This window comes from Priestia endophytica DSM 13796 (genome assembly GCF_900115845.1).
GTDB lineage: Bacteria > Bacillota > Bacilli > Bacillales > Bacillaceae_H > Bacillus_I > Bacillus_I endophytica.
Map to the genome: position 1 here is coordinate 403,701 of NZ_FOXX01000001.1, position 115,343 is coordinate 519,043.

A 115,343-nucleotide genomic window follows, 5' to 3' on the forward strand; every position below is an offset into this window, starting at 1 on the left:
TCGCTGCTTCTGAGATAATTTGGTTTACAGCAGGCATAATAAAATCTGCAAACTGCATTTCAGCAATTGGACGCATTCCATACATTGCAGCCCCTATTCCGACCCCTGCAATAGCAGATTCAGCAAGTGGCGTATCTAGTACGCGAGCTTCTCCAAATTTTTCGTAAAGACCTTGTGAAGCTTTAAATACGCCTCCTTTTACACCTACATCTTCTCCTAATAAAAATACTTTTTCATCTCTTTCCATCTCTTCTCTCATTGCGGCTGTAATAGCTTCAATATAAGAAATTACCGGCATTTTTCTTCCTCCTCTACTCACCGTATACGTATTTCAAAGCATTCTCTCCGTCAGCATATGCTGCTTTTTCAGCATAGTCTGTTGCATCATTTATAATATCCATGATTTCTTTTAGCAGCTCTTCTTCTTTTTCGTCTGTTAGCAATCCTTCTTCGCGTAAATATGCTGCGAATTTAACAACTGGGTCATCTTGTTTTGCTGCTTCAAGCTCTTCTTTTGCGCGATAGCTTTTATCATCATCATCACTTGAGTGAGCTGTTAGACGATGTGAAACAGCTTCAATTAGTGTTGGCCCTTCCCCACTTCGTGCCCGATCGGCCGCTCTTTTCGTTGCTTCATAAACATCAAAAACATCTGTCCCGTCTACTGTATAACCTGGCATTCCGTACCCAGCTGCACGATCAGATACTTTCTCACATCCTAATTGCTTATGTGTTGGAACAGAAATCGCGTATTTATTATTTTCGCACATTAAAATAACAGGTAACTTATGAACGCCTGCAAAGTTCGCTCCTTCATGAAAATCTCCTTGATTTGAAGATCCTTCTCCAAATGTTACAAACGATACGAAGTTTTTCCCCTGCATCTTCGCCCCAAGCGCAATTCCTACTGCATGCGGAACCTGAGTTGTTACAGGAGAAGAACCTGTAACAATACGGTGCTTTTTACTGCCAAAGTGACCAGGCATCTGGCGTCCCCCTGAGTTTGGATCTTCACCTTTTGCAAAACTTGCAAGCATTAAATCACGAGTTGTCATTCCAAATGCAAGCACAACACCTAAATCACGATAATACGGCAAGATGTAATCTTCTTCCCGATTGAGCGCATACGCCGCTCCGATTTGCGTTGCTTCCTGTCCTTGACATGAAATAACAAACGGAATTTTCCCCGCTCTATTTAATAGCCACATGCGCTCATCAATCTTTCTTGATAAGAGCATTGTTCTGTACATTTCTAAAACATTTTCATCTGTTAAGCCAAGTGATTTATGGCGATTCTCTGCCATATAACCGCCTCCTTTAAATTAAAAGTGTATTGCTTTGCCATCAACGCTAAGCGCTGCTTCACCAAGTACTTCTGATAAACTTGGATGCGGGTGCACCGCATGAGCCATTTCCCATGGTGTTGCATCAAGAACTTTAGCTAAACCTGCTTCTGAAATAAGCTCTGTTACATTTGGACCAATAAGATGAACACCTAATAAGTCATCTGTTTCCTTGTCAGCAATGATCTTTGCAAACCCTGATTCTTCCCCTGAGATCAGCGCTTTACCGACTGCTTGAAATGGAAACTTTCCAACTTTAACATGAAATCCATTTTTAATGGCTTCTTCTTCTGTTAAGCCAACGCTTGCAGCCTGTGGTGAACTGTATACACATCTCGGGATATCTGTCGAACGCATGGGGATAGGCGTTCGTCCAGCAATATGCTCAACTGCTTTTATTCCTTCATGTGATGCAACATGTGCAAGCTGAAGACCACCGATAACATCACCAATTGCGTAAATATGTGATTCTTTCGTTTGATAGTATTCATTTGTCATAATAAAACCGCGATCAAGCTCGATGCTTGTATTTTCGATCCCGATTCCTTCTGTATTTGCTTTTCTTCCAACAGATAAAAGAAGTCTTTCACCTTTAAACGTTTGCTTCCCATTACTTGTTTGAGCTTCAATTACAACTTCAGCTTCTTTTTGAAGCGTTTCTGGCAGCACTTGTGCTCCTGTTACAATTTCAACCCCTCTGCTTACTAAAGCACGGTGCATCTCTTTTGATACATCCTCATCTTCTGTTGGGAGAATACGTTCGCTATATTCTACAATTGTGACCGAAACTCCGAAGTCACATAACATTGAGGCCCATTCGACTCCAATTACGCCTCCTCCAACAATAATGATGGATGTTGGCAGTTTCTCCATTTTCAGTGCCTCATCTGATGTGATCACTGTTTCTCCGTCCACCTCAAGGTTTGGTAATGTATTAGGTCTTGAACCTGTTGCTAAGATCACGTTTTTAGGAATGAGTACTTCGTTTTCATCACCGTTTGTAAATTCTACTGAAATAGAACCTGCCATTGGCGAGAAAATGGACGGCCCAAGCATGCGACCTGTTCCTTCATACACGTCGATTTTTCCTTTTTTCATCAAATATTGAACACCGCTATAAAGCTTTTCTACAATTTGTTCTTTTCGCTGTTGAACTTTTGAAAAGTCAAGCTCCACTTGTGATGAAAGGATTCCATAATCTTCGCTATGTTTAGCTGTTTGAAAGACTTCCGCACTTTTTAAAAGTGCTTTGCTTGGAATACATCCTGCATGAAGGCATGTTCCTCCAAGTTTATTTTTTTCTACAATTGCCGTTGAGAAGCCAAGCTGTGACGCGCGAATGGCTGCTACATACCCACCGGTTCCGCCTCCGATAATGACCACATCGTACTCTTTTGACAACGTAGTTCACCTTCTTTTTGAAAAATTTGTATTCACTTCGATTTCTTTTGGATATTTCTTTGCCCGTTCTTCTCCTCGAAGCACCCGAAGCGCTCCTTCTGTTAAGGCTTGAAGTTCGTTTTCACCAGGATAAACACTAACGTCTGCTATCCAGCTTATTCGTTCTGTAATATCAGCTACAAGCTCTTTTCCATATGCGAGTCCGCCTGTTAATAAAATGGCATCCACTTTTCCTTTAAGTACAGTGCTTGCAGATCCAATTTCTTTTGCAACTCCATAGCTCATAGCTTCAAAAATTAAGCGAGCTTTTTCATTTCCCTGTCGAATCATCTCTGTCACTTTTACTGCATCATTTGTTCCAAGATGGCCATAAAGTCCACCTTGACCAATAAGCATTTTCATCACTTCTTCACGGTAATACTCTCCTGAAAAACAAATGCGAACTAAATCTCCAGCAGGAACCGTTCCTGCGCGCTCTGGACTAAATGGACCATCTCCGTGAAGACCATTATTTACGTCAACTACTTTTCCGTGATTATGTGCTCCAACGGTAATTCCTCCACCCATATGAGCGATGATTAAGTTAAGATCTTCATACTTTTTATGAACCGTTTTGGCATACCTTCTTGCTACTGCTTTTTGGTTCAAAGCATGAAAAATACTCGTTCGTTCAATGCCAGGAAGTCCTGAAACACGTGCTAGATCACTTAGTTCATCAACAACAACAGGATCTACAATATAAGCCTTAATATTTAGTGACTGAGCAATGTGGTGAGCAATAATGCCTCCTAAGTTCGAAGCATGCTGTCCTGCATATCCTACTTTCAAATCTTCTAGCATTGCGTCATTAACGGTATACGTCCCCCCTTCAATAGGACGAAGTAAGCCACCACGTGCACAAACGGCATCAATTTTTGATAAGTTAATTCCTTCTCTATGAAGAAGCTCAACAATCTTTTGCTTTCTGAAATCATACTGATCATTGATTGTCTCAAAAGGAGCCAATTCTTCTTGATTATGTCGGATCGTTTCTTCAAAAAGCGGTACTTCATTATGAAACACCCCGATTTTCGTTGATGTTGAACCAGGGTTGATAACGAGTATACGATACATAGATTGTGACAAAGCAGATCCCCCTTATTGTAAAGTGACGCTCAAATAAGCTATGTAATATTCTCCTCTCCCAATGAGAAAGAGGGGATAAGACCGTCACCATCTCCCCCCTAATTTTCTACATTCTGGAGCGACGCGTTAATATATGATGTTCATTTTGTAGAAATTGGCTTCGTGAATTTCTCATTCGAGCAATTCGCTCCTCTGCTAAGCGATCTGCTGCTTTGTATGAAGGGATGCCATCTCGCTCTGAGATCGATAATACTCTTTCAATGTTGTCGTAGACACCTTCTACTTTTTTTAAAGCACGCTCTCTGTTATAGCCTTCTAGTTCATCTGCAACATTGATAACTCCTCCTGCATTAATAACATAGTCAGGAGCGTAAATGATTCCCATTGCATGAAGAACATCTCCGTGTCGAGACTCTTTGAGCTGATTGTTAGCAGCACCTGCAATAACTTTTGCTTTTAGTTTTGGAATTGTTTGGTCATTAAGCGTTGCACCTAACGCACAAGGAGCATAAATATCACATTCTACGCTATAAATGTCGTCTATTTCAACAGCTTTTGCCTGGAACTCTTCCACAACACGTTTTACAGCCTCTTTATTTAAATCTGTTACGATAAGCTTCGCACCCTCATGATGAAGATGTTTGCAAAGGTGATAAGCTACATTTCCAACACCTTGAACAGCAACGGTTTTTCCTGCCAAACTATCGCTTCCAAATGCTGCTTTCACCGCTGCTTTCATTCCTTTATAAACTCCATATGCCGTAACGGGAGAAGGATTACCAGAGGAGCCGAACGCAGGAGAAATGCCTGTAACATAGTTTGTTTCTTGATAGATAATATCCATATCTTCCACTGTTGTGCCAACATCTTCTGCTGTAATATAGCGACCATTAAGGCCTTGAATGTAGCGGCCAAATGCTCGAAACATTTCCTCGTTTTTATCCTTTTTTGGATCCCCAATAATAACAGTCTTGCCTCCACCTAGATTCAAGCCTGCTGCTGCATTTTTATATGTCATTCCTCTCGCTAATCGGAGCGCATCTTCTATCGCATCTTCTTCAGAAGCGTACGTCCACATTCTTGTTCCACCTAATGCTGGACCAAGTGTTGTATCGTGAATTGCAATAACAGCTTTTAAGCCAGACTGCTTATCTTGACAGATAACAAGCTGTTCATAATCATACTTCTCCATATAGCTGAAGATTCCCATCATGTTTCCTCCCTGCTTTCATGTTGTGAAATACAAATGGCTAAGGCTAGGGAATGAAGTTTGCTCTCGGCTGAATCTGCTCTAGATGTTAAAACAATAGGAGCTTTTGCTCCAGCGATAATCGCGCCAACTCTTGCTTTAGCAAAATAGATAAGCGATTTGTATAAAATATTCCCTGACTCAATGTTTGGAGCCAGTAAAATATCGGCACGACCGGCCACCTTTCCACCAATTCCTTTATGTTCTGCAGCATAAGGAGAAATGGCATTGTCAAGTGCAAAGGGACCTTCAACAAAACAATTTGTTTCCTGTTGAAATATTTCTATAAGCTCTTTTGCGTGAAGGGTTGCGGGCATGTTTTCGTTCACAACTTCAACACTTGCTAAAACAGCTACCTTTGGATAATCCAAACCGATCGCATGAGCTACAGAAACTGCATTTTTAATGATTTGACTTTTTTCCGAAACAGTTGGAGCAATATTCATTGCCGCATCTGTAATAATGATTGGTCGTTCATATATCGGCACTTCAAACAAAGCAACATGAGACAATACTCGACTTGTTCGCAAGCCAAACTGTTTATCTAAAGCTGCTTTCAAAATGGTTTTAGTAGGGATATTTCCCTTCATCAAAACGTCTGCTGTCTTATTGTGAACAGCTTTAACAGCTTTATAAGCTGCTTCTTCAGGAGAGGGTGCTGAAATAATATTAATCGCTTTGTTATTCAAAAGATTAGAATCTACACGCTCTATCAAAGAAAGAAGTTTTTTTTCATCTCCATAGAGTTGAAAATGAGCTACTTCATTCTTGTTTGCTTCACGTACAGCTTTGATAACTTCCATATCTTCCGCAGCAGCTACTGCTACTGTTACTCTATTTTCTTTTGCTTGGGCAATCAGCCTTGTGAGAGTACTCATAAAATAACCTTTACCTTTCGTTTAAAGTTTTAACAAAGTGAAGATTTCTCAACCAGAAAGTTGCAAACTTACTTTGTTTTTTACGAGATACGAGAAAATTTGCTCTACTCCCTATACTTATGCAAAAAACGTGCCAGCTCTATATGTATGAAATATCACTCGTTGAAAAAGAAAAAACATGCAACAAATTGCAGGTTGAGCAATTTACTGCATGCAAATTATAACACGAATTTTATTTTTGTGTAGAATTTAGAGCTGATATTTTTCTAGTTTATAGTAAAAAGAGCGAATGGAGATGCCAAGTTGCTTCGCTGTTTTCGTTCTGCTTCCTTTGTTTTCTGCTAAGGCTTGGGCTAAAATTTTCTTTTCATGTTCTTCTAAAAGAACGGCTAATGACTTATCTGTTGCTACTTTCTTTTCATCGTTTGGAGCTACCTTTTTCTTTCTTTCAAGAGTCGGAATATGTTCAACATCTATCAATTGTTCATTCATTTCCATGTAAATAATTGCCCTTCCTAACACATTTTCAAGCTCACGAACATTACCTGGCCAATCATACGATTGCAAATAAGCTAGCGTTCTACCTGTAATTCCTTCTACATTGCGTCCGTAATCAGCATTAATTTTTCGAATTAAGTGATCACAAAGTTCTTTAATATCTTTTTTGCGATCGCGTAAAGGAGGAATTTGAATCGGAATTTGGCTTAAACGATAATATAAATCTTCTCGTATTTTACCTTCTGTAATACCTCGTTCAAGATTGACATTTGTTGCTGCAATAACGCGCACATCAATTGGTTTTGGTACCGTACTGCCGACACGGATAATTTCACTATCTTGCAGAACACGTAAAAGCTTTGCTTGCGTATTTGCTGAAAGTTCCCCAATTTCGTCTAGAAAGATACTTCCATTATGCGCTTCTTCAAAAAGCCCTCTCTTTCCCCCTCTCTTTGCTCCTGAAAACGCTCCTTCTTCATAACCAAAAAGTTCACTTTCAAGTAAAGATTCGGGGATAGCCGCACAGTTCACTCTAACAAATTTGTTATATTTTCGGTCGCTTTCATTATGAATAGCATGCGCAAAAAGTTCTTTTCCCGTTCCAGATTCTCCTCTTAATAGCACTGTAGCAGGTGTCTTTGCCGCTAACTTTGCCTGCTGAATGGAGAGCATGAATGCTTCTGATGAACCAATGATATCTTCAAATGCATACTTCGCTTCAAGCGTACGAATGATTTGGCGCGCTCTTTTCAAAGCATTTGTTAACTCTGTAATTTCAGATACATCATGGATAACGCCAACGCTTCCTTTTAAAATTCCGTCTACAATAATTGGTGCCACGTTCACGAAAACATCACGCTTATGTGGGCCAACTTTCATGCGAACGCGACGGACAGGACGACGTGTTTTAAGTACTTTCATATGCATGCTTTCGCCTTCTGAAATATCTGCCGTTGCAGGAAGACCGATTACATCTTCTTCTTTGAGCCCTGTCATCTTTGTATATGCTTTATTAATCAAAATACCGTGTCCTTTTTCATCCACAACAGAGATTGCTTCTTCAGAAGATTGGATAATTGCTTGAAGCATTGTTTGAAGCTCTTTTACATTTGTAAGCTCTTCTGCTAAATGGGCAACATCTGTCACATCTTTAAAAATTGAAAAAGCTCCGTAAAGATGTCCTTTTTCATCAACAAGAGGAACGCGTGATGTGATGATATTCCTCCCGTTATCAAGAGTGAATTTCTGATCTTTATCAACTCGTCTTGTATGAAGAGTTTCGATAAGCTCACTTGATGGCATTGTTTCATGAATGTGTTTACCAACAACGTCTTTTGCTTTTAAATTGGTCATATGCTCTGCGCTTTCATTTAGAAGAGTTACAATCCCTTTTTCATCAATCGCAATCATTCCGTCATGTGTTGCATTAAAAATAAGCTCTTGTTTATATGATTCTTGCTGCAGAGTATCAATAAGTTCTTCCTTATCCTCAAGAAGAGAAGCAATAATGAAAGCAACTGTACCTGGAATCAGAACGGTATGGTTGTGTTTTTTTGCTCGTATTTTTTGAAATACGCTCTCATCTCCTGTTGTATCAATGACAATATCAACAACCTCTGTTAAAAAAGAACTCCATTCTCTTCCTGTGGGGATTCGTTCCTTTTGTGCGAGTAACACCCCCTCTGCCCATTCGTTATAGTCAATCATTCCGATTACTTTAAATGAATCGGACTGGAGAAGCAGTTTAAGAAGAGAAGTCCCTCCTTTTCCACCTCCAACAATTAATACATTTTGCATTAACATCACCTTATCGTTTATAAAAGTCGTTTTACTTCTTTCTAAAAAAGGATAAGCAAATCAAAAACTCGAATATATTTATATCGACGCCTTTAAGGAAAGGAGCATACTTTATATGATTCGTATTATTGCTTTGCTTGTTATGGTTATCCCAGGGGTTATTGCTGCATTTGGGATTAAATTGATGCGAGATATGCTTTTTGGTCAAACTGTCGAACCTTTTACTTCCCTTCCACTGCAATTTTTCATAGGCTTTATTCTATTTGCAAGCGGCCTAAGCTTTGTAGCAGGGTTTGTTCTTTATCGCGATCGGAAACGAAAAAAAGTTCAGCGGCGCTTCCAACGGCCTTGGAAGTAGATGAACAAAAAAGGCGGGGAAACAGCCGCCTTTTAGTCGTTATTTCAATAACTCAATAGCCCTTTTAGGATAATCTGTCACAATTGCATCACATCCAGCTTTTTTCATTTCTAGCATTTCCTCTTTTTTATTCACTGTGTAAGGCCGGACTTTAAGACCTTCTTTATGAGCTGCTTTAACAACAACTTCTGTAACGTTCCTACTATTTGGATGAAGACCATCACTTCCTAGATGTTTTGCATAGTGCCAGGGTTCAAAAAGTTTATGTGAATACAAAACAGCTGTTTCAAAACGAGAGTCATAGCTAAGTACGCGTGCCAAACTATTATGATTAAAAGAAGAAAAAACAATTCGATCTTTCAATCCATATTGATGAACTAAATCAATCACTTTCCACTCTAAAAGCGGATATTCAATGACATTATTTTTTAATTCAATATTTATAAAAAACGTTTCTTCCTTTGCCCATTCAAATACTTCAGGCAGTGATGGAACCATACATTTATTATGCTCTTTAAACTTATATTTTGCATTTAACTTGCGAATATCTTTGTAAGTGAGTTCCCCTATGTATCCTTTGCCATCTGTTGTTCTGTCTACTGTTTCATCATGAATAACAATAATTTCCCCGTCTTTTGAAAGATGAACATCAAGTTCAATTCCACTTGCACCTTCTTCAATTGCTCGTTGAAATGAAACCATTGTATTCTCAGGACATGTTCCTGCTGCACCACGGTGGCCGATAATTTCCATACTTCTCACTCCCTTAAGTTTTTGCATATTCTGTACGCTTTTACTTTACATGATTTTCAGTAAATGTTCTACTGCTAGAAGCATTCCTTTCCCGCTTACACAAAAAAGCTAACCACAAGTAAGTGGTTAGCTTTTTTCATTAGTTATAGAAAGAAACTCGTTCTGCTAATGGTTTGAACGTTTTCTCACCTGGTGCGCTAGTTGGCTTCCCAAACGGCATTTGTGCAATTAATTTACAATTTCCTTGTACATTCCATTCATTCTTCACTTCTTCATCAATCAATGGATTGTAGTGTTGAAGAGATGCGCCGTATCCTTCTACTTCCAGTGCTGTCCAAATGACGTGTTGCAACATCCCACTTGATTGTAAAGACCAGAGCGGGAAGTTTTCTGCATATGATGGGAACTGTTCCTGAAGTGATTGGACAACATCCATGTTTTCAAAAAACAGCACAGTCCCATAGCCGCTTTTAAATGCATTCATTTTATTTTCTGTTTCGCTAAAAGCATCTTCTGGCACAATTTTACGAAGCGTTTCTTTCGTAATGTGCCAAAGTTTTTTATGGCTTTCCCCTGTTAATACGACAACAGATGCACTTTGTGAATTAAAAGAAGATGGTGTATGTTTTACAGCATGTTCAATAACTTCTTTTAACCTTTCATCTGAGATAACTTTCTCATTGCTAATTCCGTAGATTGAACGTCGACTTTCTACCGCCTCATAAAAGTTAGTTCCTTTTGTTTCTTCTTGCTCACTTCCGAACACTTTTTGTAAAAATCCCATTGTTTCTCCTCCTTATATCAGAAAACTAATTTCATTTTATTTCCACTCTCGTCTTCGGCTGTAAATACATCATCTTGTTCTTTTACATGGAACCCAAGAGAAATTAATCTTTCAATCGCTTTGTCTCTTTGCTCTTTCGTATCGTAAAAAAGAGCGAATGATTTTAAACCTACATGTTCAGGTTTTGGATTCTTAGCATCCTTACCTGCCCAAATGTTAACTCCAATATGATGATGATAGCGATGAAAAGAAAGAAAAAGCGCATGCCCTCCGTAATTCGTTACAATATCAAGACCTAAACCTTCTTTATAAAACTTCTCTGCTTCTTCAAGATTACGAACATGAAGGTGGATATGTCCAATAAGAGTTTTATGCGGGAGACCTTTCCACTCTTCATCCTTTGGAAGCTCATTTAAAAGATTTTGTCCATCAAGTGGTTTTGTATCCATTACAACTTCATTATTTTGCCACTTCCATGTTGATGAATCACGATCAGCATATACTTCAATTCCGTTTCCATCTGGATCTGATAAATAAAGTGCTTCACTTACAAGGTGGTCAGATGCGCCAAGCTCAATGCCTTGTTTCAAAAAGTGCTTCAGAATTGAAGCTAAGTACACGCGTTCTGGTAATAAAATAGCAAAGTGATAAAGCCCTGTTGTTTTTCCTTGCTTTGGACTATAGTGTTCAAGCTCTTTTAAAGAAAGCAAACTTGTTTCACCATCTGCTGTAAGAAAAACTTCTTTCTCTGTTTTTTCCAATACAGAAAAGCCAATCACTTTTTTATAGAAAGAAATGGATCGTTCTAAATTTTCAACTTTAAGTTCCACATGTTGAATTGGATAGCTTTGAAATTTCATTTTTATTTTTCCTTCTTTGCCCACAAATTTTCAAGTGAGAATGCTGTATTTTTAACAATTGCTAGATGAACGGCTATAACAAGTAATGCTAGGTCAACTTCATATCCACCAACAAAGCCTGCTGATAGTTTAACTTTTAGAATAGCTCCTGCTAAAACGAAAAAGAATAAAGCTGCAATAATACGGGTTCCAACACCTAGAACCATAAGTATCCCACCAACTAATTCAATTGTTGCTACAACGTAAGCAGAGAATCCTGGAAAACCGACACTTTCAAAGAAAGCAACCGTATTTTCAATTCCTCCCTGAAATTTTTGAAGCCCATGAATAAAAAATGTAATTCCTAAAAACACACGTAAAAGTGCTGAACCTACTCTATATCCTGTCATTATACTTTCTCCTTTTCTCTGTTTGTTAGTAACTTACTTTATGTAAGTTATTATATTTTTGTTATTAATTAATGTCAAGTAACTTTTTGAGTCAAAATCATTTAATTATTCATTTTAATGATTATAATAGAAGGTAGGGAGTGATACATTTGGATAGATCATTAATTTGCCCACGTTTCGAAAAAGCTATGAGCATATTAAGTCAAAGATGGACTGGATTAGTTATTTATCAACTTCTAACAGGTCCACAGCGCTTTTGTCATATTGAATCATCTATTGGAATTAGTGGTCGCGTGCTGTCTGAACGCTTAAAAGATCTTGAACATGAAGGAATTGTAAAACGCGAAGTTTTTCCTGAGACACCCGTGAGAATTGAATATTCCTTAACGGAAAAAGGAGCAGCACTAGAACCGCTTATGAATGAAATTGAGAAGTGGTCACAGAACTGGTTAGAAGCGCAAAACTAAATTACAAAAAAAGACCAATGACTAATCATTGGTCTTTTTTGCGCCAAAAAGGTCTAACCCTTTCAACTTGCTTTATGCTCAAGGCGTAATTTATCTGCTACCATTGCGATAAATTCGCTATTTGTTGGTTTTGCTTTACTCATGCTTACTGTATAGCCAAAAAGCGAAGAGATCGATTCAATATTCCCTCTGCTCCACGCAACTTCAATTGCATGACGAATAGCACGCTCAACGCGACTTGCTGTTGTGTTATATTTTTTAGCAATGTCTGGATATAAAACTTTTGTAATAGAGCCAAGCAGCTCAATATCTCTATATACCATTGCAATAGCTTCTCGTAAGTACATATATCCTTTAATATGAGCAGGTACGCCAATTTCATGGATAATGCTTGTAATATTTGCATCTAAGTTATTGCTCTTATTTTCTCGTTGCACTTTAATTGCTGAATTTTGTGGGCGAGTTGTAAAAGTTGGCGCTTTTCCGCTCACTTGGCGGATATTGTTGACGAGGTTCTCCATATCGAACGGTTTAAGGATGAAGTATGCAGCACCTAAGTCAACGGCTTTCTTTGTTACATCTTCTTGTCCGAACGCAGTTAACATGATGACATTAGGTGTTTTCTCAAGCTCCATCTCTCTCAATTTTGTTAATACCGCTATCCCGTCTAAATGGGGCATAATAATATCTAATAGTAACACATCAGGTTTTTGCTCTTTGACTAACGAAAGGCACTCTTGGCCATTATAAGCAGCCCCTACAACTTCAATATCTTCTTGCGTTGAGAGGTAATCTTCTAATAAGCTCACGAGTTCACGGTTATCATCAACTAAGCAAACCTTAATCTTTTTCAATATAACTCCTCCTCGATCCCATATAATAAGCTACTGTGTCGATAGGTCTCTAAACTTATTCTAAATGAACAATTCGACAATGCAAGACCATTTCCTTTTATTTTTTGGATAAAAGGTGATTCCTTCCACCATTTTAACAAAAATACCGTTATATTGATAAGAAATGTCAGCACTTTAAACAATATGACAAAGGTCAAAAAGTTTCTGTTTAGAAAAGAAGAAATGACAAAAAAGACGAACTATAATTAGCTCGCCTTTTGTCGTGGATGTTCATAAATGTCTATTCCTGCTTCGTTTAGCATCCATTCAATATGGACCCCGTATCCTGATGTTGAATCGTTAACAAAAACGTGAGTAACAGCACCAACTAAGCGACCATCTTGAATAATTGGGCTTCCGCTCATGCCCTGTACAATTCCTCCCGTTTTCTCGAGAAGTTTTGGATCTGTTACTTTAATTACCATTCCTTTTGTTGCTGGAAACTTCTGATCAACTGTACTTACAATTTCGACACTAAACTCTTCTACTTTATTCTCTTCAATTACAGTTAAGATTTTAGCTGGCCCCTTTTTCACTTGATGTGAAAGCGCAATAGGAAGGGGGTTGTTCACAATGTTGTTTTCTACTTGTTCCGTTAACTTCCCGTAAATACCAAACGGACTGTTGCGCGTAATGTCACCAATTACAGAACGTTCTGAAGAAAAACGAGCAAGCTTCTCTCCAGGAGCTCCGTCACTTCCTTTTTCAATCGACGTGACCGTTGACTTCATAATTTGTCCATCTTTCACAACAATCGGCTTTTTCGTATCCATATCCGAAATCACATGACCAAGAGCTCCATATTTTTTCGAATTTGGCTCAAAAAAAGTCATCGTACCAATACCAGCTGCTGAATCACGAATATAGAGTCCAATTCGATAAGCATAATCTCCCTTATCCTTCAATGGATAAAGTTTTGTTTTAATACTTTGATCATCACGAGTAACTGTGATGTTAAGTGGATCTCCACTTTTTCCTGCTTGTTTGATAAACGGCGTTACATCACTCATTTTCTCAATGTTTTTCCCGTTGATCTCAGTAATCATATCTCCAACTTGGATTCCTGCAATTTCACCTGGAGATTTTTTTCCTTCTTTTGTATCAACTTGATGATATCCAACAACAAGGACACCTTTAGAGTTAAGTTTTACTCCAATCGATTGTCCTCCTGGATATACTTTAAAATCAGGAAGAACTTTTACATCAACTTCTTTCGCTGGAAAAGCACCTGCTTGGACAACGAGTTTGCTTTCTCCAACATCATTACCACTAACTTGCCATGTTGAACTTTCTTTTTCAGGTTCTACTGAAACATTTGGCTGATTTGATGACACTTGCTGAGCGGACTGAATGGGCAACGTTTGATTTTCAAAAAGGATGATGTTTGTTGGGATTTTTACATAATGCTGCACACTTGGTATAAAACCTATTACGATGAGCGAAACAAGGAGAATTGTTCCTATCCATTTTCTATATCTATCCATTGAACATTTCACTCTCCTCGCTTCCTGCCACACACTTCTTCGTTGAATAAATAAGCACCTGAGATTGTAAAATGAAGCTTTTGCTTATGTCTTTAATGTTACCTTCTTTGCGCACAATTATAACTACGAAAAACGAGAAAAAGTAGGGAGAATTTGTCTCCCTACTTTTTCAACTGATGCGCAAGCTCAAGCAGCTCTTTTGCATGTTCTTTTGTTAAATCTGTCACTTCAACTCCTGCGATCATACGGCCAATTTCAATAATTTTTTCATTAGAGCTAAGCGGTGTGACGCTTGTTTGCGTTCTATCGTTCACAGACTTTTTAGCAATAAATAAGTGCGTATCAGCCATCGCGGCAACCTGTGGCAGATGAGAAATACAGAAAACTTGTGAACCTGTTGAGATTTGGTAAATCTTCTCTCCAATAGCTTGAGCAACTCGCCCACTTACCCCTGTGTCTACTTCATCAAAAATAATAGATGTCACACCTTGATGATGTGAGAAAATACTTTTAAGTGCGAGCATAATTCTAGAAAGCTCTCCTCCTGATGCTACTTTTGATAAAGGCTTCAACGGTTCGCCAGGGTTTGTTGAGATATAAAACTCCACATGATCAATTCCGCTTTTCGTAAACTTTACATCTTTTTCACTAACAGGCGCTTCTTCTCCACGTTTAGCAAACTGAATTTTAAATACGGTTTTAGCCATATAAAGAGCTTGAAGTTCATGATGAATCTTTTCTGTTAGCTCTTCAGCCAGCTTTTGTCGAATATGAGAAACATTTTTCGCTTCTTTAAAAAGTTCACTCATCACTGCCTCAAGCTGTTTTTCAATTTTAGAAATGTGCGTATCTCTATTTTGAATCGTATCAATTTCTTCTTCAATAGCATCAGCATACTCTAAAATCTCTTCCACAGATTGTCCGTACTTTCTCTTTAAGTGATTGATCTCATTTAATCTAGCTTCAATAATATCAAGCCGATTTGGATCAAATTCTAAAGCATCAAGCTGTTGACGAATGCTATATGAGACGTCTTCAAGTTGATAAAAACAGTTTGACACTGTTTCTGAAATTTCTTTATAGTCATCCTCTAGGTCAGCAATCTCACCTGTGTTGTTCATTGCAACAGATACTAAATCAAGCCCTCTTTGTTCCCCGTGCAAAGCATAATAAGCGTCTCTGAGCGAGCTATAAATCTTTTCATAGTTAGAAATTTTAATTTTCTCTTCAAAAAGATTCTCATCTTCTTTTGGTACAAGTTCAGCTGTTTTAATTTCATTGAGCTGAAACTGAATTAAATCTAGCCTGTGAGCCCTTTGCTGCTCATTTTCCGTTAGCTTTTCCATTTGTTTTTTCAGACTTATGTATTCATCATAAAGCGAACCGTACAACCCTAGCGCTTTTTCAATAATCGAACCACCATATTGATCAAGCAATGTTAAGTGTCGATCACCATTCATAAGGTCTTGATGTTCATGCTGCCCGTGAATATCAACAAGCGTTCCACCGACTTCACGTAAAATCGCAAGTGTCACAAGCTTTCCGTTAATGCGACAAATGCTTTTTCCGCTCGCTGTAATCGAGCGCCTTAGCACAATCATCTCATCCTCCACTTCAATTCCAAGCGACTCTGCTTTTTCAAAGCAGGGATGGCTTTTTTCAATTAAAAACAGCCCTTCTATTTCTGCTCGATCCGTACCGTGTCGAACAAATTCAGCAGAGCCTCGTCCTCCAACAAGTAAATGAATCGCATCAATAATAATAGACTTTCCAGCCCCTGTCTCCCCTGTTAAAACAGTTAATCCTTTTTCAAATGAAAGAGATAGGCTTTCGATAATTGCAAAGTTTTTAATCGATAGTTCGGCTAACACTCCTATTCACACCCCTACAGCATTTCTAAAAAGCGATTTGAAATCGTTTTGGCTTCCTCAGACGTTCTACATATAATTAAACACGTATCGTCTCCACAAATTGTTCCTAAAATTTCTTCCCAATCTAAGTGATCAATAAGAGCTCCAACTACATTTGCATTACCTGGCAACATTTTCATAACAAGTAAATTCTCAGCTGCATCAATTTTTATAAATGCATCTGTAAGAGCACGCTTTAATTTTTGAAGAGGATTAAAACGCTGGTCAGCTGGTAAGCTATATTTGTAGCGCCCATCAAGCATTGGCACTTTTACAAGATGAAGTTCTTTAATATCACGGGAAACTGTTGCTTGTGTAACATTAAAGCCTAAGCTTTTTAAAATATCGACTAAATCATCCTGTGTTTCAATATCGTTATTTGCAATAACTTCTCTAATTTTAATATGTCGCTGTCCTTTATTCATCATTTACACCTCACATAATCTTTGAATTTGAATTATAGCTATGTATAAGAAAAAGTTTTCTTGTTTTTTTATAAGCTCTCCCTTTTTCACAAAACAATGTATGTAATACTATGTTAGCTAATTATCGCAGCTTAGACAACTTATAAAGCAAGCCATGACAAACTTTAAGCGGCGCTATAAAAAGCACCGCTTAATTTATTACCCTTTTTTTAAAGCCGCATGCGCTTGTGTTACGGCTTGTTCTATTGTTGTTTCAGAAAAAGTTTCGCCAACTTCTTTTTCCCCACTCCACTTTAGATGAAGAAGAAATTCAATATTTCCATCTCCCCCTGTAATTGGAGAATACGTTAAAGAAGCAATATCATATCCTTCACGAAGAACAAATGTACAAATTTCTTGGAGTACATCTTCATGTACAGCTCGATCTCTGACAATTCCTTTTTTCCCAACTTGTTCACGTCCTGCTTCAAACTGTGGTTTCACAAGAGCAACAACATCACTATTTGGGACAAGTAATGTTTTAAGAACCGGAAAAATTAATTTTAAAGAAATAAAAGAAACGTCAATAGAAGCAAATTGCGGCATTCCAAACTGTAGCTGATCTGGTGTTACATAGCGGAAATTTGTTCTTTCCATCACAACTACACGCTCATCTTGACGCATTTTCCATGCAAGCTGATTATATCCCACATCAAGCGCATAAGAAAGCTGTGCTCCATTTTGAAGAGCGCAATCTGTAAAGCCCCCTGTTGATGCTCCGATATCTAACATAATTTTATCTTTTACAGTAAGATCAAATTCCTTAAGTGCCTTTTCGAGTTTAAATCCTCCTCTGCTTACATAAGGCATTACTTTTCCTTTTACAGTAAGAGGTGTATCAACTGAAATTTTTTCTCCAGGTTTATCTAATCTTTGTTCATTTGTATATACGAGACCTGCCATGACAGTGCGTTTAGCTTTTTCACGTGTTTCCACTAAGCCACGCTCCACCAATAACACATCTACACGTTCTTTTTTCGTCACCTTGCTTCAAGTCCTTTAGTCTTTTTTACGTTCACACGCTTTTGCAAACGAGTTACAACATGTTCAGTTGTAAACTCAATTTCTTCTAGAAGGCGATCAACGCTTCCATGCTCAACAAAGTAGTCTGGAATTCCCATGCGATCAACAAGTGAACTATCATATCCGTGATCTGAAGCAAACTCTAATACAGCACTTCCAAATCCACCTTCTAAAACAGCTTCTTCAATCGTCATAATCGGCTTGTTTTCTTTAAAAAGCTCATGAAGCATCTTATGATCAAGCGGCTTAATAAAACGAGCGTTTACAATCTTAACAGATATGCCGTTCTTCGCCATCTTTTCACGCGCTTCCATTGCCATCTCAATTGAAGGACCAAATGTTAAAATTGTGGCATCATGCCCTTCTTTTAACACTTCCCACGTTCCAATCGGAATTGTTTTTAGTTCTTTATCCATTGGAACACCAAGTCCATTTCCACGTGGATAACGTATTGCAATTGGACCATCGTTATATTGAAGAGCCGTGTACACTAAATGCTGCCCTTCATTTTCATCTTTCGGCATCATCATAACCATGTTTGGAATATGGCGCATAAAGGCAATGTCAAATACGCCTTGATGTGTTTCACCATCAGCTCCAACAAGACCTGCTCGATCAATACCAAAGAAAACGTTCAAGTTTTGACGACATACGTCATGCACAACTTGGTCATATGCACGCTGTAAAAATGTTGAATAGATAGCTAAAAACGGTTTCATGTCTTGTGTAGCAAGTCCTGCTGCTACAGTTGTGGCATGTTGTTCAGCAATCCCTACATCATACATGCGCTCTGGAAATTCTTTTTGAAAAGCTTCAAGCTTTGAGCCTACAGGCATAGCTGGTGTTATCGCAACAACTCTGTCATCTTCACGCGCTACTTTTTGAACAGTATCACTGATAACTTTACTCCAAGCTGGAGGCGTGTCTTTTGGTTTAATGAAATCACCTGATTCAATCTTGTAAGGACCTGTACCATGCCATGTTCCAATTTTATCGCTTTCAGCAGGCAAGTACCCTTTTCCTTTTTTCGTTAAAACATGCACAAGGATAGGACCATTTGTTTTTTTAGCATAGCGAAGATTATCGAACAGTTCCTCATAGTTGTGCCCATCAACAGGACCAAGATATGTGAAACCAAGTTCTTCAAAGAACATGCCCGATACAAACATATACTTTAGACCATCTTTTACACGTTCAGCTGTTGAAGCTAAACGTCCTCCAACAGATGGAACTTTTTTAAGTAAAAACTCAAGCTCATCTTTAACCCAATGATATTTGCCAGCTGTGCGTAAACGACCTAGCACATTATGCAGGGCACCAACGTTTGGGGCAATAGACATTTCATTGTCATTTAAAATAACGATCATGTCTTTTTGCTCATGTCCAATGTGGTTTAAAGCTTCCAAGGCCATTCCACCTGTTAAAGCTCCATCACCAATAATCGGAATGATATAATCATCTGTTTTCTTCAGATCTCTTGCAATAGCCATTCCCATTGCCGCTGATAAAGACGTTGAACTGTGACCTGTTTCCCAAACATCATGTTCGCTTTCATTTCGTTTCGGAAATCCACATAGACCTTTGTACTTACGTAATGTATCGAACTTACAGGCACGGCCAGTTAAAATTTTATGGACATATGATTGATGTCCAACATCCCATAAAAACTTGTCTTTTGGGCTATCAAATATTTTATGAAGCGCAATTGTTAATTCAACCACCCCAAGATTTGGACCGATGTGGCCCCCTGTAACGGACAGATTCTCGATCAAAAAGCGTCGAATATCTTCTCCAAGTGACTCTAATTCACTAGTAGACATTTTCTTTAAAAATGCCGGATTTTTTATTGACGTAAGATCCAAATCGGATCACTCACTTTCGTACTTAGTTAGCCACACTACTTTAGTAGCCTTCCTTGAAAAAAGAGCCGCTAACACAAACGTGATAACGGCAAGAAAGAATCACTTTCTAATTTTCAAAAAAAACTAAACACTCCATAGCATAATTGTGACATTATTGTAGCATAAAAACATCTCAAGCTCAATCTTTAGCTTTTGATATTCTTTTATTGCTGACGCCATGCGATGTAATAAGAAAGCTCTTTTAACATACTATCTTGAATTTCAGCTTTTTCAAGCTCCATAATTGCTTGATCCATATGATACTGTAATTTCTCTTTTGCATTTTCCATGCCTAAAAGAGCTGGATATGTTGCTTTATCATTACCTGTATCACTTCCAACAGGCTTACCAAGAAGCTGTTCATTTCCTTCAATATCTAAGATGTCATCTTGAATTTGAAAAGCTAAACCAAGATGATAGCTGAAATTTTTCAAATGACTAAGCTGATCTTCCGATGCTCCTGCAATAATTGCTCCAGCAATAATCCCAAAAGAAAGGAGTTTTCCTGTCTTATGTTCATGGATGTATTCTAACTCTTTTAACGAAAGCTTTTTCTCTTCGCCTTCAATATCAGCCATCTGCCCCCCAACCATTCCTTCAGCACCTGCTGCACGTGCTAATTCTTCAATCACAAGCAGCTTAATTTCTGGAGAAAAGTTAGCTTTTGTTACGATTTGAAAGCTATAGGTTAGCAAAGCATCGCCAGCTAAAATAGCGGCTGCTTCTCCGAACACTTTATGGTTTGTTGGCTTTCCTCTTCTTAGATCATCATCATCCATGCTTGGCAAGTCATCATGAACTAATGAGTAGGTGTGAATCATTTCAACAGCACATGCTGCTTCATAACCAAGGGATTTATCTTTCCCGAATGCTTCAAGCGTTGCTAAAAGAAGAATCGGACGAATGCGCTTTCCGCCTGCTGTTAGGGAGTATAACATCGATTCTTTCAGCAAGCTTGGCATCTGTAGCGCTTCAATTTGCGTTGGGAGAAGCTCTTCGACTAACTTTTTATATTCTTTTAAATAGCTCTCAAGCGCGATCATTTGTCACCTTCCTCTCCAACAGAGAAAGGAGCAAGGTTTCCATCTTCTTGCAAGATTTGCTCCATTTGTGTTTCAATTTTTTGAAGGCGATCATGACAAAATTTTGAGAGTTTCATTCCTTCTTGAAATCGGTCAATAGCTTCTTCTAAAGGAACGTCACCTTCTTCAAGTTTATCAACGATTTTTTCAAGTTCTTCCATCGCTTCTTCAAATGTATATTCTTTTTCTTCACTCATTCTCACCACTCCTTATGTCTTCTACAAGACAATCAATGGACCCATCTTTCAAGCGTAGCGTTACCGTTTCACCTTTTGCTACACCTTTTGTACTTTTCACAAGCTTTTCCTCTTCATTGTATACAAGACTATATCCACGCTCCATAATCTTTAACGGACTGAGCGCATTTAGCTTTGCCATATGAGAAGACAACAGCATCTTTTTAGCATTCAACACTGTTGTTATATCTTTTTGTAACAAGCGTGTTAAACGTTCTCGTTCTCTATCAGCTTCTTTTAACCTTGCGTATGGATGATGTGTAAGAAGACGACGCTTTATGTAAGAGAACTTTTCTTCTTTTCTCATAGCAATACGCTTACTTTCCTTATGTAAACGATCAAGCAAAAGATCCAATTGCTGCTCCTTTTGTTCTAGCAGCTTTGTTGGATATCGAAAAGCATACGACTTCTCTGTACGTTCTAAGCGCGTCTTTTTTGCGGTAATATGCGACGAAATTGCTCTTGTTAAGCGAATTTTCCGCTGGCTAATTCGTTCAAGTACCTCCGTTAAATTAGGCACCGCTAGTTCAGCTGCTGCAGTAGGAGTCGGAGCACGCATGTCAGCTACAAAATCAGCGATCGTGAAATCTGTTTCATGACCTACAGCTGAAATAATAGGAAGCTTTGACTCATATATAGCTCGGGCAACTTTTTCATCGTTAAATCCCCAAAGTTCTTCAATAGAACCACCGCCGCGTCCGATAATTAGCACATCCGCGTTTATATCTTTCGCCTTTTTAATTCCACTTACAATTGAAGCAGGAGCGCGATCACCTTGTACAAGAGCTGGAATTAAAATAATTTGAGCAACAGGATATCTCCGTTTAATCGTTGTCATAATATCCCTTACAGCTGCTCCTGTTGGAGAGGTTACAACTCCAACGAGGTTAGGATAAAGAGGGAGAGGCTTTTTAATCCTAGGATCAAAAAGCCCTTCTCCCTCTAATTTGTTCTTCAGCTGCTCATAAGCAAGATGAAGACTTCCTACTCCGTCAGGCTGCATGTCGCGAATATAAAGCTGATAATTGCCGCTTCCTTCGTAAACTGAAACTTCTCCCCTTGCAAGAACTTTCATACCGTTTTCAGGGATAAAAGGCAAATTTTTATTTTGACTCGAAAACATCACAGCAGACATGCGGGCATGCTCGTCTTTTAAGGTAAAATACATATGCCCTCTGCTATGCTGTTTAAAGTTTGAGATTTCCCCTTTCAGCCACACATCTTGCAAATGGGGATCAACGTCAAATTTTCGTTTGATATATTTCGTTAAAGCCGTAATTGTTAAAGGCTTTAATTCGCTCATGACACTTCCCCCTTGTTATTAAGAACGAACGCGAGCTTTTGCTGACTGAATTGTATTTTCTAAAAGCATTGTAATTGTCATTGGACCTACTCCACCTGGAACAGGTGTAATAGCACCAGCAACTTCTTTTACTTCTTCAAAATCTACGTCTCCACAAAGCTTTCCATCTACGCGGTTAATCCCAACATCGATCACAACCGCTCCTTCTTTTACATCTTGAGCTTTAACAAAGTTTGGAATTCCAACCGCAACAATTAGGATATCTGCATCTTTTGTATGCTTTTGCATGTTTTGTGTTCTAGAGTGACAGTATGTTACCGTTGCATTTTCATTTAAGAATAATTGGCCAACAGGTTTACCAACAATATTGCTGCGCCCAATCACAACAACGTGTTTTCCAGATACTTCAATACCTGTTTTTCTAACCATTTCTAATACGCCGTGTGGAGTACATGGCAAGAATGTTTCTTGACCAATCATCATTTTACCAACGCTGATTGGATGAAAACCATCAACGTCCTTTTTAGGAGAAATGCGCTCGATGACAGCATCTTCATTAATATGTTTTGGAAGTGGAAGCTGAACTAAAATTCCATCAATTGCATCATCTTCATTTAACTTGTCAATATGACCAAGTAGTTCTTCTTCTGATACTGTGTCTGGAAGTTTAATTGAAACCGAATGAATACCTGTATTTTCACAAGCGCGATGTTTACTGCGTACATATGTTTCGGAAGCAGGGTCTTGTCCAACTAATATAACAGCTAAGCCTGGTTGAACTCCTTGCTCCTTTAGCATTTCAACTTCTTTTTTCATACTTTCTCGCTTCTCACTTGCTAATTCTTTACCATTAATTAATTGTGCACTCATTGATCATTCTCTCCTTCTCTGTCATCTCTGTATGTTGTTTTATCACTTTATTTTAAATCTTTTATAAAAGATTTTTAACTATTTGATGCTGAGATTTTAGATAATACGCCATTGATAAAACGACCTGATTGATCATCACCAAACGTTTTTGCAAGTTCGATGGCTTCATTAATGCTTACGTTTTGGGGAATGTCTTCTTCATATTTCATTTCATAAACCGCAATTCTTAAAATAATACGGTCAACGTTCGCTAGACGATCTAGCGTCCATTTTTCAAGGTTTGCACTAATCAAGCTGTCAATCTCTTCTTTGTTTTCTGACACACCAAGAACAAGCTGACGTAAAAACGCATCAACCTCTTCCTCTTCTACTACATTGTCAATAGCTTCTTCTGGGCTATTTTGGCCAATCTCACATTGAAAAAGAGCTTGAAGCGCTTTTTCCCTTGCTGTACGTCTTTTCATAAATAGGTATACTCCTTTTTTAACTTATCCAATTATCATATCCTGATAATAGCATAGTTTCCTACCGCGAGTACATAACGTATCCACGTATTGTTATTTTCCGAATCTTCACAGAAATAAGAATTGGAAACAACAAGAAAGAAACTCGCAAAAAAGCTGCTCTTATTGTAAGAGCAGCCCCTTCATTAGATAGAATCAATCTCTTCTTCCTTTTGAGGAGATTCAAAGATGACGCCCACGATATGAACGTTAACTTCTGCTAATTCGAGTGCTGTCATATTTTTCAACGCTTCTCGAATGTTATCTTGAACTTGACTTGCAACCGTTGGAATAGAAACGCCATAGTTCATAGAACAGAACACATCAATTTTAATGCCTTCTTCACTAAGCTCTACTTTGACGCCTTTGCCGTGATTCTTTTTCCCAAGCTTCTCAACAACGCCAGATGCAAAGTTTCCACGCATTTGGCCAACGCCTGCTACTTCAGATGCGGCAATACCTGCGATAACTTCAATCACTTCAGGAGCGATTTCTACTTTTCCTAACGCATTTTCATTTTCTCCCATATCTAACACATGATTTTCGTTCATAGGCTATTCCTCCTTGAGAATTACTTACTTTTCATTACATCGTGTTCTTCTAGAAACTTCGTATTAAATTCCCCTTCAATGAATTTCTCATGTTGAAGTAAATTTAAATGAAACGGAATTGTTGTATCTACGCCTTCAATAACAAACTCGCTTAGAGCTCTTCTCATTCTTGCAACAGCTTCTTCGCGCGTTGGAGCGTGAACAATTAATTTAGCAATCATTGAATCGTAGAAAGGCGGAATTTTATACCCTGAGTATACCGCAGAATCAACACGAACGCCAAAACCGCCTGGAGGAAGGTACATAGTGATTTCCCCTGGAGATGGCATGAAATTTTTCGCTGGATTTTCAGCATTGATACGGCACTCGATTGCCCATCCAGAAAACGTAACGTCTTCTTGCGTATACGAGAGCTTCTCATGATTTGCCACTTTGATTTGCTCTTTAATTAAGTCAATACCTGTTACCATTTCTGTTACGGGATGTTCAACTTGGATACGCGTGTTCATTTCCATGAAATAAAACTTTCTGTCACGGTAGTCATAGATAAACTCCACTGTTCCAGCTCCTGTATATTGAACAGCTTGTGCTGCCTTAACAGCAGCTTCTCCCATTTTCGCACGCATTTCTCCATCAAGGGCTGGAGAAGGCGTTTCTTCAATTAATTTTTGAAGACGGCGCTGAATACTGCAATCACGTTCACCAAGATGAATTGTATTACCAAATTCATCTGCTAACACTTGGATTTCAACATGGCGGAAGTCTTCGATATACTTTTCTAAATAAACCCCTGGGTTTCCAAATGCTGTTGCGGCTTCTTGCTGTGTAATCTCGACACCTTTTCTTAAAGAAGATTCGTCACGCGCAACACGGATTCCTTTTCCGCCTCCGCCTGCTGTTGCCTTAATAATTACAGGATACCCAATTTCCTCTGCAATTGTAACCGCATCTTCCACACTTTCAATAATCCCTTGAGATCCAGGTACAATCGGTACACCTGCTTCACGCATTGTTTCTCTTGCCACATCTTTTGTTCCCATTTTTGAAATGGACTCTGGCGTTGGTCCAACAAACGTTACATTACACTCACGGCAAAGCTCAGCGAAGTCAGCGTTCTCAGATAAAAATCCGTAACCAGGGTGAATCGCATCACATCCTGTAAGCATTGCAATACCCATGATATTTGTGAAATTTAAGTAGCTGTCTTTCGAAGCAGTAGGACCTACACAATACGCTTCATCAGCAAGACGAACGTGCAGCGACTCTTTATCTGCTTCTGAATAAATTGCAACAGACTCGACATTTAATTCTTTACATGCGCGGATAATTCTTACGGCAATTTCTCCGCGGTTCGCAATAAGCAATTTTTTTATCATAATTGATCTCCCTTTATTCTGGTTTAACTAAGAAAAGTGGTTGACCATATTCTACAAGCTGACCATTTTCAACAAGTATTTCAACGATTTCACCTGTTACTTCAGCCTCAATTTCGTTGAATAGTTTCATCGCTTCCACAATACAAACCACGCTATCTTGTTTAACTTTAGTTCCCGTTTGAACATATGGACCTGCTTCTGGTGAAGAGGAATTATAAAAAGTTCCAACCATTGGTGATGTAATTTTATGAAGGTTACTGTCTTCTTTTTTCTCTTCTGTATGTACCGGTTGTTGTGGTTCATTTTGTTGCACAACAGGCTGCGCTGATGGCTGAGCCGGTATTTGTTGAACAGGCTGTTCCTGAATAACTACTTTCTGTTGTGCTGCAAGAGCACCTTTCTTTTTCAACTTAATTTTCGAGCCTTCATGCTCGTACATAAATTCTTCGATAGATGACTGATCAACAAGGCGAATAATTTCGCGAATCTCTTGAATTTTTAACATCTCTTTTACACTCCATTTCATCGACTAGTGAATACTTAATATCATACGCTAACTGTCCTTAAAATTTCAACAGGCGTATACTTTGGACAACCGTCCTTTTCTATTTTAAGTAAACTTCTTTTCTTTGACAATGTACTAGTTATTACCTAGTGTTATCATTAACTATTATATTTCAGTCTTGCTTTGGATGCAAAATAAGTTCAAATAAAAAAAAGACGACAGAAGTCGCCTTTTTTTTATTTCATTATTTAACAGGCTCAAATTCTACCGCTACTTTCTTAGCTCCAATTTCTTGCGTCACGATATTCATAATTTCATTTGCTTGTTTTTTGCTATCTTCTTTTGATTTTACAACGATACGAACCCCGTTATCTTCAGCACGTACAAGGGCATCATCATATCCTTTTTCCTTGATTAATGTCTCAATTGTTTGCTCTTTTTCATTGAGTTTTGAAAGTTCTTCTACTTTGTCCTTTGCTTCACTTTTCTCTTCTACTGAAGCCTCATTTGATGCGACAACGTCCTCAAGTTTCTCAATTTCTTTACTTCTCTCGTCTGTAATTTGCATGCGCATTGCTAAAAATTGGTCTTCATTTTCCACAGTTGAGACAACTGTTTCCCCGTTTTTCTCTGTTGTTGAAGCTCCCTTTTGCTCTGTTTCTTTATCCGTTTGCTTTGCACTTTCTTTTTCTTTACTTTCTTCTTTATCTGTAAAAGCGACGTTATCACTCTGTGGGCTTGGAGACGTAATATAATAAACAGATAAAACAACAACTAAGCTAAGCATTGTTAATAACCAAACGGTTTGTTTTTTCAGCAACATAAAATTTAATCCCCCTTCGTCTTTTTAGGCGTGACTGCCACGCGATGACTTGGAACATCGAGCACTCTCGTAACTGCGTCCACAACCGACTTTTTCACTTTTATATTATCAGCTCCCTTCGCAACGACAAGAACGCCCCTAATATCAGGTTTTAGTGTTTTTACAACAACGGGCTGTTCCTTATCACCGTTACGAACAATAACGAGCTGTTGATCCACTGAGTTATCTTCAATATTCCTTGTACCGCCTTCACGATCATTTTCTTCTGTTGTTTGACTTTGGTTTACTGTGTTATGCTCATAAATTTTCTCTTCTGTAGCATCAACGTTTACAAATACTTGCACATTATCAACGCCAATCATACTTTCTAGCACATCTGTAAGTTCTGCTTCGTATTTTTTTTCATAGTCTGAAATTGTTCTAGCCTGCTTTTCTTTTCCACTACCAAACGTTTCTACTTCCTCTGTTTCTTGTTGGCTATCACCTGAGCCTTTCGTTTCAACGGCGTCTGGTTTTGCTGTTGAGCTTTGAAAATTCCCATAGAGCATGACAAAAACTCCAGCGGCCAAAAGTAAAATCACATATGCAAGCTTGCGGTTTTTCTTAGGTGGATCTGAAGAAGATAGTCTCGCTAAGAAGCTCTTTTTCTTGTTGCTCTCCTTATCGCTCATCTGCTTCTCCTCCTCCCATTGTGACTATAATTTGTTTTTTATTCATATCCCATTTTTTAGAAAGAAAACTTTGTACTTTCTTTAGCTTCTCGTCGTTTTCTGTTTTCTCTTTTTTAATAGGTTCCGACGTATTAATGGAAACAACTTCAACTTCTGAGACTGATGCTGTATGCTTATTCTCCTTTGGCTGAACAGACAGAGAGATGGAACTAATATTTTCAAAACTTTTTTCACCTTTCTCGTCTTTCATATGAACTTCTACGCCTGAAACTTCTACTCCATACTCCTTCACCAACTCCTCTTTTACTCCCTCTTCTAGTTGGACAGCCATCTGTTCTAAAATATATGCATCTTGTGACGCTTGTATTTCTTTTTTCTTTAAATCTAGCAAATTTTTTGAAGAGTTTTCTTGAGAGATAGAAGAAGAGTTAATGGCGGTAAACAGTTTATCAACGTTCACTTTGAATATGCTGAAAACAGGTGTCAAAATAATAAGCATAAGAAGTAGACCAATAACCATCTTTGCGTACTTCTGCATAGATGAGCTTGGTAACAGCAGATCAATAATGGTAGCAAGTAAGATAAACAGAATAATATTTGTAACCCATTCTGTTAACGCTCCCATCAACACCCTCCTTATCTGACCATCATCGTAATATTACTTGCAGTAATAACAAGCGTAATACATAAGAAAAACATTAAAGAAACAACAGCAAGAGCAGCAAAAATATAAATAACGCTTCTACTAATGATGCTTAAACAGGAGATGATTGGTCCTCCTCCAACAGGCTGGATCAGAGCTGCAGCAAGCTTGTAAATAATTGCAATTGAAAGGAGTTTAAGAGCAGGAAAAGCTGTGATAAAAAGTAAAATCGCTACCCCAACAAGGCCTACCGTATTTTTTAATAGAAGAGAGGCACTTAATACTGTATCTGTTGCATCTGTAAACATCCGTCCTACAACAGGAACAAAGTTTCCTGTAATAAATTTTGCAGTTCTCACAGTGATTCCATCTGCTACGGCCGAACTTGTCCCCTGAACAGAAATAACGCCTAAGAAAATAGTGAGAAACCCACCAAGAACTCCAATGCTCACATTTCTCATAAGCTGAGCAAGCTGTGTTACTTTATATTGTTCTGAAATTGTACTTACAATGCTTAACAGTGCAGAAAGAAATAAAAGCGGCATTACAACATACTGAATAAGTAACCCGCTTGTGTTCATAAGAAAAATAATCACTGGATGAAAAAAAGCGGCTGACATCACGCCTCCCGAAGAAGCCATAAGAGCTAGAAGAAGAGGAATAAGCGCAATAATAAAATGAATCATCGTCTGTATGGCTTCAGTTGCATATGAAATGGCAATATGGAAGCTATTTAAAGCAATGACAATAAGCACAAGATAAACAAGTGCGTAAGCTACTTTACTAACGGTTGTTTTCTCAAATGCATTCTGAAGATTCTGGAGGAATACGCAAAAGATTGTTAGCATAATGAGCGTACCGAGGAGTTTTCCATTTGCAATAATTTCGTGAAGAAAGAACTTCATAAGCCCTTTCAACCACTCCTCTAGCGAAAGTTCTTTGTCTCCTTTCAAAAACTCGACAAGACTGCCTTTCTGACTTTCCGGCAAAAAACCACCATACTCTGTCATGATATTATTCCAAAACCCTTTTATCTCATCGATGCCAAGCTGATCCACCTGTTCATCTACCATTTCATCAGCACTTGGAATAGCTTGTACACTGTCAGGTAGAAAAAAAAGAAAAAGCAGCAATACTAAACAAAATAAGCTTTTTTTCTTTTTCATGTGCGCACCTCAATCCTCATTCATTATGTTGTTGGCAACATTGAAATAATGGTTTCAATCACAACCGTTAAGATTGGTATTGCCATTGATAAAATGAGGATTTTCCCTCCTAACTCGATTTTTGAAGCAATGGAACCTTGTCCAGCATCTTTCGTAATTTGAGCGCCGAATTCAGCAATATAAGCAATCCCAATAATCTTTAAAATGGTTTCTACATATATAACATTGACCCCGGCTTGACGCGAAAGAACTTCAACCATTCCAATAATTTCGCTGATTTTATCAACGAGAAACAAGAAAATAACGCAGCCAACAAATACAACAAGAAGAAAAGCGATGGAGGATTTTTGTTCTTTTAAAATAATTGTTAAAAACGTGGCAATTAAACCAAGGCCAACAATTTGGATCATTTCAATCTTCCATCACCTCCCTTAGCCTTGAAAAAGAAATACAGACTTAATTTTTTGAAACAAGTCTTGTACAATTGACGCGACCATAAACAAAATATAAATAAAGCCAATGAGTGTAACCCAATTTGCAAAATCTTTTTTACCCATTTGCTCTAGAACGGTTACTAAAAAGGCAACGATAATGCCTACTCCGGCAATTTGAAAAATGGTATTGATGTCTACCCCCATTTTGTTTCATCCTCCTACAGCTACAATAATAAAATGACTAACAATAACCCTGTTAGGAACCCTAGGCTTTTCACCATCTTCTCGTAGCGCGTTTGCCTGTCAACAGCGTCTGCTTCCTCCCGCTCTAAATGGTTAAGCGTTAACACAATATGCTTTTGCTGTGTATGCCGATCATGCTGTCCGAGCGTCTGTCCAAATTGTTTTAAAGCTTCTTTCTCCCCCTGCTTCAAAGCAGTTAGACGCCAATTTTCTTCTATACTAAGCAGCCAAGCCTCTCCAGCACTTTTTTGACCTTTTTCTAAATATGTTGCAAAAGAATCAAAAAAGGAAGCGATTGGTTTTGGTACTTGTTCTGTTAATAAACGGGCAATTTGTGGTAGAGGACGATGACTATACATAATTTCTGCCTCAAGTGACCTTAGAGCACTTTTAAGCTGCCGAAGCTGTTTTGGTCTTGCATTGAGCTGTTTTGCAAGATCAAATCCAAACCATGTTGTCGCAACTAAAATAAATAAAGCCCCAAAAAGTTTCATTTTCTTACACCTTCTATTCCATCTTTCATTCGTTTTACTTCTCGCTGAAAAATTCCTTCGACAGTTCCAGGTCCGTTTCGATTTGAAAGAAGTACAAAACGGTCGATAATGCAAGCGTCTATTAACGCTTTTAACGATGGCCTCGTTGCCATATCTTTCACAGAGCTTCCATGAGCAGTTAAAATTAAGCTAACTCCTGCATGAACAGCTTCTAAAATAGCTTCTGTATCTTCTACTCGTCCAACTTCATCTACAATAAGAACGTTTGGGCTCATCGAACGAATCAACATCATCATTCCTTCTGCTTTTGGACAGGCATCAAGCACATCAACCCGAGGGCCAAACGTATGCTGTGGTACTCCGTCAAGACAGCCTGCAATTTCCGATCGCTCATCTACAATCCCCACTTTTTGCGAAGGAATTCTTTTTCTTTCTACTCCTGTGCTAACAAGGCGGGCAAGATCTCTTAGCATTGTTGTTTTCCCAGATTGAGGAGCTCCAATAATGACTGTATTTAACCATTTACGATCGTAAAGGCTGTCTATTAGACTTTCCCCAATCCCAATTTTCTCGCGTGCAATCCGAATGTTTAATGATGTAATATCCCGGATTGCTTTTACTTTGCCATTCTCAGTAATAACTCGCCCTGCTAGTCCGACACGGTGGCCACCTTTTATTGTGATATAGCCCTTTTGTAACTCTTCTTCAAGCATGTACATCGATGATTGACTAAGTTGACTAAGCATATATGCGAAATCCTCTTTCACGGGTAAGACGGAATAAAAAATAGGCTCGTCTTTTCTGATTAATTCAATAGGACGGTTAATCCTTAGCCGAATTTCTTGCACATCTTCATCTATATAGCGCCTGAGGAGCTCTACGATATGTTGAGGAAGTACACTTAAAACTGATTCCATCCTTAATCCCCTCGCCTACTTAGTTATTTTCAATGTATGCAAGCTTGGCTATTTTAATGCCAGAACGCTATTTGTAAATGCCAATAAAAATAAATGCTACTCCAAGACCGATAAATACAAACTTTCCATATGAAAGCTGATCTGCAATGGAAAATAGACCAATTGAAATAGAGGCCAACATAACGAGCGGCCCAATTAAGGCTAACAAGCTGTTGATAAAAAGAGCTTTCTTGACATCGTTACCAAAAAGAATAAGTACTGCTGCTGTTAGCTCAATAAATCCTGAGATAAAGCGCAAACACGCCATCGTAATGATTGTTGTATCAAACATATTCCAAAAAGGCCTCATCTGTTCACTTCTCCTCGCCTAAGAGCAAAATATTAGTACAACCTATGCTTTTTTTTGGCTTTTATGCACAAAAAAAAGCAAGAGCCTATTAGGCTCTTGCTTTTTAATATCAATTAAGCACGTGATACGTAGCTTCCATCGCTTGTGTTAACCACAAGAACGTCTCCTTGGTTTACGAAGAATGGAACTTGAACAACTAAGCCTGTTTCAACTGTTGCAGGTTTTGTTCCACCTGAAGCTGTATCTCCTTTAATACCTGGTTCTGTTTCTGTTACTGTTAGCTCAACGCTGTTTGGAAGCTCAACACCTAATGTTTCGCTTTCATACATCATAATGCTTACTTCCATATTTTCTTTTAAGAACTTAAGCTCGTATTCAATTTGAGCTTCCGGAAGTTCAATTTGATCATATGTGTTTGTATCCATGAATACGTGTTGATCACCATTTGCATATAGATACTGCATTTTGCGATTATCGATTCGTGCTTTGTTTACTTTTTCACCTGCACGGAATGTTTTCTCTTGGACAGCTCCTGTACGAAGGTTACGAAGTTTAGAGCGAACAAATGCAGCTCCTTTTCCTGGCTTAACGTGCTGGAACTCCATTACTTGCCAAATTCCTCCGTCTACTTCGATTGTTAACCCTGTACGAAAATCATTTACTGAAACCATCTAATAGTCCTCCTAGTTTACCTTTATAAAATAATAAGTTCTTTTGGGGCATATGTTAAATTTTCATTGCCTTCATCTGTTATGAGCAAATCATCTTCAATTCGAACGCCGCCTACGTTTGGTACGTAAATACCAGGCTCAACGGTTACAACCATACCAGGCTCTAGTACAGTAGCAGAACGAGTTGAAAGAGCGGGACCTTCATGAACTTCAAGACCAATTCCGTGGCCTGTGGAGTGCCCAAAGTATTCCCCATATCCATGTTCTGTAATATAATCACGCGCTAAGGCATCCGCTTGAACTCCTGTAATGCCTTTTTTAATGCCATCAACGCTACGCAGTTGCGCCTTTAGAACGATGTCATAAATGTTCTTCAATTCATCACTAACGTCGCCAACAGCAACCGTTCTTGTAATATCTGAACAATATCCTTTATAGTACGCGCCAAAATCAAGCGTTACAAACTCGCCTTCCTTAATCACTTTTTCGCTAGCAGCTCCATGTGGCAAAGCGCTTCTATACCCTGAAGCAACAATTGTATCAAATGAAGAAGACGTTGCGCCATGTTTTCTCATATAAAATTCAAGCTCGTTTGAAACCTCAAGCTCCGTTACACCGGGTTTGAGGTAAGATAAAATATGATTAAAAGCTTCGTCTGTTAACTTGGCAGCTTCCTTTAATATCTTAATCTCTTCCCTAGTCTTAATCAAGCGTAAGTTTTCTACAAGACCTGAGACAGGAACAAGTTGGGCCGAGATTTCCTTTTGGTATGTGGAGAAGTCAGCGTACGTAATTGCCTGTTCTTCAAATCCTAGCGCTTTGATTCCTAACTGTTCAACGACAGAAGCAATTTCTTTCGCAATTGGTCCAGTATGTTTGACAATTTCAAATCCTTCTGTTTGCTTTGTTGCTTGTTCTATGTAGCGAAAGTCTGTAATAAAGACGGCTTTTTCTTTTGAAATGACAACAACTCCAGCACTTCCCGTAAAGTTTGTCATGTAACGACGATTGTACTTACTTGTAATAAGAAGACCGTCAATTCCTCTTTGTTCAAAGCTTCCGCGAAGTTTTACTAATTTTTCTGTCATGCTATTCCTTCCCTTCCGCGATATTCTTTAAAGCATTAATTCCCATTTCATATCCAAACAATCCAAATCCAACAATCTGTCCTGCACTTACTGGTGCAATAACAGAGGTATGGCGGAATTCTTCTCTTGCATGAACATTTGAAATATGAACTTCTACAACAGGAATGTTAAGGCTTGCAATACAATCGCGAATCGCATAGCTATAATGAGTGAAGGCACCCGGATTTAGGAGAACTCCATCACATGTTTCATTTGCTTTGTACATAGCATCGATAATTACACCTTCATGATTGGATTGAAGAAAATCCAGAGAAAGGTCGAGAGCTTCCCCTTTTGTTTTTAGGCTTTTTTCTAAATCTACAAGCGTTGTACTTCCGTAAATTTCAGGCTCACGCTTCCCTAAATAGTTTAAATTTGGTCCGTTTATAACTAAGAATTGTTTCATAGCACTCTCCCTTTGCTTCAAAAAATTCCGTTCTTTCCTTATCTTATCATAAAGAAGGCGCTATAGCTTATGAGGAAGCACTAATTCGTCGCAATTCAGATTCTTCATACGAAATAGAATACCCAATAAAAATTCCATAAAGCAAGTAAAAACAAAAAGATGTAATGATGGTATCTCTACTAAGGTCTGTAATCTCTTTTAAATTCGGAAAAATTGGATTCAGCAGAAAGAAAACAAAGCCCCAAAGTATAACTCCATATGCCGCTCCAACCCACATGCTTTCAAATCTTCGTAGTAATGCATAGTAAATAAGTGCAACAGGAATAGAAATAATAGCAAGGAGAATAATTCCGATAATATGTCCAAGAATGTGATGTTTCCATTCTCCAAATGTCCAAGGTTCTAGAATAAGATTTGCTCGAATTTCACTCAAATTTAACACATATGCAATGTAGCTTAAAATACCAAACAAAACTCCTGCCGAAATCCCGATCACAATTGCTTTATTCATAAAAGAAGGAAGCTTTTCTTTTTTCTCTTGTTTTTTTTCCATCTTTTCTCACCTCACTAATTTTAGTATAATCTTTTTACCTAGATTCTATTTGCCTTTATATTGTTTGTTAGTTTTAGTCTAATTATCATAAAATTTGTCTAAACTAGAGAATATACAACAACCTAGAGGTTTCTTGCCTTTTCTTGTAGAATATAAATGACACAAAGAAAAAAGAAATTTGAATGAACTGTTCTTTACTGAAATAATTTAGTTAATACACAATTCATTAGTTAGGTTGGTGTTTGTACATCATGGCTCAAAATTCAAAACCCGTTTACGGTGGGCAGGCTGTTGTGGAAGGTGTTATGTTTGGTGGTAAAACCTCGTGCGTTACGGCTATCCGCCGAAAAGATCAAAGCATCGATTTCTTTGAAGCTCCCCGTAAATCATCACCATTTCTGAAAAAAATCAAAAAGGTTCCTTTTCTTCGCGGTATTGCGGCTATTGTTGAGGCTACAGCGAATGGTTCTAAGCATCTCAATTTTTCATCAGATCGCTTTGATCTTGATCCTAGTGAAGACGAGAAACTGAAAGAGAAAAAAGAATCAAAGCTAACTATGATTCTTGGCGTAGCTGTTATAGGCGTTCTCTCTTTTATTATTGGTAAAGTGTTAATGACGCTTGTTCCCGTATTTTTAGCAGAACTAACAAGGCCCATTTTTTCTTCAGATGTAGCACAAATAGTTGTTGAATCTTTCTTCAAGTTTTTATTGATTATCTGCTATATTTTCTTAATCTCGCAAACTCCGCTCATAAAACGAGTATTTCAGTATCACGGAGCGGAACATAAGGTTATTAATGCGTACGAAAAGGGAATAGAGTTAACAATAGAAGGTGTACAGTCCCAGTCCCGTCTTCATTACAGGTGCGGAAGTAGTTTTATTCTATTTACTGTTATTGTTGGTATGTTCGTTTATTTACTAGTTCCAACTGATCCACTTTGGGTAAGGATTGTAAATCGCCTCGCTCTTATCCCCGTTGTTCTTGGTCTTTCTTTTGAAGTATTGCAATTAACAAACAAACTAAGTTCTTTCCCTGTTTTAAAATATTTAGGTTACCCAGGGTTATGGCTTCAGCTCTTAACAACGAAGGAACCGAAAGACGATCAAGTAGAAGTTGCGATTGCTTCTTTCTCACGCCTACTTGTTCTTGAGGAAAAAAAAGCCGGAACAACCCAAAATAAAGTTGTGTAAAACTTTTTTACAATAAATAGTGTACATCTTTGGTGGAGGTGAAGATAATGAGACGTTCTTTTGTTACGTATGTTGTGTACGCCGTCATTACACTTGGGGTGGTTGGTTTTCTGTATACAATTTTGTTTGAACCAGGGAGTCTCTTACGCTCTATCGGAACAATCTTTTTCTTCTTGATTATTTTTTATCTCGTATATCGCTTTGTTTTAGGTCGTCGTCAGCCCTCCAGTTCTCCGTATGATCGAAAATACGCTCAAGCTGTAAAGCAGTCAAAATCTCGTTTGAGAGAGCGAGAAAAAGCTAAAGTTAAGCCAAAAAAACGTATGGTTAAAAACCCAAAAATCACACCTATTCAAGGTAAAGCCAAAAACCTTGGTCAGTCGTTTACGAAAGAACGAAAACGTAGCTCAAGTCACTTAACGGTCATTGAAGGTAAAAAAGGTAAAAAGAAAAATAGAGCTCTTTTCTAACGAAAAAACCAGGTGACAGCTGTCACCTGGTTTTTTAATATGTCCACGTTTTTAGAAAGGCATTTGCACGTTCTCTGCCTAAGGAGATCAGTTCTTCTTTCTTTTCTTCTGTTAACCCAAATTCTGTTGTAAGCGTGGAATCAACCGGTAGAAAAATAATATCTCGTTCATGCTTTTTAGAAATATGTCTAGCATCATGTGCATTTTTCATCGTATCAAAAAGAGCACCAAATAAGTCAATCGCATTATGAATTTCAGCTGACTGCACACTATCTTCAGGAGAGCTAAATTTCACCCCTAGAACAGGACGTACTTTTGGTTGATCTCGCTTTTGAAACAGCCACATTGGAAAATTACTTAGCACTCCACCATCTACAATTATTTTGACTCCTGAGTTTGCTTTTAGCTTTACAGGTTCAAAAAAGTAAGGTAGGCTACAGCTCATTCTCACAGCTTTAGCTACAGAAAATGTCTCAGGTTTAATTCCGTAGCTTGGCAAGTCATCTGGAATTACAACAATCTTTCCATCAGTAATATCTGAAGCAATAATACGCAAAGCATGTTTTGGCACATCTCCAAATGAATATATTCCCCTTGCTTTTAACTTTTCCTCTATCCAAAGTTCAAGGCGGTCTCCTTTATATAAACCAAGGCGCCAATATAAAAGAAGCCATTTTCCCCACTTTGCAGGCAAAAGAGAGGCTCTGCTGTCTAACAAATCACTGAGCTCCATTTCTTCTAGCATTTTTTGGATATCTCTACTTGTATAGCCTGCGACAATAAAAGCAGAAATAATAGCTCCTGCACTCGTTCCTGCTAACCTGCGATAAATGAGTCCTTTGTTTTCCACTGCTTGAAGAGCTCCTACAAGTGCAAACCCTTTAATACCGCCTCCTGCAAAAACGCCGTCTATGTACAAGGTTTCACCCCTTCAAAATCCGCCTTTTTACATTTTTAATCGCACCTTTCTTTCTTTATGCACGTCTTCATAAAAACAATAAAAAAACGTTAAGCACTAAGTGCTTAACGTTTCTATATTTATTGTTCACTTTTACGCTGTGTTGCACGAAGAGCTTCAACACGCGCTTCATTTTCTTCAAAATATTGAACGAGATCACCAATACGATCAATTGAATTCCAGCTTAAATGATGCTCAATTCCTTCAACATCCTCATAAATATTCTCTTCATCAACACCAATGATTCGAAGTAATTGCTCAAGCAATTCATGGCGATATACGAGACGCTTCCCAATTTTTTGGCCTTTTGCTGTTAAAATTAAGCCGCGATATTTCTCATAAATTAAATATTCGTCTTTATCAAGCTTTTGAACCATTTTTGTTACTGAGGAGGGATGAACAGCCAAGGCTTCTGCAATATCCGATACTCGGGCATACCCTTTGTCTTCAATTAGCATATAAATTTGTTCAATATAATCTTCCATACTTGGCGTTGGCATAACTTCTCCTCCATTATTTCCATTTGTTTTATCTAAAACTGCATTTAAATTTTACTATACAATAACCTTAAAAACAAGCAACGACAATAGCAAATCAACCGAGGAAGCCCCGGTTGATTTACGTTGTTTTCTTTATAGGCCACATTTTAACTGAGCGTTACAATTTGTGCATGTGTTACAACCGCCAAGTTCCTCAACGATTCCCTCACGACAAACTGGGCACGTATCTCCAACTTCAGAGCCGTACGTTACTTCCTCAGCTTCCTTTGTTTTTTGTACGGAAACTTTTGTCTCAGTTTCTTCTTCAAACGAGTTATCTTCTGCTTTTAAAGAAAGAACTTGAGCGTCGCGACTTCCGTCTACATACACTGTACCGCCCTTTGCTCCACCTTTATATAAACGCTCGTATACTTTTTGGACTTGTTCAACTGTATAACCGCGTGGTGCATTAACCGTTTTACTAATTGAACTGTCAACCCAACGCTGAATGACACACTGTACGTCAGCATGTGCTTCAGGTGACAGACTCATTGCAGATACAAACCAGTGTGGCAAATTATTTTCGTCAGCTTCAGGATGTGCATCAAGATACTCCTGAACGATATCTGCTTTTACTTCAATAAACTTACCAAGGCGTCCACTTCTAAAGTAAGAGAAAGAGAAATATGGCTCAAGACCTGTTGATACACCGACCATTGTTCCTGTGCTTCCTGTTGGAGCAACAGTTAGAAGATGCGAGTTGCGGATTCCATGCTCTTTTACGCTATCCAAAATATCAGCAGGCATCTTACTCATATAACCTGTTCTTGTAAAGTTTTCTCTGAGCTCTTGCGTTTCCTCCTCATTTTCCCCAACAAGGAATGGAAAGCTTCCTTTTTCTTTTGCAAGCTCTACAGAAGCACGGTAAGCTGTTGTTGCAATTGTTTCAAAAACACGATCAACAAGCTCATTTCCTTCTTTTGAACCGTACTCTGTTTCACAATAAATAAGTAAATCATGAAGTCCCATTACGCCAAGACCAACACGTCGTTCCCCAAGGGCTTGCTTACGATTTGGCTCAAGGAAGTAAGGAGTAGCGTCGATCACATTATCTTGCATGCGCACGCCTACTTCTACAGTTCTTTTTAACTTCTCAAAATCTACTGTTTTATTCTTTTTATCCGCCATTTGTGCTAAGTTCACAGCAGCTAAGTTACAAACACTGTATGGTGCAAGAGGCTGCTCACCGCAAGGGTTTGTAGCTACAACTTGTTGACCATATGCACTTGCATTTGTCATATCATTAGCATTATCAATGAAGAAAACACCAGGTTCTGCTGAATATGTTGCACAAATGTTAATCAAATTCCAAAGCTCTTTTGCTTTGATTTTACGATATGTGCGCACACTGTATCCTTGTTCTTTCCATTTACGTACGTCCCCAACTTCATGCCAGTTTTCGTTGTAGGCATTCATTTCTTCTTCTGAATAAGCCTCAACGTCTGGGAAGCGAAGTTCATACTCTGTATCATTTTCAACAGCTGCCATGAATTCTTTTGTTAAACAAACAGAAATGTTTGCTCCTGTTAGAAACTCGGCATTATGAACGCTGTATGTTCCACCTGCAGCTAATTTTTCTTTTGCATCTTCAATTACTTTTGCAGGAAAGCCACCTTGTCCAGGAATGTTTTCATAATTTAAGATGCCTTGATACATGTCGCGCTCATTTGCTGTAAATGGTGTAAACTTCAGCTTGTCCTCCGCTGCTTTCTTAATTCCTTCATCTTTTGTTGTTTGAATTAAGAAGCGTAAAATACGTGGATTTTGCATTTTAGAAATAATGAATTCCACAATATCTGGGTGCCAATCAGCAAGCATAATCATTTGCGCTCCACGACGAGATCCACCTTGTTCAACAAGATGTGTTAGCTTTGCAATATCATCTAACCATGATACAGATCCGCTTGATTTTCCGTTGACGCCTCTAGCAAGTGTGTTGCGTGGACGAAGAGTAGAGCCATTTGTTCCCACTCCTCCACCTCTGCTCATAATTTCCATCACTTGCTTGCGATGCTCTGAAATTCCTTCGCGTGAATCTTTTACATATGGCATAACATAGCAATTGAAGTATGTAACATCTGTGTTAGCCCCTGCTCCATACAATACGCGTCCTGCCGGTACAAAATTTGTGCTTTTTAATTCTTCATAAAAAGCTTGAAACCATTTCTGGCGCTTCTCTTCTGTTTTCTCTGATGAAGAAAGACCAACTGCATTTCGTTTAGCAATTTGCTCATAAAAAATTTCAAGCGGCTTTTCCATTACGTCTAGTGAACGCTCAACAATTCCAGTTTGAACTTCAAGCTCGTCCGTTAAAGAACCGCGAAATTCTTCTTCAACCCATACTTTTGCTGTTTTTTTCTCCCAGTTAATAGAACGAATAAATCCTAGACCGCGCGCAGGGAATTTAGGATCGTCTTTGACTGTTAATACAACGAAGTCTCCCTCTGTTAACGTCACCTTTTTCGTATCTTTGAATGAATATCTGTCAAGCATTACAAGTCTTGACACGCCTTTATGAGTCATATTCATATCTGCTGTAATTTCATGCACTTGAGGAAATAAACCAATATCCTTATTTAATTTCTCAATGTTCACTTTTGGTTCCTCGTTTAGAACAACAGTCATACACACATCTCCCTCTTACTTTTACTATATTATTAAAGCTAACATAAAAGGACCGACTAATCAATATATAGTATTCATCAATAAACGACATACTATATATTGATTTTTTGTCAAGTCCTTTTCGGAATTTGCTTATTTTTTTTAAAACACAACTTTTTTATTGTACACTTTTTTGAAGCAAAATGGGAGAGAGATTATCTACGGTAATTCCATTCATCTTTAGCATATTTATCCAAAGCTAATTTCTCAACGTAGGCTTCTTCTTCTTCTGAAAGCATGTATTCTTCCAATTTGATGTTCAATCCTTTTTCAAAACCTTTTTTAAAAGCCTCATTTGCCTCTTCAATTGAAACAATCCGTCCAGCTACATCATTTACTGCAACTGCTTTATTACGAAAAGATTTCCTCATTCTCTCTTTCACACGTTCACTTGGATAATGGAACATGCTAAAAAGCGCTTCTTCATCAATTGAAAGCAAGATAGACCCATGTTGAAGAATGACCCCTTTTTGACGAGTTTGGGCACTTCCTGCTACTTTACGTCCTTCCACAACAAGTTCGTACCAGGAAGGAGCATCAAAACAAACCGAAGATCTTGGATTTTTTAATCCTTCTTTTTCTTCTTCTGTTCGTGGAATTGCAAAGTAAGCGTCTAAACCAAGCGCGCGAAATCCTTCTAAGAGACCTTCTGAAATTACTCTGTATGCTTCTGTAACCGTATGTGGCATGCTTTTATGTTGCTCAGACACAATAACGCTATACGTGAGCTCATCGTCGTGGAGAACGCCTCTACCGCCTGTTGGCCGTCTTACAAATCCAAGCCCGCGTTTTCTTACTTCTTCAAAATTCACTTCTTTTTCTGCTTTTTGAAAATAACCAATTGATAAAGTTGCTGGGTCCCACCCATAAAAACGAATAGTTGGTGGAATTTTTCCTTCACTATGCCACTCAAGTAAAGCTTCATCAAGAGCCATATTATAATACGGTGAATGTTTACTCCAATTAATAAAACGCCAAACTTCTGTCATCTTTCTCATCCCTAACTTTTTTCTTTTTTCGACACTTATTTTTTGAACATTCTTATACAGTTTATCAAAACCAATTTGTTGTGCAAAGAATTTAGGTGGTCGCTTTACTTCTTTTAAAGAGAACTTATATAATAGAGATATCTCGTATTTTAGTAGTTACATGAAAGAGAGGATTATGTTTGATGGAAGGCATTTACGTCATTTTAATTTTATTAGGAGCTTTTATCGTATACTCGATCATTATGCTTCTCATGCAACGCCGCATTATGAAATCGCTAACGGAAGCAGAGTTTCGCGCTGGATACCGTAAAGCGCAGCTTATTGATATTCGCGAACAAAAAGACTTTGAAGGTGGGCACATTTTAGGAGCTCGTAATATCCCGCTTTCACAGTTGAAAATGCGTATTAAGGAGCTTCGCCCAGATCAGCCTGTCTATCTTTACGATCAAGCTGGCATCCGTACAGGAAAAGCAGCACAAATGATTCGTCGTCATCGTGGAATTAAGGACATCTATCAGTTAAAAGGCGGCTTTAAACTTTGGACAGGCAAAGTAAAAACAAAGAAAAGATAATGGTTTACAAATAAGAAAAGGATGGAGAATACTCTCCATCCTTTTTGATTGTTAAATTTTCACTTCTTCTTCTTTTTTATAACGTAAAACAGGCTTACGAGCTGCAAGTGTTTCATCAAGACGTCCAATAACTGTTGTGTGTGGGGCTTCTTGCACAATTTCAGGATTATCTTCTACTTCTTTTGCAATCGTAATCATTGCTTCAATGAAATTATCCAATGTTTCTTTTGATTCTGTTTCCGTTGGCTCAATCATCATACCTTCTTCCACATTTAACGGGAAATAAATTGTTGGAGGATGATAACCGAAATCAAGAAGTCGTTTCGCCATATCAAGCGTTCTTACTCCTAAATGCTTCTGTCGCTTTCCAGATAGTACAAATTCATGCTTGCAATGTCGATTAAATGGTAAATCAAAATAAGGAGCAAGCTTGCGCATTAAGTAGTTTGCATTGAGAACCGCATACTCTGATACAGCCTTGAGTCCGTCTCCACCCATTGTGCGAATATATGTATAAGCTCGCACATTGATCGAGAAATTCCCATAATACGGCTTAACACGACCAATGGACTTTGGAATGTTATAGTCAAACGTATAACCATGTTCTTTTTTGATTAACACTGGCTTTGGTAAGAAAGGAATAAGTTCTTTTTTCACTCCAACAGGACCAGAACCAGGCCCACCTCCACCATGAGGACCTGTAAATGTTTTATGCAAATTCAAATGAACAACATCAAATCCCATATCTCCTGGACGTACTTTACTTAATACAGCATTCAAATTTGCTCCATCATAATAAAGTTTCCCGCCTGCATCGTGAACAATTTGGGCCATTTCAATAATATTTTCTTCAAACAAGCCAAGCGTGTTCGGATTTGTAAGCATAAGAGCTGCTGTATCATCTCCAACAACCTGCCGGAGATGATTTAAATCCACAAGACCGTTTTCATCTGATTTCACAGTAACTGTTTCAAAACCAGCTACAGTAGCTGAAGCAGGATTTGTTCCATGTGCAGAGTCTGGAACAATCACTTTTGTTCGGTTAAAATCTCCTTTTTCTTCATGAAAGGCACGAATAAGCATAAGTCCTGTCCATTCCCCGTGAGCTCCTGCTGCAGGCTGCAACGTGACCTCATCCATTCCGGTAATTTCCTTTAAGCTCTCCTGAAGATCAAATAAAAGAGCGAGGGCTCCTTGAACGCTTTCTTCGTCTTGCAATGGATGAATATGTGAAAATCCTGGATAACGTGCTACATCTTCATTTACTTTTGGATTGTATTTCATTGTACAAGAACCAAGTGGATAAAAACCTGAGTCAACTCCATGGTTTCTTTTTGAAAGAGCTGTATAATGTCTTACAATGTCTAGTTCTGATACTTCTGGTAATAACGGTTCTTCCTTTCTTTCATAGTCTTCTCCTAAAATAGAAGAAACGTCTACTTCCTCTACATCAAGTTCTGGCAAGGAATACCCTTTCCTCCCATGCTTACTCAACTCAAAGATTAGCGGTTGATCAGTTTTCATGATGAAATCCCCTCACTTCTTCTACAAATTTATCAATCTCGTCTTTTGAACGAATTTCTGTTACAGCAATAAGCATACACCCTTGTAAGCTGTTATCATCGCGTCCTAAATCATAACCACCAATAATTCCTTTTTTCAAAAGTGAAGCGTTTAGTTTCTGAATACTACAGTCGAAAGAAACAACAAATTCATTGAAAAAGGCGTTAGAAAACCAAACATCAAACCCTGCTTCTTCAAAAGCTTTTTTCGCATAGTGAGCTTTGCTCATATTTTGCTTTGCCATCTCTTTTACACCACTTTTGCCAAGTGACGTCATAGCTACTGAAGCTGCTAGAGCGTTTAATGCTTGATTCGAACAAATATTTGACGTTGCTTTGTCACGACGTATATGCTGTTCTCTTGCCTGAAGCGTCAGCACAAATCCTCGATTTCTATCATTGTCTTTCGTTTGACCAACAAGTCTTCCAGGAATTTTACGCATTAATTTTTTAGATGTCGCAAAATAACCGCAGTGAGGGCCTCCAAACTGCATTGGAATTCCAAAAGGTTGAGCGTCTCCTACAACAATATCTGCTCCAAATTCCCCCGGAGGAGCAAGTACGCCAAGCGAGAGTGGATTGCTCGACACAACAAAAAGAGCATTTTGCTTATGAGCAACTTTTTCAATTTCTTTTAAAGGTTCAACTTGACCGAAAAAGTTTGGATATTGAAGAATAACGCTTCCTACATTTTCATCCATCTCTTCTTCTAACGCTCGTAAACTTGTTAATCCATCCTCATGAGGAATTTCCACAACAGTAAGGTTTTGGCCTTTTGCATATGTTTTTAACACCTCTCTTGATTCTGGATGAACAGCTGACGAGACAAGTATTTTTCGTTTTTTAGTATGACCAGCACTTACCATTGCTGCTTCCGCAAGCGCTGTACCTCCGTCATACATCGAAGAGTTGGCAACATCCATCCCTGTTAATTCACAAATCATCGTTTGAAATTCAAAAATAGCTTGCAGTTCTCCTTGAGAAATCTCAGGCTGATATGGCGTATATGCCGTATAAAACTCCGAGCGTGAAATAATATGGTCTACAACAGAGGGAATGTAGTGATCATAAATACCCGCACCTAAAAAAGAAGAATATTGCTTTGTTGAAGCATTTTGCGCTGATAAAGCATAAAGCTCTCGTGTCAAGCAAGCTTCAGATGCTCTCTTTTTTAATTTGTATTCTCTTTTAAAACGAACGCTTTCCGGAATATCCTCAAAAAGCTCATCAACGGTAGTAATACCAATTGCTGCTAACATTTCTTTACGATCTTCTTCTGTCATTGGCAAGTAATGATGGGTCATAGCGTTTTTGCTCCTTTTTTCCGCTTATAAAACGGTGTTTTAATAATGGATGCTTTCACAAACTTATTACGAATTTCAACAAACACTTCACTTGCAAGAGAGGTATATTCTTCATTGATAAGAGCTAACCCAATATTTTTTTTAAGAGTTGGAGATTGCGTTCCTGTTGTTACCTTTCCAACTTCTTTTTCATCTACAAAAACCCGGTAGCCATAACGAGGGATGCCGCGTTCAATCATTTCAAGACCAACAAGTCTTCGCTTTACTCCTGTTTCTTTTTGTTTTACTAGGGCTTCTTTTCCGATAAATGAAGATTTATTTAACTTAACGGCAAAACCAATTCCTGCTTCATATGGAGTGATGTCTTGCGAAAGTTCTTGCCCATAAAGGGGAAGGGCTGCTTCAAAGCGAAGGGTATCCCTTGCTCCTAATCCGCATGGTAATAATCCCTCATCTCTTCCTGCTCTTAGAATTGTTTCCCATAAGAAAGAAGCATGTTCCTTTTGACAATAAATTTCAAATCCATCTTCTCCTGTATAACCAGTTCTTGAAATCAGCACTTCAACCCCATTTATCGAGACATTATTTTGAAAATTAAAAAAATTTATTTTAAAAAGATCATGAGAAGTTAATTTACTTAATACCTCTTCTGATGAAGGACCTTGTAGAGCGATAAGAGCTATTTCTTCTGATACATTTGTTAACGTAACCTCAGGTGTAAGATGGGCTTTCATCCAGTCAAAATCCTTCTCAATATTTGAAGCATTCACAACAACAAAATAAGAGTTAAGAGAAAGCTGATAAACAAGCAAATCATCAACAGTTCCTCCATTCTCATAGCACATTACCGTATACTGAGCTTTGCCTGGAGAAAGAGCAGAAACATCGTTTGTCATTAACTTTTGTAGATAATCAAGACTTCCCTTTCCTTCTACTTTAAACTCTCCCATATGTGAGACATCAAAAAGCCCACATTTAGTACGAACAGCTATATGCTCTTCTTTTATGGATGAAAATTGAACAGGCATACTCCATCCGCCAAAATCAATCATTTTAGCACCAAGCTTACTGTGTATATCATAAAGCGGTGTTTTCTTCATCATTCTCATCTCCTATAAAATTGACGTCTCTATTTTCAATAGAATTCTGTCTTCTATGTTAATAGAAAAAGGTATTAAAAAAAGGACAGAGTACTCCCTTTTAAGAAGTACTCTGTCCTTTGACCTGAAAGTTTCCCTTTCCTCACACGAAAAGGTTGCCTCGTTGGTGGCTTAGTTTTAAGCTCTCTCCAGAGTTGCGTCAAACAAAGGTCTTTTTGCCTGAGAGATTCGCTCATTCGCTTGCTCCTTCGGCGCTACACCATAATAGTCTCTCCCTTTGTTTTCATTCGCATCTATATTTTGTTACAGTTTCGGACATACTACATAAAAAAAGAAAAATGAACTCGTTGCAAAATGTTCATGCACTGAAAGATACTTATTAAACGATTCTTGAATACAAATTTATCCTACCATTAAACTTTATGAAAATTCAATAAAAATTTGCAGAAGAGGTGCAAAAATATGAATGTTCCGATTTCATTTGATCATGAATGGCAAGATTCGTTTCTAAAATCATTCGAAGAAGACGGTCCTTGGGCAAATTACGATATTTATCAACTTGCCTATAAAGTTGCACAAAGAACAGCCGTTCCTTCTTTTCACGACCTTCAAGCTCCTAGCTATTTGGCCGACTTAACTCCTCTCCCACATCAACTTGAAGTTGCTAAAAAAGTAGTAACAGAGATGAATGGGAAAGCTATATTAGCTGATGAAGTTGGACTTGGTAAGACAATTGAAGCAGGACTTATTTTAAAAGAATATATGATTCGAGGTCTCGTAAAAAAAGTACTGATTCTCGTCCCTGCTTCCCTTGTATCTCAGTGGACGATAGAACTTAATCAAAAGTTTCATATTCCAGCAGTTGCACAGCGCAAATCTTATGTATGGGAGCAGTGTGATGTTGTTGTTTCTTCTATTGATACAGCAAAACGCATGCCGCACAGAGACATTATTTTAGAACAAAATTATGATTTTATTATTATTGATGAAGCTCACAAATTAAAAAATCATAAAACTAAAAACTATCAATTTGTACAAGAGCTAAAAAAGAAGTTTTGTCTTCTTTTAACAGCTACACCTGTGCAAAATAAAATCGAAGAAATCTTTAATCTTGTTTCTCTGTTAAAGCCTGGTCACCTCGGAAACCAAGCATATTTTGAAGAGTTGTTTTCAGCGAAAAACCGCAAACTAGAAAACGATGAACATTTGCGAGAACTTATTAATAAAGTCATGATTCGCAACAGAAGACAAGATACTGGAATCGAATGGACAAGTCGGAAAGTTGAAACCATTCCCATTCATTTTTCCGAGGAGGAACGTGCGCTATATGACGCCATTGAGTCGTTTAAAGAACACGATAACCCATCAAGCGCTTTTGCTCTTTTAACACTGCAACGCGAAGCATGCAGCAGCAAAGAAGCTGTATATATGACGCTTAAAGGAATGCTTGATAAAGAAAGTGAAGAATATACCCCTCCATACCCTTTAATTGAAACGCTCATGGACAGGATTGGAAATATCGGGAAAACTGGGCGTAATTCAAAAGCAGAAAAAATGGTGGAGCTCATTAAGAAAATTGACGACAAAGTTATCGTCTTCACTGAGTACAGAGCAACACAAATGTATTTGCAGTGGCTTTTGCAGCAGCATGGCATTTCTTCGGTTCCGTTTCGCGGTGGATTTAAACGCGGAAAAAAAGATTGGATGAAACAGCTTTTCCAAAACAATGTTCAAGTTCTTATTGCTACAGAAGCAGGTGGAGAAGGAATCAACTTGCAATTCTGTCATCATATTATTAACTATGATCTTCCGTGGAATCCAATGCGCCTTGAACAGCGAATCGGAAGGATTCACCGCCTTGGACAGGAAAAAGATGTCCATATTTATAATTTTGCAACGTCTGGAACAATTGAAGAGCATATCTTAAAGCTTTTATATGAAAAAATCCGCTTGTTTGAACGCGTTATTGGCAATTTAGACGATATTCTTACACAGCTTGAAATGAAAGACTTTGAAGAATATGTGAACGATGTTTTCCTTCATTCTCGTTCTGAAGGAGAAATGAAACTTAAAATGGAACATTTATCTTCTATTATTGATGATATGAACGATGGAGAGGAGAATGCAGCAAATGCAGCAACATGATATCCACCAGTTCTTGAAAGGATATTTTCAATCAACAGAGTGCTCGATTCTTGAAGAAGGAAACGGTTATCTAACCGTTCAACTTACAATTGATCAAGACAAAGAGCTTATGAACCGCCCCTTTTACTGGCACTATTTAGAAAAAGTCGGCGGGGAGCCAAATCCCGCTTCTTTAACATTTATTACAAATGAACAGCGTGCACCACAAGACATTAAAGGAGAGAAAGTTCATTTCGGTTCTCCCCGCCTTCATCAAATTTTCCAAGCAACAAGAAGATTTGGCTCAGCAATCAGGCTTTATGAAGCTAATGTAGCACGTTCAACTCATAATACTGCTTTGCATCCTTGGCTTAATATGAACGTTATGGTGTCGTATCAGTGTGATCATAAAAGAGATTACCTTTTATCTCTTGGAATCCACTTAATTACAGGAAATATTATTGAAGATTTTCACGAACTTTTAAAAGGGCAAGCACTAACGCCTAAAATTCCGGACTTTACGTTTACCCTTTCTCCTATTATTAAACCAAAAAGCGGATTTAATCGCCTTCATCAATATATTGAAAAACATATATATGAGGATGATCACAGCTGGGCGGAAGAAGCAAAAGAAAGATGGCAACAGGACCTTGATCTTCTTAATCATTTCTACGAAGACATTGAGGAAAAGCCATCAACGTATGATATTGAAAAGAAGGCGCTTCAAGACCAATATGAACCAAGAATATCCGTCAACGTCGTTAACGGAGGAATCTTTTATTTACAGGAAGGAACAGTTCGTATCCTTTTACAAAGAAAAATGGCTTGAAAACAACAAGGAGGATTTTGATGAAACTTTTTATTAAAACAATTGTTGCATTTTTTTCACTAAGCCTTATTACCGTGCCATTTTTGCACGGTCATGCCGAAACATCTTCACATATAACTCAATCAGCTGATCACGCAAAATGGGGCCGCCTCGCTGTTAAACAGACACAAATGAGGTATCCTGTTGCTCAAATTAAAGATTATGCATATCTTGGCAGGGGAAAGGAAAAAAATCTTGAAACACAGCGCTTTAAACTTTGGCTTCAGCAAGGAGAGAAAAAGTTTACTGTGTTTATTACAATCAAAGTTGATCCAAAAAACAACACCATGAAAAAAATTCAGTTTGTTGAAAGTTTAAATTAAAAAAGAGGAGCAAATTTGCTCCTCTTTTTAATTAGCCAATAAGAAAAGAATCGACTTTAGACAAACTGTATGGGTTTATCCAACTCATATAGCTTCTGATAGTAAGAAGATGTTTTTAATAATTCATCATGCGTACCTCTCATTTTCACACGTCCATCTTCTAAAAAGATAATTTCGTCCATTTTCTCAATTCCTGTGAGATGATGTGTTACCCATAAAAGCGTTTTGCCTTCTAACGTTTCAAAGATGGTATCTAACAACGCTCTTTCTGTAATAGGGTCAAGACCAACTGTTGGTTCATCAAGCATGACAATAGGCGTTTTTTGAAGAAGAACCCGAGCAAGAGCAATTCGTTGACGTTCGCCACCTGAAAAGCGCTGTCCTGTCTCTTCCATTGATGTTTGATATCCGTCCTGAAGAGAGGAAACAAGATTTTCTAATCTAACTTTTTTCACCACTTCTTTAACTTCTTCTTCTGTTGCGTTCTCGTTTGCAAGTAGCAAATTATTCGCTACATTTGTGTTAAACAAATACGGATTTTGATTTAAAACTGAAATAAGAGAGGATGTTCCGTCTTTAATAGATGAAGCATTGTATTCATTTAACGTAACAGCTCCTCCTTTTGGAACAAGCAGTCCTTGAATTGCTTGCAAAAGCGTAGATTTACCCGCCCCACTTCTTCCGATAATGGCAATTTTCTTCCCTTGAGGAATGTGCAAATTAATATCTTTTAGCACAGCCCCTTCTTGTTCTTCATATTGAAATGATAGATTTTTCAAGTCAATTGTAACATTCTCTTTTGAATGGTTATACACAACTTGCTTTAATCTATTTTCCTTTGAAGACTCTAGCTTATTTTCCAAGTTTGTAATACGTGTTAGCGATTCTTCATAGCGTGGATATTTCTCAACCGCATTTGAAACAGGAATAATAGCTTCTGATAACGGAATAACAACAAGCACAAAAGCAGCAATATAGATGTTTGCAAGTTCACCATGCGAGAACAAGTTTGATGAGAATATCATCATTGTTACAATCATAGCTGCTACAACAACTTGAGCGATAAACTCTCGGTAGTATTGCCATCTTTTTGTTTTTCGATCAGCCTCATCCACTTTACGACCAATGCGTAGGACTCGCTCTAAAAAAGTGCCTTTCTGACCGCTCATAAGCCAGTCACTAATACCAAGCAAACCGTCTGTTGTATATTGATACATACGATCTTTTTCGTGCTTATATGTTCTATTCACTGCTCGCATATGCACAAGGGAGAAAATAGGCATTACAATAATAAGCATAAAAAAATACAAAGCCATTAAAAGAGCAAAAGGAAGACTAAAATAGCCAAGAACAATAATGCTAATGATATATAGTAAGAGCGCTGAAGCTGTTGGCAGGACTGTCCGTAAATAAAGGTCTTGAAGCCCCTCAATATCTTCAGCAAGCACGCCTAGTATTTCTCCTGTTTTTAGCTGTTTGTTTCCTGCAATACGTGGCTCAACAAGATGATAAAGACGCGTTCTCATCTTAGCAAGTACACGTAAAATAAAATCATGACTTACTAGACGCTCCGAATAGCGAAAAACGGCGCGCCCTAACCCAAACGTACGAACAAGCACAACCGGTACATAAACAAGCAAAATATTTTCAGGACGAAGTGAGGATTTACTGATTAAAAATCCTGAGGTGAACATAAGCGCTGCTGCTGATCCAATTGAAAGCATGCTAAGCAGCATAATCCCAATCATTCGGTATTTATACTTTTGAACATATGGCATAATCCAGCTGCTCTTCTTCACGATGCATCCCCCATTTGTGCCTTTAGTAATCGTTTGTAAGCTCCATTTTTTTCTATAAGCTCTTCGTGTGTGCCAACTTCAACAATTTTGCCTTCTTCCATCACTAAAATAACATCCATTTCTTTCATCCAGTGCAAGCGATGTGAAGCAAAGAACATGAGCTTCCCTTGTGAAAGATGTAGTAATACTTCTTTTAAATCATATTCAGTTTCAACATCAAGCTGCGCTGTTGGTTCATCAAATAATAGGACAGAACGCTCGCTCAAGAAAGCCCTTGCTAACGCAATCCGCTGTGCTTGACCACCGCTTAGCGTGCGCCCTCCTTCTCCGATGATTTCATCTTCACGATGTGGCAGACGCACTACCATACTTCCTAATCCAGCTTGGCGGATGGCTAATCTTACTCTTTCATCACTCGCATCAGGCTGATAAAACCGAATGTTTTCTTTAATAGAACCTGTAAAAATAAACGGGTGCTGAGGAATATAAACGGTTTGTTCTTGCCATGCTTCTGAAGTAAGCTGAACGTCTTCTTCATCAATGCGAACAGCTCCTTCATTAATAGGTAGAAAACCGCTTAACGCGTCAATTAGCGTAGACTTTCCAGCTCCGCTCATTCCCATAATTCCTACCTTTTGATTTCCCTTTATCTGAAAAGAAAGGTTATGCAGCGTATTTTCTTCTTTTCCTTCATGATGAATATTGACATCTTGAAAAGTAATTGTGCTTTCCTTTGTAAAACGAGGTGCTGTTCCTGAAACAGTTACTTCCTCGCCTTTTTTAATAACAGCTAGTATTTCTTCTCCTGCTTCTTTTCCATCTAATGTTGCATGATAGTCATTCCCAACCTCTCGAATAGGTAGAAAGTATTCTGGTGAAAGTAGCAGCACAAGAAGAGCCGGCTCTAATGTAAGCGTACCGTCGATAAGGCGCAAACCTAACATAACCGCCACAATAGCAATGGATAGTTGTGTAAATAAATCAAGGGCAAACGTTGATAAAAAGGCAATACGAAGCGTACCCATTGTTGACTTTCGATACTGGCCACTAACTTTTTCAATTGTTTCACCATGCTCTTTACTTCTACCTAAAAACTTTAGGGTACGAAGACCGCGCAACGAATCAACAAAATGATTTGAAAGTAAACGATATGATGCCCACTGTGCGTCAATTTTCTTTTGTGCGGCAAGTCCAAGTAAAATCATAAAGACAATTAAAATAGGCATGGTAATGAATAAAATTAGAGCAGAAAGATGGTCATAAAACCAAATATAAATAAGAACAAGCCATGGTGTAATCCCGATAGCAACAAGCTTCGGAATAAAAAGTTCAAGATAATCACGTAATTTTCCTAATCCTTCAATTAAAAATGTTACAAGATGTCCCGTACCTTCCCTTTTTGTATAGCGTGGTCCAAGCTTAAAAATACTTTGAAGAAGTGCTGAGCGTAGTTCGGTAACCGTCGCTTCCCCGAACTTATAAAGTATTTTTTTAATTAACAATGAACATAGATGTCTAGCAAGAAAGGCTACTATAAAGTAGCCTATTGTTTCTATTTGTGATGTTAAGCTTTTTCCGTTAAAAAGTGAGGTAATGGCTTCTGCTAGCCATTTTGCTTGAAAAATAATGGCTATAGTTTGAAGAAGCACCCCGAGAGATACGAGCGCTAATACTCTTTTGATGCCTTTATAGGCCATTAAGTTTCTTCCCATTAGTATTCCATATGCTCCTTATGGTTAATACGTTTACGAAAAACGTAGTAACTCCAAATTTGATATCCTAAAACGAACGGTAGCAATGTGAGTCCAAGATATGTGATTACTTTTAATGAATAAGCTCCAGATGCTGCATTATGAATTGTTAAGTTGTAAGCTTCATTAATTGAACTAATCATTACCCTTGGAAATAATCCAATAAACAGCGATCCTGTTACTAACATGATGACAAGACCTGACGAAAAGAACGCCCATCCGTCTCGCCCTCTTGTTAGAAAGTAGCCAAGAAATAAGTAAACAACGATTCCTGCTAGAAATAAGTACTCCAATAAGTTTCCATGCACTGTGAACAAATCTGTTTTAAAGAAAGTAGCCACACCAACCGTAACTAATAAGACCGCATTAATGGGAAGTAGCTTCTTAGCAACTTGGCGACAGCGATCTCTTAAATCATACATAAGACGGATTGTTCCAAATGTAAGGCCGTGCATAAAACAAAGCATTGTTAATGTTACACCACCAAGTAGCGTATACCAGTTTACAATGTCTGAGAAAGATGCTCTCATCTGCATATCCCCATCAATTGGTACTCCTTGAATAATAGCTGTGAACATTGTGCCAAAAGCAAGTGGAGGAATAATGCTTCCAAAAAGAATTACCCAGTCCCACGTTGTTCTCCAAACAGGGCTTTTCGCTTTTCCTCTAAATTCAAACGCAACGCCCCGACCAATTAAAGCAAGTAAGATAATCACGAAAACAAGGTAAAAACCGCTTAACATTGAAGCATACCAGTTTGGGAATGCCGCGAACATCGCGCCAATCCCTGTGATAAGCCACACTTCATTAGCATCCCAAACAGGACCAATTGAATTGATAAAAGCGCGACGCTCTGCATCTGTTCTCGCTACAAATTTTGTTGATATTCCAACTCCAAAGTCGAATCCTTCTAAGAAGAAGAATCCAACAAACATAAAGGCCACAAGAATAAACCAAAATTCATTAAGAGATAGCATGTTGACCCTCCTTCATAAACGGATCATGATTTTCTTCTATCATCTCTTCCTCATGATGTGGTCCCTTCTTAATCTCCCGCACAAATAAAGTGACCATAACTGCAAATAAAATAATGTAAAATGTTGAGAAAGCAATAAGTGAGAACAGTACTTGACCCGCTGTTACATTAGCTGAAACAGCATCCTCTGTTTGCATATACCCAAAAACAACCCATGGTTGACGTCCAATTTCGGTCATAATCCAACCTGCTGAGTTTCCTATAAAAGGAAATGAAATAGCTATAACCATCAAGCAAAGATACCATTTGCTTTGAACTAACTTCTTACGAGCGTAGAGATATGCCCCTAAAATAGCTAATCCAACGATTGCTCCTCCTAAAACGGCCATAACGCGGAAACTCCAAAATACGGTTTTAACCGGTGGTATGTAGTTTCCTTCTCCGTACATTTTCGTATAGCGTTCTTGCAATTCATTCATACCTGTTACAGAACCTGAAAACTTACCATAAGATAAGTAACTTAATAGGTAAGGAATTTCAACCTCTGACGTATTTTCTTTGTTAGCTGTATCAATATTTGCAATAGCTGTCCATGCTCCTGGGTCTTCACTGTTTTCCCAAAGCCCTTCTGCTGCTGCCATCTTCATTGGCTGTGTTTCAACTAAATATTGAGCTTGTTCGTGCCCTGAAAGTGCTAGCCCAATTCCTGATGCTACTCCAACAGTAATTGCTACTTTAAAAGATCTTTGATAAAAATCAACGTGCTTCTTTTTCAAAAAGGCGATTGCACTAATACCTGTAATAAATAGTGCTCCTGTTGCAAATGAACCAAATAGTGTATGAGGGAACTCAACCCAAAGCTGTCCATTTGTTAAAATCGCTGCAAAGTCATGCATTTCAAGGCGTCCTCGTTGAAGTACTTCTCCAACTGGATGCTGCATGAAAGAGTTTGCTGATAAAATAAAAAATGCTGAGAACATCGTTCCTAATGAAACGAGCCAAATACAAAGGGCATGAAGCCATTTCGGCAAACGATCCCAACCAAAAATCCATAACCCTAAAAATGTTGATTCCATGAAAAAGGCAAGCAATGCCTCAATTGCGAGCGGTGCCCCGAACACATCTCCAACAAAGCGAGAGTATTCAGACCAGTTCATTCCAAACTGAAATTCTTGCAAAATACCTGTTACAACACCAACAGCAAAGTTAATTAAAAACAGGTGCCCCCAGAACTTTGCCATCTTTTTATATGCTTCATCTTTCTTCACTACATAGATTGTTTCCATAATTGCAATGATGAAAGCTAATCCAATTGATAGTGGTACAAATAGAAAGTGAAATAGCGTTGTGGAAGCAAACTGAATGCGTGATAATTCAACTACATCCATAAAGTCCCCCTCTTTCTCTCTAAATTTATCTTTGTGAAATATTGAGCAATCTAATCCATGCCTCTAGTATACTACCTCATATATATATTTGTTTGTGAAACATTGAACATTCTATGACATAATTGAGACAAATTTGTTAACATGTTGGTTATACGGGAAAAAAGAACGTCATTGGGATGCTTTTATTGGATAAAAAAGCAAAGTTTTTCCTTTTCATTTCTTTTTCTAATCATTTTCGAGTGATAATAGATAAAAAAAGCACCTCAAAAAGGAAAATATCACACCTCTACGGAACAGTAAGATAGTTTTTGCTATAATTTTAATCTTTCCTAATTAAAAGATACTTCCCTCTAAACTTTCTCATTTCAAAAAAAATAGTGCATTAAATACGCACTATTTTATCCACCAATATAAGACATCTCAATTGGCTCTCGCTTATCTTTTAAGTTTGCTCGATCTTCTGAATACCGATCATCACGCTTCTTCCACACAGAAGAAATATATTCAAAAAGCTCTTCATCTGACTTTCCACTTCTTAATTTTTCTCTTAAATCCGTTCCTTTTGAAGCAAACAAACAGGTATAAAGCTGCCCGCTTGCAGATACTCTTGCTCTTGTACAAGAGCCACAAAACGTGTCTGAAACAGAGCTAATAAAACCAACTTCTCCTGTTTTATCGCTATACTCATAGCGCTTTGCAACTTCCCCAAAATAGGCTTCTTTTACAGGAGTCAGCGAAAATTCGCTTTGAAGTTCTGTTAAAATATCCTTTTTCGTCATCACATCACTCATATCCCATCCATTTGTTGAGCCAACATCCATATATTCAATGAACCGAAGCGTTACTCCTAATCTCTTAAAATAGCGAGCCATAGGTAGGATTTGATTGTCATTTACACCTTTTTGAACAACCATATTAATTTTCACATAGAGACCTGCTTCTCTAGCAGCATTAATTCCTTTTAAAACAGGAGAAATTCCAACACCTCTTCCGTTCATATAGCGAAATACATCGTCTTCAATAGCATCCAAACTAATGTTAACACGCTGTACCCCTGCTCCTCGCAAGTCTTGAGCAAGCTTCGGAAGAAACACGCCATTTGTTGTTACAGCAATATCTTCAATTCCTGTTTTTTCCCCAATTCTTTCTATTAAAAAAGGTAATCCTTTTCTCAGCAGTGGCTCCCCACCTGTAATGCGTATTTTCTCCACTCCTAACTGAGAAAACAACACGCTTAAGCGTACGAGCTCATCATCTGTGAGAAGTTCTTCGTTCTGTAAAAACGTATAATTCTCATCAAAAATATGGGCTGGCATACAATAGTGACAGCGAAAATTACATTGATCAATAACAGAAAGGCGCAAATCTCTTAGCGGTCGTTTAAATTGATCTTGTACAGCCATAAGCCGTAATCCCCCTTACATATACATCCGTTCATGTGTGACTCTATATATATATAAATTGATAGAATATTCTTACTCATTATGCATCAAAGTAGTTTTTACTTTAACATACTTAAAAAGGATTGTATATAAAAGCATCCTGCAGAGAGTGCAGGATGCTTATTATGCTATTTATTTTTTTGACGACGCTTCATCATAATTAGCGCATACGGTAAAACACCAAACCAGCGAACTGCAAACGGTTGGCGTTCTTGCTTTTTTTGCTGACGCTGTTTTTTCCGATCGTCTTTTGGCTTATCCATGTATTGAACAATTTCTTGTGTCATAAACTTAACATAATCATTCACTGACACGTTGTCCACCTTCTTTCAGTACGTAGCATGCCCTTTTTTAATGGATTTTAATCATTGAAGAAAGGGATAGAGAATAGAAAATAGAGTAAACTATAATACGCATGATTCGTTTTAGCGAGGAAACGTTAATTTTACGCTACTGCTTATCTCTTGTACTTCATCACCTCTTAAGTTTCATTAACGATAAAATTAACTTTATTTCGCGTTTCCATAACCAAGCTTTAAAAAGAAAGGGATGACCCTTCTTGATATTGGATTACTTTATGAGAGTCTACATCCATAACAACCCATACTGTTGCATTTCCGCTATTTGCCCCTTTACACACAAGCTCTACTTTTGCTTCTGTTGCACTTAAAGGACTAATCGTAATTTCAACACTTCCGTTTTTAGTTTCAATCCATGATGTCTCTTCTTTTTTTAATGAATCATTAACATACTTTTTCGCTTCAAATAGACCGTGATTAATCAAATATTGAAGCTGATATCTTCCTTTCGTTTCATAAAAACTCCGCGCTTCTACAACATAAAGCGCACTATAATGAGTAAGAAGAAATAGGACAAGAAAAGTTAGAAGAAGAGTGATTGGCAACACAAATCCCCTTTCATTTTTTCTCATAGCTGTTCTCCATATAAGGGAATAACAGCTTCGTAAACTTTTCCATTTAATGACTCAACTGCAATTGTAATGATTTTGGGAGAATGCGCTGAAAAAGAAAGGGAATGGATATTGCGAAGCGTGATCTCATGACCTAATCCATTTACCCTTCGTCTAACGAGGTGGCCATATTTTTCATATTGGACAACAATATTTTGATCTGAAGGCGATAACTGTAACAATGACTTATAGATGGAAACTTCTTCTGCTTCACGAAGTTCAATGGACGTTTGAGCAATAAATGTATCCCACTCAGCTTGTGTAAAAGTATCATACGAACTTTCCGTTTCAATAACTGATAAGAGAAGTGGAAAAGATGCTAAAAGAATAAGTGAGATGGCAAAACAAAAGATGGTTTCAAGCAGTGTAAATCCATTTCTTTTCACGGAAACAGCACCTCACAAACCTTTTTTTCTTTCCCATGAAAGGTGTACCAAGAAACACATCCTCCCTTACCACCTTGGACATTTTGAAAAGTAAACATGAAGTTTGTTGTAGATGGAGAGTGATGATGAGAATTATATGTTTGATAAAGAAGCTCATTATATAATGAAGTTCTCGCCATATATTCACGTGCTAAATTTGCACGCTGTTGTTTTAAATGAATATAAAACGGGAGAATAGAAAGTGTGAGAAGAAGAAAAATTGAAAAAGCGATAACGGCTTCCACCATAACAAAACCTTTTTCATACTTCATTAATATACATCCTCCCTCTCCCAAGTAGAAATACCACTGCATATACCTTCTTTTGAAAAGTAACATGAAGGGTACCAGCTCTACTAATATTTCCAGTTGTAGCAAATGTAATTGGTGGCCTCAGTGTTTTGAAGTAGATGCTAACGTCTTTATGATAAAAAGTTTGAGAGATGACTTTGCCTTTAGCTGTTATTTGGTATTTGTGATCTTCAGGGGAAAATTTAATGGCTGTTGGTGTTTGACGATGAATAGCAAGCTGTTGCGCATAGAGAACGTCTTTTTGAAATCTGTCAAAAAACGCTTGCTCATTATAAGTCATGATAAGATAGTGAAACGAAAAAACAAAAATGAGAATCACAATGTGAAGCATTAATAATACAATAACTGTTTCAAGGAGCGTGAATCCTCTTTCAACCTTTTTGTTTTTATCCTCCACTAACTTCACTTGCTTTTCCATCAGCGTTTATTGTAATTTCTGTTCCATTAGGACATTTGGCTTCCTTCAAATATCGTCCTTCAATAAGTTCATTCATCGTTGGTTTCTTCCCTTTTTCAATTTCATACACTTGAACCTGTGCTTCCACAGTATTAAGAAAAGCCTCACACCCTTTATTTCGGATTGCTTTATTATGGCTAACAATATTCGGAATCATAATAAGAAGTAAAACCGTAATAACTAACATCACAATAAGCATTTCAATTAAGGTAAATCCTTTTTCATTTTTTATCATATACTTTTACCTCCTTATAAACTGGACATCGCTTGAAACATAGGAATCATAATCGCCAAATATAAACAAAGAACGGTTAACCCGATTAGGGAAAACAAAAGAGGTTGTACAATGCTAATTATTTTTGTTATTTTTCCTTCTACTTTCTCAATCACAAGTGCACTATAGTCACAAAGCTCCTGTGCTAAGTTACCATTTGACTGGCCGTGTGAAACGATTTGCGACAATTCTAATTCATAATACGAAACTTCTGCAATAATTTCTGGAAGTCTTCTCCCTCTTGTTAGAGCAAGCTTCAATCGTTTTCCTTCTCCTTGAAAAAATGGTGAATGTTTTTGCCTACAAAATGCTTGTAAACTTTCGTTAATAGACAGCCCTCCTTTCAAAAGATTGCCTAAATGAGCTGATAAGGAGTAAGAACAAAAACTTTTATAAAGAGGTCCAAAGATTGGCAAGCGCGATAAAAACCTTACTCTCTGAGCTGGAGATAATCTTTTTAAATATGCTCTACAGTAAAAGAGGATACCTACCATTATGATGATAAAAGTTAGGAAAAGGAGTGGAAAATGATTTGCTAGAAAAAAGAAGGAAAGAAGGAAAAAAGAAGGTTTCTCATTCATGGAGCTGTAAAGAGAAGAAAATTGAGGAATTAATACGAATGACATTGTCATAAATAAGCCAATTAAGAACAAAAATAATAAAAGAGGATATTGAATAACTTTGCGAATTTTAACAAGCTGCTGTGCTTTTTCATTTGTAAGTCGTCCACTTTCTTTTAAAGCAAAGCTAATGTCCCCGTGCTGCTCTGCAAAATAAAGGTAAATAAGCGCTTCTTTATTAAGCTCGTAGAATTGGAATGCTTCATGAAGAGGACGCCCTTTTTTCAAAGCTGTTAAGCAACTTCTAATTTCAGTTTGAAGCTTTTTATCTCCTTGGAGTCTAAGAAATTCTAGTGCTTGAGACATCGTATAGCCTTTTTCTAATAAACTCGCTAGCCTTGTTAACAACTGAGCCTGTTCACGCAACGGCTTTTTTTGTTTTGTTTTTTTAATCATATGCTTTCCAGCTTTCCAATACTGACGGATAAAGGTATCCAAAAGCAACGCCTCGCCAAACCATATCTTTGAGTTTTGGATATGAATAGACTTTTTGCTTTCCGTTCGCCTCTTGAAGAACTTCCTTTAGTACTTTTCCGTATAGAAATTCATAGATGCCTGCCTGTCGTTGTTTTCGCATTATTTTGCAGAGCGGCACACACTTTTCCTTACAATACGGACAGCGAATTTGAACGAGTCGCTGTGCTACTACCCCAATAAGTGTTTGATATATTTCCTGATACGGAACTCCAAATTCCAACAATCTGTATATGGCTCCTTTTGTATCTCTCGTATGCATTGTCGTAAGCACTAGGTGCCCTGTCAAAGCAGCGCGAACTGCAATTTTTGCTGTTTCATCATCTCGAATTTCTCCGACCATAATAATATCAGGATCATGCCTTAAAATTGCACGCAGTCCTTTTTCATATGTGATGCCTGCCCGTTCATTTACTTGAACTTGCAAAACACCATCGTATTGCTTCTCTACGGGATCTTCAAGAGTAATGATATTTCGATTAATGAGGCTTTTAGCTTGCTGGAGAAGTGTATATAACGTAGTCGTTTTGCCCGAGCCTGTTGGGCCAGTGAAAATTAATAATCCATGGGAATGTTGCAAAAGAGCGAGAAGTTTTCTTGTGGAATGTGGGAAAAGGGAAAGAAAATGAATAGATGTCATGTTATCTTGAGGGAGCACACGAATAACGAGGCTTTCATCAAAAACAGTAGGTAATGTTGAAAGTCGAAGATATACACGTTGGTTTCCTATTTGCATCATAAGAGAGCCGCTTTGAGGTTTTCTTTTTTCACCAATATCCATACCTCCTAAAAATTTAAAATGAGCAAGTAACCGTTGAAATATATCTCTTTTCAAAATCGCATGTTGAAAAAGCTCTTGATCTAGCCTGAGCTGGATAAGAGCATCAAGTTCACGAGGAATAAGGTGAATATCTGATACTCTGTGCAAGCAAGCTTTTTCAACTAAACTTTCAGCAAGCTTTTCAATTGAGGAAAGCAAAATTTCTGTCACACCTTTCTATGGATTTTGTACAAACAGAAATTTCGCCGCGTTTTTCAAAATTCCTTCTTTATTTTTTATTTTTCTACAAAAAACTGCTAAGTCATAACTTAACAAAAAAGATGCCTATGCTGAAAGAACTTTTTTGGATTTCTTTTTCACAAGATTTTTAAGTGCTGATTCATTATAGCCAATGACTAGCTTTTGGCCATCTGTTAAAATTGGTCTTCTTAGCAATCTTGGATGTTCAATCAGCAAATCTACAGCTTCTGATAGTGAAAGTTCTTCAATATTGATGTCTAACTTCTTAAATTCTTGACTGCGTTTCGCTAAAATTTCATCAATTCCATCTGTTGTTAAACGTAGAAGGTTAATAAGCTCCTCATATGTAGGGGTTTCACGAAAGAGATGTCGCTCACTAAAAGGAACTCCTTCTCCTTTTAGCCATTTTTTTGTTTTACGACAAGACGTACAGCTTGGGTATGTGTAGAAACGAATGTTTTCCATTGTAATTCTCTCCCTTTATTATATTTATTCTCTTATCTCTTTGTATAATATTGGTACAACACATAATTAACTTGTTTTAAGCCTGTTTTAAAAGAGTTTTAATTTACTGTATTTCATATTCCAAAAATAGGACGAATGAACTATAATATAGCTATCTTTTGAATTAGGAGGTTGATTTCAATGGAGGAAGTATTAAAACTATCGAGCATTCTCGGTGATCCAACACGTTTTAATATCTATAATCACTTAAAAACAACTGAGATGCCTATTACCGCTCAAGAAGTTTCCGAGAAATTTCATATTCACCCCAATGTAGCCAGAAGCCATCTCACAAAACTTGAAGATAGCAATCTCATAATCTCAGAAGCTTATAAAACCGGAAAAGGAGGACGTCCTCGTCTTCTGTATAAGCTTTCTGATCATCTTACCCAGCTTACATTCTCCTATGATGTTTATCAGCTTCTTTCTAAATTACTTCTCTGTACAATATCTACATTTGGAGAAGAAGGAAAAGAAGCTCTTTACAAAACCGCTATTAAAATGGGGATAGCCTATATTAAAGATTATTACCATCAAAACGCTCCTTCTAAACCTATAAAATACGGAAAAGATAAAATTTTTCTTATAAAAGAAGCTGCCGAAAAGATCGGTATGCGCTTGTCTATTCAAGGCTCACCTGATTATAGCTCCATTTCTCTGCATATTTCGCGTTGTCCCTTTCAAACCATTGTTCCTCAAAATGAAGAATTAACGCGCTGCATTCATCGTTCTTTCGTGCAAGGAATGATATATTACTTTTTCAAAAACGCTACTTTTTCAGACTCTAACAAAACAATTGGTTTAGAAGCAGGTATTTGTACATATAGTGTAGAAAAGCTTTTTTAGTGATTAGCTTAAACCTCATTTACTTTTTCCTAATTTTCACATTATAATAAAAAAGAAAATGTTTTATAGTGAGCCAAAGGGGAGGGATACGTATGGATCGTATGTATCGAGTTCTTGGCTTTTGGACGGGAATTTTCGCAGTTATGTTCTATCTCGGCCATATGCCAACAACGTCACTGCTGTTTCTAGGTCAAACAGGCTTTTTTGTGCTATTAAGCTATTTAAAACTTTCAGAGCGAATGTACATCTATGTTTTTGGAGCGTATCTAACCGTTTTCTTTGCTGGATTCACATATTGGACGACATTTATGATGACTCCTGGAGGATAATTAGATAGCGCTTCCAAATTAAAAGTAAAAAGCAGTGCTATTGTTAGCACTGCTTTTTATTTACATGAAGCCATTCAGAAATGGGTTGCTGTCCATTTCTCTTTCAATTGTGGTTTCTTCACCATGACCTGATAAAACAAGCATTGTTTCTCCTAGAGTAAGCATTTTTTTATGAATGCTCTCTAGCAGTTCTTCGTGATTTCCACCTGGCAAATCAGTTCTTCCAATGCTGCCAGCAAATAGAACGTCACCTGAGATAACAAAATCATCTTCTTTGAAAACATAAGAGACACTTCCTGGCGTGTGCCCTGGTGTTTCAAGCACAGAAAATGAGAAGCTTCCAATCGTTTTCTCTCCCTCTACATCCCAAAAGTTTGTTGCTTCTTTAGCTGTAACAGGACCTAATGGGAAAGAAGCAGAAGCATTTTTTGATGGATCTCCAAGCCAATCTTTCTCTTTTTTGTGGACATAAACAGGCACATCAAAGCGGTCTCTTACTTCATCAAGAGCTCCAATATGGTCAAAATGAGCATGAGTTAATAAAATAGCTTGTGGTTTTAAACCTTTTTCTTTAATAAGTGCCATAATTTTGTGGCCTTCTGCACTTGGATCAAAAATTAGACATTCTTTTTTCTCGTTTGCTACAACATAGCAGTTCGTTCCAACAGGACCTAGTGATCTTTTATAATGCTTCAACATTACCTTTAACACCTCTTATTTTCAGATTTTTTACCTCGACAAATATTTAGAAAAGCTATAAAATAAGCTTAAGTGTGTACACTATTTATGGTACATCGGATATTTTGACCTAGCAAGTGAATAGTATTAAGTAACTGGGGAAAAGGGGGAAATCAATGGGTACAGTTATTATTTTTGGTCTAGTTGCACTTTTAGCGATATTTGGTACGATTTCAGCGCTTAAAAACAAAAACTTTTTAGGATTTGGTTTTGCTTTAGCGACTTTTGCTGTATTCGGATTTTTTACAGTTATGACAATCATCGGAAATGGCTATCCAGGCGGACATTAACATACACAAAAACGGCTTTTGAGTAATATTACTCAAAAGCCATTTTTACATGCTATTATTTTATCAATGATTTAGTTTCCCCTGTCTTTAAATCCACTATTTTCTTTCCACTCAAACCAAGTAACGCATACTTACCGTCTGGAGAAAGCCTTATTGGTTTCTCTTCCTTTAACGACGCAATTTTGTTTTCTTGCCCCGTTTCTAATGAAAAGCCTACAAGCATAAATTCCTCATTGTAAGAAGCTTTATTTGTACTGTACTTTGGCTTATATGTATAAAACACATGTTGACGAGAATCCCATCCATAGTACGGTACACTCCATCCAGAATAATCTGAAAGAAGAGGAACTTGAAACTCCCTTACCTTTTGATTTTTCCTATCATAAAAAGTATAAGTTCCATATCCTTCTTGATCCTGATCGTAACGCAGCACAAGTAAATATTTTTGGTCATTCAAAAACATAAGGCCTTTTTTTGATAAGGCATTCTTTTTACTTGTTTCAATGTCTTCTTTCACGAGTGGCGCTTCATTGTTCATTAAATCCTTGTTATCTAAATAAGCAATATTTGTTTTACTCATCCATTGAACAAACGGCTGATCTGTAGAAAGGTGTTTCTTCTCCCCAGTCTCAATATTAAGAGCGTAAACATCAAAGCTCCAATCTTTTGAAAACGTTGTAACAACAATGCGATTTTCATCAAAAGAATTCCAATTATATTCAACTTCATAGGCTGGAAACGAAAACCTTTTTTGCAACTCTCCTTTTCTATTTAAAATAGAAAGTTCAATTTTCTCTTCTGATAAAGAAGTTTGCAAGAGAAACATTTTGCTATCAGGACTTCTCTTTATTGACATCACTTGATTGCTCGTTTTAAAAAAAGAAGAGCTCTTTCCTGAATATAAATTATACCGATTCACTTCATATTCGTTGTCTTTTTTATCTATAACTAAAACATGATCCTTATCATACCAATCTCCAATGGCTGTAGAATCTTGTGTATGAAGAGACTTAATATCATCAAATATATGACTCTCTTTGGTTCCTTCTCTAATTTTCGAGTTAGGTTGATGAGCTTGACACCCTGTTAGGACTACAAAAATCAACAATAAAACAAACACATTCTTCCTCATCAACTCACCCACTTTTTCTCAAACTTATTCCATTCTAACTTGAATTATCCTACGTGTAATGGGTGATTTCAACTATATTTTAAAAATCAAAGATGTTAAATTATCTCTTTTAATATTTTAAAGTAAATATTTATTCCTTTACAGTTAATAATGACCATATATTTGCACCATGTGCAATTTTAAAAAGCATTTTCCGATAAGATAATATCCATTTTTCACCTTTTTTAGAGCCCAAATCCTACATTCATTTTAGCAAAAAATGTACCTTCGACTCATACTTTTTACATTCCTTAAATTTTTTTTCATAAATTCTGTTATGTGACTTTTTTGTATCTAATAACACAATTTATAAATTTTTTCAAAAAAGGTTCATCTCTTCAAACCCCCTTCATAATAGGCATAAAGACACCAACTGTTTGAAAATAGCAACCGTCAGACTAGACAATGCATATGAGTATGTTAAACTAGTTACTTGTTCGCCCCCCCCCCTTTAATACCAGTTTCTAAAAACTGAATAAAGAAAGGAGCAACAATAGATATTATGAACAAAGGTTTTGGAAAACATAGTGTTTTTATCATTTCTATTTTACTGACGGTTATTTTTATCGTCTGGGGAGGTCTCTTTACCTCAAGCTTCACTTCTGTGACAAATGCTATTTACACTTTTATGATTAATAACCTTGGTTGGGTTTATCTAGGCTCTGCTTTTTTCTTAGTCATCTTCGCAGTGTATTTATTATTTTCTAGATATGGACATATCAAACTAGGAAAAGATAACGAGAAACCAGAGTTTAAAACAGGATCTTGGCTTGCTATGTTATTTGGAGCAGGTATGGGCGTTGGTATTGTTTACTGGGGAGTTGCAGAACCTGTTACACATTATACAAATCCTCCATATGGAGAAGGGTTTACAGATTCAGCAGCAAACGTTGCTATGAAGTTCTCATTCTTCCACTGGGGATTACAGCCATGGGGAATTTATACTGTCATCGGATTGGCTTTAGCTTATTTCCAATTTAAGAAAGGGTTGCCTGCTGCAATTAGTTCCATCTTCTACCCTGTTCTTAAAGAAAGAATTTACGGACCAATCGGAAAAACGATTGACATTATTTCCGTGTTCGCTACCGTATTTGGAATTGCAACATCTCTTGGGCTTGGTGCAATGCAAATTTCGGCTGGACTTCATGCTATATTTGGTCTGCCTGACACAACGGCAATTCAAATGACCGTTATTGGTGCTGGAACGATATTATTTATCATCTCGATTAGTACAGGACTAGAGAAAGGTATCCAATTTTTATCTAATGCAGCTATTATTTTATCTTTCTTGATCATGTTCCTGGTATTAATTCTAGGACCAACATCGATTATTTTTGAAACGTTCTTCACTTCACTTGGTAGTTATTTAAACGACTTTGTTGAAATGAGCTTACGTTTAACTCCATTCACGGATAACGCGTGGGTTGGAGACTGGACCCTATTCTATTGGGCTTGGTGGATTGCATGGTGTCCTTTCGTTGGAATGTTCATCGCTCGTATTTCAAAAGGAAGAACAATTCGCGAATTCGTTATCGGCGTACTTGTTGTACCAACACTTGGTACGTGCGCATGGTTTGCTGTGTTCGGAGGAGCTGCGCTTGATTTAGTTCAAAATGCAAGCAATCCTGGATTAGCAAATGATATTGCATCTAATGTATCCCTATCTGTTTTCACGTTCTTTGACTATCTTCCTGCAAGTGGTGTCTTAACTGCTGTCGGGTTTGCTGTTGTATTAATTTATTATATTACAGTAGCAGATACATCTAGTTTCGTACTAGGTATGTTAAGTGAGCGAGGAAACTTGGATCCATCTGTTAAAATTAAAGTAACATGGGGAATTGTTCAAGCTGCATCAGCAGCAGTTCTGCTTTTAGCTGGTGGGGAAAATGCTCTAAATGTTCTCCAAACGGCTTCTCTCGTTTCAGCCTTTCCATTTATTTTTGTCCTGCTCTTTATGTGCTGGGCACTTCTTAAAGCATTGCGAGAGGAACTTGAAGAAGAGAAAGCAGTTAAGAAAAAAGCAAGCTAAGCAGCTTGTAAAAGCAAAAGGATCGCTTAAATATAAGCGATCCTTTTTATTTTATCCCTTTGTATCAAAAGCTAACTGAGCTACTAAGATTTTAGAACATCTATCATAAATAGAAGGAAGATGTGAAATAGGAAGTGGATTAATGCCCTTGCCGAGTTCAATTGTAAAACCTGGTCTTCTATACTCATGAATAAACCAATCTTTATACCCTGCATGGCTGTCAATCATCTGAACTGATTTGTAATTACTTACTCTTGCAAACTCATCTGCCATTTTTTTTGAGATTTGTGGTTCTTTGTTCATATAGCCCCAATAAAATTCTTCTCCTTGTGTATGTAGGGAAAGAACAGAATCAAAGTTTTCCTTCTCTGTTAAAGTATACAATGCTCTTACTTCAGGTTCTGTAAGCGGCACATCACCAGGATAGTCACGTGGTGCAGCTCGTTTAGCTTCCTTTCGCTCTTTTTCAATCTCCCAATTAGCTGGAAATTGATTATTCAAGTCTATCCCTCTAATATTAGCTTTCCAGTGATGAAACTCCATACTTCCTTCATTTATAAATAGCACTTTCTCTCTTTCTATATCAGTACTTTTAACTCCATGCAAAACGAGGTTAACTCCATCTGGATTAATCATCGGAAAGGCAGAAAGTGTTGTCTCTTTAAAAAGTTCTCTTGCTTTCTTGTTTTCAATCTCTCCATCACAATCAATCCTTTGACAATAGTGAAACAAAAAGAGCATAAGACTATTTGTTGTAATCCATTCATTCGCATGCATTGAGGCATTCATATGGACTTTTCGTGCTCCTTCTCCTATTGTTATATGATATAAATCTTGTCCTAACACGCTCTGCCCAATAACCTCTATGTTGACGAAAGAGTATAGGTTGTTTAATGCGTATAAAGCCTCCTCTAAGCGTCTTGAATCACAAGGTGTATTCCACATGTTATCCCCCCTCTTCTCGTTCATTTTATTATAGAAGAAGCTTCTTTATGTTGAAGAACTGTTAAGAGATATTCAACATACTAAAAAAGCTTAGAAAGTAAAAGGGTGTATCGTAACACTCTTTTACTTTCTAAGCTTTGTGTCCAAGTCTAACTTTTTACACGTGCTGTGGCAGCTGTGTTTTAACAAGCCATGCCCCGCCAATTACACCTGCATCGTTACCTAACGTTGCAATTGTAATTTCCGCTCCTTTTGCAACACGAGGAAACGCAAATTGATTAAATCTGTCTTTAATAGACTGAAGTAAAATATCACCGGCACGAGAAACGCCTCCACCGAGAACGATTTTTTCAGGATTTAATCCATTTGCAGTATTTGCTAGCGCTAAACCAAGGTGAAACGCTACTTCTTCAATTACTGCTTTTGCCACTTCATCGCCTTCACGAGCACAGTCAAATACTTCTTTGGCTGTTAAAGTTCCATCTTCATAAAAACATTGCATTGTCGTGTTTCCGTTTTCAGTGATCTTTTCTTTAGCAAGACGAACGATTCCTGTTGCTGAAGCTACTGTTTCTAAACATCCTGTTTTTCCACAGTTACACGGAGCTCCACCTTCAGGTACAGAAGTAATATGTCCAATCTCACCAGCAGCCCCATTTACTCCACGTACAATGTCACCATGTGCAATAATGCCACCGCCAACACCTGTACCAAGTGTAACGCAAAGAAGATCTTTTGCTCCTTCACCAGCACCTTTCCACATCTCACCAATTGCTGCAATATTTGCATCATTGTCTACAAACACAGGAAGACCTGTTTCAACTTCAAGTAAGTCTTTCAAAGGGAATTTATTCCAACCTAAATTAACGGCAACATCTACAGAACCATTTGTTTCCTTTACAGGTCCTGGGGCTCCGATGCCAATTCCCATAATTTTAGCTTTCATTTCCCCACACTTTTCAAGCTGTTCATCAATTGACTTTGCAATATCTGTTGGGATATTATGTCCTTGATTGCTTTTATCAGTTGGAATTTCCCATTTGTAAATGATTTCTCCATATTGATTAACGAAGGCTAACTTTACTGTCGTTCCTCCTAAATCAACCCCAATCAGCCATTTCTCTTCCATAAGATCTCATCCTTTTTCTGTTCTTTGTTCACGTCTATGGCGAATTAAAAGAAGTGCTTCAGTTAACTGACGATATTCAATCAAACCGGACCTTGCAAGCTCTCTTAGCTCTTCTTCCATAAGGTCAAGGTCAGCTTGTTGGCTTCCTGTATAAATAATAGTTCCAAATCTTTTTAAAAGCTGCTGCACATCGTATAACGTTTTCATTTATTCACCTATTAATTAATAAATTCTCCTATATTACTGTAACGAGAATCACTATAGTCGTCAAGGTTTCTCCCTCGTGAATTACTGTAAATTCTTTCAATAGGTATAAACATACTTTCTCTTTTAAAAGCTATAATCCTTTTAATATACCTATTAAATCTTACTGCTAACTCTTATAATTATATCCATAAAATAAACTGCTGCCAATCCCAATTATTAAAATTACAATATACACTAAAGAAGCCAATTTACTCTGTTTTTTAGGAAGTTGAACAGCACCTGCTGCAACAAATCCGCCAATAAGTCCGCCCAAATGACCCGCATTATCAATACCAGGGACAACGAACCCAAACACAATATTAAATAGAACGAGCATGATGACGTTCGTTCCTAACGTATCAAAAAAGATTTTCGGGCTTTTATACCCAAAAAACAAGAGAGCACCAAAACAGCCAAAAATAGCACCAGAGGCTCCGGCTGAAACCGTTGGACTAAATAAAAAGCTTCCTATTGTTCCAGATACTCCAGCTATAAGATAAATTAATAGAAAACGACTGCTTCCATATATTCGTTCAACAACTGTGCCAACATAATACAGAGCAATACTGTTCATTAAGAGGTGCAGAAAGCCAATGTGGAGAAAAATAGGGGTAATGAGCCTCCACCATTCTCCCTCTAAAAGAAGCTCATTATGCTTAGCTCCATATTTAACGAGCGTTTCTACATTCTGACTTCCTCCGTTAAATTCAAGCCAAAAAAAGAAGAAAATCTGTATAAATAAGAAAACGGAAGAAAAGATGGGCTTTCCGTAAAATAACGTTCTTTGAATGGCCTTTTCCCGCTCTCGCTCAATACTTTGTATTTTTTGTTTCACATCTTCTATAAAATTTAAAGCGCTTTCCTCATCTACAAGCGGTGAAAACTTTTTCTCAAAAGCCAATTCCTCCTCTTCCATTACATCAGCTGGCGAAAAAAGATTTCCAGTTATGTTTCCTTCTGTAATTGTGCTAAAAATATAGTGAAAGTCAAAAAAAGGATTAACATCTGATATATATAAATAAGTCCATTTTGCTTTTTTGGACAAACGATAAACTGTTGAATTTCGTAAAGTTTCTTCCTCGTTTTCTATATCTTCTTTAAGATCTCGCGTCCAAATTAAATCTTTTCTAACAAGCCTAATATAGCTATCCTGTTCGCTATTTTTAAAGTATAAATTTTGTTTAGAATCGGAAGCGTAGATCAGTTTGTAGTTCTGTTCTTCTATAAGAAAGTGTGCGATTTGAAAGTATAGAAAATCTTGCTTTAAGACTGCTATCTTTTTCACCACCCTGAACTCTTTTTTTAAACATCGCAAAATCCAGTTAAAAAAGCAAGTTTTTACATTCCATCCATATAAAAAAAGGAAGAAACTGTGTTCCTTCCTTCTTAATACTTAAAAAGTTGCGACATCATCTTACCGCGGATATAAGGAAAAGTAAAAGCCGTTCTTACAGCTAAGCTGCGACCTACTCTATTTCTTAACAGCATGTTTAACAACTGATAACGTGACTGATAAACAAGTGAAATAAGTAAAGTCATAATGAAAAACTTCAATAAACGTTTCATATATTCTAACCTCCTCTTCTTACTTTCCCACGAACAATGCTGATTATTCTTCCCTTTCTTATTAAACTTGTATATAAGGGAAGGCAAGAAAAGCGAGAAATGCTCCAATGAAGACAGCTGTTACGTTAACTGTATCATTATTAAAAAAGGTAATGCCTTTAATTTTCTTTGTTTTCATGTAGCAATGCTCTGTTTTCTCCGTATGAATACCACAATTAGCACATTTGTATTCTACTTGGATGGTTGCTCCAAGAACAGTATCGGCTATATTTCCTAAAAAACCGAAAATCGCAATAAACAAAAGAGCCGACACCTTTTCCTCCCAAAAGATAGTGAAAAAAAGACCAATCAACAAAGCCCCGCTAAATGCGGCAAAGGTTCCAAGTAATGAGATAGCTCCTGATGTTCCTGCTTCTACTTTTCTTAATGTTAAAATATAACGTGGCTTTCTCTTGCTAAGAGTCCCAATTTCTGATGCCCACGTATCCGAGTTTGCTGCTGCAATACTTACAGCAAATAAGAAAGTGAGCATTTCTTTGTGAGTAGGATCGAAAAGCAAGAAAAGACTAAATAAAGCTGGAACTCCTCCATTTGCAAACACCTGTATAATGTCTCTACTGCTTGATTTTTCTAACTTCTCTTCAACATGTTCTTTTCGCTTTTGAAACAAAAAACTCACAAACGAAGAAGTGATAAAGAAAACACCAAGTAAAGCAAGACCTTTTACTCCTGTTCCAGCATAGATACTGCTTCCTATTAAAAAGGCTCCAAACGCTCCTGATTTTGTAAGAGCCTTTACTTTATATCCTGCATATGATGCGACAATAACAAGAAGGAAGAAAAGAAGATGCTCATTCACAAATCAACACCTCTTGGTTTGTAATGATTTTACCAACGGGAATATCGTGAGGTTCAATTGGCACAAAGTCAGCAATTTGAATATGAAAAGCAATCGATATCTTCTTCCCTCGGTAGTTTTGCAAATAACGGTCATAATATCCTCCACCAAAGCCTACTCTATAACCATTTTTCGCAAAAATTACTCCTGGAACAAAGATCACATCCAGTTCTTCTTTTGATATTTTTTCAGCTGTAATAAGCGGTTCTTCAATGCCAAACTGAACAGTTTCAAGCTCAGTGAAAGATGAAAGTTGGTAGAACTCCATTTTGTGCGTCTGAGGAAAACACTTAGGAACGGCAACTCTTTTCCCCTCACCCCATGCCTTCTCAATAATATCTCTTGTTTCAACCTCAAATGGAAGTGAAAGTGTAATTCCAATTGTTCTTGCTTCTTTCCATTCTCTTGTATTTTCAACTCTTGATAGAATCTCTTTATTCATCTCTTTCCGCTCTAACAAAGACAGCTCTTTTAAATTCTTCTTCATTAGATTTCTTTTAACCTTTTTCTCCTCCATCATTTTATCCCCTTATTATGTAATGTTCTTATCTATCTTTTAAAAGAGTTCTTTTTAAACAAAAAACAGCAGGAATAAAAATTCCTACTGTTTTACTTAGTCTCACGATGTAATGTTACTTTTTTAAGTCTTGGGCTATATTTTTTAAGCTCAAGGCGATCTGGATTGTTACGTTTATTTTTAGTAGTGATGTAGTTACGGTCACCAGTTTCAGTGCAAGCTAAAGTTACTTGTACACGCATGATGTTATCCCTCCAAACATGATTTCGTTAATCAGACTATAATATAATATCATCTTTCGAATGAAAATTCCAGTCTGTTTTTTATAAGCTTTCTATTAGCATTAACCCCGTTTTCTTCATTTATTGCTTTAATATTCCATATATCAGCAAAAGTATGCTCATATGGAAGAAGAAAGCTCTCTAAAGTAAACGCACTCACAATATTTCGAGATGCAAGAGGTTGATATTTTAACGCCCCTTTACGAATATTCCCCCAAAGATGGCGCTCTTCATTTATTTGATCTGCTGAAGTTACAGTATACTGCTTTATTCCTTTTTCATCAATTTTTCCATTAATAAAAACAAGCCCTTCTTCAATATGATAAGAAAGAAGATGATCTTTCGGCCTGTAGTAAGCAAGCTTTGCTAAAGGCTTCGTTTGCTCATACTGCACATATAGCTTAATTTCTTTACTTCTATTATTTAAGTTCTCTAAAGAAATTCTGTGTCCATCAATAAGGCAAGACTTATGCTCGTCTTGAAAAGCAAAGGATTTGTACTGGACACAGTTTTGAATGTGACGTTCTTTTTCGGACATTTCAATCCATGAAAATTCTCCATCAATCCACATTCCAATTCTTAGTTGAAAAAATGTTGCTGAATCATTGAAATTATCCATACACTTCTCGTTTGTATACAATGTATCCATTTTCGCACCCTCTATCTGTTTTATTGTACCGAACACAATTGATATATGAACTTATTAAAAGATTTGTAAATTTACTGTCAGCTAAACGTTTTCTATTAAATCCTTCTGTTGAAGATTGTTTATAGGCATTAGCACTTTTATTTTTCTAAAAATTCAGTTAATTGTAAAGAACATTGTAAACTTATATTACCTATAAGAAAACAATGTTCCTTTCACCTGTGCGCACCGAAAGGATCAGTCTATCTAGAGACATTAAAATTTCTACTTCCTCATTCTTTTACGCTCAAGAGACTCTAAAACATAACAATAGTTAAAATTTTCTTACCTTTATTTTACCATCATTGGATTACCACTACAATGAACAGAATTTGTCGATTCTATATTCTTTATACTTTTATCTATTTTAAAATGTTTCGATACCCCACTGCCATGAGCTTTTCTTTATGACGATTTTAGAAAGAATCATACTATTCTTCTTTTTTATCTTTCCTTAGGTTAAACTTTTCGACAAGAAAAGCTAAGTCATCAGCATTATTTGATAAGTTTTCAATCCTTTTTAATATAGTTTCAATTTCACTGTCCTGAACTTGGACAGATTGTAACGTCTGGGACGTTCGATTTGTCATTCTATCAGAGCTTAGCGCAACTTGGTCAAAAGTACTTTTAACATGCACATTTTGCTCTTTTAGGTGATAAATAGAACCCGAGATCTTCTCGATATTTGTAATGACTTTTTCCATTCTCTCGTTAATATGTTGGAACCCTTGTCCTGTTGCTTCGATAAGGGTTGTTCCTTTTTCAACCGTTTCATAGCCAAATTCTAGGCCTTGTAAAACATCCTTTGCTTTAGTTTGAATTCCAGTTGTAATTCCTGTTATATCTCCTAGTGCGCTTTCAACTTGTTGTGATAGTTTTCTCACCTCTTCAGCTACGACGCTAAATCCTTTTCCATACTCTCCTGCTCGAGCTGCTTCAATCGCCGCATTTAAGGCAAGCAGGTTTGTTTGCTCTGCAATTTCTTTAATAAAATCAGTAAGTTGAGTAATTTGCTCTGAGCTTTTATCTAGAGATTGTATTTCTTTGTAACAATGTTGAACAATATTATAGATGGAAGTCATTTCTTGAACAGAATCCTCCATTGATTTGTTCCCTTTATTCGTAATATCTCTTATGTATCGAAAGGCAAGAACAAGATGTTCTACTTCCTTGGTAGCGGAATCCATCTCTTCGCTAAAAGCTTGCATCGTTTTCATTACTCGGGCTGCCGAGGAAGCTTGTATATTGGCTCCATCTGAAAGGTCTTGGATTGTTGCGGATATTTCTTCACTGCCGCTTCTTACTTCTTGTGTAGATGTTAAGAGACGGTCACTCTCGTAATGAATGTTTTTAGAAACGTCATGAATAGAGGTTACAACGGTCCTCAAATTTTCTGCCATTTGATTTGAAGAATGAATGAGAACGCCAATTTCATCATTCCCATCATAGAACATTTTTTCTACTGACAAATCTCCTTCTGCAATTTTCTTTGCCAAACCAACAACCTTTCGCAAGTGATAGTTGATAAATCGCACTAAGAAAAATAAAACAATGCTTCCACATAGAAAAGTAGCAGCTGTAGAGATGAGAAGACCTAATATGCTAATAGTGATGCTGCCTTCCGCTTCTTTATAAGCTTCCATACTTTCTTTTGTAGTAAATGTTCTAAGCTCCTTTAGCAGCCGCAGATTTTCGTCTCTCAAGCTTGAAATTTCTTCTCGAGCCGACGTATAGATTTCTTTATCTAATCGAACAATAGCTGGAGAAATTTCAAAAATAAATAGTCTATCAATTTTTTCATTATTCTCTTTTACTTTAGAGAAAAGATGTTTCATCTCATTCGAAACATTTACATCTCCCTGAATTAAATTCATTAACTTATGGAGTTCTTCTCGATGAGAACGATAAAGCTTTAAGTCCTCCTCTTTTAAAAATGTAATATAATCAGCAATGTTAATATCTTTAGAACGTATAAGAGATCCTATTTCTGTAATATGAACAGCCCGCTCGTTTTTCTCTTTAGCACTTTGAAAAGTTTGCAATGTTGTATTCAGAAAAAACATAGCTATAAAAATAGAAACAATCATAAAAAATACTATAAAACTTCTTGCTAATCGGTACACTTCTCCAGAAGGATTTAAAACTCCCTACTTCTTTACTATTCATACTTGCGAATTCCTTTCAAGTCTTGATGATTATCCATATAATCATCATAATATATCACTAAAGACTCACGTCTAATTATCTTTATTTTTTACAAAAACTTTACAACAAAAAAAGCAACAGCTATTAGCTGTCGCTTTTTGTTAATTTAACTCATACATTCTTCCTGTAACAAGATAAACAATGTTTTCACAAATATTTGTAATATGATCTCCAATTCGTTCAATATGACGACAAACAAATTGAAGCTGCGTTAGCTGATGAATATCCTGTTGATGGGTCGTCATAAGCATTGTAAGCTCATCAACAAGATTACCATAGTACGCATCAACAAGATCATCCTTCTCTGCTACTTCTTTAGCAAGCCTTACATCTTCTGCGTCAAAAGCTTTGAAAGAAGAAAGAAGCATCTCTTGTACAACTTCAGCCATCTTTGGAATTTCCTCAATTGGCTTCACAAGTTGCTTATCTCCTATCCTCAAACTAATACGAGCAATATTCTCAGACAAATCCCCAATCCTCTCGAGGTCTGAGGAAACTTTAATAGCTATAACAATACGACGTAAATCAGAAGCAACAGGAGATTGCTTTGCTAAAAGCTGGATTGCATCATTATTAATTTCATATTCTAACTCATCAATTTTTGGGGCTTCTTCAATTACTTTTCTAGCAAGGTTTTCGTCTTGTTGTTGTAATGAGGAAACAGCCATTTTAAGGCTGTGTTGCGCTTGTTCAACCATATAGAACAGTTTCTCTCTCAAACTGTCTAATTCTCCGTCAAACATCTTTCGCATGATTCATGTCTCCTCCCATGATACGAAATAATAACTTACCCGAAGCGTCCTGTGATGTAGTCCTCTGTGCGTTGATCTGTAGGATTAGAAAAAACTTGTTCTGTATCATTAATTTCTACAAGCTCTCCCATTAGGAAAAAGGCGGTTTTATCAGAAACACGTGCTGCTTGCTGCATGTTATGAGTTACCATTACAATTGTATACTGCTTTTTAAGTTCTAATACAAGCTCTTCAATCTTTAATGTAGAAATAGGATCAAGAGCAGATGTAGGCTCATCCATTAATACTACTTCAGGTTTTGTAGCTAACGCTCTTGCAATACATAAACGTTGCTGCTGTCCTCCTGATAAACCTAGTGCTGGAGCTTTCAAACGGTCTTTTACTTCGTCCCAAAGCGCTACATCTTTTAAACTTTTTTCTACAATTTCATCTAATACTTGCTTCTTCTTTGTTCCATGAACTCTTGGTCCATAAGCAACATTGTCATAAATAGATTGTGGAAAGGGATTACCTTTTTGAAACACCATTCCTACATTTTTACGAAGCTCTACTAAATCGACTTTAGAGTTTAAAATGTTTTGGTTATTGTAATTAATTTCACCAGACATCTTTACCCCTGGCACTGTTTTATTCATAAGATTAAGTGTCTTAATAAACGTTGACTTTCCACATCCTGAAGGCCCGATAATAGCCGTCACTTCATGATCATAAATTGAGAAATTTAAGTTTTTTAATGCATGGTGTTCTCCATACCATAAATTTAAATCGTTCATATTAAATACTGTTTTCGTTGTTGCGACAGCAGACATATTCTCGCTCCTCCTTATCCAAAACGTCCAGAAATATATTCTTCCGTTTTCTTTACAGATGGATTTGTAAAGATTTTATCTGTTTCTGCATACTCTACTAAATCTCCATTTAAGAAAAAGGCAGTTTTATCAGAAATACGAGAAGCTTGCTGCATGTTATGAGTAACAATGACAATCGTATATTCTTTCTTCAAATTGACGATAAGCTCTTCAATCTTAGCATTTGAAATAGGATCAAGAGCTGAAGATGGTTCATCAAGCAAGAGAATTCTCGGTTTCATAGCAAGCGTACGGGCAATACATAAGCGCTGTTGCTGTCCTCCTGAAAGAGATAGAGCTGACTCATGAAGGCGATCTTTTACTTCATCCCATAGAGCTGCTTTACGTAAGCTTTCTTCTACAACGCTATCTAAATTTTTCTTCCCTTTTATACCGCTGTACTTTAAAGCATGTGTAATATTGTTATAAATAGATTTTGGAAACGGATTTGGCTTTTGAAATACCATCCCAATTTCTTTTCGTAAAGAAACAACATTAATATCTTTCCCTAAAATGTTAATGTCTTCATACATGATCTTTCCTTCGCTTCTAGCAATTGGAATTAGATCATTCATTCGGTTAACACTGCGGAGAAATGTGGATTTTCCACATCCTGAAGGACCAATGAGCGCTGTTACCTTATTTTTCTCAATTTCAAAAGAAATTCCTTTTACCGCTTGGTTCTGACCATAGTAAATGCTTAAATCTTCAACAGATAACGATACATCTTTTTCTGCAATTCGTTCAGCTATACCTTCATTTTTATCTCTTTGTTTTAAGCTGGCGATATTGGCCATGTTGGAAACCCCCACTCTATTATTTTGAAGCTGTTAGTCTTTTATGAATAATACTTCCAATGAAACGTGCTAATAAGTTGAACACAAGAACTGCCAATACAAGTACTGCTGAAGAACCATTCGCAATCTCGCTCACGTCAGGAATAAGTCCTTGTGTATTTACAGACCAAATGTGTACAGCTAATGTCTCAGCTGGACGGAAGATATTTAATGGTGATGTTTCAGAAAACGGATTAAGGTTTGCATAATCAAGACGCGGCGTTGAAAGTCCTGCAGTGAAAAGAAGCGCTGCTGCTTCCCCAAATACACGTCCAGATGCTAAGATAGCTCCCGTTAAAATAGATGGGAATGCTGTTGGCAGTAGAACCGTTTTAATCGTATGCCAATGCGTAATTCCTAATGCAAGACTTGCCTCTTTTTGATCTTTTGGTACAGAGCGAATAGCATCTTCACTCACACGTACCATAACAGGTAAGTTAAATACAGTAAGAGCTAGAGCTCCACCGATAATCGTGTAGCCCCATCCTGTTAAGTTAACAAACATTAATAAACCAAACATCCCAATAACAATAGATGGAAGTGAAGCTAAAACTTCAATACAAGTACGAATAAAATCTGTTACTTTTCCTGGTTTTGCGTATTCAGCCATATAAATTCCGCCGCCAATACCAAGCGGAACGGTAATAATCATTGTGATGACAAGAATATATAGAGAGTTAAAAAGCTGATCTCGTATTCCACCGCCTGCCATAACTGCACTTGATGGATTTGTTATAAAATCAAATGAAAGCTGTTTAAAACCGTTAACAATAATATAAGAAAATAATGCCACAAGCAGCGACACAATAATTCCTGCGATGACGATAAATACTCCTGTCGCAATTTTATCCCACTTCTTACTGTTCATTACATTTTCCTCCTAGCAGATAGATAGCGAATAACAAGAATGAAAGCAAATGACATAATCAAAAGGATAAGCCCCATTGACCATAGCGTATTATTTTCGATACTTCCATATGTTGTATGTCCCATATTCAGTGTAATAATTGTTGTTAGTGTTGCTGATGGGTCTAGCAGTGTTTCTGGAAGATTTCTTGTATTTCCAATTACCATCTGAACTGCTAATGCTTCTCCAAAGGCACGAGCCATCCCAAGGACAATTGCTGTCAAAAGAGACGGAAGAGCTGCAGGAATTAATACTTTTCGAATCGTTTGCCAACGAGTAGCTCCAAGTGCATAAGAGCCGTCGCGAAGGCTTTTCGGTAATGAACTCATTGCATCTGTTGCAATCGTTGTAACCGTTGGAAGAATCATAATAGATAAGACGATTGTTCCAGTTAATATACTAAAGCCAATGCCTCCAAAATTCCCGCGAATATACGGAACAAGTATTGTAAGACCTATGAATCCATAAACAACGGACGGAATACCAACCAGCAGCTCAATAACCGGCTGCAAAATTTTTCGTCCCCATGAAGGTGCGATTTCTGTCATAAAAATAGCTCCTCCAATGCCAAGTGGAGCTGCGATAATTGCCGATAAAAATGTTACGGCAAATGAGCCAAAAATAAACGGAACTGCCCCGAATTCTCCATCTTTTGGATTCCAATCTGTACTGGTTAAAAACTCAATTGGGCTTACACCATTTTTAATGAAGGATTGCAATCCCTTTACTGTTAGGAATATTGTAATTGCGACTGTTGCAGCAATCATAATTAATGCACAAATTCTTACCAACCATTTTCCACGCGTTTCATCCTTATGTTTATTTTTCTTTGAAGTGATGAGACGCTCCCTAGCTGTTAAACTCATTTTATTTTCCATTTTTTAAAACACCCCTAATAACATTGCAATAGGGTAAATGCCTCCTTTTAGCACTTACCCCATTACTTTAAATAGTTTTCCTAAAGAGCCATGAAATGTTTTTATTTATCTGTCTGTTTACCTTCTGCGTCACGCTCAACTTCCATATTGATTGCTGGAATGTAACCTTGGTCTGTAAGAACAGATTTTTGGAATTCTTCACCCATCATGTAGTCTAAAAATGCTTTAGCTACGCCTTCAGCTTCGCCTTTAGTATAAGAATGTTGATAAGCCCAGATTGGGAATTCACCTTTTTGAACATTTTCATCTGTTGCTTTAACACCATCAACTGAAAGCGGTGTTACTGTATCATCAGTGAAATATGAAAATGCTAGATATCCTACAGCACCTTCAGTTTCAGAGATAATCTTTTTAACTGTGTTTGAAGAATCTTCTGTTACGCCTTCTGCAGGTGTTTCACCATCTAAACCATATTTTACGAAAGTATCACGAGTACCAGAAGAATCTGGACGGTTTACAAGAACGATCTTTTGGTCTTTCCCACCAAGTTCTTTCCAGTTTTTAATTTCACCAGTGAATACTTTTTTTAGATCTTCTTTAGAAATATCTTTAATGCCTACTTCAGGGTTTACAGCAGCTGTCATACCAACAACGGCTACTTTATGGTCAACAAGCTCGTCTGCTGGAATACCTTCTTTTTCTTCTGCAAATACATCAGAGTTTCCAATGTCTACAGAGCCTTCAGAAACTTGGCTAAGTCCTGTACCAGAACCACCAGCTTGTACTTGTACGTCAACGCCTGGGTTTTCGTTCATGAATTGTTCAGCAGCAGCAGCTACTAAAGGTTGCATTGCACTTGAACCAGAAACTGTGATTGACCCAGAAAGTTCTTCTGAATTGCCATCTCCTGAACCACTATTTCCTTCACCGTCTTCTTTTGCACTGTTGTTTCCACAAGCTGCAGCGATGATTACTACTAACGATAGCATCATCATGAATGTGAGACGCTTGAAGCTTTTCATTGGTAATTCCCCCTAAGAATATTCGTTGTTTTGTCCTACGAGTACTACAATAACGCTCAATTTTTAAACTAGTTTTAATCGAATGTAAATGTTTTGTAAATGTTGCATATTTTTTGTAGACCTTTTCTCCTATTTATCTATGTAAAATCGACAAAAAGGGAAGACAATCGCGCTTGAACGCTTTCGTCTTCCCTCTTTTAGACCTAGTTTATTTTAAAATATTATTGAGCATTTTCTTTATCTTCATTTTGTTCAAAATAAGCATCCAGAATATCCATTCCAATATTTTTTGACATTGGATTATCTGAACTTATGGCATATGGCACAACAACAGCAAAGGCTACTTCAGGATTATCATATGGAGCATAGCCAACAAGTGTCACATTATAGGTTTCTACATTCGGACCTTCTCCTTCTGTGTAAAGAGACTGAGCTGTTCCTGTCTTACCAGCAGGGTTGTATGATTTACTTGCAAACTGTTTAGCTGTTCCCGTGGTCATTACGCTTCTAAAACCACGTTGCACAATATCAATGTATTCATTTTTCATTGAAATACGGTTTAAAATCTCCGGTTCTGTAGCGTGTAAAACTTTTCCTGGTTTATCTTCTTCAATGGTTGCCTCCCGAATTTCTTTAACAAGCTGTGGACGAACTCGGTATCCGTCGTTTGCAATTGTTGAGACATACTGGACAAGTTGTAACGGGGTATACGTATCATACTGTCCAATCGATAAGTCAAGCGCCAAACCTGGGTTGAACTCTGACCCTTTATAGCCTGTAAACTCATTTTGTAAATCAAGCCCTGTTTCAACTCCTAAACCAAACTGACCATAATAGTTACGAAGCTGTTCAAATGTTTTAGGACCGATTTGTAGTGAGCCGTTTCTAACATACTTAGCTCCAGCCATTTCAATAACTGTTTTGAACATATATACGTTTGATGACTTCGCAAGAGCTCCATTGATACCAAGAGTTCCTAAGCTATTGCTATATGACCCTTTCTTTGGCGTGCTTGCAATGTAAAGTGGTTCATCTAAAAACATGGTATTTGGAGTAATTGCTCCTGAATCAAGACCCGCTAGGATTGTTGCTCCTTTTACAGTTGATCCCATACCATATGAAGAAACAAGATTCCCAAGTGCAAAATCTTTAATTTCTTCTTTTCCGTTTTCGTTTTTTTCAAATCGCTTTCCACCCATTGCTAAAATATCGCCTGTTTTTGGGTTCATCATAATCGCAAATGCTCGGTCAAGATATGGTTCACCTTGATACGTTTTTAAATTTCTCGTTAGCGATTCTTCAACTGCTTTTTGAAGCTCCATGTCAATTGTTAAAACAAGATCGCGTCCTCGCTCACCTTCTTGAATTGACTCTGTACCAATAATGTCCCCCTCTTCGTTGTTAATATATTCAACACGCTCTTTTTCACCATTTAGCGTTTCTTCATAGCGAGCTTCAAGATAACTTTTTCCAACTCTATCACTTCTGCTATATTCTCGCACAAGAAAGTGCTGAAGCTTCTCTTCTGGCAATCCTTCTCCTTCAGAGGTGATGTTTCCTAGAAGAGAGCGCAAAAGGTCATCATAAACATAGCTTCTTTCCCAAAGCACTGTTGTATTAACACCTGGAAGATCTGCTAGGTTCTCACTAACGCGGGCATATTCCTCTTTTGTAACGCCTTCCCCTTTAATCACTTGAGGAGTTTGTTTATAACCGCCATCCATCGCAATTTTTATCGCAATAATCTCCTCATCCTGCTTAGAAAGTGAAGATAGATCTTTCTTTGTAATACGTTTAAGCTGCAGATCGTAAGCTCCTTTATCAGATAATTCTTTCTTTTCAATCTCTTCTTGTGGTACTTTCGCTTCCGCTTTCTTTTTATTCGTTAAAATCCAATAATCTTTTTTATCGCGTTCCGTAACATCTTCGACTGGTTTATCAATCATTTTTGCTAATTTTCTAGCTACTGAAAGTGTCTTTTCCGGATCGTCCTCAAATCGAGTATACGTAATAGCCTCAAGCGGAACATTATCAACAATTGATCTGTAGCTGCTATCATAAATCTTTCCGCGAGGAACGGGGTTTTCAACAGACACGTCCTGCATTTCTTCCGCTTCGCGTTTGTACTCTTCTCCTCTTACAATTTGAACAAGTCCAAGCCTTAAAATAAGTACAGCAAAAAGAAAAAAGACAATACAAAACAATAAGTTGATTCTTGTTGAAAGTTGAGATTTTCTTCTCTTCTTTTTCATTCCTTCTCCCCCTGTAGAAATTCCTCCAAAAATAAAGGCACCTTTTTGCAAGGTGCCTCTACTTGTTGTCACATATAGTTTAATCCATTATTAGTAAAATTTCTACAAATTTAACTATTTTTCTAGTTTAATCTTCACTGTTTGGAGCTTGAACGCCGCCTTCTGTATTCAGGTTTTCTTCTTGATCTTTTTCTCCTTCTTCTTTCTTTTCAAAGTAAGAGTCGAGAACGTCTTTTGCTACTCTTTGACTCATTTTCCCTACATCTTTGCCGTTTGCATATGGAACAACAACAGCAAAAGCTACTTCTGGATTGTCATAAGGAGCATAACCAACTAACGTATGATTCTCTACTGAAGGAGGTTCAGTTCCTTTGGGTCTCTTTCCTTCTGTATAAAATGACTCAGCTGTTCCTGTTTTTCCAGCTGGATTATACGTGGCATTTCTAAATGTTGTGGCCGCTGTTCCTTTAGCACCTACCATAACGCGACGGAAACCATTTTGTACAACATCAATATATTCTTGCTTCATTGAAATACGGTTCAGAATTTCCGGTTCTGATTCATAAAGAATCTTGCCTTCCTGATCTTCATCAACTGTTGATTCACGGACTTCTTTTAAAAGCTGTGGTCTAACACGATAACCATCATTTGCAATTGTTGATACATATTGAACAAGCTGCAGTGGTGTATATGTATCATACTGACCAATTCCTAAATCAAGCGCAAAACCTGGGCTATATTTTGAACCTTGGTATCCTGTAAATTCATTTTGTAAATCCAGTCCTGTTTCAACACCTAAGCCAAACTGTGCATAATAATTTCGTAGTTGGTCAAATGTTGATTTTGGAATATTAATAGAATGATCGTAAACATAGTTAGCATGGGCCATTCTCATCACAGTTTTGAACATGTAGACGTTTGAGGATCTCTCTAAAGCTGTCCCAATTCCTATTGGTCCCATGGTAGTATAAGAACTCTTTTCTTTTGTCCCTTTAATTTTAACGGGTTGGTCATTAATAATGGTTCCAGGTTCAATTGCCCCTGAATCTAAACCAGCTAAAATTGTTGCTCCTTTAACAGTAGATCCCATGTTATAAGAGGAAACAAGATTTCCAAGCGCATAGTCTGTTAACTCTTCTTTACCTGTTTCCTCATTCATTTGATAACGTTTCCCGCCTAGCGCTAAAATATCACCTGTACGCGGGTCCATTGCAATAGCAAAAGCACGGTCCAAATACGGATTTGCTCCATTATGCTGAGCTTTAAGGTTCTTTGTTAAGCTTTCTTCAACAACCTTTTGCAATTCCATATCAATTGTTAACACAAGATCACGACCGCGCTGACCTTCTTTAATTAACTCTGTATCTAATATATCGCCTGCACTATTATTAATATACTCCACTTGCTCTTTTTGACCGTTCAGAAGTTCTTCATAACGTGATTCAAGATAGCTTTTCCCAACTTGATCATTGCGTCCATAGTCACGAGTTAAATAATAATCTAACCGTTCTTTTGGTAATCCTTCTTCATCACTTGTAATGTTGCCTATTAACGAGCGCAGTAAACCATCATAAACATAGTTGCGATTCCAGTAAGTTGTTGTGTTAACACCTGGGAGATCTGCTAAGTTTTCACTAACTCTAGCATATTCTTTGGCTGTTACACCTTCATTCTTAATATATTGAGGCGTCATTTTATAACCACTATCCATCTCTCGCTTAATCGCAATAACTTCTTTTTCTCCATCCGAAATCGTTCCTAACTCTTTTTTCGTAATGCGATCAAGCTGCAGGCTATAGACCTTTTTATCTGACAGCTCTTTTTTCTCAATTTCACTTTGTGGTACTAATTTTTTCGCTTTGTTCGGATGAATTAGAATCCAATAATCTTTCATATCGCGATCCGTTACTTTGTCTGTTGGCTTGTCAATCAGTTTTGCTAGCTTATTCGCTACTTTTAGCGACTGTTCTGGATCGTTTTTAACACGCGTATATGTAATTGCATTAACGGGTTTGTTATCGACAATAGAGCGATGGTACCGATCATAAATTTTCCCACGCGGAGCAGGATTGCTTACTGTCGAGTCTTGTTCTGCTTCTGCTTCTCGTTTATATTCTTCTCCTTGGACAATTTGAACGAGACCAAGTCTCAAAATCAAAATGGCAAAAAGGAGAAAAACAACAAAAAACAGAAGATTAACGCGTGTTGTAATGTGCGTTCTTTTTCTGCCTTTTTTTCTTTTCATATTTCCCTCTCCTTACTATATCAGACCAAAATAAAAGCACCTTTTAAAAAGGTGCTTTTATTGTTACGTGACTATTATAATCCAATTTTGGTAAATTTTCTATAAAAAGAGGGGTTTTTCTATTTTATTCATCTCCACTTGATGCTTCAGAGTCTTCACTGTCTACAGCTTGAACGCCGCCTGCTGCATTCAAGTTTTCTTGCTGATCTTTCTCGCCTTCTTCTTTTTTCTCAAAGTAAGCATCTAACGCATCTTTTGCAACTTGTTGACTCATTGTCCCAATATCGCTTGTCGTTCCATATGGCACAACAACAGCGAAGGCTACTTCAGGATTGTCGTAAGGTGCATAACCAACAAGCGTATGGTTTTCTGTTTCAGGTGGCTCTGTACCTTCTGGGCGATCTCCTTCTGTATAGAATGACTGAGCTGTACCTGTTTTTCCTGCTGGATTGTATGCTGCATTTTTAAATGTCTTTGCAGCTGTACCAGAGGTCATAACACGACGGAAACCATTTTGTACAACATCAATATACTCATCTTTCATAGAAATGCGGTTTAGAATTTCTGGTTCTGATTCATAAAGAATTTTCCCTTCTTTATCTTCATCAACCGTTGCTTCTCGCACCTCTTTTAAAAGCTGTGGCTTCACTCGATAACCGTCGTTTGCAATTGTTGACACATATTGAACAAGCTGTAGCGGTGTGTATGTATCATACTGACCAATCCCTAAGTCAAGTGCAAAACCCGGATTATATTTTGTACCTTGATATCCTGTAAATTCATTTTGTAAATCAAGACCTGTTTCAGTTCCAAGACCAAACTGTGAATAGTAATTACGTAGTTGATCAAAAGTTGATTTTGGAATGTTAAGTGAACGTCCAGGAACGTAATTAGCATCAGCCATAGCCATTACTGTTTTAAACATATAAACGTTTGATGACATCTCTAGAGCTGTTCCTATTCCAATTCGCCCCATATTTTTATATGATTTTTTAAGGGGAGTTCCTTTAATTTTGATTGGTTCATCTACAAAAGTAGTTCCTGGTTGGATAGCTCCTGAATCAAGACCTGCTAAAATTGTTGCTCCTTTAACAGTCGAACCCATATTATAAGAGGAAACAAGATTTCCAAGCGCATAGTCTGTTATCTCTTGAACACCTGTTTTCTCATTTTTCTCATAGCGCTTCCCAGCCATTGCTAGAATGTCACCATTACGTGGGTCCATCATCATAACAAATGCACGGTCCATATATGGATTTCCACTATGATGAGCCTGAAGACGTTTTGTTAAACTCTCTTCGACTGCTTTTTGCAGCTCCATATCAATTGTTAGTACAAGATCGCGACCGCGTTGCCCTTCCTTCACTAACTCAGTATCTAATATGTCGCCTGCTTCATTATTAATATATTCTACTTGCTCTTTTTGACCGTTTAACAGTTCCTCGTAGCGAGATTCAAGATAGCTTTTCCCAACTTGATCGTTACGACTGTAGTCGCGCGTTAAGTAGTAGTCTAAGCGATCTTTTGGAAGCCCTTCTTCATCGCTCGTAATATTTCCTAAAAGCGAGCGAAGTAATCCATCATAAACATAGTTTCGTTTCCAGTATGTTGTTGTATTAACACCTGGAAGGTCAGCTAAATTCTCACTAACGCGAGCATATTCTGCATCTGTTACACCTTCATTTTTAATGTTCTGAGGCGTCATTTTGTACCCGCTGTCCATTTCGCGCTTAATTGCAATAACTTCCATATCAGCATCCGAAATAGAAGCAAGATCTTTCTTTGTAATACGTTCAAGCTGAAGATCATAGACTTTATCATCAGATAACTCTTTTTTCTTAATTTCGCTCTGCGGAACTAGATTTTTGGCCTTCTTCGGGTGAATCATAAGCCAATAATCTTTCATATCTCGTTCTGTTACTTTGTCTGTTGATTTATCAATAAGCTTTGCAAGCTTCTTCGCCACTTTAAGAGACTGTTCAGGGTCATTTTTAAAGCGCGTATACGTAATCGCATTAAGCGGCTTATTATCAACAATTGAACGATGATATCGATCATAAATCTTACCCCGTGGAGCTGGGTTACTCACTGTTGAATCCTGCGTTTCTTCTACTTCTCGTTTGTAATCTTCACCTTGGACAATTTGAACAAGACCAAGCCTTAAAATTAAAATTGCAAAAAGAAGAAAAACAACAAAAAACAGGAGGTTAAGTCGCAACGAAATGTGCGTTTTTTTTCTTCTCTTTTTCTTCATCCCTTCACCTTCAATCTCTCGCTATTCCACAAACAAATAAGACACCTATGGAAGGTGCCCTATTAACTGTCTAGTGTTATTTTAATGCAAATAAAGAAAGATTTCTACCGCCAAATTACTCATGCAGGTGACTCTCCATCACCTTCATTTAAAGTTTTTTTGGAAATTGAGGGTTCTTCTTCCTTTATTTTTTCTAAGGGCTTCAATGATACATGACGAACAAAAAAATAAATAGTTGCATGTCCAACTCCGATTATTGCTAAAAGAATGGGCACACTTTGTTTTTCATCAAAAAAGGTGATGGCCCCGATAAATAAAAGAATGGAGATAATTCGTCCCATATTTAAAAAAACATCCCGTACAACGATAAACTCAATTCGCTTTTCTTTAATCCCTTCAGCTCTCCCAATTACGTCAAACGTGATCGACATATAAGGAACAAGTAAAAGCGGATATCCAATTGCAATACAAACAGCATAGCATAACAATTTAACATACGTTACTTTAAAAATAATTAAAAAGACAGAAGCATATAGCAAAAGTCCACCTGCTAAGATTGACTTGTATCGATGCTTCTTCTTTATAAATCGTGATGCTAAATAATAGCCAACAAAAGCGACAGCAGAATTAACAAGACCAAATGTTCCTAGCGCAAGCTCACTGTTTGTCGTAATAAAAACAAGAACAGAGATAATAAAAATAAAGGTTCCTTCTCGGATTCCTTGGAAAAGGTGTGCATATAAAATAAGACGCCAATTTCGATTCTTTTTTCGTTCAGCAAGTACTTCTTTAAAGCGATACTTTCCTTCTGCTTCTCTTCTTTTAAGAAAGAAACTTAATACAACAGCGCTTAGGAATAAAAATAAAGAAGTAAAAAAGATAATTTTATATCCCGTCATTTTAATGAAAGACGAGATAATCAATCCTGCCACAATGGGACCAATCATTCCTGCGAATGAATTCAATATCCCCATAAATCCGTTAAAAAAATCTCTTGTTTCAGGTTCTGTAATCTCAAATGTTAATACATCAAAAGCAAGCCAGTAAAATCCATAGCCAATTCCAAGCAAAGCTCCTAAGAGTAAAAGGAGCGATGAAGCATTGTTCCCAACAAGTAAGACCGTAATATAAAAGACCGCTAAAAATGATACTCCTAGTCTTAAAACAATAACTCGATCCACTTTCTTAGCAAGCTTCCCTGCTACAACAAATGTCAAAGGATGAAAAATCACAATGGCTAGGTTGTAGAGAGCAAGATCCAAAAACTGCCCTGATTGCTTCCATAAATAGACGTTTACGAACGTATTGGATAATGATATTGCAAGTGAATAAAGAGCTCCAACCGTTAAAAGAAGCAAAAGATCTTTCGTAACTTCAACATCCCCAAACACTTTTTTCAAAACTGCCATACGTAAAACTCCTTTTCTCTTCTACCCCTAGTTTGGCAAAAGATAAAAGAGTTATACTACATAATGTAATTTTGAACAAAGGAATATAACTTCTCCAATAAAAAAACTCAGAGACATGTTGTCTCCGAGCCTTTTTATTAGAAGCGTTTCTCTTATTTTGCTGCTTCGTAACGTTTTGATACTTCGTCCCAGTTTACAACATTCCAGAATGCTGAAATGTAGTCTGGACGACGATTTTGGTAGTTTAAATAGTAAGCATGCTCCCAAACGTCTAAACCTAGGACAGGTGTTTTACCTTCCATAAGCGGTGAATCTTGGTTTGGAGTGCTTGTGATTGCAACTTCGCCGTTATCTACAACAAGCCAAGCCCAACCAGAACCGAAGCGGCCTGCTGCAGCTGCTGCGAATTCTTCTTGGAATTTCTCGTAGCTTCCAAATTTTTTGTTGATTGCATCTGCTAATTCGCCAGTTGGCTCACCGCCACCTTCTGGTGAAAGGATTGTCCAGAAAAGGCTGTGGTTAGCATGTCCACCACCGTTGTTGCGTACAGCTGTACGAATGTTTTCAGGTACAGCGTCTAAGTTTGATACTAGTTCTTCAATGCTTTTAGATTCAAGATCAGTACCTTTGATTGCATCGTTCAACTTAGTTACATATGTGTTGTGGTGTTTCGTATGGTGAATGTTCATTGTTTCCTTGTCGATATGTGGTTCAAGTGCGTCATACGCGTAAGGTAATTGTGGTAATTCATGTGCCATGAAAAATTCCTCCTTTAGATTATGTAAAATTTGTGGGAGCAAAAATTGCTCCGTTAGCTTTAGAATAGCAAATATACCCTATTGTTTCAATCAAAATGATTTTCTTCTTACTGAAACAACGAGTTTATATTTACCTTTTACCCGATTTTTATACGACTAAACAAAAAAAGTTTTCTGCATAGCAGAAAACTTGTTAATATCATATGTATGGAGGAGGAAGGGGGATTCGAACCCCCGCGGGTTTTGACACCCCTGTCGGTTTTCAAGACCGATCCCTTCAGCCGGACTTGGGTATTCCTCCACCTGAAATTATGGTGGACCCTGCAGGACTCGAACCTGCGACCGGACGGTTATGAGCCGTCTGCTCTAACCAGCTGAGCTAAGGGTCCTTTATGTATAATATAATAAAACAATAGCGGCGGAGGGGATCGAACCCCCGACCTCACGGGTATGAACCGTACGCTCTAGCCAGCTGAGCTACACCGCCAAATGGCTCCACAGGTAGGATTCGAACCTACGACCGATCGGTTAACAGCCGATAGCTCTACCACTGAGCTACTGTGGAACATTAAATAGGACAATATCTAATTTATCATCAAGACAAGCTTTTGTCAATCGTTTTCTAAGAAAAAAATAAAGTTAAAGTTAAGGATGATAGCTTTCTATTTTACATTCCACTCTCATCCTTAACGATTAGGAATTATTTTGTTCTAAAATGTGCTGAGATAGTTTTTCAGCATAGTCTCCAATTCTCTCCAAATTATTGATAATATCCACAAATAAGATACCAGCTGCTCCTGAACATTCCCCTTCATTTAAACGTAGAATATGCTTTTTGCGCAGTACCCTTTCCATTCGGTCAATCCGATCTTCAATTTCAAGAACGCTACGGGCGCTTTTTATGTTTTTACTTTCCAAAGCTTTTATTGTTTCAGAAAGGGCTTTTGAAGTACTTTGGAACATTTCTTCTAAATCTGAAGAAGCCTCATTTGTAAAAAAGACTTTATTAGCAAGTTGATAATCCACAAATTCCGTAATATTCTCACAATGAGCTCCTATTCTTTTTAAATAATGCACTTCTTCTTGGAGCCTAAAGTAATCTTCACTTTCAAGCGTTGATAAAGCATTCTCAGATAACAGGAGAAAATACGCTTTTATTTTCCTTTCCTTGCTTTCTAAGGTTTCCATTAGATTTGCGACCTCTTGAGCATGTATACGATCTCTCGTACTTAAATAGCTGTAAGCTTGTGCAAAGTTTTTTGATAAAAGATGACTCATTTCAATAATTTCTTTTTGCACTTGACTCAAGGCAACTGTCGGGGCTTGCTCAATAAACTGTCTATCAAGATATCCCTGATTTTGAGTTGCAAAGGTATTTCTTTCTGGAAGAGCTTTTGTGACTAAATATACGAGTACACCTACAAACGGAAGCCAAAGAAGTGTGTTGAAAATATTAAAGAAAGCGTGTGCAACAGCAATTGTAATTGCTCCATTGAGGTGAAAATAAACTTGAACAACAGATATAAATGCTGTAAACACAGGAAGGAATGCTAAAAAAACAATCGTCCCTGACACATTTAATAAGACATGTGTTAAAGCTGCCCTTTTAGCGAGTACAGAGGCACTTAAAGAAGCTAAAACGACCGTCACTGTTGTCCCAATATTTGCACCAAATAAAACAGGAAGTGCCGCTGTTAAGCTAATAGAATCCTGCTTATACAACTCTTGCAAAACCCCAATTGAAACACTTGATTTTTGGACAACTGCAGTAAAAATTGTCCCCATACTTACTCCAAAAAAAGGATTGTTCCCCATATTTAAAATAAAATCTTGAAATATGTCTAACGAAACAATCTCTCTCATACCATCTCCCATAAGCTCTAAACCTAGAAATAAAGCACCAAATCCAAAAATAACTTGTCCTATATAATGAACTTTTTTACTGTAAAAAAATACAATAAGCATTGAGCCAACGGCTAGTGCAGGAAGAAAATAAGAGCTAAAATTGATACCAATAATGAAAGCTGTTAGCGTCGTACCAATATTTGCTCCCATTATAACGCCAATAGCTTGTCTTAATGTCATAAATCTTGCACTTACTAACCCAAGAACAATAATAATCATTCCAGAACTGCTTTGAACAAGAATTGTTGAAATCATTCCGGCAAAAACACCGATAATAGGATTGCTCGTAAACGTATCAATAACTTTCCTGAGCCTCTCCCCTGTTGATTTCTGTAATCCTTCTCCTAAATATGTAATCGCAAATACAAAGAGGCCAAGACCTCCAATAAATTCAAAAATTTGCTTCTGGAGCGTTACATCCACCGCTTCCCCTCCTTTAGCATCATGATGCTTTCCCTTTGTTCTCCGATAGAAGGCCTTATTTATAAGTATGGACGATAATATACTTAAAAGACAACAAGATCTTTATATTTTTATCCAATCCTTTCTTGTTTTCTTTTATTTAATAACCTTTTGCTATAAAGGAGTTAATACAAATATGGATTCGCAATAACATTAATCCGCCATTATAATAGTTATGAAGATGTTGTAAAATATTTATTCAACCTTGCTCTTCTGTACCTTAAACATGATTGAAGCCAGCGCCACTTCTATATAATTGTTAATATCTGTTATTTTCCATCCATTAAAAAAATGTTTTCTCCTCCTATAAATTCCTTTTTAACATTTTAAGTATTATGTTGCCAAAATGTAACTCCTTCAAAACCTCTCCTTGCTTTAATAGATAAAAGAAAATGTTAACTATAAAGATAAAATAACCGTAGACATAAATCTATGTCTACGGTTATTTTCATTCATCCTAACTATAATTACGTACTTTATCTTCTTCTTCGCCTAAAACAGCTTCAGCTATGTTCACAGCATGATCACCGATTCGTTCAAAATTACTAATGATGTCTACAAAGACAATCCCTGCTGAACCTGAACATTTACGTTCATTCAAACGTAAGATATGTTTTTTCCGCAATGCTCGTTCCATAAGATCAATCTTATGTTCCTTTTCTAACACTTCTCGAGCACTATTCAAGTCCTTATGTTCAAGAGCATAGACTGCTTGTTTTACTGCCCTTAAAGTAAGAGAGAACATCTCTTCTAAATCTGCTGAAGCATCATCTGTAATTCTTACTTTATTTGCTAACTGATAATCAATAAGTTCATTGATATTCTCAAAATGGTCACCAATTCGTTCAATATCACGAACAGAATCTAGGAGCATAGAATGTTCTTCACTTTCTCCTGGTGACAGCGAACTCGCTGATAGCAAAACAAGATAATCCGTAATTTTCCGATCAAGATTATTAATTGCGTCTTCAATTTGAACAGCTGTATCAAAATGTTTTCTTTGCTTTGTTTTCATATACTGTCCAGTTTCTTCTACACCTGTTGTGGCAAACTGCCCCATTCGAACAACTTCTTCTTTCGCTTGTCCGAGAGCAATTGATGGCGATTGTTCAATGAAGACCGGGTCGAGATGACGAGGATTGTAGTCAATCGCTGTATCTTTTCCAGGAATTACTTTCGTTACAATATATGCTAAAACACCTACAAATGGAAGCTGAATAAGCGTATTCGTTAAATTAAAAGTACCATGTGCAAAAGCAAGCGTCATTGGTTTATTCAACGAGAAGGCTTCTTGCAGAAAGCCAACAAACTGAGTAAAGAAAGGTAAAATAATTAAGAAGATCGTTGTTCCAATAACATTGAATAACACATGTGTAAGAGCAGCTCTTCTTGCTGCAATTGAAGCACCTAAAGATGCTAATACTGCTGTAATCGTTGTACCAATATTGTCACCAAATAATACAGGAAGTGCTGCTTTTAAATCAATTGCATTTTGTCCGTATAGTTCCTGTAAAATTCCAATTGTAGCACTCGAACTTTGCACAATAACAGTGAAAAGTGTCCCAACAACTACCCCTAAAATAGGATTATCACTCATGCTTACTGTTAACTCTTGAAAAGACTCTAAAGAACGTAGAGGCTTCATTGCCCCTCCCATTAATTCAAGACCAAAGAATAAAGCACCAAATCCAAAGAAGATTTGCCCAATATTATTAACTCGTTTTTTATTAAAGAAAAAGATGAGAACAGATCCAATTGCAAGTATTGGTAATGCATAAGCACCTACATCAATTCCAATAATGAAGGCTGTTACGGTCGTTCCAATATTTGCTCCCATTATAACGCCAATAGCTTGTCTTAAGGTCATAAAACCAGCGCTAACAAGTCCTACAGTAATAACCGTTGTACCAGAACTACTTTGTATTAATATGGTCACTAGCATCCCTGCTAGTACACCCATTATGGGGTTTGTTGTAAACTTATCGAGAATATCACGCAGCTTGTCTCCTGCCGATTTTTGTAAGCCGTCACCCATAGACTTAATACCAAATAAGAAAATCCCAAGTCCACCAATAAATTCAAATATTAATGTTTGGATATCTAATTCCACATCTTCAACCCCTTCAAGCTTTTTATCTCTATTTTTTCGACATTTTTTTGAAACCCACAAATAGTTTTAACGTAAAAAAAATACTATGTAAACAGAACTCATTTAACATTTACAATAACTTAACATTATGTTTACATTGGATTATTATTTATTTTACAAATTGGTAAATAAGGTTATTAAAGCCTATTTTTTCAATGAGAAAGAAAGCTCTATTTTTTTAATTTTTGCCTCATCACGAAGAATCGTCACTATAGTCTGGTATATAATTAATTCATTGAATTACCGAATTTTACACTTATTTAAATGCTAACAAATCGCCTATTTCCTTCCGAACCTTTAAGTCCTACTTAATATTACACATCCCCTCATGTAACGCGTAGCAACAAAAAAACTCTAAGGCTTTTGTTATTACTGAACATTTCTACTAAATCTTTATTGATATGAAGGGGCATGAATTCGTGTACGCAAGCCTAACCAAACAGCAGCAATAATTGTTAACATTAACGAGTTATAAAACATTAATTCAACATCCTTCATCCAGTTTTCAAAGATGATTGGCCCAAGTGCTACCCCAATGAACCGTACCATCCCATATATCGAAACGATGAATCCTCTCTCTTCCTCTCTTACTGATGAAGTCACAAGCATATTAATACATGGAAGCAAAAATCCTAATCCGCCAAGAGCTACTGTTAAACAAAACATTAAAAAAGGTAGTGAATGAAAAAAGACCATGATAAAAAACATGGAAATTAAAGAAGTAACACCGATTACTACTAATTTTTTCATCATCACCTTATTCTCCTTAATTCTCTTTCCTGTCCAATAAGAAGTAATGGTCATCGCTCCTAGTGGAATGGCAAAAGATGTTCCTTTGAAAAAACCATCCATCCCATACTTTTCTTCAATAAGAAAGGAAAGATAGTAGAGAGAGCCGAATAATAAGAAGAGACAAAGACCGCCTAAAAAAAACATTGGATACAGCCAGCGCTGTTCTCGTTTTAAAACTTTCCCAAGCTTCTTAATATAAGTTGAAAAAGAGACCGTGCTTTCCTGTTTTTCTTCTTTCACATATCTTGTAACCCCTATAAGAGGAATAATAGCCACTAGTGGAAAAAGAAAGAAAAGCGCGTACCAAGCGATAAGAGCAATTACAGCCCCAATAATAGGAGCAATTACTTTTCCGATACCATTATATACTTCCAATATACCTAGCACTTTTGCTCTTCTGTCACCACTGAACAAATCACCCGCTAATGCCATTGCTAAAGGCGTAGTACCTGCTGCTCCCACTCCTTGGATGATGCGCCCAACCGTAAGCAAGGAGTAGCTATATTGAGACCCTACAATTTCACTAACTCCTGCAATCAAACTTCCAAGTATCACTAATATAAGTGATAGAACAATGAGCTTTCTTCTTCCATATCGATCAGAAAGGATGCCTACAAAAGGAATAGCAAGAGCAGCAGGCAATGAAAATGCACTTAAAATAAAGCTTGTTTGCGTATCATTTAAGTTAAGATTTTGCTGAATTTCAGGGAGGATTGGAATTAAAGAAGAATTCCCAAGAACCATTATAAAAGGAAGGAGTCCAAGCATCACAGTAATTTTTCGATCATTCATTTCTTTTCCTTCTTTCTCATCATGATGATGTTTTTTCTAACATAAGTTAAAAAGAGTATGTACAAAAGGCAAGGAGGAATATATGAAAAAACTAGGCGTACTTCTTATCGTATTATTTATCGGGTATGTTGCTTATTACGATATTAGTGTAGGAACGCTGAAAGCCTCTTCTCCACAAGCTGTTGAAACAGCAGCTGTTCAAAAACCAGAAAAACAAGAGTATCAAACTGTTGTGGTCCAACAGGGAGATACTGTACTATCTATTATTAGTCAACTACAAAAGGAAGACTCCAATTTAAATATTGAGAAAATCAGCCAAGATTTTCGACGCTTAAACGATAATCTCTCACCTGAGAATATTCAAGTTGGAAAGAAGTACAAATTTCCAATTTACAGCTCCTCTTAGTATATTTCTTGTCAACTTCCCCTTTTCATTGCTAAAATATAAGAACAAAGTCACATTCCTTAGTAGTATTTCCATTCACGGAAGAAAGAAATGTATTCAACTTACTTTTACTACTAGTTATTTTTTCAATAACACGTTATTCTTATTAAGGAATAATGTTTGAAATGTGAACTTTACTAAAAGGAGATGTTAACACGTGAGTGAAATCATACATCGCACGAAGACTCGCCCTGTTAAAGTCGGTCATTTGACAATCGGTGGTAGCGATGAAGTAATAATTCAAAGTATGACAACAACTAAAACCCACGATGTCGAAGCAACAGTGGCAGAGATTAAACGTTTGGAAGAGGCAGGCTGCCAAATTGTTCGTGTAGCATGTCCAGACGAACGTGCAGCAAATGCTATTAGCGAAATTAAAAAGCGTATCAACATTCCTCTTGTTGTAGACATTCACTTCGACTATAGATTAGCTCTTAAAGCCATTGAAGGTGGAGCAGATAAAATCCGAATTAACCCAGGTAACATCGGGCGTCGTGAGAAAGTAGAAGCAGTTGTAAAAGCGGCAAAAGAACGTGGAGTTCCAATTCGAATTGGCGTTAACGCTGGCTCTCTTGAAAAACGTATTTTAGATAAATACGGCTACCCTACTGCAGATGGAATGGTTGAAAGTGCACTTCATCATATTCAAATCTTAGAAGACCTTGATTTCCATGATATTATCGTTTCTATGAAAGCGTCAGACGTTAACTTAGCAATTGAAGCATATGAAAAAGCAGCAAAAGCTTTTGACTATCCTCTACATCTAGGTATTACAGAGTCAGGTACGTTGTTTGCTGGGACGGTAAAAAGTGCTGCCGGACTTGGTGCTATTCTTTCAAAAGGGATTGGAAACACGCTTCGTATCTCACTAAGTGCTGATCCTGTTGAAGAAGTCAAAGTAGCTCGTGAGCTTCTAAAATCATTTGGTCTTGCTGCAAATGCTGCAACGTTAATTTCTTGTCCTACATGTGGACGAATCGAAATTGATCTTATCAGTATCGCAAATGAAGTTGAAGAATATATTTCCACAATTAAAGCACCAATTAAGGTTGCTGTACTTGGTTGTGCTGTAAATGGACCTGGTGAAGCTCGTGAAGCAGATATCGGGATTGCTGGTGCACGTGGTGAAGGTCTTTTATTCCGTAAAGGAAAAACAGTACGTAAAGTTCCTGAAGAAACAATGGTTGAAGAACTGAAAAAAGAAATCGACAAAATTGCTGAAGAGCATTATGCAAAAGAAAAAGCAGCAAAACAAGAAGAAGAAGCAAACGTATAAAAAAAAGCGCCAAACGGCGCTTTTTTTTATTTTCCAAACCACTTATCAATAAGTTCTTTTGCTTCATGCCATGTTGTCACACGATGAACATTTCGAGGAACAGGCAGCCTATTATATGGTGTATCAAACAAAATAACAGGAATTCCACATTCTTCACTTATTTCACATGCATTATCATGCTTATCTTCAAAAAAGACATCTACATCATATTTTTTAGCTGTTTCCACTTTTTCATGTGATCCAATTAAATCAATGTGATGAAAATGTACTCCATTCTCATCAAACCACCCTTTTGTTACGTCAAGTAGCTTGTCATGTCTTGCACTTATGTAAAAAAGTTCGTAGTCCTCTTTCCATTCCGCTAAAATGTCTTTTGCATATGGAGCTAATGGAGCATTTTTATAAATGTCTCGTTCGTTCTGTTCAAACCATTGGCCAAGCTCTTCCCTGCTTACATTTACAAACGGAACCAAATCGTATTCTTTAATATCATCAATTGTCAACGTAAGCTGAAATGCTTCGTTTAAGTACGGTATAAATGTTTCTGGTGATGTTACAGTTCCGTCAATATCAATCCCAAATCGCTTTTTCCTCACGTTTTATCACTCCTTATGTACAGTGTAGCATACAAGCTATAGTCCCAAAAATGGAAAAGTTTAATTCCTATAATTACGAGCATTTGCTCCATACTATAAGTAATCAGCTTTATGCTGATAAGGCAAATACTTCGTTGAGATAATGAAGAATGTGTTTTGCTTATGGGAGGCTCTCCATCTCTTATAAGTTCATCCATCAAGCTTTATTACACGTTATCTTGACCATTCAAGATTACAGAAAGCGGGGATTGCAATGGAGAAAGACCAATACCGAAAAGATTTAGATACACCGTATAAAGACCGAGAATATGAAGAACCCTTCATGGAAGAAACAGCAGCAGAATTAGGCGGAGATGTTCGTAATGAACGATATATTGAGCAAAAACGTACTGATAGAAGTCAAGATCGTAGCAACCAAAATGGTCGTGAAGGAATTGGCTATGGGCGTTTAGGGCTTATCCTTTCTGTTCTTTCGTTTTTCTTTCTTCCAGTTATCCTTAGTATTGCAGGCATTGTGTTAGGGTTTATCGCTCGTCGTAAAGGTGCAAGGGGCGCTGGTACATGGGCCATTGGAGTCGGAATTGTTTCCCTCCTTATCGCCATGTTTATCCTCCCATTTTTTTAACAAACAAAAAAAGGGACAAGCTAGGCTTGTCCCTTTTCTTATACCGCACATTTTTTACATTTACCATAAACTTCAAACTTATGACCTGTTACTTGAAAGCCATCTAATGAATCATCCACAATTGTCATTGGACATGCTGCAAGTTTCTCTGTTTTCCCACAGTCCAAGCAAATGAAGTGATGATGATGGTGGCCAGCAGCACACTGAAAGCGAAAGTGTTTCTCACCAGCAAGCTCTGTTACTTCTAGAATATTCAGGTCTGTAAATAGAGACAAATTACGATAAATTGTATCAAAACTCAGTCCAGGATATGCATCTTTCATATTCTCTAACACATCTTTTGCTGTTAAATACTTATCTGTTTCAGCAAACAGTGTAAGCAAATCTTCACGTTTTCCTGTATGTTTGTATCCTTCATCTTTTAAAATCCGTATTGCATCATCAATGTTCATGTTTTCTTCCCCACCCTTTTTTTACTAAAATAGACCCTAACAAAATAAGAATGGCAATTACAACGATGACTCCACCTGGAGCAAGGTCTAAGTAATATGAAGAAATGAGTCCACCAATTACGGAAACTTCTCCAAAAATGATTGATAGAATAATTGTTTGCTTAAACCCTGTTGCTAATCGCATACTTGCTGCAACTGGAAGCGTCATTAAAGCAGACACAAGCAGAATACCAACAATATTCATACTTGCTGCAATAACAAGAGCAACCATGACAATAAATAGAAAATGAATAGCTTTTGCTTTTACGCCAGATGCTTTTGCATGCTCTTCATCAAATGATAAAATGAAGAGCTCTTTATAAAAGATAATAATGGCAAGCGTAACAACAATCGCAACCCCTACAATGGTCCATAAATCTGTTCGGCTTACAGCACTCACGCTTCCGAATAAATAATTCAATAAATCGCTATTAAAGCCATCTGCCAGCGAAATGAAAATAACGCTAATTCCAATCCCGCCTGATAGAATAATCGGAATGGCAAGCTCTTGGTAGTGACGGTAAAGGCCGCGCAGTTTCTCAATAAAAAGTGAACCTGCTACAGAAAAAATCATACCAAAGTAAAGAGGATTAAGCTGATAACCAAGCTTTTTTTCTAAAAGTAAGCTTGCTGAAATCCCCGCAAGTGTCACATGACTAAGCGCATCGGCAATAAGTGACAATCGTCTTACAACGATAAAAGCACCAAGAAGCGGCGCTAGAAAGCCAATTAATATCCCTGTAATAAATGCATTTTGTAAAAACTCAAACTGAAATAAATTTGCGATCATACCGGTTGTCCTCCATGTTCATGAGACAGAACGTGAACGTGATGCCCATAAAATGCGGACAGGTCCTTATCTTTTAAACTCTCAAACTCTGCTGTTTTTCCGTGAAAATGAAGATGCTTATTTAAACAAGCCACATGAGTAACTTTTTCTGTAATTGTACCAATATCATGTGTAACAAGTAAAAGCGTGATTCCCTTTTCCTTGTTGAGATGAGAAAGTAAATCATAAAAGTTTTGAACATTCAACGCATCTACCCCAACTGTTGGTTCATCTAAAATTAATAGATTAGGATCACTTACAAGGGCACGCGCAATAAAAATCCTTTGCTGCTGTCCTCCTGAAAGCTCCCCAATGTTACGTTTCATAAATGCTTCCATTCCAACAGCTCGTATTGCTTCTTCTACCTTCTTTTTATGCTCGCTCTTCATAAATTTAAATAAACCAATTTTTGATGTAAGTCCTGTTGAGACCACTTCAAAAACAGTTGCAGGAAAGCCTGAGTTAAAGCTGTTTGCCTTTTGAGAGACAAACCCTATTTTACTCCAGTCTTTATATTTGTTCACATCTGTTCCAAACAGTTTAATAGAACCTTTATAAGGTTTTTGCAATCCTAGAATACTTTTGATAAGCGTTGATTTTCCAGAACCATTTGGTCCAACCAACCCTAAAAAAGCGCCCTGTGGCACTTTCAAGTTAATATTATCTAGCACTGTTTCTCGATCATATCGAAAGGACATATCGTTTACTTCAAGTGCATATTGTTGAGTCAATGTTCTTCACCATACTTTTTATAAGAATCATTACGATTTGATTACTTATGTAGTATACAGGAACACATTATTTTTGTAAATACAAAGGTTTTTAAAGAAAAAAAGACGCCAGCATCTTTTTCCAAAATCGATGCGGCTGCCCTTTTTAGTGGATGGCAGATTTGAACTGCGCTCCTTTCGTTTCTTGCGTATTCATAATCGTAATGAAGGCTTTTGGATCTACTTCATGTACAATTGCTTTTAGCTTCGTTACCTCAAGACGTGTTACAACAGCATAAATAACTTCCTTATCTTCATCTGTATAGCCGCCTTTTCCTTTTAACTTTGTTGTTCCTCGGCCAAGACGATCTAATATCGCATCAGAAACATCTGCATAATGATCAGATACAATAATCACAGCCTTTGTTTCATCAAGTCCTTGTATAACAGTATCAATGGTTTTAAAGGCAATATAATAAGCCATTACAGAATACATCGCTTGCTCAGGACCATATACAAAGCCAGCCCAAATAAAGATAAAAATGTTCACAAACATTACAAATTCACCTAGTGAAAACGGCAATTTCTTCGTTAAGAGGATACCTAAAATTTCTGTACCGTCCATTGTACCACCATTTCGAATAACTAATCCAACTCCAGCTCCAAGAATGAGCCCTCCAAAAACGGTAGCTAAAATAGGCTGTGTTGTAAAAGCCTCTACATGGTGAAGCTGTGATTCAATAACAGCTAGACATACAATTCCGAAAATCGAAGAGAAGACGAATGTTTTGCCAATATATTTGTATCCGTAATACATAAACGGCAGGTTAATGATAATAACAAGCGTTGCAAAGTTTACAAATGGGATAGATCCTGCATTAATGTGACTCAAAATAAGAGATACTCCAATAACGCCACCATCAATAATATCGTTCGGAACAAGGAAAAGCTCAATTGCAACAGCAGCTAAACCTGCTCCAACAATAATTAAAAGATAGCGCATTAAAAGGTGTGATAACTTTTCTTTTTTATGTTGTTTCATAATAACTTTGGCTCCCCCTTCTTGGTTCACTTCTTAAAATGCACAAAAGTTCTCTGTGATTCTTTGATTAACCAAGGCTTTACTTTATTAGGATGCATTATGAAATCACGTTTTGTGCACTAAGACACGTTTGCCCTTCATAAACATAGACTGTAATAACGAGAATAAGGAGGCTTTTGAATGGGTATTTTCAAACAGATTGTGAACAATAAAATCAATCGTATGTCTGAAAAAGAACTAATGCAGTATAGCAAAAAATATGACGTTAGCTTGACGAATACACAGGCAGCTACCCTTGTTAATATTATGAAGGAAAAAAAGGTTGATATTTTTAATGTAGAGGAAAGAAAAGAGTTGATAAAAAAAATTGCACGAGTAACAGATCAACAAACAGCACGTAAGATTAATCAGCTCATTCAAGAACTAATCGCAAAGTAATGTATATAATCAGGAGAACAACCCTTAGGAACTCACTAGTCGTTCTCCTGGCTTATTTTATTGAAACAATTTCTCTTTAAACTCTGGATCAAATTCTCCGGAACGAAGCATCTCGATCTCAACCTTATATGGAGGCTTCTTATTTTTTTTATCTTCTCCAACATAAGGGGTTTCTAAGATCTTAGGTACATGTGCAAGTGTAGGATGGTTCGCAACATAGTGGAGCGCTTTAAAACCAATATGCCCAAAACCAATGTTTTCATGGCGGTCTTTTCCTGCTCCTTGTTCATTTTTACTATCATTAAGATGAACAACTTTAATGCGTTCAACTCCTACAATCTTATCAAATTCCTCTAATACTCCATCAAAGTCTTCTTTAATGTTATATCCAGCATCATGTGTGTGACATGTGTCGAAACAAACCGAAAGCTTTTCATTGTGTGTAACACCATCAATGATTTTAGCAATTTCTTCAAAGGAGCGTCCACACTCAGAGCCCTTTCCAGCCATCGTTTCAAGAGCAATTTGAACATCTTGCTCTGCCGTCAGCACTGTATTTAAACCTTTAATGATTTGTGAAATACCATCTTCACTTCCAGCTCCCACATGTGCTCCTGGATGAAGAACAATTTGCCGGGCCCCTAGCGCTGCTGTACGCTCAATTTCAGAACGGAGAAAATCAACACCTAGCTGGAACGTATCAGGGTTTTTTGTGTTTCCAATATTGATAATATACGGAGCATGGACGATAATGTTGTCGATTCCATTTTCACGCATATGAAGATGACCTTTTTCAATGTTTAGTTCTTCAATTTTTTTACGCCTTGTATTTTGTGGCGCGCCTGTATAAATCATAAATGTATTAGCTCCATATGAAGATGCTTCTTCACTAGAACCTAATAGCATTTTTTTCCCGCTCATAGAAACGTGTGAGCCTATCTTAAGCATATTGCTACCTCCACTACGTAAATATTTCTCAGCTGCTTTTTATCGCGTCCTAATTTAGTACGCTTTATTTTATCATAAAAGCAGCTTTTCAATCAAAAAAGACGCTACACAGAGCGTCTTTTCCTTACTTTATTTCTTACGTGAATTTCTCGTATTTCGCTTTTGTTTTTTAACATAACGATCGATCTCACGCTGACGTTTCTTTTTGTATCCTGGTTTTACTTTAGCTGGTTTACGGATGAATTTACGAGCCGTTTTTTCAACTTCATCTTCTTGTCTAACACGCTTGCGGCGCTTGTTGCGATCATCAACTTCAATCCATTCATTTCGCTCTAAATCTTTATTTAGGAACTCAATGCCTCTGTTTTCCAAGCTCATAAGTGCTTCATAGTCATCTTGTTCATAGATCGTAATGGCCGTTCCATCATAACCAGCACGAGCCGTTCTTCCAACACGATGCACATAGAAGTCTAAATCTTGTGGAATTTCATAGTTAATAACATGACTTACTCCTTGAATATCAATTCCGCGTGCTGCAAGGTCTGTAGCTACAATGTATTGATACTGAAGGTCTTGAATTTGCTTCATGCTGCGTTTACGTTCACGAGGCTCTAATCCGCCATGAATACGAGCTACTTTTAGACCTTTTTCTAAAAGGTGATCTGCAAGCTCATCTGCACTCTTTTTCGTATTAGCAAAAACGATTGCTAAATATGGATTAAGGTTTGTTAACATATTATAAACAAGCTCTTTTTTATCACGATGACGCTGTGGAACTAAAATATGTTCAAGCTTTGCTGCTGTAAGCTGTTTTGGCGCAACGTGTGTATAGCGTGGATTATCTAGGTATTTCTTTAAGAATGGTTTAAGTTTCTCAGGAATTGTAGCTGAGAAAACAAGGATTTGAACATCTTCCTTCATAGCTGCTGCAATGCGGTCTACATCTTCAATAAAGCCAAGATCAAGCATAAGATCAGCTTCATCAACCACAATTGTATCCACTTGGCGAACAGAAAGAGCTCCTTCTTGCATCAAATCATGAATACGACTTGGTGTTCCAACAACAACGTGTGGCTGTTGCTTAAGCTTCTCAATTGTACGCTGCTTGTCTGTTCCACCAATTAAGCATTTAGACGTTATCTTCGCATCTTCTTCTGTGAAGACCGTAATTTTTTGTACTTCTTCGTGAATTTGTAGAGCAAGTTCACGCGTTGGTGCCATAATTACAGCTTGTACATGATCTTTATGCGGATTAATCTTATTTAAAATAGGAAGTAAATATGCATGTGTCTTCCCTGTTCCAGTTTGTGATTGTCCAATTGCACTTTCCCCATTTAACAGAGAGGGAATGATACGCTCCTGAATTTCAGTTGGCTCATAAAAGTTTAAATCCTTTATCGCCTCTATTAAAAACGGTTGAAACGAGAATTTTTCAAATTTGGTTTGTTTCATGTTAATCTCCTTTTCTTTTTACCCTAAAGCAAACTGTATATGATTATAAGCGAGTATGCTTATAAAGTCTATACTACCCTTCAAAAACATCTTCATTAAGGTCCCTCTCAATAAGCAACTCCCTTTTTTGTGCATATAGTATAGAAAGTTTATTAAAGGAGGTGTATTCATTGTTTCCTAGACGATCTTTCCCACCGCAGATGACTCGAGGAGGAATGGCCCCTTTTCAAATGACAAGAGGGGTACCAAACATGCCGCAACCATCGTCTGGCGGAGGTATCTTAGCAAAAATTTTAGGCCGAAACGCTGGCCTGTCTAGCGTCCAAAACGCCGCAGCCGCTCCGAAAGCGTTCAACCTAACGTCTGTAATGACGAACGTCCAAAAAGTCTTAGGTGTTGCTGAGCGCGTAACACCAATGGTACAGCAGTACGGACCAATGGTCAGAAACGTGCCGGCTATGTTTAAAATTTACAAAGCCCTTAAAGATGATAATACCACTGATGATCAATCAACGCCAAGTGATGTTGAAGAGTCCGTTGTTAAAAAAGACGTAAAAAAGGTTCAGAAATTAAAACAACCTAAAACTGCTAACCAAACAAAGACGATTGCCAAAACTTCTAATCAAACAAAAGCAAGTGCCAAAACTTCTGACCAAACAAAAATAAGTGCTAAAACTTCCCAGCCTAAACTTTATATTTAACTTAGCTCTTCCACATTTCTTTCTTTGTATTCTGCAGTATCCTCCTTTATAATGAAACAAGAGTACCTGCTCTTTCTAGTTTAACGAGGAGGATTGATGATGGAAATAATTAAAATAGCACCTCGCGGATATTGTTATGGGGTTGTAGACGCTATGGTCATTGCCCGCAATGCCGCTTTAGATAAAAGTCTACCTCGTCCCATTTATATTTTAGGGATGATTGTACACAACAAGCATGTAACAGATGCGTTTGAGGAAGACGGCATCATTACGCTTGATGGAGCAAACCGTTTAGAAATTTTAGAAGGAATTGAAAGTGGAACGGTCATTTTCACAGCCCACGGTGTATCTCCAGAAGTTAAAAAACGCGCAAAGGAAAAGGGGCTTACAACTATTGATGCTACTTGCCCTGATGTAACAAGAACGCATGATTTAATTCGCGCGAAGAAAAAAGAAGGCTATCAAGTGATTTATATTGGAAAGAAAAATCACCCAGAGCCAGAAGGAGCACTTGGTGTTGCCCCTGATATTGTCCATCTTGTTGAAAAAGCTGAAGATGTGAAAAGCTTGAATATTGAAAGCGACAAAATTATTGTTACAAATCAAACAACAATGAGCCAATGGGACGTATTAGACGTAATGGAAAAAGTGCAAGAAAAATTCCCACACGTTGAGCAGCATAAAGAAATTTGTCTTGCTACACAAGTTCGTCAAGAAGCTGTTGCAGAACAAGCTGGTGAAGCAGATGTGACGATCGTTGTTGGAGATCCAAAAAGCAACAACTCAAATCGTCTAGCACAAGTTTCAGAAGAAATCGCTGGCACAACAGCTTACAGAATAGGAGATCTTTCAGAGCTTAAAATTGAGTGGCTAAAAGGAGCTAAGAAAGTGGCTGTTACGGCTGGTGCTTCTACGCCAACTCCAATTGTCCGTGAAGTTATTCAGTTTATTGACCAGTTTGATGAAGATGATGAAACAACATGGAAAAATGAAAAGAAAGTTCCGCTTTCTAAAATTTTACCAAAAGTAAAACAACCACAACCAGCGCAAGAACTTTCGCGCTCATAATTAAAAAAGGTGAGGCATTAATGCCTCACCTTTTTTACATGAATTGAAATGGGTTTGTATCTTCTTCAGACGGAAATACTTCACATAGAATATTTTCGTCCTTAAACAGAGCCGTTAACTTGTCTGTAACGCCTTTTTTCATGATTTGCTCAACATGATGACCAGGATCAATAACATTAAGTCCTACATTCATCGCATCTTGAGCAACGTGGAAATATAAATCTCCTGTCACATAAACATCGGCACCTTTAAATTTAGCTGTATACATATATTTATTACCGTCCCCACCTAAAACAGCTACTTTACGTACTTTGTCTTGAAGATTTCCAACAACGCGAAGACCATTCACACCAAAGACACGTTTAACGCGCTCAGCAAACTCCCCTAGCGTTGTTTCCTCTTCAAGTTTGCCAATGCGTCCTAAACCGTACTCTTCTCCTTTTTGGCTAAGGTCATAGACGTCATAGGCAACTTCCTCATATGGATGTGTTTTTTTCATTGCTCGTATAATATTTTTTTCATCTGAAGCTTTGAATACCGTTTCAATTCGTACTTCTTCTTCTTCATGAAGTTCACCTTTTGTCCCTACATAAGGATCTGTTCCTTCTAGTGGAAGAAATGTTCCTTTTCCTTCTGTATTGAACGTACAGTGGCTGTAGTTACCGATATGCCCCCCACCTGAGGTTCCAAGAGCATGTCTTACCTCATCAGCATGAATTTTTGGAACGAATACAACAAGCTTCTTCAATGCTTCTTCACCCGTTGGAGCAAGAACGGTCGTATCTTTTATTCCTAGAGCATCTGCTAATAAATCATTCACTCCGCCTTTTGTCACGTCAAGGTTTGTATGTGCAGCATAAACGGCAATATCATGTTTCAAACATTTTTCTACAATTCTTCCGGTCGCTCCATCTGTTGTTACTGTTTTTAAAGGTCGAAAGATTGGCGGGTGGTGAGCGATAATTAAATCCACTTTTTTTTCAATTGCTTCATCTACCACATTTTCCATAACATCTAATGTAACCATTACGCGCTTTATAGGTTTGCTTAACGTTCCAATTTGAAGACCAATTTTATCTCCTTCAACCGCTAAGTTCTTTGGTGAAAATGATTCAAATACTTCAATAATTTTTTGGCCGCTTACTTCCTTCGCCACTATAAAACCTCCCTAATCGATTTTAAATCTTGTTCCATTTCTCCTTTTCTTTTTAAGTTTTCTTGTGTTAAAGTGCTTTTTTCAAGCTGCTTAATAATCCGTTCAAGATGGCTTTCTTCATGAATCCACTTTTTTATAAATGTTTCATTTTTCTCTTCACGTAAGAAAGGTCCAAGCAAAAGGCCTTTTTCTAATGCGTCACCATATGGAGACATAGGATTTCCTCTCTCTGCCATTAACACTTCATAAATGTGTCCATCTTCCTCAAGGATATGTTCTCCTTTAAGTTCCCAGTCGTTATTAATAAGCCATTTACGAACGTTTCTTGCCCCAATATTAGGCTGCAAAACAAGACGAGTAACACCTTCTAATTTGTGTTTTCCCTCTTCTAAAATGTTTGTAATCAATGCACCGCCCATTCCTGCTATTACAACACAGTCTACTTCTCCTTTAGAGATCACTGCAAGGCCGTCCCCTTTTCGAACGCTAATCTTCTCATTGAGCTCTAAATTTTTCACTTGATTTAAAGCCGACTGAAACGGACCGTCCGTAATCTCTCCAGCTACGGCTCCTTTTATGTATCCCATCTCATACGCATAGCAAGGTAGATATGCGTGGTCAGATCCAATATCAGCAATAACGGCTCCTTTTGGAATAAATTCTACCGCTTGCTTAAGACGATTTGATAATTTAACTGTCGTCAATCATGTCACCTACTCATGTTATTTTCTTCTCTCATAATAAAGATTTCAGCGCTCTCTTTCAAGTTCAAAGAAAAAAAGAACATAAAAAAGCCCCTTTTGAACGTAAAAGGAGCGTTATCACCTATTATATCTTGCTACTCTATCTTCCTAACCCATTTTGCCATTTCGTCTGCTTTTTCTTGTGGAACAAGGTTTGCTGGCATAGCGCCTTTTCCTTGTGTAATAATCTTTTTAACTTCCTCTTCTGAAAGCTTCTCGCCAACCCCTTTTAATGCTGGGCCTGATACACCTTGGTACTGCTCTCCATGACAGCTAATACAGGTTTGCTTATATATTTCCTCTGGACTTGCAGCTGTTTCTTCCTGCTTTGCTCCACCTTCTTTTTCCTGAGCAAGCTCTTTTTGATCTCCATTGCCTTTAAAGCCTAAGATTACCATTAGTAAAATGCCAAATGCCATGATGAAAAAAAACGGTACAAGTGGATTACGATTCATACCCGCTTCCCTCCCCTTTATATGTAGCGACAGGCTTCCTTACAACAGACAATTTTATTTTACTTGAAAACAGCATGTTTTGAAAGGGTTACCAATAAGATAACACTAACTTTTTGGACAATTCAGAAAAACTCGTATAGATTATTAACTTTTATTTTCTACATGTCCTTTTTATCTATTTTATTCCTTTTCTCTTCAAAAATGATTACGCTTTCGATTATAATTGTAAAGAGTAAATAAATATTTGCTTAGAGAGTTTGCAAATCGTTTTCTAATTGAGTAAAATAAAAGTCAAGAAGAGAATATGGTAAAAATAACAAGAAGAAGCAATTGAAAGCCTTTTTAAAAAAGAGAATATGACCAAACATATAGCTAAAAAAGATAGTTTACTCCCAAAAGAAGCAAACTACCTTTTCTAAGCTGTCTGTATTCTATTCAAGGAAATCTTTTAAACGTTTACTACGACTAGGATGGCGAAGCTTACGAAGAGCTTTCGCTTCAATCTGACGAATACGCTCGCGTGTTACGCCAAACACTTTACCAACCTCTTCAAGTGTACGTGTTCTGCCATCATCTAAACCAAAACGTAAACGAAGAACATTTTCTTCACGATCTGTTAGTGTATCAAGAACATCTTCCAGTTGTTCTTTTAAAAGCTCATACGCCGCATGTTCAGAAGGTGATGTTGCTTCTTGATCTTCAATAAAGTCACCAAGATGTGAATCATCTTCCTCACCAATTGGTGTTTCAAGTGATACAGGCTCTTGAGCAATCTTTAAGATTTCACGCACTTTTTCAGGTGTTAAATCCATATCTTCAGCAATTTCTTCTGGAATTGGCTCACGACCTAAATCCTGAAGGAGCTGGCGTTGTACGCGAATAAGCTTGTTAATTGTTTCAACCATATGAACCGGAATACGAATTGTTCTTGCTTGGTCAGCAATAGCACGAGTAATTGCTTGACGAATCCACCATGTTGCATACGTACTAAATTTGAATCCTTTACGGTAGTCGAACTTTTCTACCGCTTTAATAAGACCCATGTTTCCTTCTTGAATAAGGTCTAAGAAGAGCATTCCTCGCCCAACATAACGTTTTGCAATACTAACAACAAGACGTAGGTTTGCTTCAGCTAAGCGACGCTTTGCTTCTTCGTCTCCTTCTTCAATTCGATGAGCTAACTCAATCTCTTCCTTAGCAGAAAGAAGATCAACACGACCAATCTCTTTTAAGTACATACGTACAGGATCATTGATTTTAACTCCAGGAGGAACACTTAAGTCATTTAAATCAAATTCCGAATCCTCAGCTTTAGCAAGATCTTGAATATTTGGAGCGCTTGTTGTTTCTTCTGCTTCCCCATGAATCTCAATTCCTTGTTCACCAAGATACTCATAGAATTCATCCATTTGTTCTGACTCTAGCTCAAAGCTTGACAGGCGTTCTGCGATATCCTCATATGTTAGTGCGCCTCGTTTTTTACCATTTTCCAAAAGTTGCTCTTTTACCTGATCGAGGGTTAATTCAGGTTCAAGTTGTTTAGAACGAGCTGACTTTTCAGCCATTTAGCCCCCTCCTTCCAATATTTACACTATATCAAACGTTAAGGTGCATTTTATAATGATCGCTTTTTTAAAGTTTTTGTCATCTCTAAAATTTCTTTCGCAATCATTGCTGCTTTTCTGTAATCTTTACTGCGTTCTGCTTCTATCTGCTCCTGCTTTTTCATTTGAATCTCATCATGAGCAGATTTCTTAGACAAAATCTCAAAAAGATAATCGTTAAAAACTTGTTCTGTTAATTCTTCTTGAAGTGGAATCATTGCAAGCTCAGAAACTAAGCGAGTTAGTTCTTTATCTGATATATACTGAACAAAGACGCTCAAATCAGCTTCATGGCCTTCTTCGTAAAAAGCGTACAAATGGTTTGCTAATGCTTGGTGAAGGTCAACGTTAAACTTGCCTTGCACCGCATTTTGTACACGTAGAGATACAGTAGCATCTCGAAGCATATAGGCCAGCAAAAAGCGCTCTGCTTTCTGATAAGATGGTAATAACTGTGTTTGCGTATAAAGCTTTCTAGCTATATTATTTCTATTTCCTTGTGCATTATCCTTTTTTTGCTTTTGAACTTTGTTTATTTGAAGTTCCTGCTCTTTTAAAGCAGAGAGTGAAATAGAAAACTCATCACTTAACTGTCGTAAATAATGCTCCTTTTCTACTGCTTTTGTTAAAGTATTTACTTCTTTAAGAGCGGAATCAATATAATGCATTCGTTCTGCTTCGTTTTGAAGATCTTTTCCTCTCTTCAAATATCGTAGCTTAAAGGATGTGTATGTTAAACTATTCTCAATTACGCTCTGCCTAAATTTCAAAGCTCCAAACTCTTGGATATACTGATCTGGATCATATCCATCTGGAAGGGGGGCAACTTGCACATGACACCCTGCTTCCTGTAAAATTGAGGCAGCTTTAACAGTTGCTTCTATCCCTGCTCCATCTCCATCGTAACAGATAATAACCGATTCTACATTACGGCGAATGATTTTCGCTTGTTCTACAGTTAAAGACGTTCCCATTGTGGCTACAGAATTTTCACATTCCGCTCCAACTGCAGCAATAACATCTGCATACCCTTCAAAAAGCAATACTTGTTCTTGCTTTCGAATTGCTTTTTTAGCAGCATGAAAGTTGTAAATTGTTTTGCTTTTTAAAAAGATAGGAGTTTCTGGACTGTTTAAATATTTAGGCTGTTCTTCCCCAAGTATTCTTCCGGAAAAAGCGATTGTTCTTCCTTGCAAGTCGTGGATTGGAAACATAATCCGATTACGAAAGCGATCAAAATATTCATTTCCATCGTCTTTCTTAATGAGAAGACCGCATTTCTCCATCTCCTCCAGATTAAAACCACGCTTTGTTAGAAATTTAACAGCAAAATCCCAAGAATTAATGGTATAGCCTATCTCAAAACGTTTAATGAACTCATCTGTAAAACCACGTTGAAGTAAATAATCGTAAGCTTCCTGACCTTCTTTTGTGTTCACGAGTAAATGATGGTAGAATTTCTTTAGAAGCTCATGAGCTTCTATCATTCTGTTTGACGGTTGCTGTTCTTTTGTCTCGGAATTGTTAGTTTGTTCAACTTGAATTCCAACTTTACCAGCTAGCTTAGTTACAGCTTCTGTAAAAGAAAGCCCATCAATATCCATCAAAAAAGAAAAGGCGTTCCCACCAGCTCCACAGCCAAAGCAGTGATAAATCTGTTTGTCAGGGGAAACTGAAAAAGATGGTGTATTTTCACCATGAAAAGGACATAAACCAAAATAGTTTCTTCCTTGCTTTTTAAGCTGAACATGGTCGCCCACAACATCTACAATGTCAATGGAACGTCGAATCTGTTCTATTACTTCTTCAGGAATTTTTCCTCCCATTTCGAACAGCTCCACCTTAATTCATATTCTTCATAAATCTTTAAATTCCTTTAAGGTTCGACAATAATTTTACGAAGGATTCCTTGAAATTTTGACGATCATTTTCACTAAAGGAAGATGGACCCCCTTTTGGGTAACGTCCAGCGCGTCTTTCTTTAGCAGATGCGTAGCGAAAAAATAGAATTTGATCCATATCCTCTTTATTATAGTATTTCCCACGTGGAGATAGAACATAAACACCTTTCCCAATGAGCATACTTGCAAGCCCTGTATCTTGGGTAACGACGATATCTCCTCTTTGGGCCATATTCAAAATATAGAGATCAACTTCTTCTGCTTCGCTGTCGACATACTTCCATTCATTTTGGCCTTCGTCTTTTCTCATATGTGCATAAGAAGCGACAAATAGGACGTCTTGGTCGTACATTTTGGCGATTTTCGCAATCTCCTTATTCACTGGACAAGCATCACCATCGACAAAAACTCTGGAATTTCTACGGCTATATTTCTCTATTCTACATCCCTCCAGAGAATCCTTCTAAAAATCTTTTTTCTCTTTCCGTCTATTTATATACAGAATACGTGGTGAATTCTCCCACTTGAGAATGAAAAAATCCCATGTTAGGAAGTTTCGCTTCATACCACTAGTTTATTCGTTATAGACGGAGTCTAAACCTAAAACCAATCTTTTTATCACAATTTTTTATTATAATACAAATTATTAATATTTTCTACAGGAAATTACAAAGTTGTCCATCTGTTGAAGACATGAAGAGAATAGACAATCACAAAATAAATGTCTTCTTAGTGCTTATATAATTTGTTTAAAATAACTCCCGCTGTTTCTTCTACAGCTTTATTTGATACATCAATAACTTGGCAGCCGATTTTCCCTGCGACTTTTTCAAAGAAATCAAGCTCTTCTTTAATTCGTTCGATATTTGCATAAATAGCTCCATCATTTAAGCCTAAAGATTTTAGACGCTCTCTTCGAATATTATTAAGCTTTTCTGGGCTGATCATTAAACCGATACATTTTTTAGATGAAACTTGGAAAAGCTCTTGAGGAGGCTCAACTTCAGGAACAATAGGCACATTAGCTACTTTCAAACGTTTATGGGCAAGAAATTGAGAAAGCGGCGTTTTGGACGTTCTTGAAACACCAACTAAAATAATATCAGCTTTTAAAATACCGCGCGGATCTCGTCCATCGTCATATTTAACCGCAAACTCAATCGCTTCTACTTTTTTGAAATAGTCATCATCAAGCTTGCGAACAAGCCCTGGCTCATAACGTGGCTGAAGTTTGTAAGATGTCTGGATTTTATCAATTAAAGGGCCAACAATATCAAATACAGGTACTCCATTTTCTTCTGCTTCTTTCAAAAGAAAAGCCCTCATTTTTGGTTTTACAAGCGTGAAACAAATAATGCCATCATTTAACTTAGCAAGTGCTACTACTTCGGATAATGTTGCGTAATCTTCTACATAAGGAATTCTTTTGATGATCGCTTCTGATTGATGAAATTGACTTGTTGCTGCTTTCACAACTAAATCGGCTGTTTCTCCTACTGAGTCTGATAGCACATATATAAATGGATTATTCATCAACATTTACATCCCCTTTTTCACTCATGAAATTTTTATTGATCATCTTCTGCTAAAGCAACAAGAAGTTTTGTGATATTTGTTTTCGTTATTCTGCCGACAACTTCATATCCATCAGGATGATCTTTCACAACAGGGACGGCGTCAATTTGTTTATCAATTAAACCTTTTGCAACTTCAACAAGTAAATCATCTCTAAGACAATAGGTGATATTAGGCATTCTTGTCATAATAATATTAACAGGAATCGAATTCAATTCCTGTTTCCCCATGCTTGCTCTTAATAAATCTTTTCGAGATAAAACTCCTACAAGATAAGACCTTTTATCTACTACAAATAACGTTCCCACATCTTCAAGAAACATTGTACAGATCGCATCGTAGACTGAAACAGATTCATTTACAACAACAGGAATCGACTGATATTCTTCTACTTTTATTTTACGAATTTTATCAGCTAGAAGCTGTGACCCGGTTTTTCCCGTATAAAAATAGCCTACTCGAGGTCTTGCTTCTAAGTATCCTGCCATCGTAAGAATTGCTAAATCTGGTCTTAACGTTGCTCTCGTTAAATTAAGACGTTCAGCAATCTGTTCTCCTGTAATGGGGCCGTTATCTTTTACAATTTGTAAAATATGCTCTTGTCTGTGATTGAGTTCGATCTTAATCACCACCTTAATTCAAAAAACAATATATGCCATACTCGACTATCATTATTATATACTAATTTAGCGGTTATGAAAGGGAAATGCTTAGGTAGTCTATAAATTCATAAGAAGCGGCATTATGATTTTTCATTTACATCATCAGAAAAAGTATCACGTAAAGAATCCATCTGTTTTAAGAAACGCTCAGATTTAAGCGTTAAACCAGATAATTCAGCATAGTACGTATCAATAATAAAAGCGAGCCTTTTTTTCGTTTCTTCTTTCAATGAAATACTTCCCAACCTTTTTAAGTCCATATAATAAAAAAGACGGAGCAGCTTAACAAGCATAGGCGTTAATTTAATATGATACGGATCGTGTTCATAGCAACGATGGCAAAGCAGTCCTCCCTCTTTTGTAGAAAATGCAAAAACGCCATCGCTTGCACCGCAAATAGCACACCTGTTTAGCTGTGGGGCAATCCCTAATACATCAAGCATTTTTAGTTTATAAATACAAAGAAGAACGTCTTTGTCATACCCTTCATCAATATATGTTAAAGTTTGAAAAAGCAGTTCAAATAAGAATGGATTGCTTTTTCTAGATTCTGTGGCCCGGTCCGTTAATTCAACAACGTAAGAAGCATACGCGGTTAAAAAGATATCTTCACGTATGCTTCGCATTGAGGCTATGATCTCTCCTTGACTAAGAGTTCCCATACCTGACCCTGATCCAGTTTGTATTAAAAAACTACCATAAGTAAATGGATGTGTAAGGGCTGACAAGCGACTGCTTGGCTTTTTAGCTCCTCTTGCCATAACCCCGATTTTCCCTAGTTCTCTTGTAAAAAGCGTTACAATTTTATTGCTTTCACCATAATGATTTGCACGAATGACAATACCTTCACATTTTTTTAACAATACGCTCACCTATTCGTTTATAGCACAAACGCTCTACAACATTGTTATA

General features: G+C 37.3%; 120 protein-coding genes, 4 tRNA genes and 1 riboswitch (2 of these 125 cut by a window edge). Of the genes, 18 read left to right on the forward strand and 106 right to left on the reverse strand.

What is annotated here, in order from left to right; all coding sequences use genetic code 11:
• The 7 genes from BM012_RS02055 to BM012_RS02085 all read right to left on the reverse strand — a co-directional run.
• Nucleotides 1–298: the 5' end (the start) of an alpha-ketoacid dehydrogenase subunit beta gene (locus tag BM012_RS02055; RefSeq protein WP_061801923.1), read on the reverse strand. Its footprint begins 686 nt before the window's first position; 298 of the gene's 984 nt are visible here — the first part of the coding sequence; it begins with the start codon at nucleotides 296–298; its stop codon lies beyond the left edge, outside the window.
• A gap of 13 nt (nucleotides 299–311) precedes the next feature.
• The gene (locus tag BM012_RS02060) at nucleotides 312–1,304 is read right to left on the reverse strand and encodes a thiamine pyrophosphate-dependent dehydrogenase E1 component subunit alpha (protein ID WP_061801924.1); all 993 of its coding nucleotides are present in this window, start codon (nucleotides 1,302–1,304) and stop codon (nucleotides 312–314) included.
• 18 nt (nucleotides 1,305–1,322) lie between these two features.
• Nucleotides 1,323–2,744 (reverse strand): dihydrolipoyl dehydrogenase, encoded by a 1,422-nt coding sequence (gene lpdA, locus BM012_RS02065; protein WP_061801925.1) that lies wholly within the window; start codon nucleotides 2,742–2,744, stop codon nucleotides 1,323–1,325.
• 6 nt (nucleotides 2,745–2,750) lie between these two features.
• Nucleotides 2,751–3,857, reverse strand: coding sequence for a butyrate kinase (buk, locus tag BM012_RS02070; RefSeq protein ID WP_372440004.1), 1,107 nt, complete (start codon nucleotides 3,855–3,857; stop codon nucleotides 2,751–2,753).
• A gap of 118 nt (nucleotides 3,858–3,975) precedes the next feature.
• Nucleotides 3,976–5,079: a branched-chain amino acid dehydrogenase gene (bcd, locus tag BM012_RS02075; RefSeq protein ID WP_061801927.1), complete on the reverse strand. Its 1,104-nt coding sequence runs from the start codon at nucleotides 5,077–5,079 to the stop codon at nucleotides 3,976–3,978.
• Nucleotides 5,079–5,996, reverse strand: a complete 918-nt coding sequence (gene yqiS, locus BM012_RS02080; RefSeq protein WP_061801928.1) for a phosphate butyryltransferase — start codon at nucleotides 5,994–5,996, stop codon at nucleotides 5,079–5,081. The genes bcd and yqiS overlap by 1 nt, the downstream gene beginning before the upstream one ends.
• A 249-nt stretch (nucleotides 5,997–6,245) precedes the next feature.
• Nucleotides 6,246–8,291 carry a sigma-54 interaction domain-containing protein gene (locus tag BM012_RS02085; RefSeq protein WP_061801929.1) on the reverse strand — a complete coding sequence of 682 codons (2,046 nt, stop codon included), beginning with the start codon at nucleotides 8,289–8,291 and terminating at the stop codon, nucleotides 6,246–6,248.
• 115 nt (nucleotides 8,292–8,406) lie between these two features.
• Between BM012_RS02085 and BM012_RS02090 the strand changes: the two genes are divergently transcribed.
• Nucleotides 8,407–8,649, forward strand: a complete 243-nt coding sequence (locus tag BM012_RS02090; RefSeq protein ID WP_019391557.1) for a DUF2627 domain-containing protein — start codon at nucleotides 8,407–8,409, stop codon at nucleotides 8,647–8,649.
• Nucleotides 8,650–8,688: 39 nt separating this feature from the next.
• Here BM012_RS02090 and BM012_RS02095 read toward each other — a convergent pair whose 3' ends face one another.
• The 4 genes from BM012_RS02095 to BM012_RS02110 form a co-directional block, all read right to left on the reverse strand.
• Complete coding sequence (locus tag BM012_RS02095) at nucleotides 8,689–9,402, reverse strand: glycerophosphodiester phosphodiesterase (RefSeq protein ID WP_061801930.1); 714 nt, start codon at nucleotides 9,400–9,402, stop codon at nucleotides 8,689–8,691.
• Between the two features lie 139 nt (nucleotides 9,403–9,541).
• Entirely contained in the window at nucleotides 9,542–10,186 is a 645-nt protein-coding gene (locus BM012_RS02100) for a nitroreductase family protein (protein ID WP_061801931.1), read from the reverse strand.
• Between the two features lie 17 nt (nucleotides 10,187–10,203).
• Nucleotides 10,204–11,046 (reverse strand): VOC family protein, encoded by an 843-nt coding sequence (locus BM012_RS02105; protein ID WP_061801932.1) that lies wholly within the window; start codon nucleotides 11,044–11,046, stop codon nucleotides 10,204–10,206.
• Between the two features lie 2 nt (nucleotides 11,047–11,048).
• Nucleotides 11,049–11,435 carry a DoxX family protein gene (locus BM012_RS02110; RefSeq protein ID WP_061801933.1) on the reverse strand — a complete coding sequence of 129 codons (387 nt, stop codon included), beginning with the start codon at nucleotides 11,433–11,435 and terminating at the stop codon, nucleotides 11,049–11,051.
• Between the two features lie 149 nt (nucleotides 11,436–11,584).
• On the opposite strand from BM012_RS02110, the gene BM012_RS02115 reads away from it, so the two are divergent.
• A complete protein-coding gene (locus tag BM012_RS02115; protein WP_019391552.1) occupies nucleotides 11,585–11,902 on the forward strand; it encodes a winged helix-turn-helix transcriptional regulator in 318 nt (105 codons plus the stop codon).
• A 62-nt stretch (nucleotides 11,903–11,964) separates the two neighbouring features.
• On the opposite strand, the gene spo0A is transcribed toward BM012_RS02115, so the two are convergent.
• The 27 genes from spo0A to BM012_RS02250 all read right to left on the reverse strand — a co-directional run bounded on the left by spo0A (nucleotide 11,965) and on the right by BM012_RS02250 (nucleotide 34,500).
• Nucleotides 11,965–12,756 carry a sporulation transcription factor Spo0A gene (gene spo0A / locus BM012_RS02120; RefSeq protein ID WP_061801934.1) on the reverse strand — a complete coding sequence of 264 codons (792 nt, stop codon included), beginning with the start codon at nucleotides 12,754–12,756 and terminating at the stop codon, nucleotides 11,965–11,967.
• A 245-nt stretch (nucleotides 12,757–13,001) separates the two neighbouring features.
• Nucleotides 13,002–14,279 carry a SpoIVB peptidase gene (spoIVB, locus tag BM012_RS02125; RefSeq protein WP_061801935.1) on the reverse strand — a complete coding sequence of 426 codons (1,278 nt, stop codon included), beginning with the start codon at nucleotides 14,277–14,279 and terminating at the stop codon, nucleotides 13,002–13,004.
• A gap of 161 nt (nucleotides 14,280–14,440) precedes the next feature.
• Nucleotides 14,441–16,150 (reverse strand): DNA repair protein RecN, encoded by a 1,710-nt coding sequence (gene recN, locus BM012_RS02130; RefSeq protein ID WP_061801936.1) that lies wholly within the window; start codon nucleotides 16,148–16,150, stop codon nucleotides 14,441–14,443.
• 14 nt (nucleotides 16,151–16,164) lie between these two features.
• The gene (gene ahrC / locus BM012_RS02135) at nucleotides 16,165–16,614 is read right to left on the reverse strand and encodes a transcriptional regulator AhrC/ArgR (protein ID WP_019391548.1); all 450 of its coding nucleotides are present in this window, start codon (nucleotides 16,612–16,614) and stop codon (nucleotides 16,165–16,167) included.
• A gap of 198 nt (nucleotides 16,615–16,812) precedes the next feature.
• Nucleotides 16,813–17,637, reverse strand: a complete 825-nt coding sequence (locus BM012_RS02140; protein WP_061801937.1) for a TlyA family RNA methyltransferase — start codon at nucleotides 17,635–17,637, stop codon at nucleotides 16,813–16,815.
• Complete coding sequence (gene dxs / locus BM012_RS02145) at nucleotides 17,634–19,538, reverse strand: 1-deoxy-D-xylulose-5-phosphate synthase (RefSeq protein ID WP_061801938.1); 1,905 nt, start codon at nucleotides 19,536–19,538, stop codon at nucleotides 17,634–17,636. Before dxs ends, BM012_RS02140 begins: the two co-directional genes overlap by 4 nt.
• A 203-nt stretch (nucleotides 19,539–19,741) precedes the next feature.
• A complete protein-coding gene (locus BM012_RS02150) occupies nucleotides 19,742–20,620 on the reverse strand; it encodes a polyprenyl synthetase family protein (RefSeq protein WP_061801939.1) in 879 nt (292 codons plus the stop codon).
• Nucleotides 20,617–20,856 carry an exodeoxyribonuclease VII small subunit gene (locus tag BM012_RS02155; RefSeq protein ID WP_019391544.1) on the reverse strand — a complete coding sequence of 80 codons (240 nt, stop codon included), beginning with the start codon at nucleotides 20,854–20,856 and terminating at the stop codon, nucleotides 20,617–20,619. The genes BM012_RS02150 and BM012_RS02155 overlap by 4 nt, the downstream gene beginning before the upstream one ends.
• The gene (xseA, locus tag BM012_RS02160) at nucleotides 20,849–22,198 is read right to left on the reverse strand and encodes an exodeoxyribonuclease VII large subunit (RefSeq protein ID WP_061801940.1); all 1,350 of its coding nucleotides are present in this window, start codon (nucleotides 22,196–22,198) and stop codon (nucleotides 20,849–20,851) included. Before xseA ends, BM012_RS02155 begins: the two co-directional genes overlap by 8 nt.
• An 18-nt stretch (nucleotides 22,199–22,216) precedes the next feature.
• A complete protein-coding gene (gene folD, locus BM012_RS02165; RefSeq protein ID WP_061801941.1) occupies nucleotides 22,217–23,068 on the reverse strand; it encodes a bifunctional methylenetetrahydrofolate dehydrogenase/methenyltetrahydrofolate cyclohydrolase FolD in 852 nt (283 codons plus the stop codon).
• 74 nt (nucleotides 23,069–23,142) lie between these two features.
• Nucleotides 23,143–23,532, reverse strand: coding sequence for a transcription antitermination factor NusB (nusB, locus tag BM012_RS02170; RefSeq protein WP_061801942.1), 390 nt, complete (start codon nucleotides 23,530–23,532; stop codon nucleotides 23,143–23,145).
• 185 nt (nucleotides 23,533–23,717) lie between these two features.
• The gene (locus BM012_RS02175) at nucleotides 23,718–24,122 is read right to left on the reverse strand and encodes an Asp23/Gls24 family envelope stress response protein (RefSeq protein ID WP_019391540.1); all 405 of its coding nucleotides are present in this window, start codon (nucleotides 24,120–24,122) and stop codon (nucleotides 23,718–23,720) included.
• A 20-nt stretch (nucleotides 24,123–24,142) separates the two neighbouring features.
• Entirely contained in the window at nucleotides 24,143–25,498 is a 1,356-nt protein-coding gene (gene accC / locus BM012_RS02180; RefSeq protein WP_061801943.1) for an acetyl-CoA carboxylase biotin carboxylase subunit, read from the reverse strand.
• A 13-nt stretch (nucleotides 25,499–25,511) separates the two neighbouring features.
• Nucleotides 25,512–26,003, reverse strand: a complete 492-nt coding sequence (gene accB, locus BM012_RS02185) for an acetyl-CoA carboxylase biotin carboxyl carrier protein (protein WP_061801944.1) — start codon at nucleotides 26,001–26,003, stop codon at nucleotides 25,512–25,514.
• A 244-nt stretch (nucleotides 26,004–26,247) separates the two neighbouring features.
• Nucleotides 26,248–26,826: a SpoIIIAH-like family protein gene (locus tag BM012_RS02190; protein WP_082802460.1), complete on the reverse strand. Its 579-nt coding sequence runs from the start codon at nucleotides 26,824–26,826 to the stop codon at nucleotides 26,248–26,250.
• Nucleotides 26,827–26,831: 5 nt separating this feature from the next.
• Complete coding sequence (spoIIIAG, locus tag BM012_RS02195; protein ID WP_061801945.1) at nucleotides 26,832–27,497, reverse strand: stage III sporulation protein AG; 666 nt, start codon at nucleotides 27,495–27,497, stop codon at nucleotides 26,832–26,834.
• Nucleotides 27,487–28,122: a stage III sporulation protein AF gene (gene spoIIIAF, locus BM012_RS02200; RefSeq protein ID WP_061801946.1), complete on the reverse strand. Its 636-nt coding sequence runs from the start codon at nucleotides 28,120–28,122 to the stop codon at nucleotides 27,487–27,489. The genes spoIIIAG and spoIIIAF overlap by 11 nt, the downstream gene beginning before the upstream one ends.
• 11 nt (nucleotides 28,123–28,133) lie before the next feature.
• Complete coding sequence (gene spoIIIAE / locus BM012_RS02205; protein WP_061801947.1) at nucleotides 28,134–29,306, reverse strand: stage III sporulation protein AE; 1,173 nt, start codon at nucleotides 29,304–29,306, stop codon at nucleotides 28,134–28,136.
• Between the two features lie 23 nt (nucleotides 29,307–29,329).
• Nucleotides 29,330–29,716, reverse strand: a complete 387-nt coding sequence (gene spoIIIAD / locus BM012_RS02210; RefSeq protein WP_019391533.1) for a stage III sporulation protein AD — start codon at nucleotides 29,714–29,716, stop codon at nucleotides 29,330–29,332.
• A 21-nt stretch (nucleotides 29,717–29,737) separates the two neighbouring features.
• Entirely contained in the window at nucleotides 29,738–29,944 is a 207-nt protein-coding gene (spoIIIAC, locus tag BM012_RS02215; RefSeq protein ID WP_019391532.1) for a stage III sporulation protein AC, read from the reverse strand.
• Between the two features lie 20 nt (nucleotides 29,945–29,964).
• Nucleotides 29,965–30,477 carry a stage III sporulation protein SpoIIIAB gene (spoIIIAB, locus tag BM012_RS02220; RefSeq protein WP_061801948.1) on the reverse strand — a complete coding sequence of 171 codons (513 nt, stop codon included), beginning with the start codon at nucleotides 30,475–30,477 and terminating at the stop codon, nucleotides 29,965–29,967.
• Nucleotides 30,474–31,394 (reverse strand): stage III sporulation protein AA, encoded by a 921-nt coding sequence (gene spoIIIAA / locus BM012_RS02225; RefSeq protein WP_061801949.1) that lies wholly within the window; start codon nucleotides 31,392–31,394, stop codon nucleotides 30,474–30,476. The genes spoIIIAB and spoIIIAA overlap by 4 nt, the downstream gene beginning before the upstream one ends.
• A 67-nt stretch (nucleotides 31,395–31,461) precedes the next feature.
• Nucleotides 31,462–31,743, reverse strand: a complete 282-nt coding sequence (locus BM012_RS02230; protein ID WP_061801950.1) for a YqhV family protein — start codon at nucleotides 31,741–31,743, stop codon at nucleotides 31,462–31,464.
• Nucleotides 31,744–31,856: 113 nt separating this feature from the next.
• Nucleotides 31,857–32,414, reverse strand: coding sequence for an elongation factor P (gene efp, locus BM012_RS02235; protein WP_061801951.1), 558 nt, complete (start codon nucleotides 32,412–32,414; stop codon nucleotides 31,857–31,859).
• A 23-nt stretch (nucleotides 32,415–32,437) separates the two neighbouring features.
• Nucleotides 32,438–33,502, reverse strand: coding sequence for a M24 family metallopeptidase (locus BM012_RS02240; RefSeq protein ID WP_061801952.1), 1,065 nt, complete (start codon nucleotides 33,500–33,502; stop codon nucleotides 32,438–32,440).
• Nucleotide 33,503: 1 nt separating this feature from the next.
• Complete coding sequence (gene aroQ / locus BM012_RS02245; RefSeq protein ID WP_061801953.1) at nucleotides 33,504–33,947, reverse strand: type II 3-dehydroquinate dehydratase; 444 nt, start codon at nucleotides 33,945–33,947, stop codon at nucleotides 33,504–33,506.
• A gap of 67 nt (nucleotides 33,948–34,014) precedes the next feature.
• Entirely contained in the window at nucleotides 34,015–34,500 is a 486-nt protein-coding gene (locus tag BM012_RS02250; protein WP_061801954.1) for a YqhR family membrane protein, read from the reverse strand.
• Nucleotides 34,501–34,751: 251 nt separating this feature from the next.
• Between BM012_RS02250 and BM012_RS02255 the strand changes: the two genes are divergently transcribed.
• Entirely contained in the window at nucleotides 34,752–35,693 is a 942-nt protein-coding gene (locus tag BM012_RS02255; RefSeq protein ID WP_061801955.1) for a DUF1385 domain-containing protein, read from the forward strand.
• Between the two features lie 47 nt (nucleotides 35,694–35,740).
• On the forward strand, nucleotides 35,741–36,163 hold the full coding sequence (locus BM012_RS02260; protein ID WP_061801956.1) for an SA1362 family protein: 423 nt from the start codon (nucleotides 35,741–35,743) through the stop codon (nucleotides 36,161–36,163).
• Between the two features lie 34 nt (nucleotides 36,164–36,197).
• On the opposite strand, the gene BM012_RS02265 is transcribed toward BM012_RS02260, so the two are convergent.
• From BM012_RS02265 to BM012_RS02280, 4 genes are all read right to left on the reverse strand, one after another.
• A complete protein-coding gene (locus tag BM012_RS02265; protein ID WP_061801957.1) occupies nucleotides 36,198–37,082 on the reverse strand; it encodes a patatin-like phospholipase family protein in 885 nt (294 codons plus the stop codon).
• Between the two features lie 119 nt (nucleotides 37,083–37,201).
• A complete protein-coding gene (mntR, locus tag BM012_RS02270) occupies nucleotides 37,202–37,621 on the reverse strand; it encodes a transcriptional regulator MntR (protein WP_019391521.1) in 420 nt (139 codons plus the stop codon).
• 132 nt (nucleotides 37,622–37,753) lie between these two features.
• Entirely contained in the window at nucleotides 37,754–40,285 is a 2,532-nt protein-coding gene (locus tag BM012_RS02275; RefSeq protein ID WP_061801958.1) for a vitamin B12-dependent ribonucleotide reductase, read from the reverse strand.
• A 194-nt stretch (nucleotides 40,286–40,479) separates the two neighbouring features.
• Nucleotides 40,480–41,313, reverse strand: coding sequence for a lipoate--protein ligase family protein (locus tag BM012_RS02280; protein WP_082802461.1), 834 nt, complete (start codon nucleotides 41,311–41,313; stop codon nucleotides 40,480–40,482).
• 182 nt (nucleotides 41,314–41,495) lie between these two features.
• On the opposite strand from BM012_RS02280, the gene BM012_RS02285 reads away from it, so the two are divergent.
• Nucleotides 41,496–41,885, forward strand: a complete 390-nt coding sequence (locus BM012_RS02285) for a rhodanese-like domain-containing protein (protein WP_061801960.1) — start codon at nucleotides 41,496–41,498, stop codon at nucleotides 41,883–41,885.
• A gap of 51 nt (nucleotides 41,886–41,936) precedes the next feature.
• On the opposite strand, the gene gcvPB is transcribed toward BM012_RS02285, so the two are convergent.
• From gcvPB to gcvT, 3 genes are read right to left on the reverse strand one after another with little or no spacing between them, the layout of a single operon-like run.
• The gene (gcvPB, locus tag BM012_RS02290) at nucleotides 41,937–43,412 is read right to left on the reverse strand and encodes an aminomethyl-transferring glycine dehydrogenase subunit GcvPB (RefSeq protein ID WP_061801961.1); all 1,476 of its coding nucleotides are present in this window, start codon (nucleotides 43,410–43,412) and stop codon (nucleotides 41,937–41,939) included.
• The gene (gene gcvPA, locus BM012_RS02295; RefSeq protein ID WP_061801962.1) at nucleotides 43,399–44,751 is read right to left on the reverse strand and encodes an aminomethyl-transferring glycine dehydrogenase subunit GcvPA; all 1,353 of its coding nucleotides are present in this window, start codon (nucleotides 44,749–44,751) and stop codon (nucleotides 43,399–43,401) included. Before gcvPA ends, gcvPB begins: the two co-directional genes overlap by 14 nt.
• Nucleotides 44,748–45,854, reverse strand: a complete 1,107-nt coding sequence (gcvT, locus tag BM012_RS02300; protein ID WP_061801963.1) for a glycine cleavage system aminomethyltransferase GcvT — start codon at nucleotides 45,852–45,854, stop codon at nucleotides 44,748–44,750. Before gcvT ends, gcvPA begins: the two co-directional genes overlap by 4 nt.
• Nucleotides 45,855–46,048: 194 nt before the next feature.
• Nucleotides 46,049–46,138, reverse strand: a riboswitch (glycine riboswitch).
• 175 nt (nucleotides 46,139–46,313) lie between these two features.
• Between gcvT and BM012_RS02305 the strand changes: the two genes are divergently transcribed.
• From BM012_RS02305 to BM012_RS02315, 3 genes are read left to right on the forward strand one after another with little or no spacing between them, the layout of a single operon-like run.
• The gene (locus BM012_RS02305) at nucleotides 46,314–47,996 is read left to right on the forward strand and encodes a DEAD/DEAH box helicase (protein ID WP_061801964.1); all 1,683 of its coding nucleotides are present in this window, start codon (nucleotides 46,314–46,316) and stop codon (nucleotides 47,994–47,996) included.
• Entirely contained in the window at nucleotides 47,983–48,804 is an 822-nt protein-coding gene (locus BM012_RS02310; RefSeq protein ID WP_061801965.1) for a YqhG family protein, read from the forward strand. The genes BM012_RS02305 and BM012_RS02310 overlap by 14 nt, the downstream gene beginning before the upstream one ends.
• Nucleotides 48,805–48,824: 20 nt before the next feature.
• Complete coding sequence (locus BM012_RS02315; RefSeq protein ID WP_061801966.1) at nucleotides 48,825–49,166, forward strand: DUF3889 domain-containing protein; 342 nt, start codon at nucleotides 48,825–48,827, stop codon at nucleotides 49,164–49,166.
• A 56-nt stretch (nucleotides 49,167–49,222) separates the two neighbouring features.
• On the opposite strand, the gene cydC is transcribed toward BM012_RS02315, so the two are convergent.
• The 14 genes from cydC to BM012_RS02385 form a co-directional block, all read right to left on the reverse strand.
• Entirely contained in the window at nucleotides 49,223–50,965 is a 1,743-nt protein-coding gene (gene cydC / locus BM012_RS02320; RefSeq protein WP_064504927.1) for a thiol reductant ABC exporter subunit CydC, read from the reverse strand.
• On the reverse strand, nucleotides 50,962–52,677 hold the full coding sequence (gene cydD / locus BM012_RS02325) for a thiol reductant ABC exporter subunit CydD (RefSeq protein ID WP_061801968.1): 1,716 nt from the start codon (nucleotides 52,675–52,677) through the stop codon (nucleotides 50,962–50,964). Before cydD ends, cydC begins: the two co-directional genes overlap by 4 nt.
• On the reverse strand, nucleotides 52,677–53,693 hold the full coding sequence (gene cydB, locus BM012_RS02330; protein ID WP_061801969.1) for a cytochrome d ubiquinol oxidase subunit II: 1,017 nt from the start codon (nucleotides 53,691–53,693) through the stop codon (nucleotides 52,677–52,679). The genes cydD and cydB overlap by 1 nt, the downstream gene beginning before the upstream one ends.
• A complete protein-coding gene (locus tag BM012_RS02335; RefSeq protein WP_061801970.1) occupies nucleotides 53,680–55,080 on the reverse strand; it encodes a cytochrome ubiquinol oxidase subunit I in 1,401 nt (466 codons plus the stop codon). Before BM012_RS02335 ends, cydB begins: the two co-directional genes overlap by 14 nt.
• 398 nt (nucleotides 55,081–55,478) lie before the next feature.
• Entirely contained in the window at nucleotides 55,479–56,483 is a 1,005-nt protein-coding gene (gene moaA / locus BM012_RS02340; RefSeq protein WP_061801971.1) for a GTP 3',8-cyclase MoaA, read from the reverse strand.
• Nucleotides 56,484–56,650: 167 nt separating this feature from the next.
• A complete protein-coding gene (locus BM012_RS02345) occupies nucleotides 56,651–56,836 on the reverse strand; it encodes a YqzE family protein (RefSeq protein ID WP_019391505.1) in 186 nt (61 codons plus the stop codon).
• 221 nt (nucleotides 56,837–57,057) lie between these two features.
• A complete protein-coding gene (gene comGG / locus BM012_RS02350; protein ID WP_061801972.1) occupies nucleotides 57,058–57,453 on the reverse strand; it encodes a competence type IV pilus minor pilin ComGG in 396 nt (131 codons plus the stop codon).
• On the reverse strand, nucleotides 57,450–57,878 hold the full coding sequence (gene comGF / locus BM012_RS02355; protein WP_061801973.1) for a competence type IV pilus minor pilin ComGF: 429 nt from the start codon (nucleotides 57,876–57,878) through the stop codon (nucleotides 57,450–57,452). Before comGF ends, comGG begins: the two co-directional genes overlap by 4 nt.
• Entirely contained in the window at nucleotides 57,875–58,189 is a 315-nt protein-coding gene (locus BM012_RS02360; protein WP_061801974.1) for a type II secretion system protein, read from the reverse strand. Before BM012_RS02360 ends, comGF begins: the two co-directional genes overlap by 4 nt.
• On the reverse strand, nucleotides 58,179–58,634 hold the full coding sequence (gene comGD, locus BM012_RS02365; protein WP_139210292.1) for a competence type IV pilus minor pilin ComGD: 456 nt from the start codon (nucleotides 58,632–58,634) through the stop codon (nucleotides 58,179–58,181). Before comGD ends, BM012_RS02360 begins: the two co-directional genes overlap by 11 nt.
• Nucleotides 58,615–58,920 carry a competence type IV pilus major pilin ComGC gene (gene comGC / locus BM012_RS02370; protein WP_074842756.1) on the reverse strand — a complete coding sequence of 102 codons (306 nt, stop codon included), beginning with the start codon at nucleotides 58,918–58,920 and terminating at the stop codon, nucleotides 58,615–58,617. The genes comGD and comGC overlap by 20 nt, the downstream gene beginning before the upstream one ends.
• Before the next feature lie 14 nt (nucleotides 58,921–58,934).
• Nucleotides 58,935–60,017, reverse strand: coding sequence for a competence type IV pilus assembly protein ComGB (comGB, locus tag BM012_RS02375; protein ID WP_139210293.1), 1,083 nt, complete (start codon nucleotides 60,015–60,017; stop codon nucleotides 58,935–58,937).
• Complete coding sequence (gene comGA, locus BM012_RS02380) at nucleotides 59,968–61,032, reverse strand: competence type IV pilus ATPase ComGA (protein WP_061801977.1); 1,065 nt, start codon at nucleotides 61,030–61,032, stop codon at nucleotides 59,968–59,970. Before comGA ends, comGB begins: the two co-directional genes overlap by 50 nt.
• Before the next feature lie 126 nt (nucleotides 61,033–61,158).
• Nucleotides 61,159–61,539 (reverse strand): Spx/MgsR family RNA polymerase-binding regulatory protein, encoded by a 381-nt coding sequence (locus BM012_RS02385; RefSeq protein ID WP_061801978.1) that lies wholly within the window; start codon nucleotides 61,537–61,539, stop codon nucleotides 61,159–61,161.
• A gap of 180 nt (nucleotides 61,540–61,719) precedes the next feature.
• On the opposite strand from BM012_RS02385, the gene BM012_RS02390 reads away from it, so the two are divergent.
• Nucleotides 61,720–62,424, forward strand: coding sequence for a helix-turn-helix transcriptional regulator (locus BM012_RS02390; RefSeq protein WP_061801979.1), 705 nt, complete (start codon nucleotides 61,720–61,722; stop codon nucleotides 62,422–62,424).
• 92 nt (nucleotides 62,425–62,516) lie between these two features.
• A complete protein-coding gene (locus BM012_RS02395; protein WP_061801980.1) occupies nucleotides 62,517–62,753 on the forward strand; it encodes a DUF2626 domain-containing protein in 237 nt (78 codons plus the stop codon).
• A 60-nt stretch (nucleotides 62,754–62,813) separates the two neighbouring features.
• Here BM012_RS02395 and BM012_RS02400 read toward each other — a convergent pair whose 3' ends face one another.
• Nucleotides 62,814–63,449, reverse strand: a complete 636-nt coding sequence (locus BM012_RS02400; protein WP_061802324.1) for an MBL fold metallo-hydrolase — start codon at nucleotides 63,447–63,449, stop codon at nucleotides 62,814–62,816.
• Between the two features lie 158 nt (nucleotides 63,450–63,607).
• Here BM012_RS02400 and BM012_RS02405 point away from each other — a divergent pair, with 158 nt between their 5' ends.
• Nucleotides 63,608–63,781 (forward strand): DUF2759 domain-containing protein, encoded by a 174-nt coding sequence (locus BM012_RS02405; RefSeq protein ID WP_019391493.1) that lies wholly within the window; start codon nucleotides 63,608–63,610, stop codon nucleotides 63,779–63,781.
• A 55-nt stretch (nucleotides 63,782–63,836) separates the two neighbouring features.
• On the opposite strand, the gene BM012_RS02410 is transcribed toward BM012_RS02405, so the two are convergent.
• The gene (locus BM012_RS02410) at nucleotides 63,837–64,913 is read right to left on the reverse strand and encodes a YqgU-like beta propeller domain-containing protein (RefSeq protein WP_061801981.1); all 1,077 of its coding nucleotides are present in this window, start codon (nucleotides 64,911–64,913) and stop codon (nucleotides 63,837–63,839) included.
• Nucleotides 64,914–65,454: 541 nt separating this feature from the next.
• On the opposite strand from BM012_RS02410, the gene BM012_RS02415 reads away from it, so the two are divergent.
• On the forward strand, nucleotides 65,455–66,981 hold the full coding sequence (locus BM012_RS02415) for a BCCT family transporter (protein WP_061801982.1): 1,527 nt from the start codon (nucleotides 65,455–65,457) through the stop codon (nucleotides 66,979–66,981).
• 51 nt (nucleotides 66,982–67,032) lie between these two features.
• Here the strand turns inward: BM012_RS02415 and BM012_RS02420 are convergent, their stop codons facing one another.
• From BM012_RS02420 to BM012_RS02555, 28 genes are all read right to left on the reverse strand, one after another.
• Nucleotides 67,033–67,926 (reverse strand): M14 family metallopeptidase, encoded by an 894-nt coding sequence (locus tag BM012_RS02420; protein WP_061801983.1) that lies wholly within the window; start codon nucleotides 67,924–67,926, stop codon nucleotides 67,033–67,035.
• Between the two features lie 157 nt (nucleotides 67,927–68,083).
• Nucleotides 68,084–69,055, reverse strand: coding sequence for an ROK family glucokinase (locus tag BM012_RS02425; RefSeq protein ID WP_061801984.1), 972 nt, complete (start codon nucleotides 69,053–69,055; stop codon nucleotides 68,084–68,086).
• 6 nt (nucleotides 69,056–69,061) lie between these two features.
• Nucleotides 69,062–69,262, reverse strand: a complete 201-nt coding sequence (locus tag BM012_RS02430) for a YqgQ family protein (protein WP_019391489.1) — start codon at nucleotides 69,260–69,262, stop codon at nucleotides 69,062–69,064.
• A gap of 166 nt (nucleotides 69,263–69,428) precedes the next feature.
• Nucleotides 69,429–70,586 carry a rhomboid family intramembrane serine protease gene (locus BM012_RS02435; RefSeq protein ID WP_061801985.1) on the reverse strand — a complete coding sequence of 386 codons (1,158 nt, stop codon included), beginning with the start codon at nucleotides 70,584–70,586 and terminating at the stop codon, nucleotides 69,429–69,431.
• Nucleotides 70,587–70,687: 101 nt separating this feature from the next.
• Nucleotides 70,688–70,867: a hypothetical protein gene (locus tag BM012_RS02440; protein WP_061801986.1), complete on the reverse strand. Its 180-nt coding sequence runs from the start codon at nucleotides 70,865–70,867 to the stop codon at nucleotides 70,688–70,690.
• Between the two features lie 61 nt (nucleotides 70,868–70,928).
• The gene (locus BM012_RS02445) at nucleotides 70,929–71,726 is read right to left on the reverse strand and encodes a DUF92 domain-containing protein (RefSeq protein ID WP_061801987.1); all 798 of its coding nucleotides are present in this window, start codon (nucleotides 71,724–71,726) and stop codon (nucleotides 70,929–70,931) included.
• The gene (locus BM012_RS02450; RefSeq protein ID WP_061801988.1) at nucleotides 71,719–72,282 is read right to left on the reverse strand and encodes a 5-formyltetrahydrofolate cyclo-ligase; all 564 of its coding nucleotides are present in this window, start codon (nucleotides 72,280–72,282) and stop codon (nucleotides 71,719–71,721) included. Before BM012_RS02450 ends, BM012_RS02445 begins: the two co-directional genes overlap by 8 nt.
• A gap of 92 nt (nucleotides 72,283–72,374) precedes the next feature.
• Complete coding sequence (gene rpmG / locus BM012_RS02455; protein WP_019391484.1) at nucleotides 72,375–72,524, reverse strand: 50S ribosomal protein L33; 150 nt, start codon at nucleotides 72,522–72,524, stop codon at nucleotides 72,375–72,377.
• A gap of 49 nt (nucleotides 72,525–72,573) precedes the next feature.
• Nucleotides 72,574–73,212: a hypothetical protein gene (locus BM012_RS02460; RefSeq protein WP_061801989.1), complete on the reverse strand. Its 639-nt coding sequence runs from the start codon at nucleotides 73,210–73,212 to the stop codon at nucleotides 72,574–72,576.
• Between the two features lie 467 nt (nucleotides 73,213–73,679).
• Nucleotides 73,680–75,371, reverse strand: coding sequence for a methyl-accepting chemotaxis protein (locus tag BM012_RS02465; RefSeq protein ID WP_061801990.1), 1,692 nt, complete (start codon nucleotides 75,369–75,371; stop codon nucleotides 73,680–73,682).
• Between the two features lie 183 nt (nucleotides 75,372–75,554).
• A complete protein-coding gene (gene phoU / locus BM012_RS02470; RefSeq protein ID WP_061801991.1) occupies nucleotides 75,555–76,205 on the reverse strand; it encodes a phosphate signaling complex protein PhoU in 651 nt (216 codons plus the stop codon).
• 35 nt (nucleotides 76,206–76,240) lie between these two features.
• Nucleotides 76,241–77,014 carry a phosphate ABC transporter ATP-binding protein PstB gene (pstB, locus tag BM012_RS02475; protein ID WP_046217857.1) on the reverse strand — a complete coding sequence of 258 codons (774 nt, stop codon included), beginning with the start codon at nucleotides 77,012–77,014 and terminating at the stop codon, nucleotides 76,241–76,243.
• A gap of 14 nt (nucleotides 77,015–77,028) precedes the next feature.
• Nucleotides 77,029–77,850 (reverse strand): phosphate ABC transporter ATP-binding protein PstB, encoded by an 822-nt coding sequence (gene pstB, locus BM012_RS02480; protein ID WP_061801992.1) that lies wholly within the window; start codon nucleotides 77,848–77,850, stop codon nucleotides 77,029–77,031.
• A gap of 19 nt (nucleotides 77,851–77,869) precedes the next feature.
• Nucleotides 77,870–78,757, reverse strand: coding sequence for a phosphate ABC transporter permease PstA (gene pstA, locus BM012_RS02485; protein ID WP_061801993.1), 888 nt, complete (start codon nucleotides 78,755–78,757; stop codon nucleotides 77,870–77,872).
• Nucleotides 78,757–79,674 (reverse strand): phosphate ABC transporter permease subunit PstC, encoded by a 918-nt coding sequence (gene pstC / locus BM012_RS02490; protein ID WP_061801994.1) that lies wholly within the window; start codon nucleotides 79,672–79,674, stop codon nucleotides 78,757–78,759. Before pstC ends, pstA begins: the two co-directional genes overlap by 1 nt.
• 101 nt (nucleotides 79,675–79,775) lie before the next feature.
• Nucleotides 79,776–80,696, reverse strand: coding sequence for a phosphate ABC transporter substrate-binding protein (locus tag BM012_RS02495; RefSeq protein WP_061801995.1), 921 nt, complete (start codon nucleotides 80,694–80,696; stop codon nucleotides 79,776–79,778).
• A gap of 221 nt (nucleotides 80,697–80,917) precedes the next feature.
• Complete coding sequence (locus BM012_RS02500; protein WP_061802325.1) at nucleotides 80,918–82,948, reverse strand: peptidoglycan D,D-transpeptidase FtsI family protein; 2,031 nt, start codon at nucleotides 82,946–82,948, stop codon at nucleotides 80,918–80,920.
• Nucleotides 82,949–83,075: 127 nt separating this feature from the next.
• Nucleotides 83,076–85,193, reverse strand: a complete 2,118-nt coding sequence (locus BM012_RS02505) for a peptidoglycan D,D-transpeptidase FtsI family protein (protein WP_061801996.1) — start codon at nucleotides 85,191–85,193, stop codon at nucleotides 83,076–83,078.
• A gap of 124 nt (nucleotides 85,194–85,317) precedes the next feature.
• Entirely contained in the window at nucleotides 85,318–87,447 is a 2,130-nt protein-coding gene (locus tag BM012_RS02510) for a peptidoglycan D,D-transpeptidase FtsI family protein (protein WP_061801997.1), read from the reverse strand.
• 119 nt (nucleotides 87,448–87,566) lie between these two features.
• On the reverse strand, nucleotides 87,567–88,856 hold the full coding sequence (locus tag BM012_RS02515; protein ID WP_040056804.1) for an MFS transporter: 1,290 nt from the start codon (nucleotides 88,854–88,856) through the stop codon (nucleotides 87,567–87,569).
• A gap of 152 nt (nucleotides 88,857–89,008) precedes the next feature.
• Nucleotides 89,009–89,614, reverse strand: coding sequence for a superoxide dismutase SodA (gene sodA / locus BM012_RS02520; protein WP_046217860.1), 606 nt, complete (start codon nucleotides 89,612–89,614; stop codon nucleotides 89,009–89,011).
• A 208-nt stretch (nucleotides 89,615–89,822) separates the two neighbouring features.
• A tRNA-Ser gene (locus BM012_RS02525) sits at nucleotides 89,823–89,915 on the reverse strand.
• An 11-nt stretch (nucleotides 89,916–89,926) separates the two neighbouring features.
• A tRNA-Ile gene (locus tag BM012_RS02530) sits at nucleotides 89,927–90,003 on the reverse strand.
• A 24-nt stretch (nucleotides 90,004–90,027) separates the two neighbouring features.
• A tRNA-Met gene (locus BM012_RS02535) sits at nucleotides 90,028–90,101 on the reverse strand.
• 3 nt (nucleotides 90,102–90,104) lie between these two features.
• A tRNA-Asn gene (locus BM012_RS02540) sits at nucleotides 90,105–90,179 on the reverse strand.
• A 128-nt stretch (nucleotides 90,180–90,307) separates the two neighbouring features.
• Entirely contained in the window at nucleotides 90,308–91,942 is a 1,635-nt protein-coding gene (locus tag BM012_RS02545; protein WP_061801998.1) for a Na/Pi cotransporter family protein, read from the reverse strand.
• 496 nt (nucleotides 91,943–92,438) lie between these two features.
• A complete protein-coding gene (locus BM012_RS02550) occupies nucleotides 92,439–94,091 on the reverse strand; it encodes a Na/Pi cotransporter family protein (RefSeq protein ID WP_061801999.1) in 1,653 nt (550 codons plus the stop codon).
• Between the two features lie 432 nt (nucleotides 94,092–94,523).
• Nucleotides 94,524–95,714, reverse strand: coding sequence for an MFS transporter (locus BM012_RS02555; RefSeq protein ID WP_061802000.1), 1,191 nt, complete (start codon nucleotides 95,712–95,714; stop codon nucleotides 94,524–94,526).
• An 82-nt stretch (nucleotides 95,715–95,796) separates the two neighbouring features.
• Here BM012_RS02555 and BM012_RS02560 point away from each other — a divergent pair, with 82 nt between their 5' ends.
• Both BM012_RS02560 and ispG read left to right on the forward strand, forming a co-directional pair.
• A complete protein-coding gene (locus BM012_RS02560) occupies nucleotides 95,797–96,120 on the forward strand; it encodes a LysM peptidoglycan-binding domain-containing protein (RefSeq protein ID WP_061802001.1) in 324 nt (107 codons plus the stop codon).
• A 196-nt stretch (nucleotides 96,121–96,316) separates the two neighbouring features.
• Nucleotides 96,317–97,435 carry a flavodoxin-dependent (E)-4-hydroxy-3-methylbut-2-enyl-diphosphate synthase gene (gene ispG / locus BM012_RS02565; RefSeq protein ID WP_061802002.1) on the forward strand — a complete coding sequence of 373 codons (1,119 nt, stop codon included), beginning with the start codon at nucleotides 96,317–96,319 and terminating at the stop codon, nucleotides 97,433–97,435.
• Between the two features lie 26 nt (nucleotides 97,436–97,461).
• On the opposite strand, the gene BM012_RS02570 is transcribed toward ispG, so the two are convergent.
• Entirely contained in the window at nucleotides 97,462–98,031 is a 570-nt protein-coding gene (locus tag BM012_RS02570) for a 5' nucleotidase, NT5C type (RefSeq protein WP_061802003.1), read from the reverse strand.
• Between the two features lie 253 nt (nucleotides 98,032–98,284).
• Between BM012_RS02570 and BM012_RS02575 the strand changes: the two genes are divergently transcribed.
• Nucleotides 98,285–98,656: a DUF4190 domain-containing protein gene (locus BM012_RS02575; RefSeq protein ID WP_061802004.1), complete on the forward strand. Its 372-nt coding sequence runs from the start codon at nucleotides 98,285–98,287 to the stop codon at nucleotides 98,654–98,656.
• A gap of 38 nt (nucleotides 98,657–98,694) precedes the next feature.
• Here BM012_RS02575 and BM012_RS02580 read toward each other — a convergent pair whose 3' ends face one another.
• The 4 genes from BM012_RS02580 to BM012_RS02595 form a co-directional block, all read right to left on the reverse strand.
• Nucleotides 98,695–99,108, reverse strand: coding sequence for a Fur family transcriptional regulator (locus BM012_RS02580; RefSeq protein ID WP_019391462.1), 414 nt, complete (start codon nucleotides 99,106–99,108; stop codon nucleotides 98,695–98,697).
• Entirely contained in the window at nucleotides 99,098–99,937 is an 840-nt protein-coding gene (locus BM012_RS02585; protein WP_040056810.1) for a metal ABC transporter permease, read from the reverse strand. Before BM012_RS02585 ends, BM012_RS02580 begins: the two co-directional genes overlap by 11 nt.
• Nucleotides 99,934–100,674, reverse strand: a complete 741-nt coding sequence (locus BM012_RS02590) for a metal ABC transporter ATP-binding protein (protein ID WP_061802326.1) — start codon at nucleotides 100,672–100,674, stop codon at nucleotides 99,934–99,936. Before BM012_RS02590 ends, BM012_RS02585 begins: the two co-directional genes overlap by 4 nt.
• Nucleotides 100,675–100,852: 178 nt before the next feature.
• Nucleotides 100,853–101,728, reverse strand: a complete 876-nt coding sequence (locus BM012_RS02595; protein ID WP_061802005.1) for a YitT family protein — start codon at nucleotides 101,726–101,728, stop codon at nucleotides 100,853–100,855.
• Nucleotides 101,729–101,908: 180 nt separating this feature from the next.
• Here BM012_RS02595 and BM012_RS02600 point away from each other — a divergent pair, with 180 nt between their 5' ends.
• Nucleotides 101,909–102,166: a DUF2624 domain-containing protein gene (locus BM012_RS02600; protein WP_061802006.1), complete on the forward strand. Its 258-nt coding sequence runs from the start codon at nucleotides 101,909–101,911 to the stop codon at nucleotides 102,164–102,166.
• 57 nt (nucleotides 102,167–102,223) lie between these two features.
• Here the strand turns inward: BM012_RS02600 and BM012_RS02605 are convergent, their stop codons facing one another.
• On the reverse strand, nucleotides 102,224–103,114 hold the full coding sequence (locus BM012_RS02605) for a deoxyribonuclease IV (protein ID WP_061802007.1): 891 nt from the start codon (nucleotides 103,112–103,114) through the stop codon (nucleotides 102,224–102,226).
• Nucleotides 103,115–103,243: 129 nt separating this feature from the next.
• A complete protein-coding gene (locus tag BM012_RS02610) occupies nucleotides 103,244–104,566 on the reverse strand; it encodes a DEAD/DEAH box helicase (protein WP_061802008.1) in 1,323 nt (440 codons plus the stop codon).
• A 170-nt stretch (nucleotides 104,567–104,736) separates the two neighbouring features.
• Here BM012_RS02610 and vrrA point away from each other — a divergent pair, with 170 nt between their 5' ends.
• Both vrrA and BM012_RS02620 read left to right on the forward strand, forming a co-directional pair.
• Nucleotides 104,737–105,267 (forward strand): VrrA/YqfQ family protein, encoded by a 531-nt coding sequence (gene vrrA / locus BM012_RS02615; protein WP_061802009.1) that lies wholly within the window; start codon nucleotides 104,737–104,739, stop codon nucleotides 105,265–105,267.
• 99 nt (nucleotides 105,268–105,366) lie between these two features.
• Nucleotides 105,367–106,335 (forward strand): 4-hydroxy-3-methylbut-2-enyl diphosphate reductase, encoded by a 969-nt coding sequence (locus tag BM012_RS02620; protein ID WP_061802010.1) that lies wholly within the window; start codon nucleotides 105,367–105,369, stop codon nucleotides 106,333–106,335.
• Between the two features lie 34 nt (nucleotides 106,336–106,369).
• Here BM012_RS02620 and BM012_RS02625 read toward each other — a convergent pair whose 3' ends face one another.
• The 10 genes from BM012_RS02625 to BM012_RS02670 all read right to left on the reverse strand — a co-directional run.
• Nucleotides 106,370–107,491, reverse strand: a complete 1,122-nt coding sequence (locus tag BM012_RS02625; RefSeq protein ID WP_061802011.1) for a Nif3-like dinuclear metal center hexameric protein — start codon at nucleotides 107,489–107,491, stop codon at nucleotides 106,370–106,372.
• Nucleotides 107,491–108,195, reverse strand: a complete 705-nt coding sequence (locus tag BM012_RS02630) for a tRNA (adenine(22)-N(1))-methyltransferase (RefSeq protein WP_061802012.1) — start codon at nucleotides 108,193–108,195, stop codon at nucleotides 107,491–107,493. Before BM012_RS02630 ends, BM012_RS02625 begins: the two co-directional genes overlap by 1 nt.
• A 134-nt stretch (nucleotides 108,196–108,329) precedes the next feature.
• Nucleotides 108,330–108,689 (reverse strand): cytochrome c550, encoded by a 360-nt coding sequence (cccA, locus tag BM012_RS02635; RefSeq protein ID WP_061802013.1) that lies wholly within the window; start codon nucleotides 108,687–108,689, stop codon nucleotides 108,330–108,332.
• A 431-nt stretch (nucleotides 108,690–109,120) separates the two neighbouring features.
• Nucleotides 109,121–110,254 (reverse strand): RNA polymerase sigma factor RpoD, encoded by a 1,134-nt coding sequence (rpoD, locus tag BM012_RS02640; RefSeq protein WP_061802014.1) that lies wholly within the window; start codon nucleotides 110,252–110,254, stop codon nucleotides 109,121–109,123.
• Between the two features lie 50 nt (nucleotides 110,255–110,304).
• On the reverse strand, nucleotides 110,305–112,119 hold the full coding sequence (gene dnaG / locus BM012_RS02645) for a DNA primase (RefSeq protein WP_061802015.1): 1,815 nt from the start codon (nucleotides 112,117–112,119) through the stop codon (nucleotides 110,305–110,307).
• Between the two features lie 40 nt (nucleotides 112,120–112,159).
• Nucleotides 112,160–112,576, reverse strand: a complete 417-nt coding sequence (locus BM012_RS02650) for a YaiI/YqxD family protein (protein WP_268801451.1) — start codon at nucleotides 112,574–112,576, stop codon at nucleotides 112,160–112,162.
• Nucleotides 112,577–112,923: 347 nt separating this feature from the next.
• Complete coding sequence (locus tag BM012_RS02655) at nucleotides 112,924–113,727, reverse strand: pyruvate, water dikinase regulatory protein (protein WP_061802327.1); 804 nt, start codon at nucleotides 113,725–113,727, stop codon at nucleotides 112,924–112,926.
• A gap of 35 nt (nucleotides 113,728–113,762) precedes the next feature.
• Nucleotides 113,763–114,401 carry a transcriptional regulator CcpN gene (locus BM012_RS02660; protein ID WP_026009479.1) on the reverse strand — a complete coding sequence of 213 codons (639 nt, stop codon included), beginning with the start codon at nucleotides 114,399–114,401 and terminating at the stop codon, nucleotides 113,763–113,765.
• Between the two features lie 110 nt (nucleotides 114,402–114,511).
• A complete protein-coding gene (recO, locus tag BM012_RS02665) occupies nucleotides 114,512–115,294 on the reverse strand; it encodes a DNA repair protein RecO (RefSeq protein WP_061802017.1) in 783 nt (260 codons plus the stop codon).
• Between the two features lie 33 nt (nucleotides 115,295–115,327).
• Nucleotides 115,328–115,343 carry the 3' portion of a YqzL family protein gene (locus BM012_RS02670; protein WP_019391444.1) on the reverse strand. It continues 125 nt past the right edge of the window, so only the last 16 of its 141 coding nucleotides appear in the window; its start codon lies off the right edge, out of view; it ends in the stop codon at nucleotides 115,328–115,330.

Bases quoted from the DNA above. Each gene is read 5' to 3' on its own strand.
- BM012_RS02060 (WP_061801924.1), bottom strand. From the start codon at position 1,304: ATGGCAGAGAATCGCCATAAATCACTTGGCTTAACAGATGAAAATGTT.
- buk (WP_372440004.1), bottom strand. From the start codon at position 3,857: ATGTATCGTATACTCGTTATCAACCCTGGTTCAACATCAACGAAAATC.
- bcd (WP_061801927.1), bottom strand. From the start codon at position 5,079: ATGGGAATCTTCAGCTATATGGAGAAGTATGATTATGAACAGCTTGTT.
- yqiS (WP_061801928.1), bottom strand. From the start codon at position 5,996: ATGAGTACTCTCACAAGGCTGATTGCCCAAGCAAAAGAAAATAGAGTA.
- BM012_RS02085 (WP_061801929.1), bottom strand. From the start codon at position 8,291: ATGCAAAATGTATTAATTGTTGGAGGTGGAAAAGGAGGGACTTCTCTT.
- BM012_RS02090 (WP_019391557.1), top strand. From the start codon at position 8,407: ATGATTCGTATTATTGCTTTGCTTGTTATGGTTATCCCAGGGGTTATT.
- BM012_RS02095 (WP_061801930.1), bottom strand. From the start codon at position 9,402: ATGGAAATTATCGGCCACCGTGGTGCAGCAGGAACATGTCCTGAGAAT.
- BM012_RS02100 (WP_061801931.1), bottom strand. From the start codon at position 10,186: ATGGGATTTTTACAAAAAGTGTTCGGAAGTGAGCAAGAAGAAACAAAA.
- BM012_RS02105 (WP_061801932.1), bottom strand. From the start codon at position 11,046: ATGAAATTTCAAAGCTATCCAATTCAACATGTGGAACTTAAAGTTGAA.
- BM012_RS02110 (WP_061801933.1), bottom strand. From the start codon at position 11,435: ATGACAGGATATAGAGTAGGTTCAGCACTTTTACGTGTGTTTTTAGGA.
- spoIVB (WP_061801935.1), bottom strand. From the start codon at position 14,279: ATGGATAGATATAGAAAATGGATAGGAACAATTCTCCTTGTTTCGCTC.
- ahrC (WP_019391548.1), bottom strand. From the start codon at position 16,614: ATGAATAAAGGACAGCGACATATTAAAATTAGAGAAGTTATTGCAAAT.
- BM012_RS02150 (WP_061801939.1), bottom strand. From the start codon at position 20,620: ATGATCGCGCTTGAGAGCTATTTAAAAGAATATAAAAAGTTAGTCGAA.
- BM012_RS02155 (WP_019391544.1), bottom strand. From the start codon at position 20,856: ATGAGTGAAGAAAAAGAATATACATTTGAAGAAGCGATGGAAGAACTT.
- xseA (WP_061801940.1), bottom strand. From the start codon at position 22,198: ATGAGCGAATTAAAGCCTTTAACAATTACGGCTTTAACGAAATATATC.
- folD (WP_061801941.1), bottom strand. From the start codon at position 23,068: ATGAGTGCACAATTAATTAATGGTAAAGAATTAGCAAGTGAGAAGCGA.
- nusB (WP_061801942.1), bottom strand. From the start codon at position 23,532: ATGAAAAGACGTACAGCAAGGGAAAAAGCGCTTCAAGCTCTTTTTCAA.
- BM012_RS02175 (WP_019391540.1), bottom strand. From the start codon at position 24,122: ATGAACGAAAATCATGTGTTAGATATGGGAGAAAATGAAAATGCGTTA.
- accC (WP_061801943.1), bottom strand. From the start codon at position 25,498: ATGATAAAAAAATTGCTTATTGCGAACCGCGGAGAAATTGCCGTAAGA.
- accB (WP_061801944.1), bottom strand. From the start codon at position 26,003: ATGTTAAAAATTCAAGAGATTCGCGAAATTATTCGCCTTGTTGATCAG.
- BM012_RS02190 (WP_082802460.1), bottom strand. From the start codon at position 26,826: ATGTTGCTGAAAAAACAAACCGTTTGGTTATTAACAATGCTTAGCTTA.
- spoIIIAG (WP_061801945.1), bottom strand. From the start codon at position 27,497: ATGAGCGATAAGGAGAGCAACAAGAAAAAGAGCTTCTTAGCGAGACTA.
- spoIIIAF (WP_061801946.1), bottom strand. From the start codon at position 28,122: ATGGGAGCGTTAACAGAATGGGTTACAAATATTATTCTGTTTATCTTA.
- spoIIIAE (WP_061801947.1), bottom strand. From the start codon at position 29,306: ATGAAAAAGAAAAAAAGCTTATTTTGTTTAGTATTGCTGCTTTTTCTT.
- spoIIIAD (WP_019391533.1), bottom strand. From the start codon at position 29,716: ATGATCCAAATTGTTGGCCTTGGTTTAATTGCCACGTTTTTAACAATT.
- spoIIIAC (WP_019391532.1), bottom strand. From the start codon at position 29,944: ATGGGGGTAGACATCAATACCATTTTTCAAATTGCCGGAGTAGGCATT.
- spoIIIAB (WP_061801948.1), bottom strand. From the start codon at position 30,477: ATGAAACTTTTTGGGGCTTTATTTATTTTAGTTGCGACAACATGGTTT.
- spoIIIAA (WP_061801949.1), bottom strand. From the start codon at position 31,394: ATGGAATCAGTTTTAAGTGTACTTCCTCAACATATCGTAGAGCTCCTC.
- BM012_RS02230 (WP_061801950.1), bottom strand. From the start codon at position 31,743: ATGAGGCCTTTTTGGAATATGTTTGATACAACAATCATTACGATGGCG.
- efp (WP_061801951.1), bottom strand. From the start codon at position 32,414: ATGGTTTCAGTAAATGATTTTCGTACAGGGTTAACAATCGAAGTAGAC.
- BM012_RS02240 (WP_061801952.1), bottom strand. From the start codon at position 33,502: ATGACAGAAAAATTAGTAAAACTTCGCGGAAGCTTTGAACAAAGAGGA.
- aroQ (WP_061801953.1), bottom strand. From the start codon at position 33,947: ATGAAACAATTCTTAGTTATAAACGGACCAAATTTAAACTATTTAGGG.
- BM012_RS02250 (WP_061801954.1), bottom strand. From the start codon at position 34,500: ATGGAAAAAAAACAAGAGAAAAAAGAAAAGCTTCCTTCTTTTATGAAT.
- BM012_RS02255 (WP_061801955.1), top strand. From the start codon at position 34,752: ATGGCTCAAAATTCAAAACCCGTTTACGGTGGGCAGGCTGTTGTGGAA.
- BM012_RS02260 (WP_061801956.1), top strand. From the start codon at position 35,741: ATGAGACGTTCTTTTGTTACGTATGTTGTGTACGCCGTCATTACACTT.
- mntR (WP_019391521.1), bottom strand. From the start codon at position 37,621: ATGCCAACGCCAAGTATGGAAGATTATATTGAACAAATTTATATGCTA.
- BM012_RS02275 (WP_061801958.1), bottom strand. From the start codon at position 40,285: ATGACTGTTGTTCTAAACGAGGAACCAAAAGTGAACATTGAGAAATTA.
- BM012_RS02280 (WP_082802461.1), bottom strand. From the start codon at position 41,313: ATGACAGAAGTTTGGCGTTTTATTAATTGGAGTAAACATTCACCGTAT.
- BM012_RS02285 (WP_061801960.1), top strand. From the start codon at position 41,496: ATGGAAGGCATTTACGTCATTTTAATTTTATTAGGAGCTTTTATCGTA.
- gcvPA (WP_061801962.1), bottom strand. From the start codon at position 44,751: ATGACCCATCATTACTTGCCAATGACAGAAGAAGATCGTAAAGAAATG.
- gcvT (WP_061801963.1), bottom strand. From the start codon at position 45,854: ATGATGAAGAAAACACCGCTTTATGATATACACAGTAAGCTTGGTGCT.
- BM012_RS02305 (WP_061801964.1), top strand. From the start codon at position 46,314: ATGAATGTTCCGATTTCATTTGATCATGAATGGCAAGATTCGTTTCTA.
- BM012_RS02310 (WP_061801965.1), top strand. From the start codon at position 47,983: ATGCAGCAACATGATATCCACCAGTTCTTGAAAGGATATTTTCAATCA.
- BM012_RS02315 (WP_061801966.1), top strand. From the start codon at position 48,825: ATGAAACTTTTTATTAAAACAATTGTTGCATTTTTTTCACTAAGCCTT.
- cydD (WP_061801968.1), bottom strand. From the start codon at position 52,677: ATGGGAAGAAACTTAATGGCCTATAAAGGCATCAAAAGAGTATTAGCG.
- cydB (WP_061801969.1), bottom strand. From the start codon at position 53,693: ATGCTATCTCTTAATGAATTTTGGTTTATTCTTGTGGCCTTTATGTTT.
- BM012_RS02335 (WP_061801970.1), bottom strand. From the start codon at position 55,080: ATGGATGTAGTTGAATTATCACGCATTCAGTTTGCTTCCACAACGCTA.
- moaA (WP_061801971.1), bottom strand. From the start codon at position 56,483: ATGGCTGTACAAGATCAATTTAAACGACCGCTAAGAGATTTGCGCCTT.
- comGG (WP_061801972.1), bottom strand. From the start codon at position 57,453: ATGAGAAAAAATGAAAGGGGATTTGTGTTGCCAATCACTCTTCTTCTA.
- BM012_RS02360 (WP_061801974.1), bottom strand. From the start codon at position 58,189: ATGAAGTATGAAAAAGGTTTTGTTATGGTGGAAGCCGTTATCGCTTTT.
- comGC (WP_074842756.1), bottom strand. From the start codon at position 58,920: ATGATAAAAAATGAAAAAGGATTTACCTTAATTGAAATGCTTATTGTG.
- BM012_RS02385 (WP_061801978.1), bottom strand. From the start codon at position 61,539: ATGGAAAACATTCGTTTCTACACATACCCAAGCTGTACGTCTTGTCGT.
- BM012_RS02390 (WP_061801979.1), top strand. From the start codon at position 61,720: ATGGAGGAAGTATTAAAACTATCGAGCATTCTCGGTGATCCAACACGT.
- BM012_RS02395 (WP_061801980.1), top strand. From the start codon at position 62,517: ATGGATCGTATGTATCGAGTTCTTGGCTTTTGGACGGGAATTTTCGCA.
- BM012_RS02405 (WP_019391493.1), top strand. From the start codon at position 63,608: ATGGGTACAGTTATTATTTTTGGTCTAGTTGCACTTTTAGCGATATTT.
- BM012_RS02410 (WP_061801981.1), bottom strand. From the start codon at position 64,913: ATGAGGAAGAATGTGTTTGTTTTATTGTTGATTTTTGTAGTCCTAACA.
- BM012_RS02415 (WP_061801982.1), top strand. From the start codon at position 65,455: ATGAACAAAGGTTTTGGAAAACATAGTGTTTTTATCATTTCTATTTTA.
- BM012_RS02420 (WP_061801983.1), bottom strand. From the start codon at position 67,926: ATGTGGAATACACCTTGTGATTCAAGACGCTTAGAGGAGGCTTTATAC.
- BM012_RS02425 (WP_061801984.1), bottom strand. From the start codon at position 69,055: ATGGAAGAGAAATGGCTGATTGGGGTTGATTTAGGAGGAACGACAGTA.
- BM012_RS02430 (WP_019391489.1), bottom strand. From the start codon at position 69,262: ATGAAAACGTTATACGATGTGCAGCAGCTTTTAAAAAGATTTGGAACT.
- BM012_RS02440 (WP_061801986.1), bottom strand. From the start codon at position 70,867: ATGAAACGTTTATTGAAGTTTTTCATTATGACTTTACTTATTTCACTT.
- BM012_RS02450 (WP_061801988.1), bottom strand. From the start codon at position 72,282: ATGGAGGAGAAAAAGGTTAAAAGAAATCTAATGAAGAAGAATTTAAAA.
- rpmG (WP_019391484.1), bottom strand. From the start codon at position 72,524: ATGCGTGTACAAGTAACTTTAGCTTGCACTGAAACTGGTGACCGTAAC.
- BM012_RS02460 (WP_061801989.1), bottom strand. From the start codon at position 73,212: ATGGATACATTGTATACAAACGAGAAGTGTATGGATAATTTCAATGAT.
- phoU (WP_061801991.1), bottom strand. From the start codon at position 76,205: ATGCGAAAGATGTTTGACGGAGAATTAGACAGTTTGAGAGAGAAACTG.
- pstB (WP_046217857.1), bottom strand. From the start codon at position 77,014: ATGTCTGCTGTCGCAACAACGAAAACAGTATTTAATATGAACGATTTA.
- pstB (WP_061801992.1), bottom strand. From the start codon at position 77,850: ATGGCCAATATCGCCAGCTTAAAACAAAGAGATAAAAATGAAGGTATA.
- pstA (WP_061801993.1), bottom strand. From the start codon at position 78,757: ATGAACAGTAAGAAGTGGGATAAAATTGCGACAGGAGTATTTATCGTC.
- pstC (WP_061801994.1), bottom strand. From the start codon at position 79,674: ATGGAAAATAAAATGAGTTTAACAGCTAGGGAGCGTCTCATCACTTCA.
- BM012_RS02495 (WP_061801995.1), bottom strand. From the start codon at position 80,696: ATGAAAAGCTTCAAGCGTCTCACATTCATGATGATGCTATCGTTAGTA.
- BM012_RS02500 (WP_061802325.1), bottom strand. From the start codon at position 82,948: ATGAAAAAGAAGAGAAGAAAATCTCAACTTTCAACAAGAATCAACTTA.
- BM012_RS02505 (WP_061801996.1), bottom strand. From the start codon at position 85,193: ATGAAAAGAAAAAAAGGCAGAAAAAGAACGCACATTACAACACGCGTT.
- BM012_RS02510 (WP_061801997.1), bottom strand. From the start codon at position 87,447: ATGAAGAAAAAGAGAAGAAAAAAAACGCACATTTCGTTGCGACTTAAC.
- BM012_RS02515 (WP_040056804.1), bottom strand. From the start codon at position 88,856: ATGGCAGTTTTGAAAAAAGTGTTTGGGGATGTTGAAGTTACGAAAGAT.
- sodA (WP_046217860.1), bottom strand. From the start codon at position 89,614: ATGGCACATGAATTACCACAATTACCTTACGCGTATGACGCACTTGAA.
- BM012_RS02555 (WP_061802000.1), bottom strand. From the start codon at position 95,714: ATGAATGATCGAAAAATTACTGTGATGCTTGGACTCCTTCCTTTTATA.
- BM012_RS02560 (WP_061802001.1), top strand. From the start codon at position 95,797: ATGAAAAAACTAGGCGTACTTCTTATCGTATTATTTATCGGGTATGTT.
- BM012_RS02575 (WP_061802004.1), top strand. From the start codon at position 98,285: ATGGAGAAAGACCAATACCGAAAAGATTTAGATACACCGTATAAAGAC.
- BM012_RS02580 (WP_019391462.1), bottom strand. From the start codon at position 99,108: ATGAACATTGATGATGCAATACGGATTTTAAAAGATGAAGGATACAAA.
- BM012_RS02585 (WP_040056810.1), bottom strand. From the start codon at position 99,937: ATGATCGCAAATTTATTTCAGTTTGAGTTTTTACAAAATGCATTTATT.
- BM012_RS02590 (WP_061802326.1), bottom strand. From the start codon at position 100,674: ATGTCCTTTCGATATGATCGAGAAACAGTGCTAGATAATATTAACTTG.
- BM012_RS02595 (WP_061802005.1), bottom strand. From the start codon at position 101,728: ATGAAACAACATAAAAAAGAAAAGTTATCACACCTTTTAATGCGCTAT.
- BM012_RS02600 (WP_061802006.1), top strand. From the start codon at position 101,909: ATGGGTATTTTCAAACAGATTGTGAACAATAAAATCAATCGTATGTCT.
- BM012_RS02605 (WP_061802007.1), bottom strand. From the start codon at position 103,114: ATGCTTAAGATAGGCTCACACGTTTCTATGAGCGGGAAAAAAATGCTA.
- BM012_RS02610 (WP_061802008.1), bottom strand. From the start codon at position 104,566: ATGAAACAAACCAAATTTGAAAAATTCTCGTTTCAACCGTTTTTAATA.
- BM012_RS02620 (WP_061802010.1), top strand. From the start codon at position 105,367: ATGGAAATAATTAAAATAGCACCTCGCGGATATTGTTATGGGGTTGTA.
- cccA (WP_061802013.1), bottom strand. From the start codon at position 108,689: ATGAATCGTAATCCACTTGTACCGTTTTTTTTCATCATGGCATTTGGC.
- rpoD (WP_061802014.1), bottom strand. From the start codon at position 110,254: ATGGCTGAAAAGTCAGCTCGTTCTAAACAACTTGAACCTGAATTAACC.
- dnaG (WP_061802015.1), bottom strand. From the start codon at position 112,119: ATGGGAGGAAAAATTCCTGAAGAAGTAATAGAACAGATTCGACGTTCC.
- BM012_RS02655 (WP_061802327.1), bottom strand. From the start codon at position 113,727: ATGAATAATCCATTTATATATGTGCTATCAGACTCAGTAGGAGAAACA.